Genomic DNA, 85879 nt, shown 5'->3' with positions numbered 1-85879 from the left:
CGCGCTCGCCTTCACCGCGCTCGCCTTCACCGCGCTCGCCTTCACCGCGCTCGCCTTCACCGCGCTCGCCTTCACCGCGCTCGCCTTCACCGCGTGTCTCGTCGGCTGGCATGCCTGGCCCTCGGCCCTTGGGCGGTCGACGCTCACGCCGGGAACGGCGTCGACACCACGTCCGCGGAACTGCTATCGGTCAGCACGCGTTTCACGTGAAACCGCTAACCGGCTGTAGGCATCGGCCAGCGCGCCAGCCGCCGCCCCGCTAGCCGGCCGTCCTCAATCTAAGGCGGCCGGGAACTACCGACCTCTCTTGAGACCCCGCTTTCCACTGCTCATCGTGGCCTGCTGCGGCCTGACCCAGACCTTCGGTTCGGCGGGCGTCGCAACGACGTCATTGTTTTGCTTTGAGTCGGCGAATTGTTCCCGGCCTCTCGGTCGAGCTGCCGAGGCGCCAATCATCGCGGGGCTTCTTTTTCGACACCGGTATCACGTGTTCCCAAATGCGGCCGCAATGCATTGGAGAGGTTGGCGCGCACAACGTGTGCATGCGTCGACTATGGGGGAGACGTAGAGACACAGCGTCGAGACAAGCGGTGACTGCGCCAAGGCTGCGGCCCAAGCCTCGACTTCGGCTGACCGTTCCAGAGCCACCCGGCATAAGTGGCAGACACGAACACTCGTGCGACTCGACCAGTCACAGCTTGAACTGCCATCGTGCAGGACAGGCCCGCCGGCTCTGCGACGGAAAAGACCGTCGCGACCTCATCCGCCGCGACTGCCGCCCCGAACACCAGCAAAGCCGACCCGCGAAGGCCCGAACACCAGGGCGACTTACAGTCAGATCTCCAACAGCCGGCGGCATCGCTCGTTCCGGTAGAAGCTCGGGTTTGGTATCGGCTGAGATGGCTTGCCGCCACTCGATCAGACGCGACATGAACCCAGGCGACAATCCTGGAACGCTCCAGTACCAATGCTCTGACCATTTGCTCCTCGCAAGGGCCTCGCTCCGCCTCGACAATCTGCTAGGCACCCCTCGACGCTCGCGCTGGGCACCCCCCTCGCCGAGGGGAAGCCTGGCACTCAACCTCCGGACCTGACTGCTTCTTCCGTTCTGGCTTAAAGAGGGACTACCGGCCCTATCGGTGCGACCGCAGTTCTGCTGTCTGCCCATTGGGCACGCCTCGTCAGAAGCTGCTCCGCCAGCCGCGGCAACACCGGCTGACTCGCTGTCCGTCGGCTGCTTCGCCGGGCAATGGGCTCTTCATCTCCGTCCGGGTGCCGCGCAACGCTGGTGGCACATCCAAGCCCGGCCCGAGACACAGCCCGCACTGTGGGGCCAGCGAGAAGCACGCCTCGTTTAGCCGAACAGCGACATGCATTTTGAGTGCCATCGGCACGTCAGCCAACGAACGCTCTATGCGCCTTGGGCCAGGCTCGATCCTTGCCGAGTTCAACCCCGGGCCATCCAACAACATGGCAGTCGCACCCAAGTCCCGAACCTATGGCGGGATTCGCGTGGCGCGGGTTAGAGATATGCGGCTCCAGAGTTGCGATACCACTCAGCCTCAACCACGGGCCACCCCCCGGGCGACTGTTGGGGGAGTCGATTCTGTTGAAGCTGCCCGGTGGCGCCAGCCTCGATGTGCTATCGCCATGAGACGGGTGTTGGGCCTTGGACTCCGGGCTCTTCATCGGCATCGGCACGAGACACCACTCGTCTCGCTCGGCAGGGTGGCCCCTGTCAACGCACGAATCGCCTATCACGCAAATGCTGAAGGGCGCTCGGCTAAGCCGCCGCATCGCGGCCAAAGGCGCACGCCTCCATAGCTGCTCATTACGACACGGCCTCTCGACAAGACAGGCGACCACTCGCATCAGTTCTACGCCGGTCTAGGCAACACTGGGGCTGACGAGCCGCTGCTCTATCGGACGAGGCGAACCAAGTATGTAGCGCTGGAAACGAGAAGGTGTGAACAGCGGGCATCCGGCTGGGATGTTGAGATTCCGCAGACGCATCGGAATCGTTCTCGACCTGTGGCAAGCAGACCCTCGCAATGTGAGGCAGCAGACCCTGCAGTCCTAAAGCGAAGCTGGCGCCCCGGCCAGACTCATCCTGTGCGGCCCACCTTCACTTCCATAAGACCGACTCACGGTATGGCTGTTGAGATCCTCCGCCGCGGGTGTCGGATGTCTCCACGTCCCGGGGCCGGCCGGCAAGGTCGTTGGAATTGCGACTTCGTGATAGCGAGGCCCGGTGGTAGGGCGGGCAACGCGATGCTCGGGACACGTTGGCACCCCCACCTATGGCGACTCCCAGCGCGGCGACGAGTATCGGCTCTGGCATTTGGTGTGGCCGGTTCGCCTGGAACCTCGCCCTGAACGAGACAGCCGCAGAGCCGTGGAGGGAGTGCATAGCTCCGCAGGTTTGTGGCGGGTCGTCCTTGTGGGCTGCCGGGCCTAACACCTTGGGCACATCCGTCATGGGCGCCGGTTGGGACGTCAGGCATGAGTGTGGCCAGAAGAGGGTGCGCCTCGAAGCACGCCACGACATTTGCTGCCGCCCAACCAGTGCCAGCTGCGGTTGCTGGTGCTCTTGTTTCACGTGAAACCACCTCAGCGCATTCCAACTGCAGGAAGGGCTTGGCCCACGGCCTCCGTGGTATCACTCAGGCGATACGATTCGCCGATCGTCCAGGCAAGGCGCGGATGATGCCGCGCGAGAAGCGAGTAACGCACCGCTGGAATGCTCGGCTGAATTGTGTTGTGGCCGGCGTTGCCTGGGCTCACGAGCTTCGCACTTCCAGCCTTGCGCTGTCCCGCCGCTCGGCGTGGTCCTATCGCCCGTTGCGATGTTTCACGTGAAACATCGCAGGGAAGGACGCCACGCCCGCTCCCGCGAGTTTGGATCCAGCCATCGCCGGAGCCGCCCATGCCGACTTATGCGAGCCGAGCCTCGAAGCCGTGATGTGACGTATGGGCCAGACAAACGCTGAGCCGGGAACCACGATACGACCGTGCGGACCTAGGTGAGCCTGAGGGGAGGCCGAGAGGGCCTCCCCTCAGATCGCCGAAACGGAAGACTGCTGCGCGGCGCCTGAGGAAACGACGTGCAGCTGCCCTGGTGCTCGCTCGATTGGGCGGCATGACGAGGACCGAAGTTGCCGGTATAAGCGCAAGCAGTGCCGGGCGCCGACTTCGACGCCGTGGCTCCTCTCAGCTCGCCCATTTGAAAGCTTGCGGCCGCCTATGGGCCGGACTGCTAAGAGGGCAAGGCGTCGAACTCTTTCGCCCCGCGGGCCTTGCCTCCTGCCGGCGAGCTTGGCTAGCAACGGTGTTGGATCCCCATGGCTCTCCCAGGTAGCGCGGCCATATGAACCCAACGATCGGTGATTAGCCATCGGCGTCGGCTCGCTATCGGCGCGTCTCACCTACGTCTGCTGCTCTGGCCACGTATGCGGCCAGAGTCCCGTCGGCAATACAGGTACTGGGGTAGCGGGGGGAGCCGTTACGCCGAGTCGTCCTTAGGCTGTCGTGCGGGATTACACGCAGGCGACTCAGCCTTGCCATGCAGCTCCCATGGCAGGGACACCGTCCATGGACTCCGATCTCATGCACGGAGGCGGGTCGAGCCAATGTTTCACGTGAAACCACAGAGAGACGGAGCATCAGCAGCCCGACTACCTGGCCCGCCCCCAGGGCCTCAAGTCTTGTCCCTGGAATAGGTACGCAACGGCGCAGGCTCGATGCCGTGCACGGGCAAGCCATGCATGCCCGTGCTCACGCCGTGCTGGGGCTGACCGTGCGCGCTCGATGCCGTGCATGGCACAGGCTAGGCGCAAGCCGTGCCGTAATCGAGCCTGGAGCTACACCTGGCACGGCCGAACACGGGCACACCAGCCGGCCGGCTCGGCGGCCAGGTCCAACAGACGGGCTTGATGTAGGGCGCCTGACAGATCGGCCAGCCTGGGTTGGGGCTCGTGGGTCCTCAAAGCCCAGAGTCCATCGCTCCACCACGGGAATGCAGGCCCCCTGCCCACGCCGGCCCGAGTTTGTTGCATCTAGCCCGCCTCCGGCACGAAATGCTGGGTTGGGCAAGCGCGGGGACAGCGGCATTGGGTGTCCAGCCGCGAGGTAGCTCTCACCCTCTGCCTGCGTTGGGATGGCCGATGTTTCACGTGAAACCATCCAGGTGTGGTGTCGGTCTTCGCCATCGACCGGGTCGGCGGTGGCCATCATCGCGGCGGTGTAGCACGGCAAGGGGCGGCTGGCTCAGCGGATCAGCGGCTCAGCGCCTCAGCGGAAACGCGAGAGCTCGGGCAGGGCATCGTCGGGCTTAGCCACATGTCCCTGAACGTGAGCGTGAAGCTCCAAACCACCGGGCAGGCGGCGACATCGCTGACATGGCCACCACGTGACGTTCGGAGGGCTCGACTTCGCTCGCACTTCGATGCTGTCGCCCGAGAGCTCCGACGGGCTTTAACTCCTCCGCTGTCGCTCCTCCTGCTTGGGGCAGCGTTCCCTTCTACTCCGACGAGTTGATGCGCAAATCAGGTGCTTGCGTCTGGGCTTGCCGCGCTAGGCACATGTTTCACGTGAAACATCGGGAAGTCGGGGAAGAGCTCCTTCCGGCCGCAACCGGAACCATGTTTCACGTGAAACATCGGGGCGCCATGGGGCATTGCCTTTAGTCTGAGCCGCGATGCTGCGGCATGCCGAGTCGGATGCTTCACGTGAAGCTATCGGGATGCCGTGGCGGCTCGCTTCTAATCTGAGCCGTGATGCTGCGGTGGTGTCGCGTCTGATGTTTCACGTGAAACATCGGCCAGTCCGCAGCCACCCGGGCTGTCGCCTTCGGATTAGCCATTCGCAGGGCCCAGGTTGGAGATTGCCCTCTACTCGACGCCTTTGGCACCCATCTCACAGGTACACACGCCAGCGCAATGGCCAGAGGAGAGCAGGCATACGAACGACCCGGCCAGAGAGCCGACTCGGCCGGCGCCGTCTACACCCCCGCGACTCCGGGCACGGCGAACTGCGGCCAGCGTCCAGACGCGGAACCGAGGTGCTCAGGGCTCACCTCCGAGAGAATGCCAGGGAGGCGCGGGCACAGGCGCGGGCACAAGCGCGGGCACAAGCGCGGGCACAAGCGCGGGCACAGGCACAGGCGGGCACAGGCGCGAGCGCGCGGGCAAGGGCACGGGCACACGCACAAGGCACGGGCACGGGCATGGGCGAGATGGCAACGCGACATGCACGCGGGAGCGGAGGGGAGGGGGAGTGTTCGCTACCAAGGCGCTGTGGACCAAGGGCCAGATGTTTCACGTGAAACATTCGAGGCCCAGTCAGGCGGTGAGACGGCGGCGCGACCGATGGCGCATTGACTCCCAGTCTGGCTGCTTGACGCCATGGGAAGCGGCGTCGCCTTACGGAGCGGTATTCGGCGGGTCCGCCAGGGACTGGGGGAGTTGGCCCGGTGGCTCAAGACGAGAAGCTCGTTGGACGGGGCGATGTTTCACGTGAAACCAAGATGTGGCGGGGGAGCAGTGCCTCCGCCTTGAATGCAGCTGACAACCATCTAAGGAGTAGCGCGACTGCCGCAGCCGTAACGGAGAACGAGGCCCATGTAGTGCTGCGCAAAGAGAGCCTGTGGCGCTGCACTACCGCTAGCCATTGCGACGACTGCTCTCCTAGTGCAGCAAACTGATTGCGTGCCCGCGGCGCGCTCGGCTCGGCAGGAACAGTGACCGCGGGTGCTTAGCGCCAGCTCCAAAGCGAGCGCTCGCAGGTCGCGCTGTGACTCGGAGGCAGCAGACCGAACATCCCGTGCGGCGAGTAGAAGTAGCGTGGCCTAGATGGGACTTCTTCCCCGCAAGGCGAGGCACGAGACTCGTGTCCTGGCGGGAACCTGGTGAATGGCATGCGCGCCCGCCGCGCCTAGCAGTTGGCGGGACGTCGGCACGACCGGGTTCTCGCCAGCACTCCACGCTGCATTGGAAGGTGGGCTGCGTCTGTCAAGGAGTGCAAGGGCGTTCCGCTGTCGCGACCGGGAACGGACCCGCTGGTATCTGGCCGAAGGGTGCGCCGGCCAGATACCTAGGCATCCGAAGAGGACCGGCGAAGCTGCGTGGCGCCGGCGGGGAGCGCGCAAGGGGATGGTGCTCCCGAGAACTTGGCAATTCATGGACCGCGGGCTTAACCCACGGACTTGCCACGCCTGACAGACCGCGATTGGCAATGCGGAGACGGCCAGCCAGCTCAGAGCCGAACGCGGCTCGGGGAACCACGGAAGGGACCTAGTGGCGTCTTCATGGGGTGAGTTCCGGCATGCGGGCTTGGACCAGCGGGGAGGGTCATCGGAGCAGAGTTATGCAGCCGAGCTACTTGGCCCGGCCGTGCTGCTGGGAAAGGTGGGGCTATTGGAGGAGCCACAAGCCGGCAACTCAGGGCTCGAAGCGCTTGGTGGATAGCACGAGCCAGAGCTGGCGTTCAGGAGATTGGTGCCCTAGACCCCATGGAGCGCCCGAGCGGATAGCCCCCTGGAACAACACTGCTGGGCAGTGAACGCCCGATGGGCGCATGCGCATAGCTAGCTGCAAAGCGAAGGGGCTTGGGTTTCGCACTTGAGGAGCGGCCTAGGTCCTTGGGGAGGGCGTCGTTGTAGGGGATCGCCCAAAGTCGGCCTCTTGCTGCCAAGCGAGTGGGGATGGCGAACTGGTGGTCCTAGTCGCGACTGGCCGAGCCGATTAGCAGGCTGACAGGGGCTCCCGGGGAGGTCAGGCCGTGGGCGAGTTCGATCGGCTTGACGCAAATCCAAAAGGTTGCGTCGCGGACAGGCGAGTCGTAGCGCAGCAGCTCCCGCGATCGCGAGTGCAGATGGTCCTGCGTGGACCGCCCGGGGCAATGGCTGCGGTCTGTGGGCTGTGGCTTCACGTGTAGAACGCAAACGCCGAAGCCGCTTGGTTCTGAAGAAGGTTTGGCGCGTCAAAGGACCCCCGCCCGCAAAGGACCACGAGCCCGTGCGGGCCGCGAAGTCGGCGCGGGCGGAGGTGCGGCTGGACCGAAAGTACCCCTAGCCGCCGGGGCCACCATGGCAGGGCCGAGCACGGCCGAACAGGCGCCGGCGGGACGGAGCGGCGCAGGAGCGCGATACACAAGCGAGCTTAGGGAGTCAGCGTGGAGACGGGAGCTCGCAACGGGCTCACGGTGACGTCGCTGTTGGTTTGCGAGGAGAGGCATCCGGTCGGGGGGCTACATGGGAGGCAAGCCGGAGAAGGGACAGAGCGAAGCCGTGGCAGGAGGCGGGGGGCAAAAACAATAGTCGCGATGTTTCACGTGAAACATCGCGACTATGAGAGGACGTGCAGCTATTGGCGCTCGACTCCGATGATGCCAACGATTCGCTCTAGGTCGTCGACCGTGGCGAACTCGATGGTGATTTTCCCTTTGCTCCGGCCGATGTCCACCTTCACCCGGGTGTCGAACCTGTCCGACAGCCGGTCGGCTAGATCTGACAGGGCGGGGGCGTGGGGCTTGGCACGGCGCTTCTGCGCGGCCTGCTTCGCGGCGCCATCGGAGAGTGCCAGCGTCACCAGTTCCTCGGTGGCGCGGACCGACAGTCCTTCCGCGACGATGCGGGTGGCGAGCTGCTCTTGCGACGAGGAGTCGTCGAGGCTGAGCAGAGCCCGGGCGTGCCCGGCGGAGAGAACCCCGGCAGCCACACGACGCTGAACTTGAGCCGGCAGGTTCAGCAGCCGGATGGTGTTGGAGATCTGAGGCCGGCTACGGCCAATCTTTCGGGCAAGCTCGTCATGCGTAGCGCCGAACTCTTCGAGCAACTGCTGATACGCGGCAGCTTCTTCGAGCGGGTTCAGTTGTGCCCGGTGGATGTTCTCCAGCAGCGCGTCCCGCAGCATGTCGTCATCGCGGGTATCGCGGATGATGGCCGGGATCTGTTCCCGGCCGAGCGCCTGGGCCGCCCGCCAACGGCGCTCACCCATGACTAGTTCGTACTTGTCCGGGCTCATCTCGCGAACCACGATGGGCTGGAGGAAGCCGACCTCCTGGATCGAGATTTTGAGCTCGTCCAGCATCTCGTCGTCGAAGACCTGCCGAGGCTGCTTCGGGTTGGGAACGATGCTGCCAACAGGAATCTCGAGGAACCGAGCACCGGGTACCGGCTGGAGTTCCTGACCACCGCGCTCGACCGGGGCCGGCTGGCTGGGAACCGCCGGGACAACGATCGGCTCGGCGACCACAGCAGCGGGCTGCTGGCTGGGGGCGGCCGGGCCGGTGGGGATGGCGGGGCCAGTGTGTGCCGGCGGGGGAGCGGAGGGAGGTGCAGTGGGGATGAGAGCTCCCAGACCACGGCCAAGACCGCCCTTAGACCGTGCAGGTGCACCGCTCATGCCGCAACCTCCCTACCGCGGCAGCCGCCGGTGAGGGCGAGCTTGTTCATGCCGCAACCCCAATCTTCGCCCCGCGTTCAGCGATCTCCTGCGCCGCCTCGAAGTAGCTGGTGGCACCCCGTGAACCTGGATCGTAGGTCATGACCGACTGGCCGTAGCTCGGTGCCTCCGAGACACGGACGTTCCGGGGAATGACAGAGGTCAATACCTTGTCGCCGAAGTGGTTTCGCACGTCCTGTTCCACGGCGTCGGCCAGCCGGGTACGGCGGTCGTACATCGTGAGCAGAATGGTGGAGACCTCAAGCTCGGGGTTGAGGTGTGCCTTAACTAGGTTGATGTTATTGAGGAGCTGGTTCAGCCCTTCAAGCGCGTAGTACTCGCACTGAATCGGGATGAGCACCTCTTGCGCCGCCACGAGCGCGTTAACGGTCAGCAACCCGAGCGAAGGCGGGCAGTCGATGAAGATGTAGTCGAACTCGCCGGGGTAGCCGTTGATGGCGCGGCCCAGCCGCGACTCACGGGCCACCACCGAGACAAGCTCGATCTCGGCGCCGGCGAGGTCGATGGTCGCCGGAACACAATGGAGGTTGGGGATGCCCTCGACAGCCTGAGCGACATCGGCCAGCGGCACGTTGTCGATAAGGCAGTCATACACGTCGGGTACGCCGGCGTGGTGGGGCACATTCAATCCCGTGGACGCATTGCCCTGCGGGTCGAGGTCGACGACGAGGACTCGGTTGCCGTGCAGCGCCAATGCCACGGCCAGGTTCACGGTGGAGGTTGTCTTCCCAACGCCGCCCTTTTGGTTCGCCACGCACATGACGCGTGGCCGGTTCGGGCGCGGCATGGTCACCTCACCGCTCGGATTCAAGATTTGCACGGCGCGCATCGCCTCCATAGCCAACGGTGGGTCCTCCGAGTCACTGTCTACGGTCCCGTCTCCATCGGACGGACCGTACGTAGTTGGTGTCCCAGCCGACAAGGGCGGCTGAGGACGTGGTGAGGGGGGTCGTGGCGTTGGCGCCATCGAGGGCGTAAAGCCCGACGCGCCAGGAAGCACCGGGGGTACGCCCTCGGCGCTGCCGCCACCGGCCGAGGCGACGGGGAGGCTTTCCGGGGAAATGGATGCGCCAGCTGAGAAGGGGACGCTCGCCGCAGACGAGCCAACGCCGTACCAAGCTGATGTTTCACGTGAAACCACGCCACCTACACGGGCATCGCCAAAAGAGCGCGACGCTCCGTTATAGAGGCTCCTTTGTGGAGTCATACCGTATTCGTGCACCGTCTCATCCCTGCCCGCATTGGATCGGATGGTTGCGCCGATCGGCCGCTTCGCCGCTCCAATCGCGGTAGAGCGGAGTGCCCCTACGATATCGACGCCCGGCCAGCCTACGGCCGCCGGGCCTAACACGCCAAGAGAGGTCCTCTTGGAAGCCATTCGGGATGGGACAAACAGCATCAGCCCGGGCACTAAAACGAGTCGCCCGCCGTACTTCACCCGATCGGAGTGGCTCGGCCATCCGAGCATCGTGTCACCGCCCCCGTTACCTGAGGCGCTGACGTCGCCCCTTTGCTGCCTGGCGCACGACATCTCGTTCCCGCGTGACGTCGACCACGGTCGTCGGCGGGTCGATCAGGCCGACGCCGCAGAGCCGGATGGATGCCGGTCCGCCTCCGAGCCGAGTCAACACCGCTCGATGCATATCAATTTCTTCCGAAGCCGACGCGCCTTTCATCGCCAGCATCCGGCCACCAACCTTGGCAAGCGGCAGACACCATTCGGCGAGCCGATCCAGGGGAGCCACGGCACGAGCGGTGACGACGTCAGCGCGATGCCGCCCCACCTGTTCTTCGGCGCGTCCTCGCACGACGGTGACCTGGTCGGTCAGTTCGAGTGCTGCCACCGCTTCGTCAAGGAAAGCGGTACGTCGTGCAAGTGGCTCGACCAGAATGACCGAGATATCCGGTCTAGCCACAGCCAGCACGATACCCGGAAGTCCTGCGCCCGAGCCCACGTCAATGACCGTGGCGTCGGGCGAAATCAACTCGCTGACCACCGCGCAGTTGAGCAGATGCCTTTCCCAGAGCCGCGGTGCCTCCCGCGGGCCGATCAGTCCACGTAGGACACCCTGCGTCTCGAGGAGACCGGCGTAGGAAACGGCGAGGCCGAGGCGATCGTTAAAGACCGCCTCGGCCGCTTTCAGAGAATCTTCTGGAACGCTCACTCCGAGGGCCGGACCACGATCCGACGGTTGGGCTCGACCCCTTCGGATTCGCTTGCCACGCCTTCGCTCGCGTTCACCACGTCGTGGACGCACTTGCGCTCGAAAGCGGACATCGGCTCGAGCCGCACCGCTTCGCCGTGCTGCTTCACCTTGTCGACCGCGTTGCGAGCCACCAGGGCGAGCTCTTTGCGGCGCTGGTCCCGGTAGCCACCGACGTCGAGCAGGAGCCGGCTGGGTTCACCGGTCTGCTTGAAGATGGCCAGGCGGGTCAGCTCCTGAAGCGCCTCAAGGGTCGCCCCCCGCGGCCCGATCAGCGACTGCAGCTTGCTGCCGACAACCTCGACCACTGGGCGCCCGTTTGAGACGAGCTCGTCGATGTCACCATCGGCGTCGAGAATGTCGAGCAACCCTTCGACATAGTCGGCGGCGACCTCACTTTGGCGGAACAGGTCGGCGTCGCTAAGCGCCTTACGTTTGGGCGCCTCTTCGTCGGACTCCTCTTCGCCGTCGGCTTCGTCGACCGGGAGGTCGGCAAGCTCTTCGAGGTCGAGGCGCTCGGTCTGATCGGTCACGTTCTTCTCCGATTGGTGGTGTTGCTTACTTACTTCAAGTCAGGAGACGTTCTTCTTCACCGTCTTGCGCTTCCCAGTGGTGGGCTTGGCGGTGGTGGGCTTCGCGCCGGCGTCGGGCTTAGCGGCAGTGCTGGGCTTCGGTGCGGTGGTCGGCTTCGCGCCCACCTTCGGGGCGAGCGCCTTGGCCAGCTCCGGGTCGAGCGGGGCCTTGGGCTCAGCCTTCGCGCCGCCCACCCTCGGCGGCGGGTACTTCTTCAGCACCCACATCTGCTGCCCGAGCGAGAACAGGTTGGAGGTCGTCCAGTAGATGATCAGACCGAGCGGGAAGGCGACAGCCGAGATGATCAGAGTGGCCGGGATGCCGTACAGCATCAGCTTCTGCATCATCTTCTGGGTCGGGTCCTCGGCCCAGCCGGTCTTGAGGATCATCTGGCGGCTGGTCATGTAAGTGGTCGCGATCATGACGACGCCGAGCACACCGCAGAGCACCGCGGCAAAGCCGCCCGCGCCGAAGGTCGCGCCGATCGAGACACCGAACAGCTTCGCCGCGGCGCCGCTGTCGAACTGAGCGACGGTCCAGCCGTAAAGCTCCTTGTTGCTGGTGCCGGTGCCGAGACGCTTGATGATGTGGAAGACGCCCAGGAAGATCGGCATCTGGATCAGCAGAGGAAGGCAGCCCATCAGCGGGTTGGCCTTCTCCCGCCGGTAGAGCTCCATCATTTCCTTCTGGAGCGTCTCCTTGTCACCCTTGTGCTTCTCCTGCAGCGCCTTCATCTGCGGCTGAAGCGCCTGCATGGCTCGCTGGGATCGGATCTGCTTCACGAAGAGCGGGAAGATGATCACCCGGACGGTGATCACAAGAAAGACGATGGCCAGCACCCAGTCCCAGTTGGTACCGAGCCAGGTGCCGTCGATGCCGATCTTGTCGAACAGCGAGTGCCAGGCGAGCATGATCCACGAGATAACCCAGTAGATCGGCCCCATCACTATTCCCATGAGGGTGTTGCTCCAGTCGCTTCAGTCCGGCCAGGCGGCACAGGGTCATATCCGCCCGGATGGAAGGGGTGGCAGCGCCCGATCCGCCGGACCGCGAGCCAGAAACCCTTCAGTGCGCCATGGCGCGTGATCGCCTCCAGCGCGTAGGCGCTGCAGGACGGGTAGAACCGGCAGCGGGCCGGAAGGCCCGGGCTTACCCAACGACGGTACGCGATGATGGGAAGCGCCAGCACACGACCGGCCAGTGTCGTGGGTCGCGCATTGGCGTTCATCGTGGGCTCCGCTGCCGTGCCGCCGCTTCAAGTGCAAGATCCAAATCGATAGCCATTTGTCGGTACCCAACAAAAGCCGTCCCAGGCAAAGCACGAACCACCAGCATGGAGCCGGGTGGAAGCTTGCCAACGCGTTCGGCCACCAGGTGACGAAGGCGACGCTTGACCCTGTTACGGACAACCGCCCCACCCACGGCTTTGGAAACGACGAAACCCGCCTTTGTCGGCTCGTCACCAACTTGGGCGGGTTGCGTGAGGTGCACCACTACGCTGCCTCGGCTCGCGCGCCTTCCGCCGCGCACCGTGGTGGCGAAGTCCCCACTCCGCCGAAGCCGGTGTGCTGCTGGCAGCATGTAGCTCCCTAGGTGTTTAGACCGCCAGGCGGGCGCGGCCCTTGCCCCGGCGCGAAGACAGGACAGCGCGGCCGGCGCGGGTGCGCATGCGCAGCCGGAAGCCGTGGGTCTTCGCGCGCCTGCGGTTGTTCGGCTGATACGTGCGCTTGCTCACGTCTGGTTCTCCTGGGGTCTGCCCGCCGGATACGCGGGAATAGTTATCTGCTGTGCGGGCACACCGTAGCAAATGCTCGATGAGACGGCACAACCGGTCCAGCCTACACGCCTGATAAGGGCAGGCCAACATCTGCTTTCTCGCCGATACCCAGCGTGACCCTGTGGACAGCTGTGGACGCCTGTGGATAACCCTGTTAGCGTGCCGTGGTACCGGATCTGTGGGGGACTCCAGGAATCGCGGCTGCGGCGGAAAAACCGGCATCATAAATCGCGCTGCGGCAAAACCGCAGAAGCGTATGGCTCGTTGGCACAACGAAGGCGGGCATGCGCCAAGTTGCGGTATTGGCGTCTCTCCGGGCCGCGGTCACGGCCTGTGGATAACCTGTGGAGAACTTTATGGAACCCGGGGATAACCCGGATTTAGGATCTCCACTCGCCACGGACAGTGAAGACATCGTGATAGCTCGGAGCCAACCGCAATGAAGGGCCGGACATGAACCACGAGCGCGACTCCATCATGTGGCTGGGGTTCGTTCTTGCGGGCTGGCGGCTCTGCGCGGGCGGCCGGGTGAAGTCCCTTTCTGCCGCGGTCGCGCGGGGGGCCCGGGCATGACCGAGATGATGACCGCCTCCGAGCTGGAGGCCGTGTGGCAGGCCGCGACCGCCGAGTTGCGCGACGAGATCGTCTCCCCCCAGCAGAAGGCCTACCTCCGGCTGACCCGCCTGCGCGCCATAGTTGAGGACACGGCTCTGCTCAGCGTTCCCAATCCACAGGTGCGCGAGATCATCGAGCAAAGGCTCCGGCCGGCGATCACCGAGGCGCTGTCGCGGGTGCTGGGCCGATCGCTTCAGGTGGTGGCCACGGTGCGTCCGCCGGAGGAGGCGCCCGCGCCCGCCCCGGTCCAGGCCGCGCAACCTGCCTTCGCCACCTCGATCATGACGCCGGCTTTCGCGCCGCCCGCCGACGATGAAGACGCCTTATTCTCTGTGCCGTCCCAGCGTCCGCGGGACACCTCGCCGCCACCGCCGCTGCCCCGGCATGACAGCCCGATCCACGGAAGGTCCCGGCCCGGCGATCCGACCCCCGACCACGACGACGATCATCGGTCGCTGGACAGGCCCATGCATGGCCGGCAGAGCGTGCCCGCCGCGGAGGCCGGGCCGAAGCTCAACCCGAAGTACCGCTTCGAGACCTTCGTCATCGGCTCCTCGAACCGTTTCGCGCACGCGGCGGCGGTCGCGGTGGCCGAGTCACCCGCGAAGGCTTACAACCCCCTGTTCATCTACGGCGGCTCGGGGCTGGGCAAGACCCACCTGCTGCACGCGATCGGGCATTACGCCAAGGAGCTCGGGCACGCCCGGATAGTGCGCTACGTGTCGACTGAAGAGTTCACAAACGACTACATCAATTCGGTTCGTGACAACCGCGGCCACGACTTCCAGCGCCGGCACCGCGAGGTCGACATCCTCCTGATCGACGACATCCAGTTCTTGGAGAAGAAGGAGAGAACCCAGGAGGAGTTCTTCCACACCTTCAATACGCTGCACAACGCGAACAAGCAGATCGTCATCTCGTCCGACCGCTCGCCCAAGGCTCTGGCCACTTTGGAGGATCGGCTGCGCACCCGCTTCGAGTGGGGCCTGCTCGCCGACATCCAGCCACCCGATCTTGAGACGCGTATTGCGATCCTGCAGAAGAAGGCGGCCCAGGAGCGACTGCACGCCCCGGGCGACGTGCTGGAGTTCATCGCCTCCCGCGTTTCCAACTCGATCCGCGAGCTCGAGGGCGCACTCATCCGGGTGACCGCCTATGCCAACCTTTCGCGCAGCGCAGTCACCCTGCCGATCGCGGAGGAGGTGCTGCGCGACTTCATCCCAGACGACGCCGCCCCCGAGATCACCGCCGACCAGATCATGAGTTCCACTTCGGACTACTTCGGGGTGAGCCTCGAGGACCTGCGCGGGCACTCCCGCTCCCGGGTGCTGGTCAACGCGCGCCAGGTCGCCATGTACCTGTGCCGCGAGCTGACCGACCTGTCGCTGCCCCGGATAGGCCAGGCCTTCGGCGGCCGCGACCACACCACGGTCATGCACGCCGACCGGAAGATACGGCAGCAGATGGCGGAACGGCGATCCTTGTACAACCAGATCGCCGAACTCACCAACCGCATCAAGCAGAGCTAGCTCAACCTCTCCCATCGCAGTTCGTTGACCTTCTTCCGATAGGTGCGGACCTCGGTGCCGCCCCCGGCCAGCTCTACGGTGACCTTCACTTGCGAACCCACCGCGTCGAACGTCTGCACATGGGCTATCCCGTCCTGGCCGGATGCCACCCCTATAAAGAGGTAATCCCCAGGGACCGGGCTCATCCGGAAGGTGTAGACCGCGATCGTCTCGGAAACAGTGCCGACCTGGTCAACCAGTCGGTAGAGCACGACTGCTTCCGTCTGCTCGCCGCTGCCGATGAATTCTGACCGCACCATGGTCACGGAGTAACTGTTCTCCCCAAAGCGAGCGATGCCCGAACCATTGACCAGCTTGACGAAACCCAGACCCCCCGGCGCTATCAACTTCACGGTGGCGTTGGCCATGTCGGTCTTCGCTGGATCCGATGGGGGATTGGCGAACTTGGTCGGACCGCCCACCTGACTGAAGCTTCCATTTTGGAAGCGGTAAGCGCGCACCTGCATATCAAGGATGTAATGCCCGCCGTCGGGCACGATCGGGCTCAGCACGGTCACCTCGACGACCCCGTCGCGGACGACGATCGGCTTGTCCGAGTCCACTTCGAAACTCTGATGGTCGGGCGAGCGAAGGACGAAGCCGAGCGGGGAAAGCTCGCCGGTCGGCGAAACCTCGAGCGCCAGGACCTGACCATGCGCTACATACCCACGGCACCAGATCACGGTGAGGATCTCCGCACCCGGCTTTCCGTCGACATCTGCCATCGTCGGCTTGCCGTCCAGCATCAGACTGGTCTCCTGCGGCGACGCATTCGGATCCACATCGACCCTGCCGTCGACGAACTTTCGCAGCCCGGCGGGGCAATCTGTCGTCTCCGGAAACGCGGGCACGACGAACGACGCGTTGCGGATGTCCACCGGTGGCACCGGTTCTGGCGACGGGGTGGGCGACGCCGATGGTGAAGGCGACGCCACAGTCGGTGTGGGCGACCCGATCGGGGGCTTCACGTCGCCGCCGGGACCGATCAGCACCAGCACACCGACCACGCCGGCCAGGGCCACCGAGGCCATCCCGGCGCCGATGACACGCTGCCGCAGGGCCAAGCGACGTGAACCTCTTAATACGCGGTCGCGCAGATCGACCGATCGCGCCTCTCCGGCCAACTCGGCCAGCCCTGCTCTCAGATCCTGAGTCATCGCAGCATTCCCTCCACCTCAAGCAATTGGGGCGCGAATTTTCGCAGCTGGACAAGGGCTTTCGAGGTCTGCGACTTGACCGTGCCGATCGATATCCCCAGCACCTCGGCGGTCGCTGACTCGGTGAGATCCTCGAAGTACCTCAGCACGATGACCGCTCTTCGCTTGGGGGGCAATTGGTTCAAGGCATGTCGCAGCACGAGCCGGTTGTCCGAGACGTCGTACCGGCCAGCCTCCGCCCTTTCCGGTACCTGCTCCGTGCTGCGTTCCGCTGATCGACCACGCCGCCACCAGCCGATGTTCAAGTGGTACATCACTTTTCGCGTGTAAGCGTCCGGGTTGGAGTCTGCGAGGCGCCGCCAGGCACGGTGTGTCCGGATCAGCGCATCCTGTACCAGATCCTCCGCAAGGTGCTGGTCACCCGTGAGCAAATAGGCCGACCGAAGCAACGCCGGGGTTCTGGCCCTGACGTAGGCGTCGAAGTCGGCCGCAGTCGAATCCATGTGTACAGCCTTTTGTCGTAGGGGTATGACACCGTACGACAACTGAAGTCAGGCGAGGTCTCAGATGGTTGCCCCGACTTTGTCCACAGGTTCGGTGGATAAGTCAGTGGATAACCCGGTGGATTTCCTGTGGACGGGTTGTGGATGGCTGTGGACAAAAAATGGTCTAAAAATCTTGGTGTGGAAAAGGTGTGGACCGACGTCCATGATCCGTGGATAAGCCTCCATGATCCGTGGATATCCCTGTGGAGTGTCACGAAGGACTTAGTCCACAGTCTGGGGATAACCCCTGGGGACATCCGGTGGATAACCTGTGGAGAGCGGTGGACAACCTGGGGACGATTCGCCCGCTGTGGACAACTGGGCTAGTTATCCACCGGCAGTCCACAGCCCGTCCACAGGGCCACACCGCTCCTGAGCAGTGGGAAGAGGGGTTATCCCCAGTTTCCACAGGACCTATGAACAAGATGGGTTTTATCTCTAATAGAGAAAACAAAACAAAATCACCTGGGCTCGATCTGTGGACGGATCCTGCGAATTAGGAGATCGTCGGCAGGGCCTATGGTTTTAGCGAAACTGGAGAGCTGGGAGGCAGTTATGAAGTTCCGGGTCGAGCGGGATGCGCTTGCCGACGCGGTGGCGTGGACGGCCAAAAGCTTGCCGAGCAGACCGTCGGTGCCGGTGCTTGCCGGTGCGATGCTCCGGGTGATCGATGGCCGGCTCCACGTCTCCGGCTTCGACTACGAGGTCTCCAACCAGGTCGACGTCGATGTGCAGGCCGACGCTGACGGCGCCGCCCTCGTCTCCGGGCGTCTCCTGGCCGAGATCACCAAGGCGCTCCCGGCCAAGAAGCCAGTGGAGATCGCCGCTGTGGGCTCCCATCTGGAGCTGGTCTGTGGAAGCGCTCGCTTCACGCTGCCCACCATGCCCGTCGAGGACTATCCGACCCTGCCCGAGCTGCCTGCCAGCGCCGGCACGGTCGAGGCTGCCGTGTTCGCGGCCGCCGTGGCCCAGGTCGCGATGGCCGCCGGCCGCGATGAGACGCTGCCGATGATGACCGGGGTCCGGGTCGAGCTGACCGGCGACACGCTCGCCCTGCTCGCCACCGACCGGTACCGGCTGGCCGTGCGCGAGATCTCGTGGAGCCCCAACGACCCCGACATCAACACCAACGCGCTGGTTCCGGCCCGCACCCTCGCCGACACGGCCAAGACCCTCGGCCCGCTCGGCGGGGAGGTCACCATCGCGCTCGGTGGAAGCGGCTCCGCCGGGGAAGGCATGATCGGTTTCGTGGGCGGCACCCGCCGTACCACCAGCCGCCTGCTCGACGGCCAGTCGTACCCGCCGGTGCGTTCGCTGTTCGCCCCCACCTACTCCTCCGAGGCTCGGGTCGGCGTCGCCGCCCTGACCGAGGTGGTCAAGCGCGTCTCGCTGGTGGCCGAGAAGGCGACCCCGGTCCGGCTGAGCTTCAGCGAAGACGGCTTGGTCGTCGAGGCGGGCGGCACAGAGGAGGCTCGCGCCAGCGAGGCGATGGAGGCCACCTTTACCGGAGAGACCATGACGGTCGCCTTCAACCCGCAGTACCTCATCGAAGGGCTCGGTGCGCTGAACGCCCCCACTGCGGTCTTTTCCTTCAATGATCCGTTTAAGCCTGCGGTGATCACGCCAGCGGGTGACGATGGTGCGGTGATCGCCGGTTTCCGGTACCTGATCATGCCAATTCGCGTCGGAAGGTAAGAGCACATGCAGCTGGGGCTCATTGGCCTGGGCAAGATGGGCGGGAACATGCGTGACCGCCTGCGCGCCGCAGGACACGAGGTCGTCGGTTACGACCGCAATCCGGATATCAGCGACGCCACCGGCCTGGCCGATATGGTCGACAAGCTGGCCAGCCCTCGCGTCATCTGGGCGATGGTGCCCGCGGGCGAGATCACCGAGCAGACGATCGACGAGCTGATTCCGTTGCTGAGCCCCGGCGACGTGGTGATCGACGGCGGCAACTCGCGCTTCAGCGACGACATGCCGCGCGCGGTGCGCCTGGCCGAGCACGGCATCGGCTATCTCGACGTCGGCGTCTCGGGTGGGGTTTGGGGCAAGGAATATGGTTACGCGCTCATGGTCGGCGGCGAGGTCGACCATGTCGCTCTCGCGATGCCGATCTTTGAGGCGCTCAAGCCGCCCGGTGAGTTCGGCTTCGTCCACGCGGGCGGCGTCGGGGCCGGCCACTACGCGAAGATGGTCCACAACGGCATCGAGTACGGCCTCATGCACGCCTACGCCGAAGGCTACGAGCTGTTGGAGAAGTCGGAGATCGTGTCTGACGTGCCCGGGGTTTTCGCCTCGTGGCGCGAGGGGACGGTGGTCCGGTCGTGGCTGCTCGACCTGATGAGCCGCGCGCTGGCGGAGGATCCGCATCTGGACAAGCTGAAGGGATACGCCGACGACACTGGCGAGGGCCGGTGGACGGTCGAGGAGGCGATCCGGCTCGCGGTGCCGATGCACGTGATCGCGGCCTCGCTGTTCGCCCGCTTCGCTTCCCGCCAGGACGACTCGCCCGCGATGAAGGCTATTGCCGCGCTGCGCAACCAGTTCGGTGGCCACGCGGTCAAAAGCCAAGCCGGAGAGTAACGCGTCGTGTACGTCCGGCGGCTTGAGCTGACCGACATTCGGTCTTACGCGGGAGTCGCCGTTGACTTCGAGGCGGGCCCGAGTGTCCTCATTGGACACAACGGGGTGGGCAAGACCAACCTTGTTGAGGCGCTGGGTTATGTGGCCACCTTGGCCAGTCACCGGGTCTCCTCCGACGCGCCGTTGGTGCGCAGCGGAGCGAGCTCGGGGGTGATCCGGTGTGCCATTGTCCACGATGGACGCGAGCTGCTGGCCGAGCTGGAAATCGTTCCGGGCAAGGCCAATCGAGCCCGCTTGGGAAGATCGCCGCTGCGCCGCTCGCGCGATGTGATCGGCGCGCTGCGGCTCGTGCTGTTCGCGCCCGAAGACCTGAGCCTGGTCCGCGGAGACCCTGAGCAGCGTCGGCGCTACCTCGACGATCTGCTCGTGGCGCGCCAGCCGCGCTTCGCCGGGGTACGCGCCGACTATGAGCGAGTCCTCAAGCAGCGCAACGCTTTGCTGCGCAGCGCCTACCTCGCTCGCAAGGTGGCCGGGCGCAAGGGCGACCTGTCCACCTTGGAAGTCTGGGACCAGCACCTTGCCGAGCACGGCGCAACGCTGCTGCAGGCACGGCTCGCCCTGGTCGACTCGGTGGCGCCGCATCTTGAGGACGCGTATCAGAAGGTCAGCGCGGGCCAGGGCAAGGCGGTGGTGGAATATAAGGCCACGGCGATGCCGGAGAACATCTTGCAAGCCCTGGCCGACGTGCGCGACGAGGAGATCGCCCGGGGCACCACCCTGGCCGGGCCGCATCGCGATGACCTCGTGCTGCGTCTGGGCGATCTGCCGGTGAAGGGATACGCAAGCCACGGCGAGTCGTGGTCCTTCGCGCTGGCGATGAGGTTGGCTTCCTACACCCTGTTGCGTTCAGAAGCCATTGAGCCTGTCTTGGTACTGGATGATGTCTTCGCAGAGCTGGACACCGGCCGCCGAGAACGCCTCGCCGACCTTGTCAAAGACGCGTCGCAAGTGCTCATTACCTGCGCCGTCGAGGCCGATGTGCCAATCTCTTTACGAGGAGCGCGATATTTGGTCTCGCCGGGGGAGGTGGCTCTTGTCCAATGAGGAGGAGAAGCCGGCCGGTCCCGAGCTGGCCCGCGCGGCCCTGGAGGCGGCGCTGCGCAAACGCGCCGCGAGGCAGCAGGCGGCGCCGCGCGATCCGGCCTCCGTCCGCAAGCGGGGATATTCCGGTCCCGGGCCCGACCCTCGCGACCCCTCGTTGTTCGGCGATGTGCTCGCCAAACTGATCAAGACCCGGGGCTGGCAGCGACCAGCGGCCGAGGCGACCCTCTTCGGCTCGTGGGCGCAGGTAGTCGGCCCGGACATAGCCGAGCACAGCCGCCCGGTCTCGCTGGCCGACGGCGAGTTGACCGTGGAAGCCGAGTCGACCGCGTGGGCGACCCAGCTGCGCCTGCTCAATAAGACGATCTTGACCCGGATCGGCAGCGTCGTCGGCCACAACCTCGTGACGAAGCTGCGCATCCACGGCCCGTCCGCGCCGGCGCGCGGCAAGGGCCAATGGCGGGTCAAGGGAACCGGCCGCGACTAGAAAGCCTCTAAGCGCGCATGCGCCGTATCTGGAGGCTCGCCGCTGTCCTGATGTTGACAGCCTTTTCGTTGTTACTTGCGCCCCAATCGGCCTGCGCGTGCTCGTGCGCGCTCTCGTCTGAGCCGGAGTTCACCAACAACGCCGACCTCATTTTCGTCGGAGTGGTCACCGCGATCGACAAGCCCTTCGGGATAGGTGGCGGTGGCGAGCTCAAGGTCGACTTCGTGGTGGAAGACGTCAGCAAAGGCGACAGCGCTGGTCACCTCACGCTGCTGACCGCGTCTGATGGCGCTGCCTGTGGATACGACTTCAAGGTCGGACATCGGTTCAAGGTCTATGCCAACGATGGTCACACTGGCCTGTGTTCGGGCAACCAGCTGCTCGGCTCGGCCCCGGAGGTGCCTGTGGACAAGCCGTTTCCGGTTGGCCTGGTGGCCGTCGGCGGCGGTGTGCTCGTGGCCGGGCTGATCGCCTTCGCCCTGCACCGCCGCCGGGCGCTCTAACGCCCGCCGGCGCTTCGGCTGGCCTCCCGCCAGTTCCTTAACTTTCCGCGTAAACGGCGAAGCCCCGGTCGGCGCAGCGCCGATAGAAGCGTGCCAGGACGCCGAATTCGGACAGTGGGAAGCTCCACTGAGGAGCCCCGCCCGAGTCGTCGCGCAGCGCGTCGAGACGCTGATCGAGCCAGCGCAGCTGCTGATCGGCCAGGCGAGCGTCCGCGAGGGCACCCTTGAGCAGCTCGGCGACTGTGTCGAAGGTGACGACCACGCCGTGCTTGCCGTGTCCGTCGACGAACTTCTCCAGCCCGCCGGCGATCCACGCGCAGCCGTCGGGGTCGATTACCGGATCCTCGTCCTCCTCAGCGGCCTCGGTGGCGTAAAGCACCCCAGACAGACCCAGCAGAAGGTCGACGACCTCGGTATACGCGGTAGCACGCACCGTTCCGGTGCGAGCGATGTGCCCGGCGAGCGCGGCGGTTGGCGCCTCGGTCTCCGGCTTTTCGGCGAGCTCGGCGAAATCCACAAACTCGGCCGGGGCGACCGGGTCATAGAAACGGCCGGTGGCCGGCCATTGAACGGCGACGTTGTCCAGCCCCATCAATGCCCTCTTTCCTGCAGTACTGGGCCGAGCGCAACTTACGGCATAAAGGCGGTGTTGCGCGACCCCCTGAACGTCCGACAGTGCCAAGGCCTCGCCCGTTGCATGTGGGGGGAGTTGCGGAGGGAGCCATTCGAGCGGCTACGGACTTCTCAGGTACCCGTACGGTGCCGCCAGCGCACGGTTGTCGGGGGCGCCCAGTAGGATTGCGGCGAGACTTCATATGAAGGGGATACGCGTGGCTGGCAGCAGCGAAGAGAACGGCCCAGAGCCGGGCGCGGTCTGCATCACCTCGTCCAGCAGGTTGTGGATAACGAGGTTGTGGATAACGCGGTCGACCAGGCCCGGCCCGGCCAGAGCGACTTTCGGCGAGTCCCAGCGCTCCTTCATCCAGCGCAGCGCGAAAGATGGCCGCCTCCTGACCATGTGAGCCCCGCGTTTATCCACAGCTTCCACAGGGTTATCCACAGACAGTTCCGAGAAGGATGCACTAAGTGACAGAGACGCCAGACACCCATGATCACGGGCGGGTAGAGCCAGTCGGTCTCGAGGTGGAGATGCAGCGCTCCTACCTCGACTATGCGATGAGCGTCATCGTCGGCCGGGCCCTGCCCGACGTCCGCGACGGTCTCAAGCCGGTTCACCGCAAAATTCTCTACGCCATGTACGACGGCGGCTTCCGCCCCGATCGCGGCTACTTCAAGTGCGCGCGCGTCGTCGGCGAGGTCATGGGTAACTACCACCCGCACGGCGACACCGCCATCTACGACTCGCTCGTTCGCATGGCCCAGCCCTGGTCACTGCGCTATCCGCTGATCGATGGCAACGGAAACTTCGGCTCACCAGGCAACGACCCGGCCGCCGCCATGCGGTACACCGAATGTCGTCTATTTCCGCTGGCGATGGAGTTGCTGCGGGACATTGACGAGGACTCGGTCGACTTCATCCCCAACTACGACGGCCGCAACCAGGAGCCGACGATCCTGCCGGCCCGCTTCCCGAACCTGCTCGTCAACGGGTCCGAGGGCATCGCGGTTGGCATGGCGACGAAGATCCCGCCGCACAACCTGCGCGAGATCGGCGCCGCGGTGCAGTGGTGCCTTGAGCATCCGGAGGCCGACGAGGCGGAGACGCTGGAAGCGGCGCTGAAGATCGTTAAGGGACCCGACTTCCCGACCAGAGGCCTCATTGTGGGCACCTCGGTGATCGAGGAGGCGTACAGGACCGGTCGCGGGTCGATCCGGATGCGCGCTGTGGTCGAGGTCGAGGAGGACAAGCGCGGGCGGGCCTGCTTGGTGGTTACCGAGCTGCCGTACCAAGTAAATCCGGACAACCTCGCGGAGCGCGTGGCTGAGCTGGTCAAGGAGGGCAAGCTCGCCGGCATCGCCGACATCCGTGACGAGTCGAGCGGCCGCACCGGCATGCGCCTGATTCTCGTGCTCAAGCGCGATGCCGTGGCGAAGGTGGTGCTGAACAACCTCTACAAGCACACGCAGCTGCAGGAGACGTTCGGCGCCAACATGCTGGCCCTCGTCGACGGGGTGCCGCGCACGCTCAACCTGGCGCAGTTCCTGCGCTACTACGTGGCGCACCAGATCGAGGTCATCCAGCGGCGCACGGCCTACCGGCTGCGCAAGGCCGAGGAACGCGCGCACATCTTGCGCGGTCTGGTCAAGGCGCTCGACATGCTTGACGAGGTCATCGCCCTGATCCGGCGCTCGCCGACGGTGGAGGCGTCCCGCCAAGGCCTCATGGAGCTACTCGAGGTCGACGAGATCCAGGCGACCGCGATCCTCGACATGCAGCTGCGCCGCCTGGCCGCCCTGGAGCGCCAGAAGATCGTCGACGAGCTCGCCAAGATCGAGATTGAGATCCGCGATCTGCAGGACATCCTCGCCAAGCCCGAGCGCCAGCGTAAGATCATCTCCGACGAGCTCGGGGAAATCGTGAGCAAGTGGGGCGACGAGCGCCGCACGAAGATCGTCCCGTTCGACGGCGAGGTCTCCATGGAGGACCTCATCGCGCGCGAGGAGGTCGTGGTCACCATCACCCGCACCGGCTACGCCAAGCGCACCAAGATGGACCTCTATCGTTCGCAGAAGCGTGGTGGCAAGGGCGTTTCCGGTGCGACCCTGCGCCAGGACGACATCGTCAGCCACTTCTTCGTCAGCTCGACCCACGACTGGCTGCTCTTCTTCACCAACAAGGGCCGGGTCTACCGGGCCAAGGCTTACGAGCTGCCCGAGGCCTCGCGGGTCGCGAAGGGTCAGCACGTCGCCAACCTGCTCGCGTTCCAGCCCGATGAGCAGATCGCCCAGGTAATTCAGATCCAGAACTACGATGTGGCCCCATATTTGGTTCTGGCGACCAAGAATGGACTCGTGAAGAAAACCGCGCTGGCGGAGTTCGACTCCAACCGCTCAGGTGGCATTATCGCCATCAACCTGCGTGACGAAGACGAACTCGTGGGTGCTGCGCTGATCGCCGCGGAGGATGACCTTCTCCTGGTGAGCAAGCAGGCTCAAGCCATCCGGTTCAACGCCACCGATGAGGCGCTGCGGCCGATGGGCCGTGCTACCTCGGGTGTTATCGGAATGCGGTTTGGTGATGGTGACGTGTTGCTTGCTATGGAGGTCGTCCGCGACGGAATGGACGTCTTGGTGGCAACCAATGGCGGATATGCCAAACGCACTCCGATCGACGAGTATCCAATCCAGGGGCGTGGGGGTAAGGGCGTCCTGACTGCAAAGATCACAGAACGCCGTGGCGGACTGGTTGGCGCAGTCGTTATCAGCCCGGAAGACGAGCTCTTCGCTATCACAAGTAATGGCGGAGTTATTCGTACTCCGGTGAAGCCAGTGCGCAGGACGCGCGATAGGAACACAATGGGTGTCAAGCTGATGGACCTCCCAGAAGGCGTGACCCTCGTCGCCATTGCTCGTAATGCCGACGAGCCGGACGAACAGGACTAATGCATGACCGAGACACAGGCGATGTCGGAGACCGCGGGGACTCCGGCCGACCCCGCCGAGCAGGAAGCCAAGAAGCCAGAGGCTGCGGCTGCTCCTGAGGCGGCGGGCAAAGCGGCCGTTGGCCGTGCGTCGGTCCCCGCTGATCCCGCTTCCGCTGTCGCAGCCGAACCGCAGGCCGCGGCCGCGTTCACCCGCCCAGCTGGCATGCCGGCCCCGGCGGAGGAGGAGAAGCCGCCGCTGAGAACCGGCACTCCGATTGGGCGCACCGCTATGGGTGCAGCGACCCTGCGTTCCGTGGTCAACAGCGCCACTGCCGGAGCTGTCCGCGTCACCGAGGCGGTGCGTGCCGCCCGCACGGGCGTGACCACGGGTGCTTCTCGCGGCCCGCGCCGGGCTCGCCTGAGCATCAAGCGGGTCGACCCTTGGTCGGTGATGAAGTTCTCGTTCGCCGTCTCGTTCGTGCTTCTCGTCGTCATCATCGTCGCGACCTCGGTGCTCTATCTGGCCCTCGACGCGATGGATGTCTTCGACTCCTTGAACAAGACGCTGGCCGAGCTGTTCACCTCGAACGGCGGCGGTGGAGACGCATTCAAGATCACGGCCGGTGGCGTCATCGGTGTCTCCGCGATCCTGGGTGCGATCAACGTGGTGCTCTTCACCGCGCTGATGACTCTTGGAGCCTTCGTCTACAACGTTTGTGCCGATCTCGTGGGTGGCGTCGAAGTGACGCTGGCCGAGCGGGAGTAGCCCAAACACTCCGCGTTTGTCGTGGTGGCGATGTTCTTTTGACATCGCCACCACGACGCGCGCTTACTGGTTTGGGAGATCCCGGGACAGTGAGGTAAGGTTCGTTGTCGCTGAGGGGCTATAGCTCAGTCGGTTAGAGCGCAGAGCTGATAACTCTGAGGTCGAAAGTTCGATTCTTTCTAGCCCCACTCGCGCGCTTATAGAGGTGGCCATCATGTGGAAGAAGCTCGTTGTCCTTGCCGGCATCGGAGTCGCAGTTGTTCTGGTGGCGAAGAAGATAAAGGCAAATAGCGACGAGCGCGCCTTGTGGCACGAGGCGACTACCGCACCAGACCTGCGCTAGGCGCAGCGGGGCCTTAGCTCAATTGGCAGAGCACCGCCTTTGCAAGGCGGGGGTTAGGAGTTCGATTCTCCTAGGCTCCACCGAAGATTGTCGACCAGTCATTGCGCAGCCCAAATTCCGCGAGTGTCTCGTCTTCTGACTCGCTGGCCGAGTTGCCGGCGGCGAAGACTGTCGTGGGGAAGGCGCGCTCAGGCGAGGTTTGGTTTGGCGGCCTGGCTGGGAAACGCGGGGCGAAGGCCCGGCCCGGCGTTGATGCGCTCGTTGAGCTCGGCGAGGCGGCGGGTGAGCCGGTTAGAGGCCAGCTGGTCGATCTGAGAGCCAGCTTGAGCGGCGACCTTGCGGCACTCCTCGAACTCGCCCAAGGCGAATAGCGCCTCCGCGAGGCTGACCATGTCGAGGGTGCGGTTGCGGGCGTTGGCCGGGCCGCGCAAAGAGATGGCTTTTTTCAAGCGTTCGATCGCGAGTGGAGCGTGCTTGGCGCTCTTGCGGGCCAGGTCCACATAGGCCGCCCCGGTGAGGCTGTAAAGCTCGGCCTCGGTGACGTGCTGACGGCCCCATTCACGGGAGACCGAGCCCTCGGCGCGGACGAATTCCTGCTCCGCCTCGCCGACCGCGCGTTTGACCGCCTCGGCGTCGCCGCGCTGGGCATTGGCCCACGCCTTGATACACAGCTGGTTGGCCCGCTCGCCATGGCCGAGAACGGATTTCGCCGCGTGCTGGGCAGCGTCGAGCAGACCGAGGGTGTCTTCGGGTTGCTTCAGCTCGATGTTGTGCCCGGCCATCCGGACGATGAGGTGGGCGCCGAGGTGGCGGTCGCCGGCGGCCTTGGCGGCTTGCAGTGCCAGCTGGTACATCTCGCGCGCGTCGGTGTGCTCCTCGAGATCGCGGGAGATGTAGGCCCCCAGGCCGGCCAGATCGGCGATGCTGTCGAGAAGCTCCCGTCGCACGGCATCGTCGGTGGCGGCGCTGTGCATCATGCTCGCCTGCTCGAGCAGGGTGCTGACGTGCTGGCGGATGCCTCCACCGCCGTGTCTGCTCACCCAGCCGCGGTAGAGATTGGTCGCTTCCCGAAGCTCGGCCACGTGCTCGGGGGTGATCCGGCGAGGGAGATCGACCCCGGCGCGGGCACCAACAGGCCACCCGGCGACGACCAAACTCGCGGCTGCCAGGCTTCTCATGACCTGACGACGTTCCGTCTCGACCTCCTCGCCATAGAGACCGTTGTCATCAACGGTAACGGCTGAAGGGGCTGGTTCCTGCTTTCTTCTTTGAGCCCGCGCACGTGCAGCGGCACGTTCCAATTTGTCCAGCGGCAGGTCGAGGGCGATAGCCAAGTGGCGCAAGGAATCAGCCGAGGGAACGCGCTCTTCCCGCTCATAGCGGGAAATCTCGTTCTTGGTCACGGTCATCCGGCCGGACGCGGCACAGATCTGCTCGGCGAGTCTTTCCTGACTCTTACCCAGCTCACGCCGGCGCAGGGCGATGAGCGGGCCTAGCGACAAGTCGGCCGGCATCACGCCACCTCCCAATGGCCTACCCGCTGGCCCACCGTTACCGGTTGGCCTACCAGTTGGCTGGTGTGCAAGATGCTACTCCCACAATACGGTCGTTCGGTCCCCGCAGCTCAAAACAGCGATGGGTCAGGACAAAACGACGCGCGCTATACAAGGCGGTATTCCGGTCGGCTGCGGGATAACGGGGGTGTGTGGACCGCGATCGCTAGGCTTCCTGCTCTCCGGGGGTGGGGGAATGCGCCACCCCGGAGCGACGACTCCGGGGTGGCGCCCACATCAACGAGAGGGTGTCACGGGGTGAGGACCTGGGTGCTAGCGAGGATGCCGTCGAAGACGTGGCGTTCGGCGTCGGGCCCGACCGCCAGCAGGAAGGAAACGAGGTCGCCAGTCAGAGCCACTACCAGCACGCGGATGTAGGCGGGGTCGCGTGCGTCGGGGTCGAACACCAGCCCGTACCCGGCTCGAGCGGCCGGGCGGCCGGCGACATTCGCGTTCTCGATGACCACGTTGGTCCGGTTGCCGTCGAACGGCAGGAAGAACTCGCCGTACTCGGAGGCAAGCCAGGCCGCGCCCGCGATCAGCTCATCGCCGGACGGCGCGTCGGTGGGAAGGTCGTCCCACCGTCCGGAAACGACGATGGCTCCGGTGCCGTTCGTGATCGAAGTGGAAAAGGGGGAGTCGAGCGGATCGGTGCCGAGCAGCCATCCCTGGGGACAGCGGTAGCTGAGGTGGGCAACCGTGTCATGGACACGGTCTGAGGCGAATGTGGTCATCCGACCTCCACATGCGACAGAGATGTCGGCAAGACTATAGATCAATCATCAACAGTGAACAATATCGTTTCACGTGAAACATCAACATTGTCAACAATGGTCGTCAATGGCGCACGCATCGCCCGCCACCGGCTCGACTTCCAAAGAGGACAGGATGTCGCGGAACGTGGACGGGTCCTGCGCGCCGCTGATCGCCGCCCGGCCATCGAAGACGAAGGTAGGCACGCCGGTGATACCCAGCTGGCGGCCGGCCCGCAGCTCCGCCCGAACCTCCTCGACACCCTCTTGTGAACTCAAGAACTTTCGAGTGAGTGTTGGCGACGGCGTGAGCGAGGAGATGACGTCGCGGTCACCGATGTCCAAACCGTCGGTGAAGTGGGCGCGATGCAGAGCTTCGACCATGGGACGCTGATCGCCGCCTTCCGCGCCGGACCACCAGATGAGCCGATGCGCGTCGAAGGTGTTGGCGCTCACAGCGTCGTCGAAGTGCATGGTGAGGCCCTCGGCCTCGGCGACGTTGGTCACATTGGCGAACATGCGCCGCGCGTTGGCCTCCCCGCCGTAGCGACGGCCAAGCCATTGCACGAGCGGGATTCCGGCGGATTCGGCCGACGGGTCCAGCTGGAAGGCGCGCCATTTGAGCGTCACGGCCTCGTCGGAGAACGAGGAGAGCGCCTTGAGCAGGCGCCGTTCACCGATCCAGCACCAGGGGCAGACAACGTCGGAATAAATCTCAATCTCCACGCAGGTGGCAACTGCCGCAGAGCGGAGGCGATTCCCGAAAACGGGTGTGTGCCAAACTACGCTGCGTGGCTTGGAGCAGGTATGTAGCGGTGGGGGACAGCTTTACCGAGGGGCTGGACGACCCATATCCGGATGGCACGTATAGGGGTTGGGCCGATCTGGTCGCCGATCGGCTGGGCGCGAAGTACGCCAACCTCGCCATCCGCGGCAAGCTCTTCGACGCGGTGGCGGTCGAGCAGGTACCCGCCGCGCTGGCCATGAAACCAGACCTGGTCAGCTTCGCGGCCGGTGGCAACGACGTCCTGCGCCGGCACTGCGACCCACCCAGCCTGATGCAGCGCTACGACGGTGTGATCAAACGGCTTCGCGACAGTGGGGCCGATGTGCTGGTATTCCGGTTCGCTGACGTGATGGCCCGGTTGCCGGGCAACAAGATGATCGCGCCGAGGATCCAATACCTCAACAAATCGGTGGGGGAGACCGCGCAGCGCCATGGCGCGAAGCTGGTCAACCTCTGGGGCGACGACGAGTACGCCAACCCGGCGCTGTGGAGCATCGATCGCCTGCACATGTCGGCCGCGGGCCACCGGCGCACCGCGGCGCACGTGCTCACCGTGCTGGGCCTCGAGGTGGAGCCGACCTGGTGGGACATTCCGCCATGGCCGGCCCGCAAATCGTGGCCGGCCGCCCGCACCGCCGACGTGATCTGGGCCGGCAAACACCTCGCGCCATGGATCAAACGCCGGCTCACCGGGCGCTCGTCCGGCGACGGAATCCTGCCCAAACGACCCACCCTCGACTGATCCAGATTCTGCTTCGCACGCGCCAGCATTACTGCAACCGCTGACCCGCCTCACACGTCTGGCAGTCATCTACCCAGGGAGGAAGGACAGTGTGACGGTCGTGATGGCCCATGCGGCGCCAAAACCTGTACCGGCTGCGGAGTCCCTGCCCGACTTCGACGAGTTCTACTCGGCCAATTATCTGCGGCTCACCGTGCAGATCTATGCCTACCTCGGCGACCAGCACGAGGCTCAGGACCTGGTCCAGGAAGCGTTCTGTCGCGCGTTCAGCAGGTGGAAGACCGTCAGCGAATACGCCGAGCCGCTCGCCTGGGTGCGCCGGGTGGCCTGGAACCTGGCCACGAGCAGGTTCCGCAAGCAGAAGACAGCCGTGAACTTCTTACGCAAACAGCGGGAGGAACACGTTGAAGGACCGTCACCCGATCGTGTCGCGCTGACCCGCGCGCTGTCCCAGATTCCAGAGCATCACCGTCGCGCCGTGGTTCTCTACTACCTAGGTCAGCTTTCGGTCACGGAGATCGCCTTGCAGGAGGGCGTGGCCGAGGGCACCGTTAAGAGCTGGCTCAGCCGCGGTCGGGCCGCGCTGGGCAACCAGCTGACGGGGCAGAGAGGAGGCGATGATGCCTGAGGATTACGACGAGTTGATCCACGGCGCGTTCGGTGACTTCACCGATGATGCCGAGTCCACGATCACCTCGCGCGGAAGCGGGGATGTCCGCAGCAAGGTCGCCCGTCGCCGCCGCTATCGCACCACCACGGTCATAGTGATCATTCTGTTGCTCGCCCTGGTGGGTTTCTTGGCATTCGGCTGAGCGGCGTGCTGTAAAGATCGCGTTGCAGCTGGATTCTGTGAAGGTCAGGGGGTCCACCTGCGGGGCATGTTGCGGGTACGGTACCCGCGTGGGCCACTCCTTCCAGGTCGATCTCCGTGGTGTCGTCGACCTGCTTAGCCACCACCTCTACGCGAGCCCGCGGGTCTACGTCCGCGAGCTGCTGCAGAATGCCGTCGATGCGATCACGGCCCGGCGCGCGCTGGAGGAGAGCGCCCCGGCCACGGTGCACATCGAGTGTGCGCAGTCCCGGCTCACCATCAGCGACAGCGGCATCGGGCTGACCGAGGAGCAGGTCCACGAGTTGCTGGCCACCATCGGCCGGTCGAGCAAGCGCGACGATTTCGGCTTCGGGCGTCACGAGTTCCTAGGCCAGTTCGGCATCGGCCTGCTCTCCTGCTTTCTGGTGGCCGACGAGATCCAGGTGGTCACGCGGCACGGCGATGCGCCGACGGTCTATTGGACGGGCTATTCCGACGGCCGGTACGAGATAGGCGCCGGACCGGACCGCGAAGAGCAGGGCACCACGGTCACGCTGCATGCGCGCCGCGGCGAGGAAGCCTGGCTCGCCCCGCAGCGGGTGACCGAGCTGGCCCGCCTGTTCGGGTCGCTGCTGCCGGTGACGGTGAGCGTGGACGAGACCGTGGTCACCGGCGGCCCGCTGCCGTGGCAGGAGGGTGGCGAACGGGTCCGCTACTGCCAGGAGGTTTTCGGCTTCACCCCCTACGACGTGATCGAGCTGGACGTCCCCGAGGCGGGCCTGAAGGGCCTGGCCTACGTGTTGCCAGTCGCGGCGAGCCCCTCCGCGCGGGCCGGGCATCGGGTCTACCTCAAGCGAATGCTGCTGGCCGAGGGCGCGGAAGGTTTGTTGCCCGATTGGGCGTTCTTCGCCCGCTGTGTGGTGGACGGCACCGAGCTGCGGCCAACCGCGAGCCGGGAAGCCCTATATGAGGACAGCCTTTTGGATCAGACCCGAGAGGCGCTCGGCAGCCAGCTGCGCGGATGGCTGGTGAACCTGTCGCGGCAGAGCCCAGCACGGGTTCTGGAGTTCCTGAGCATCCACCATCTCGGGGTCAAATCCCTTGCGCTGCACGATGACGAGATGCTGCGCCTGGTCGCCAACTGGTGGCCGATGGAGACGAACATGGGCCGGTTGACGCTGAGCGAGTTCCAGCAGCGCTACGAGGTGATCCGTTATTGCGCCACCCTCGACGAGTTCCGCCAGCTGGCCGCGGTCGCGGCCGCGCAGCGCCTGGCGGTGGTCAACGGCGGCTACACCTATGACTCCGAGCTGATCGAGCGGATGCCCTCGCTGGATCCCGCCTACCTGGTCGACCGGATGGATCCCAGCGACATCACTACCCGTTTTCACCTGCTGGAGAAGGCTGATTCGCAAGCGATGCAGCCGTTCGCGGCGGCGGCTCAGCGAGCGCTCGACCGGCTTGGCTGCGAGGTGGTGTTGCGGGGCTTCGATCCGGTGACGCTGCCCGCGCTCTACCTGGTCGATCGCGATGCCACGTTCCAGCGGCACCTGCGCGAGACGCGCGAGCTTGCCGACGAGGAGTGGGCCGGGGTGCTGGCGGCGTTCGAGTCGAGCACCACCCTCGAGCGCCCGCAACTGGTCTTCAATCACCGCAACCCGCTTGTGCGCCGGATAGCGTCGCTTTCCGATGAGAGGCTGATCGAGCTTGCGGTGGAAGGGCTTTACGGCCAGGCGCTGTTGCTGGGGCACCACCCGCTGCGCCCAGCCGACACGGCCCTGCTCAACAGATCCTTCCTGGGTCTGCTCGACCGCGCGGTAGCTGGAGATTCCTCATGAGCACGCCTCAAAAAGTTGAACTGCTGATCCGGCAGACCTGGGAGGCCCCGTTTGGGCCGGGTCAGATCGCGTTGGCTGAGGAGGCGATCACGCAGGCCGATCTGCTTGGCGATGACGAGCTGCGCTTCGATGCGAGGATGGCGGCGACCAACGCCTATCAACATGGCGGCGAGCCGGCCAAGGGTTTCGTGACCTTCTCGTGGTGCCTGGCGCAGCACGACCGCGATCCGGGGCGCTTCGGGCATCACGAGCATCTGCTGCTCTGGTACTTCAAGTACATGGTCAATTCGCTGACCGATTTCCCTGAAGTGCCGTTGGCGCGCACCTATGCCGTGCTCGACGATATGCAGCGCCGGTTCCAGGCTGGCGGGCACAGCTTGCAGGCCGTGCACAAGCATCGCTGGATGGTGGCGATGCACGTCGGCGATGCCGCGACGCGTGACGAATATTACGAGCGCTGGCAGAGTGCGCCGCGCGATCCGAACTCCGACTGCGAGGGCTGCGACCCGACCGATCAGGCCTGGCACCTCACCGAGCTGGGCTCATACGAGGAGGCGATCGCGCTCACCGCACCGGTCTTGGCGGGCAGGCTGACCTGTGCCGAGCAGCCGCAGGCGATTCTGACCCAGCTTCTGTTGCCGTACCTGAGGACGGGACGGCTCAGCGAGGCCCGTTCGGCGCATCACGCGGCATACCGGGCATTGCGCGGCAACCCGGCCAACCTGATGGCGATCGGCGACCATCTCAGGTTCCTGGCGATCAGCGGCAACGCCGACCATGGGCTGGAAGTGCTGCGCCGCCATCTGTCGTGGTTGGACAGAGCACCCTCGCCCTATGCCGAGATGTGGTTCTGCGCGTGTGCGGCGCTGGTTTTGCGGCTGGCCGATGGCGACGCGAAATTGGGTTCCGAGCTGACCGCGCGCGCGACCGCGCTGGCGGAACGGTTTGACACCCGAAACGGAACAACTTTTCAGAGTGCTAAAGTCGCGGACTGCTTGGCGGGTGAGGCGGAGGGCGAAAAGCTCGCGCTGAGTCTGAGTGCTCAGCTTGTGACGGCTTCGCCTGGTACCCACATAAAGAAAGCCAATATGTCTGTGACGCTTGACGATGTTCCGGCCGACGCCGATCTCGACCTTCTCCTCGATCTGTCCGAGGAAGCGTTGTGGCGCGACGATTCCCCACGGGTCGAGGCGCTGTGGGCACGGGTCGAGGTCTGGCAGGAGGCTGAAGGGCTGACCCCGCTGCAGCGCGCGCGGCTGGCCGACCTGACTGGCATGCGGCTGCATGACGGTGACTCGGCGGAGCTGATCCGGATCTGGGGCGAGGCCCGCGACCTTTACGGGGTCGCTGGCGATGAGGTGCGCGAGCAGAGAACGCGCGGGCGGATAGGCCTGCACCTGTGCCGCCATGGTGAAGCCGAACGAGGCCTGGTCGATGTGCGGGAGACGACGGAGTTTCTGCTGGTGCACGGTTCGGCCAAGGACAAGGCCGGGGCGTTGCGCCGCCTTGGCGTGGCGCTGCTGCACGCCGGTGATCCGGTGGAAGCGGTCAGCACCCTGGACAGGCTCAACGAGGTCCCCGAGGAGGATCCCGGTCCGCGGGTCAAGCTGCAGGCGCTGATGATTAAGGCGCAGGCGCTGGGTGCGGCGGGTCAGGTAAATGCCGCGCTGGAGACAGCGGAGCAACTCATCGCGGGGGCGCGGGAAGCAGATGAGCCCGAGCTGATCGGGCTCGGCGAGTTCATTCTCGGGCAGAACCACCTGTTGCTGGAGGATGCGCAGTCGGCGGTGCAGGCCTATGAGCGGGCCCTCGCGCATGACGACCTGCCGTCGGATCTGGTCCGGGAGGTCAAGGAGCGGCGCGGAATGCTGCTCGCGGGCACTGGGCGGGCGGCGGAGGCGATCGATGATCTCGCTTCGCTGGTGGCTCGGCTGGTGGCGGAACGTCAGCAGGACGAGGCCGACTATGCGCGTTTCCAGTTGGCGGTCGCGCTTTTCAACGCTGATCGGGCCAACGACGCGGCCGAGGTCGCCGAGGAGGCGCTCTATGGCGCCGATCGCGCGGTGAACCAGGCGCTCGCCGATCAGGTGCGGCACCTGCTCGCGGCGGTCTATCAGCGACTCGACGAGCCCCAGCAAGCGCTGGCCCATCTCGATCAGCTGGCGCAAAACCTCAACGGCTTCGACAATGCCGCACATCGGGCGGGCGTGCTGGAACAGGCGGGCGACCTGCTCTTCGACCTCGACAAGGATTCGGCTGCGGCGCAGCGCTTCGAGTCGGCCGCTGCCGCCTACGGCGTGGCCGGAGCCCCACTGGATCGGCTTCGCGCGCTTCGCCGGCAGGCGGTCGCCTCCATGTTCGGGCTGGGACCTCAAGCGGCGCAAGAGGTTCTGGCCACGGCAGACGATGCCGCCGCGCAGATCGAGGACACCGCTGATCCGCATGCCCGGTACGAGCTGGCCTGGCTGGCCCTGGACGGCGCGCGGGTGCTCGCCGGTTCGGGCGAGCCCGATGCCGCCCTCGGCCGGGTGAGAACGGTTCCGCACCAGTTCCGTTCGCTCGAAGCGTTTGGTGAAGCATTTCTCGCCGACCTGACGATGGGCGAGATCATGCTCACGCTTGGTCAGCCGGAGGATGCGGAGAAGGTGTTGCGGGGTGTGGTCGGTGGCCTGCCCCGGGACGCAGGTGCCCTGCCCAGGGCCGCCTACGCCCTCGCCCATGCGCTGCTTCAGCTGGAGCGGGTCGACGAGGCCCGCCAGCTGGCCGAGCAGTTCGGCTTCGAACTCGATTAAAACTCGCGAGTAAGGTTTCACGCGTGACGGTTACAGCAAAGCGCAGGTCGCGCCGCGAGGAGATCTTAGAGATCGCTGTCGGTCTCTTTGCCTCGCGTGGGTACCACGGCGTGTCCATGGATGACATCGGCACCGCCGCCGGTGTTACTGGACCGGCTCTCTACCACCACTTCGCCGGCAAAGAGGCGATGCTCGCGGCCGCGCTGAAGCCGGTCAGCGAGGGTCTGCTCAACGGTGGCAAGGCCCGAGTGGAGGCATGTGACGGGGACAGCCGCAAGGCGCTCGCCGAGCTGGTCGACTTCCATGTCGACTTCGCCCTGGCCAACCCGGCAGTGATCGCGTTGCACCTGCACGAGCTTGATCGTCTTCCGGAGGAGCCGCGCCGCGAGATCCGCCGGCTGCAGCGTAGATACGTGGAAGAGTGGGTTCAGGTGCTGACCGTCGTGCGCAGCGAGCTGAGCGCGGCCGAGGCGCGGGTGCTGGCTCACGCCGCGTTCGGCCTGATGAACTCGACGCCGTTCCTCGGTGGCGAGGTGGAGCGCACGCAGCGAGCCAAGCTGTTGCGCCACGCCACCCTTTCAGCCCTCCTCGGCTGAGCGCTCACTGCATAATTCCTACAAAGAAAACTGCAGGTATTTGACAAAGCGAGCCTAGTTGGGGTCGAGTACCTCCCATTAACCTTCGGCAGGTCGTTGGCAAAATTCGGGAGGAACCCATGATCGAGTCGGTGCTGGTGGCTAACCGTGGGGAAATAGCCCGCAGGATCATCCGCACCGCGAAGCGCCTGGGCATCCGGGCGGTCGCGGTCTACTCCGAGGCAGACGCCGAGCTTCCCTTTGTGCTTGAGGCCGACGAGGCGGTGTTGATCGGGCCCGCCAACCCGGCCGAGTCCTACCGCAACACCCAGGCGATCCTTGACGCCGCCAAGAAGACCGGCGCCCGGGCGATTCACCCCGGCTATGGCTTCCTTTCCGAGAATGCCGGCTTTGCCGAAGCGGTGACGGAAGCCGGTCTGGTCTGGGTCGGTCCCAGCGCCGAGGCGATCACGGCGATGGGCGACAAGATCAACGCTCGCAATCTCATGCAGGCTGCCGGGGTACCGGTCGCGCCCGGCACGACCGATCCCGCGCACTCGATCGAGAGCGCCTTGGAGGCGGCCGAGGAGATCGGGTACCCGGTGATGGTCAAGGCCGCGGCGGGTGGCGGCGGGATGGGCATGGCGGTCGCCGCCGACGAGGTCGCGCTGCGCGAGCAGCACGAGCGGGTGCGCAGCTTCGCTGAGCGCATGTTCGGCGACGGCTCGGTGCTCATCGAGCGCTACTTCCCGCGGGTGCGCCACATCGAGGTGCAGATCCTGGGCCTAGCCGACGGCCGGGTGGTCGCCCTCGGCGAGCGCGAGTGTTCTGTGCAGCGACGTAACCAGAAACTGGTGGAGGAGTCGCCTTCCCCGGCACTCACCGCGACTCAGCGCGCGGCTCTGCTCGAGGCGGCCGTCCGGGCGGGCGAAGCGGTGGGCTACCGCAACGCAGGCACGGTGGAATGCCTCTTCGATCCGACCACCGGCGAATTCTTCTTCCTCGAGATGAACACGCGCCTTCAGGTCGAGCACCCGGTCACCGAGGCCGTGTTCGGCATCGACCTCGTGGAAGCGCAGTTCCGGGTCGCCTCCGGGCTGCCGGTCGAGGTGCCCACCGAGAGCAGCGGCCATGCCATCGAGTTCCGAGTCAACGCCGAGGACCCCAAGCGCTTCCTGCCCGGCCCCGGCCCCATCAACACTTGGGTGGAGCCCACCGGCCTGGACGGAGTGCGAGTCGATTCGGGCTACACCGCCGGCAATGTGGTGACGCCCAACTATGACTCGCTGATGGCGAAGCTGATTGTCTTTGGCGTCAGCCGGGAAGAGGCGTTGCAGCGCGCGCAGGCCGCCGTCGCCGCCTTCCAGATCGCCGGGCCGAAGCACAATCTGCCCTTCTTCGCCGAGCTGCTGTCCAATGAAGAGTTTCTTTCCGGCGAATACGATACGGCGCTCGTTTCGCGCATGCGGTGACCTTAGGCCTTTCCTGATCGTTGAGGGTTCGGCGACTTCAACTTTCATCGAAAGGCACGGGGCAAGTAATAATGCGTAAAACCATTCCCACCCTTGGCATTGTCTCGGCCGGGCTGCTGCTGGCCGGTAGCCCGGCTCACGCTGTGGAAACCGATATGTCCAGCAACCTGAACATCGGCGTCGCCAACGGCATTCAGGCGAACCTGCCCATTCAGGCCCCGGTCAACCTCTGCGGCAATGCCATCGGGCTGCTCGGGAGTGCCAGCGCCTACTGCGTGGGTGGCGCGGACGCCAACTTTGCCAGTGGCCAGTTGCCTTATCCGATGTATTTCCCGCCGCAGCAGGGTTACCGCCACCCGTCGCAGCCGATGCACCCGTCGCAGCCGAGGCCGTTTCACTTCGGTGGTGGCGGTGGGGGTGGCGACACCGACATGCAAACAGCGCTCAACGTTGGCGCCCTGAACGGCATTCAGATTGACGCCCCGATCCAGGCCCCGATCAACGTCTGTGGCAACGCGATCGGCATCCTTGGCAGCGCCACCGCCTCATGTGTGAACAGTGGCGCGAATGCCAATCTGTTTTCGCCCCAGCGTGGCCAGCAGCAGCAGCTTTGGCCCAACGGTCAGCCGGGGGTGAACCCGTCGCGGGCCACCGCCCCGGTCGCGGCGACGCCGACCGCGGCCAAGACGACCACGGTGAAGACCACGGTCAAGACCACCACCGCCAAGCCGATGGCCAAGCCCGCCGCGGGCAAGCCGACGGCGGTCAAGGCCTCGCCGAGCAAGATTAAGAATGCCGTGGCCAAGCCGGGCAAGCAGGGCAGGAAGACCGAAGGTGGCCTGCTGGCCAACCTGCTTTCTCCGGTCACCGGCCTGCTCACCGGTGGTGAGCGCGGCGCGGGATGGCAGGGCGACCGCTGCGGTGACGTCGACATGTCCAGCTTCGGCAACGCGGGTATCGCCAACGGCATCCAGGCTCACGCGCCGATCCAGGTCCCGGTGAACCTCGCCGGCAACGCGATCGGGCTGCTCGGTTCCGCGAGCGCCTACAGCGTCGGTGGGGCCAACGCGAACTACTGCAGCTGAGATCACTCTTGAACGAGCGTTAGGCTGGCTACATGGAAATGTGGCCGGCGAACGCCTCGATCCGCGAAGTAGGGCCCCGGGATGGGCTGCAGAACGAGCAGCCCGTCCCGGCCGCCGACAAGGTCCGCCTGATCAATGCGCTGAGCCACACTGGCGTGCGCAGAATCGAAGCGGTGTCTTTCGTGCACCCGAAAGCCATCCCGCAGATGGCCGATGCCGACGAGGTCTGGGCCGCCGTCGACAAAGTCTCCGATGTTGTTTACTCCGCCTTGGTACCCAATCAGCGCGGCCTCAATCGGGCCATGGAAGCCGGATTCGACCAGATCGAAGTGGTGGTCTCGGCAAGCGACACCCACAACAGGCGCAACATCAACCGGAGCACAGCGGAGTCGCTCGACGAAATCGCTGCGCTGCAAGCGGTCAAACCGGCCGAGGTCATCATCGCCACCTCGTTCGGCTGTCCGTACGAAGGCGACGTCGATCCGCTGCGGGTGGCGCAGATCGTTGACCGGGTGGTGGCCGATGGCGCGCCGCGGGTGGCTTTCGGCGACACGACCGGGATGGCCACGCCCATCCGGGTGCGGGCCGTGATCGGCGCGGTGCGCGAGAGGCACCCGGATTTGCCGGTGCTGCTTCACTTTCACAACACCCGCGGCACCGGTCTGGCCAACATTCTCACCGCGATCGAGCTGGGCATCACCGAGTTCGACGCGAGCGTCGGCGGGCTGGGCGGCTGCCCTTACGCCCCGGGCGCGACCGGGAATGTGGCCACCGAAGAGGTGGTGCACATGCTCCACGACATGGGGATCGACACCGGAATAGACCTCGATCGCCTGATCGAGGTCGCCGCGATGGCACAGGAGATCGTGGGTCGCGAGCTTCCTTCCGGGGTGCTGCGCGCCGGGCCACGCAGTCGCACTGTTGCCTGAGAAAACCCGAACGGAAGCAAGTCGATGCAAATCAACTTCTAACCGACAGTCCAATGTGCTTGCGGGACAGGCATATCTGTTCGCTCATTTGGTGTTAGCGTGAGGGCCCGCGTCCATCGGACGCGGGCCCTCATTCCCTCTCACCCCTTGAGGACCTATGGTTCAAAAACTACGGGGGCTAGCGATTCTCGCCAGCGTGGCAATCGTTAGCAGCCTTGGCGTGGCGGTGCCTGCCAGCGCCGATCCGACGAAAGGCACCATCGCGGGTCACCTCACCGATGGCGGAATGCCAGTGCCCGGAATCTCGGTCTTCGTCACGAAGATCGATGGCGGGGCATTCAGTTACAGCAACACGGACAGCAGCGGTTTCTACCGCACCAGTGAGCTTCCGCCGGGCGATTACAAAGTCGAGTTCGACTTGCGTTGGGGAAGGCAATACGCCTACCAGTCGCTCAACTGGGTCACCGCCCCTGTCTTCACCATCACGGCCGGGAACGAGCTTGTCGTCGACGATTCGGTGTTGCCGACCGGTTCGCTGTCGGGCCGGCTCACCGAGCAGGATGGCCAACCGATCGCGGGTGCCAGTGTCTACGGCGTGGGCAGCATGCCGTCGACCACCGACAGCAATGGCCAATGGCAGATCCCGCGGGCGTTCGCCGGCACGGACTATGTCATCAACTTCTCGGATTGGCGGACCGGCCTAAACCAGTACGCGATCGGGAAGGTCGACTACTACGAGGCCAACCGCATCACGGTGGTCGCCGGCCAGAACACGGTGGTCGACGATGTAAGGCTGCCAACCGGCTCGCTGAAGATCACGGCGGTCGACAGCGTTACCGGCGCGGCGCTCGACGGATTCTTCGGCTATGTCGGCATGCGGGGCGGAAGCGCCGTGGGCGGCGAGATCATCCTTCACGATGTCCCGATCGGCAGCTATTCGGTCGGCATTTCGCTCGAGCATTACCTGGAGCCGCTGCCTTTGCCGCGGGTGACGGTCGCGGTCGGGCAGCAGAGCGAGATCCAGGTGAGGATGGATCCCGAGGCCATCATCCAGACGACGGTTGTCGACGCGGCTACGGGCGCGCCGCTGGCCGGGGTCTGCGTCACCGGAGTGATGGGCGAGATGAGGCCGACCGAGGGTTGCGGAAACGTCAGCGACTCCGAGGGCCATGTCAGCCTCAGCTATCTGCGTGGCGGCAGCTACCAGCTACTCGCCTTCCCGACCGAGGCGCCGGGTTACGGCACGCAGTGGGTGGGCGCCAACGGCGGCACCGGCAAGCAGCACCTTGCCGCGAAGATCGAAGTGGCCGCCGGTCAGACGGCCAACGCTCCGGTCATCAAGATGGACCGGGCCGGAGCCATCACGGGCCGGGTCACCACGTCGGCCGGGGTTGCACCCGACAACGGCTGGGTGGGCATCTTCGGGGTCATCCACGGTTCGGGTGAAGTCCCGCCGGGCCACTCCCTGTTCGACACCGATGGCCGTTACACGCTGGAGAACCTCGGCCCTTACGACTGGCAGCTGTTCTTCAATGTGCGTGGCGAGGCGCCGCAATACAGCGGTGGCGTGGCCAACCGGCTGCTGGCGCGGGCGGTCAAGGTGACCGCGGGCGGGACGGCAACCTACGACCAGCGCTTGCGTGCCGGGGTGACGGTTACCGTGAACATCGCGGGCACTACCTCGCTCTATCCGTCGCTGCGGATGTACAACGCCGTCACCGGCGACCTGATCGCGCAGCAAGAGGTCAACTCGGGCTTCACGACCGTCCTGCCGGTGGTGGGGCCGCAGTTCGTCAAGATCGCGGTCGACACCTCCAGCGGCCGGCACTGGATCGGTGGAACGGACCTGGCGAGCGCCAACCTGTTCTTCATCCCGGGCGCCGGTAGCAAGACCATCAACGTCAGCATCAGCTGATCGCTTTCCAGCGGACACGGGGCGGCGCGCTAGAGCGCCGCTCCGTGTTTCGTGTCGGCGGGAAGTGGTACCCTAACGATCGTTCAGCTGTCGTTGGGGAGGCTCGGTGCGAGAAGAGTTGGAAGGCCTCCGCGAGCGGGTAACCGCTGGTGGCGCGCCGAAGTACCACGAGGCCAATGCGGCCAAGGGCAAGCTCTTCGCCCGAGAGCGGGTGGAACGGCTCGTCGACAAGGGCTCCTTCGTCGAAGACGCGATGCTGGCCAACGCCATGGCGCAGGGCCTGCCCGCCGACGGGGTGATCACCGGAAGCGCCACCGTCGAGGGGCGTCCCGTCTGCTTGATGGCCAACGACTCCACGGTCAAGGCGGGCAGCTGGGGCGCGCGCACGGTCGAGAAGATCATCCGCATCATCGAGCGGGCGTACGACACCGGAGTCCCGATGATCTATCTGGTCGACTCCGCCGGCGCCCGGATCACCGATCAGGTCGACCTGTTCCCGGGTCGGCGCGGCGCGGGCCACATCTTTTATCAGCAGGTGAAGGCCTCCGGCAGCATCCCGCAGGTGTGCGCGCTGTTCGGGCCGAGCGCGGCCGGCGGGGCCTATATCCCCGCCTTCTGCGATGTCGTGGCCATGGTCGACGGCAACGCCTCGATGTACCTCGGCTCCGATCGCATGGTGGAGATGGTGACCGGGGAGAAGACCACCCTGGAAGCGATGGGCGGTGCGAAGGTCCATTGTGAACAGTCGGGCGTGGGCCATTTCCTTTGCAAGGACGAAGACGAGGCGCTCGGCGTGGTCAAGCGATACCTCTCCTTCCTCCCCTCGAACTGGACCTCGCTCCCACCGGCGGCCACCGCGGCGGAAGCCCCGGGGCATGCCGAGGAGCTCATCCCCGACAGCGAGCGCCGCGCCTTCGACATGCGCAAGCTCGTCAAGGGCCTGCTCGACGGCGGCGACTACTTCGAGATCCAGGCGCGCTGGGCCAAGGAGCTGACCATCGGCTTCGGCCGGCTCAACGGCCAGGTAATAGGTGTCGTCGCCAACAACTCCCTGCACAAGGGGGGCGTGCTGTTCGTGGACTCGGCCGACAAGGCGAGCCGGTTCGTGCAGCTGTGCGACGCCTTCAACGTCCCGCTGCTGTTCCTGGCCGACGTGCCCGGGTTCATGGTGGGAAGCGCGGTGGAACGCCAGGGCATCATCAGGCACGGCGCCAAAATGGTCTCCGCGATCAGCGAGGCGACCGTGCCCAAGATCTGCGTGGTGGTAAGAAAGGCTTATGGGGCAGGCCTTTACGCGATGGCCGGTCCCGGCTTCATGCCGGATGCCACCATCGCGCTGCCGACCGCGAAGATCGCCGTGATGGGCGCCGAAGCGGCGGTGAACGCGGTCTACGCCAACAAAATCGCCGCCCTTCCCGAGTCGGAGCGCGAGGGCTTCATCGCCGCCAAGCGTGCCGAGTACGAGACCGACATCGACCTTGTTCGCCTTGCCAGCGAGCTGGTCATCGATGCGATCGTCGCCCCGGAAGACCTCCGGGACGAGCTGATTCGCCGCTTCACCTACGCGGCCAACAAGGATCGCCACTTTTCCCGGCGCCGACACGGCGTGACACCGGTTTGAGAGGGACGTGCAATGACTGATTTCGGGCTCAGCAAGGAACACAGCGAGCTTCGTGAGACGGTCCGCCGGTTCGCGGTCGACCGGGTAGCGCCGGTCATCGCCGACTTCTACGACCGACACGAGTTCCCCTACCAGCTGGTCAAGCAGATGGGCGCGATGGGCCTGTTCGGCCTGCCGTTCCCGAGTGAGCTGGGCGGCATGGACGGTGACTACCTGGCGCTGTGTGTCGCGTTGGAGGAGCTGGCCCGCGTCGACTCGAGCGTCGCGATCACGCTTGAGGCCGCCATTTCCCTCGGGGCGATGCCCATCTTCCGGTTCGGCACCGACGAGCAGCGCAAGCGCTGGCTTCCCTCGCTGATCGCGGGAGAGAACCTGGCCGCCTTCGGCCTGACCGAGGCCACCTCGGGTTCGGATGCGGGGCGTATCCGCACCACGGCGAGGATGGACGAGTCGGCCGGCGAATGGGTCATCAACGGCGGCAAGGTCTTCATCACCAACTCGGGCACCTCGATCACCTCCCTGGTGACGGTCACCGCGCTCACCGGGCCCGACGAGATCTCCGCGATTATCGTGCCCTCGGGCACTCCGGGCTTCACCGTCGCGCCGGGCTACTCGAAGGTCGGCTGGTGCGCCTCGGACACCCATGAGCTGACCTTCGACAACTGCCGGGTTCCCGCCGAGAACCTGCTCGGCGAGCGCGGCCGTGGCTTCGCCCAATTCCTGTCCATCTTGGACGAAGGCCGCATCGCGATAGCGGCTCTGGCCACCGGGCTCGCCCAGGGCTGTGTCGATGAGTCGGTGCGCTATGCCCAGCAACGCGAGGCGTTCGGGGCGCCGATCGGGTCGTACCAGTCGATCCAGTTCATGATCGCGGATATGGAGTCACGCGCCCACACCGCGCGCCTGGCATGGCGCGACGCCGCCGCCCGGCTGGTCGCCGGTGAGGAGTTCAAGCGCCAGGCGGCGATCGCCAAGCTGCACGCGAGCACGGTCGCGGTCGACAATGCCCGCGACGCCACCCAGATTCATGGCGGATACGGCTTCATGAATGAGTACCCGGTCGCCCGGATGTGGCGCGACAGCAAGATTCTGGAGATCGGCGAGGGCACTTCGGAGATCCAGCGCCTGATCATCGCCCGTGACTTGGGTATGAAATAACCCCTGGAATGAATGGGTATGAGGTAGTCCCTGGAATGAAGTAGTCGACACCAATCTGGCGACGAATGGCCGCAAGCCCGTAGTGTTTGCGGCCATGACCCAGGAAGGTGAGCCAAGCGCGAGTTTCGCCGCGCTGTTGCGTGCGCGAAGGCACGCGGCCGGGCTCACCCAGGCTGAGCTGGCCGAACGGGCCGGGCTCGGTGAGCGTACGCTGCGGGATTTGGAACGTGGCCGGTCGGCCAGGCCCCAGCGCACCACGGTCGAGCTGCTGGCCAAAGCGCTCGACCTGCGCGGCTCGGATCACCTCGACTTCCTGGCTGCCGCCCGCGGGGTAAGGGGTTTGACCCCGGTCGCCCCGGTCCGCCCGATCGCAGGCGATTCCGCGTTCCGCCTTCCCGCGCCGCCTGAGTTGCTGGGCCGGGAAGGCGACCTGGCCGGCCTCTCCGCCCACCTGACCGCGCAGCCCGGTCTCACCACCCTGGTCGGCCTCGCGGGAGTGGGCAAAAGTGCTCTGGCGCTGAGCATCGCCAACCGCCTCGAGCCGCTATTTCCCGGTGGGGTGGCCGGCATCAGCCTGGCCATCGGGGACAGCGCCTTCGACATCACCCAAGCGATCTGCACAGTGCTCGGCATCGCCCGGCCCGCCCAGATCGCCGCGCGTCTCGCGGATCCGGTGCTGCTGCTCGTCGACGGGCTCCACCGTGCCGAAGCTGTGATCGCTCCGGTCCTCGCTGATCTGATGGGCAAAGCACCCAACCTGCGCGTGCTCGCCTCGGCCCGAGCGCCGCTCGGCCTGCCCGGTGAAATGGTGTGGCCGGTCCAGCCGCTTGCGTTGCCGCCCGCCGACCTGACCAGCCTTGACCAGGTTCGCAGCTATCCAGCCAGCGCTATGTTCATGGCTCGGTGGAGCCAGGTACGCGGCAGCCCACCCGCCGACGTCGAGGTTTCCGCGTTGGTGGCGCTGGTCCGACGGCTCGGCGGGCTGCCGCTCGCGATCGAGCTCGCGGCCGCGCGCGGGCGGGTGCTCGATCCGCCCGAGATGCTTATCCGGTACGGAGACCGCCTCCTAGAGCTGGGTGACTCCGACGCGACCACCACGCTGCGCGATGTCGTCACCGCCAGCTATCGCCTGCTCGACCCGGGTCACCGCTGGGCGTTGCGCCGGTTGTCGGGCTTCGGCTATCGGTGGTCGATCGAGCTGGCCGAGGAGCTGCTCGGTCCCGACCACGATCTGGTGCCGATCCTGGAACGGCTCGTGGAGCTGGGCTTGGTACAGGTGAGGGGTTCCGGCGCGTTCCGCTTCTTCCTGCTCGATGTGGTGAAGGCCTACGCGATCGAGCATGCCGAGGCCGCCGGCGAGCTGGGCGAGATCCGCCGCCAGCATGCCGTGGTCTTCGCGCGTTTCGCCGCCCGAATGGTGCGCGACCTCACCGGCACCTCGATGGCCGCGGCTGTGTCGCGGTTGGACGATGTGGCCAGCGATCTGTGGGCAGCGCTGGGCTACTCGGCCGAACACGACCCGCACACCGCGCTCTGCCTCGCCTCGAAACTGCCGCGATGGTGGCGTTTCCGTGGCCGCGATCAGCAAGGGCGGCAATGGTTGCGGCGACTGCTCGACGATCCGCGCACGGCCGACGCCGACCCGCACGTGCGCACCTGGGCGCAGCTGGGGGTGGCCCAGCTCGCGGCGGAACACAACGCCGGAATCGAAGAGCTGCACCGGGCCGAGTACGCCTTGGAGCAGTTCATGCTCGACGGCGATGTCACCGGCGAGCTCGCCACCCGTACCCTCCTGCTGGTCATCCATCAGGGCACCGGCGACTACGCGGAGGCTCGGCATCACGGCGAGCTGGCGCTGGCGCTGGCCACCAAGACCGGCCGGGTGCGCGATATGGCTGTGGCGCAAAACAATCTGATCTGGCATGACACGCGCATCTCGGATCTGGTCTCGGCGCAGCGGCGGCTGGCCGCGGTGGACAGGCTTTCCGTGCGCTGCGGCGATCATCAGCTGCGGGCGCTGGCGCGGGCCAACCTGGCTGAGGTGTTGCGTTTGGACGGACGCTTCGAGGAGTCGATCCGGGTCGCTGTGCAAGCCGCCGAGATGCTCGCCGACGTGGGCCATCCGGGTCAGCGTCGCCGACTGCAGGGTCTGCTCGGCCTTTCCTACGCCCACAGCGGGCGGCTGGACGAGGCGGAAAAGGTGTTGGCGGACTTGCGTTCGCAGCTGCCGCCCGACCTGACCGGCGGGGAGGCCGAGGATTGGGACTGCGCGATGGTCGAGGCGACGATCGCCGCGGCGCGAGGGCAGCGCCTGCTGGCCGCGACCTGGTTCGGCGCCGCGGTGCAGGGTGGGGAAAGGACCGCTGACATCCGTGATGTGGCCGAAGCGCTCGTGGGGTTGGCCATGACCGCCGATGATCCCGCGCCGGCCTTGGCCCGCCTTGATGAGCTGTGCCGTCGTTCCGGGATAGTCCTCACGCCACGGGAACAGGCCATGTTGCCGAAGTGAGGAGTGGCGCGGACGGACCCCCCGACGATATGCCCCTGTTCCCGTCGTCTCCGTCCGCGCCGTTCATGCCCCCGCATGAGTTCCTTTCGGAACACCCCGGCCTACCCGCCGCTGCCTCTCCATCAGAACCATTGGCTGGTTCTGAGCTGCGGGTCGTCCTCCCCAAGGGATCTCGAAAGTAGCAACCATGCGCCACAGCTTTTGCCCTTTTTAAGGTCATCCGCGGGGAGTCTGCACCAATTCTGCCGGGGATTCTGCCGGTACTTCCCAAGTGGGGAGGCTGCGACGCCGCTCGGACATGAATCGGCACGGACCACCCGATTAGATTGTCGTCCCTGGAAAGTACTCTGAGAGTTCACTCGGTCACCCTGCGTCGGGGAGGACAGCATGGGCAAAGAGATCTCGCAAGGGACCTTCACGCGCGAAGAGCGTGCGACATACCGCTACAAGGTGCGGCGATGCCTCGATGTCTTCGCGTTGATGTTGGATGACTTCGCGTTCGACGCGGACCATCCCATGACAGGCCTGGAGATCGAGCTCAACCTTGTCGACCGGGTTCACCAGCCGGCCATGCGCAACGCCGACGTGCTTGAGGCCATGAATGATCCCGGCTTCCAGACCGAGCTGGGTCAGTTCAACCTCGAGCTGAACGTGCCGCCCCGGCTGATCGAGAAGACCGGGCTGGCCGACTACAACGACTACATCAGCGAGGCGCTGGCTCGGGCCAACCATCATGCGGCCGCATTCGACGCCTCGATCATCATGATCGGCGTCCTGCCCACGCTGACCCCCGACCACACCGTGCCCGGCAACCTCTCGGTCAACGGCCGCTACCGCGTCCTCAACGAGGAAATCCTTACCGTGCGCGGAGAACACATCGGGCTGGACATTCGGGGCGTCGACCATCTGCGCACCCGCACCGAGTCGATCGCACCCGAGGCGGCGTGCACGAGCTTGCAGTTCCATCTGCAGGTGGCGCCCGGCGACTTCGCCAACTACTGGAACGCCTCCCAGGTCCTGGCCGGCGTCCAGGTGGCGGTCGGCGCCAACTCGCCTTACCTGTTCGGCCACCAGCTGTGGGCCGAGACCCGGATAGCTCTCTTCGAGCAGGCCACCGATACCCGGCCGGACGAGCTGAAGGCACAGGGGGTTCGACCGCGGGTGTGGTTCGGCGAGCGCTGGATCACCTCGATCTTCGATCTGTTCGAGGAGAACGTCCGATACTTCCCGCCTCTGCTGTCCATATCGGATCAGGAGGACCCGCTCGAGGTCTTCCGCAACGGCGGCGTGCCCAAGCTCGCCGAGCTTCGCCTGCACAACGGCACGGTCTATCGGTGGAACCGTCCCGTCTACGACATCATGGCGGGACGGCCGCACCTGCGCGTGGAAAACCGGGTGCTGCCGGCCGGGCCTACCGTCGTGGACATGATGGCCAACGCGGCCCTCTACTTCGGGCTGGTGAAGGCGCTCGCCGACGACGATCGTCCACTATGGACACAAATGCCGTTCAGTGTCGCCGAGGACAACTTCCACGCCGCGGCGAGAAGGGGAATCAACGCGCCCGTATGGTGGCCGACCATCGGCGAGATCCGCGTACCCGAGCTCCTGCTCGATGTTCTGCTACCCCGTGCCGCCGAGGGCCTTGACCACTTCGGCGTCGATCCGGGTCTGCGCGACAGGATGCTCGGCATCATCGAACAGCGTTGCCGGACAGGGCAGAACGGCTCCGCATGGCAGGTCGCCATGGTTCAGCGCCTGGAGGAACACGGCTACACGCGCCCGCTGGCCATGCGCATGATGCTCGCCCGTTACGAGGAGCTCCAGCGCCTGAACGAGCCGGTGCACACCTGGCCGGTCGAGGTGGAGATTCCGCCGCCGGGCCAGCGCGTCGGGTCAGAGGATCGTATGAGGAGCTATTGAAATTTTTGCAGTAATCTAACTCGATGAACCACCGGTCCCGGCGCAGAAGACGGCGCACCGGCCCAGTGTTACTGGCGCTGGTGGCGACGGCGCTCGGGTGTGGTCTGGTGGGTTACGGGTTCACCCTTCATCTGCGCGACGCCCAAGCCAAACCCTCATTGCAGCCCACCTCGGGCCCGAGCCCGACGGCGAGCGCGCTGGCCGGCCCACGCCAGGTGACCCTGCTCGCGGCGGGCGACGTCATCGTCCACCCACCGATTTGGGAGCAGGCCAAAGCCGACGCCAACGGGAAGGGCTACAACTTCCTGCCGATGTTCGAGTCGGTGACGGCGACCATCACCGCTGCCGATCTGGCGCTGTGCCACCTGGAGGTGCCGATCGCGGCCGCGGGCTCGACCCCGGCTGGATTCCCGCTTTTCAATGCGCCTCCGGAAATCCTTGACGGGCTTAAGAAAGCGGGCTTCGACGGCTGCTCGACCGCGGGAAACCATGCGCTCGACAAGGGAGCGGAGGGGATCACCCGCACCCTCGACGCGATGGACAAGGCCGGGCTGGGCCACGCCGGCACCGCCCGCACGGTGGAGGAAGCCGACACCATCAAGGTCTACGACGTGCGCGGCGTGAAGATCGCCCATCTGTCCTACTCATATGGGTACGGAGTGAAACGCCCCAGCGGCAAGGAATGGATGGCCAACCAGATCGATCCCGCGCAGATCAAGGCGGCGGCGAAGCGGGCCAAGGACGCCAAGGCAGATCTCGTGGTGGTCAGCATGCACTGGGGAACCGAGTACCAGCACGAGCCCAATGAGGACCAGGAGCGCTGGGCGAAGGAGCTGCTGGCAACGCCGGAGATCGACCTGATCCTTGGCCACCACACCCATTCCGTACAGGCGATGGAGCGCATCGGTGACAAATGGGCCATCTACGGCCTGGGCAACGAGATTGCCCGTCACTCGGAAAACTTCGACAAAAGCCGGGAAGGAATGATGGCCCGCCTGACCCTGACCGAGAACCAGCCGGGCAAGTGGCAGGTGTCCAAGACCGAGGCGATCGCCACCTGGACACAGCTCACACCCAAGGTGCGCATCATCGAGCTGCCGAAGGCGGCCGTCGACCAGACGCTGACGGCCACCGCCCGCAAGACCTATCAGACGACGCTAGACCGCATCGCTGGCTACCTTCGGCTGCGCGGCGCTGACAGCGCCGGGCTGCTTGTAGTTGGCGCTTCGCCCGGCAAGTCTCCGTCGCCCAGCCCCCGCTAGCGCGGCGACCAGGACAGAGCCGATCAGCCCGGCGATCACCGCGTAGGGCGCGACCAGGTGCGCGGAGAGCTGCTCCGGCTTGACCCCCTTGAGCACCGGCGCGGCGAGCAGATAGGCCCCGGCGATCACGGCCGGCCCGGCGGCCCCCGAAAGCGCGACCCCGATCAGGTTGGTGCCGCGGTTGGCGGCCGGCCACGCGGCCAGGGCGCCGATGACGATCGCCGATCCGGCGGCCAGCAGGCTGCCCGGGACATAGATGCTGTGAAACCACGGCCCGCTGGTGGTGACCTGCCACACACCCAGCTGGACGACTTCCGGGTCGCGGTTGGCGGCGGCGCCGTCGAGGGTGGCCACCACCGCGACCAGCCAGAGCCAGGCCGAGGTGATGGTGACATTGCTGGCTATGGCTGGAATGTTCACCGCGATCAAGGCCACCACCAGGCCGAAGATGACACCGGCGACCGCGTAGGTGCCCACTATCATCTGCGGCGCGAAGGTGTCCGGCCGCTGCGTGGCACGTGCCGGCACCGCCGTCAGCGCTACGACGATGAGCCCGCCGAGCGAAGCGGCGATGGCGAGGGTGCCCCGCCACATGGTGCGGCCCAATGGCGTCAATCCGACACTGGCAAGTCCCAGACGGTCAGCGGCCACTGTGCCGATCACCACGGAGGTTGCGGAGATCCACACTGTCCAGGCCAGGCTCGCCAGCCAGGCGGCTTCATCAACACCGTTGACGGTAGGCACCCAGGAGAAAACGCCCAGGCCATAGCCGATGCCAAGCTGCGCGGCACCGGCCGCGGCGGCGGCTCCGAAGGCGATGGTGATCGCTCGAACTATGCGGGACGGGGGCATGCCGACCATTATCCAGCACGCCGCGTCAACACGAGATCGGCTCGTGTGGAAGGTCTACTCTTCCAGGCGTAGATACACACTCCATCGGGTTAACTGCGCGCTACAGCGAGGTCAGTCGTGAAACGAGGATTCAGCCCGGCGGCAACCGCCGCGTTCGTGACGACTCTGGTCGTGCTAGGCCTCGTGGGCTGGTCGATCGGGTGGCTTGCCGCCGGCACGGAGCTGGCCAGCAGCGAACCGACCGCGACGCCGAGTGTCTCCTCCTCCCCGTCGCGGGCCCCGTCGCCGGCGGTCAGCCGCTCGGTCACCCCCTCGCCGACCGCCTCGGTCACTCCACACCGGACCGATTCCTTCGAGATGCCCGACCTGGTGGGCAGGAAGTTCCAGGAGGCGCGCCAGCAGGCGTTCGACAAGAGGCTCGGGGTCACGGTGAAGTTCGACGAGCCCGCCAACGGCAAGCCGGCCGGCACGGTGATGCGCACCATCCCGGAGGCCAAGGAGTTCGTGTGGCCCGGGCTGACCGTCGTCCTGCACGTGGCCGGGCCGCCGCTCAAGCTGTCTGTTCCGCCGCTGGCCGGCAAGACGTGCACCGAGGGCAAGGACATCCTGGTCAATGCGGGCTTCCGGGTCACCTACCCCAACCAGAACAAGGGCACCGTGAGCAAGACCGAGCCGCCGGCCTTCACCGAGCTGAAGTGGAACGACGAGGTCCAGCTCTACTGCGCGGCATCCTGAGCGTTCGCGGCAAAGATGATAGGAACGGACATATGGCCGAGGATTCCATCATGCCTTCACCCAGTGATGGCCGACGGCAGGAGGCGATGGGCATGACCGAGCTTGTCGAGGTCATCGTGAGATTGGGATTCGGTCATGCGTTCGCCGCAGGCGGTTGCCGACGGCAGGAGGCAATGGGCATGACCGAGCTTGTCGAGGTCATCGTGAGATTGGGATTCGGTCATGCGTTCGCCGCAGGCGATTGCCGACGGCAGGAGGCAATGGCATGACTGAGCCGCGTCCGGAGGACGACGAGACACGTCCGATCGACAGGCAGGATCCAGTCGGCGACAAGGCCGCTGAGCACACTGCCCCGATGGATCCGTTCACCGACGATGACGGGATGGGGCCGCGGCACGGCGACGAGACCGTCATCCAGGACGCGACCCAGGTGATCCCCCCTTCGGAGGAGCCTGCGACACGCCCGGCGTGGGCCGGCCGGGCCGGCGTGCCGGTGCCGCCTCCGCCGCGCGACGCTGCCCCTTACCCCACCGGCGAGCCGGCCCAGCCGCGCACGTGGTGGACGCCGATCCTGCTGGGCTTGCTCGCACTGGGCCTGCTCGGGGTGATCATTCTGGTGGCGTGGCTGATGAACCGTGACGACACTCCTAAGCCGGCCGTCACCTCGACCCCGACGCTTGGGGTTATTACGGCCACTCCTTCCTTGGTACCCACCACAGCCGCTCCATCTCCCACAGCCTCCCCAACCGCACAGCTGGTTCAGGTGCCCTCACTGGTTGGGATGACTCAGGACAAGGCCGCGGCCGAGCTGACCAAGCTGGGTCTGGCTTATGCGTTCGAGTTCAAGGACTCGACCGCGCCGCAGGACCAAGTCATCGCGACGCGACCCGGCCCGGCGGAGCTTGTCCCCGCGGGCAGCACGGTAACGCTGGTGATTTCCAAAGGCGGGGTGGCAAGCCCGTCGCCATCGGTGAGCGCTTCGCCGTCGCCCCAGGCGAATTAGCGCTCGGCGACGCCTCGGCCGGCTGCCACTGGTTTAGTCCGTCACCATTGACGGCGGCGATGGGTGACGACGACCAGTCCGCCCATCGCCAAGCCGACACCGATCATGCCGGTGGAGATGAGTAGGCCCGCCAAGGGTGGCGTAGGCGTCGGTGGGTGCACTGTGGACACCGCAACCGTGACAGGAGCTGGTCGTGGAGTCGTCTCGGCGGTTGCCGGGACGGGCGTAAAAAACGCTGCGGCCACCGCTGCGCCGCATACCACGGCGAGTCGCCGCTGTTTGCCATAGTGGTTCGTTGGTGGTGCGTTTTCGTCCATGGCGCCGTCCCCAGGTGCGGCCGGGCCAAGGCGAGGGCAAATCCATTTCCGTAAAGGGTCTTCTGATCGTAAGCCGCTTTCGCTTCTGAGATAACGACTTTCGCGAAGTTACCTCGCGCCGACGCCGATGAGGCGGTTGGTGAGGCGGTCGCCCATTCTTCTCAAGCCAGCCTCCTGCACGAAGATGGAGCGCCGCTCCACTGCGTCCCCCGCCGAGTTCAGCTGGTAGCCGTCCAGCCACATCCAGCCGTCATAAGTCGGCCAGTCGTGGACCCGGATGACCCGGAATAGCATCGGGTGCAGAAACTGCACGCTTGCTTCCTTGGTGACATGCAAGATGTCGCCAGCCTGTGGACTCATATCTCCATCCCCTGTCGCACTGGTAGTGCGCTATCAAAAAGCTCGGCGTCTCGTTGAGCAACTCAGAGGTGATAACGGACACTCTGCACCAAGACCATGATCGATGCAAGTTGCAACTTGAAAATGCGCGACCGTGTCGTTCGTCCGGTATGCGACATCCTGGGCCTAGTAGTATGTCCCCGCGCCAGACTCTCCGATTTGTGCGTTCGGATGCTTGAACTCTGGCCGCTCGGCGGCGCAGACTCGCACGGCGGAGGAAAATCCCCAGTTCGGTGACGCGATGCCAGCGTCACCGAGTCTTGCGTCGCGGAGGTGCGGACCGTGGCTAACCAGCAAATGCCAGTCATGCGGAGAAGGCGAATAGGCCTCACTCTGCGGAAACTGCGCGAGCAGGAGGGCTACACGCTGGACCAAGTCGCCCAAAAGATGGAGTGTTCCCCCTCTAAGATCTCCCGGATCGAAACCGGGCACAGCTCAGTGAACATGCGCGACGTGCGGGACCTGCTGGAGATTTACGGTGTGACCGGGCAAACCGCCAAAGACGTCATGGACATGGCGAGGGATGCTCGTCGCTATGAAAAGGAACGAAGCTGGTGGCATCCCTATAGCAATGTTTTGGTAAGCGCATACGTGGGTAATGAGAACGCAGCTAGTCGCATAAGGACATATGAACATCAGATTATCCCGGGTCTTCTCCAGACACCCGACTATGCGCTGGCTTTATTTAAGGCGGCCAATCCAAGCGCCGATCCTGAAGAAAACTCGGAACGACTGCGTGTCCGGATGGGCCGTCAATCGTTAATCACTCGAACGGATGATCCGATCCGCTTTGAGGTGGTTCTCGACGAAGCAGCAATCAGCCGTCCGGTTGGCGGAGACAAAGTGATGCGTGAGCAGCTGAAGTGGCTCTGCGCGACTGCTTCGATGCCCAATGTGGTGATACAGATGCTGCCTTTCGAGGCAGGCGCTCACGCTGCGATGGAAGGTACCTTCGCGATTCTTGACTTTCCGGAATCCGACGGTACCTCTCTGGTCTACGCTGAGAATGCGACCGGTGGACTCTTCCTGGATAAGGAACGAGAGCTACAGCTGTATTTGGAAATATTCGATAGGATCCAGACAGCTGCGCTGAGTGAGAAAGAGTCCCTCGAGCGAATCGCACTTTTGGCGGAGGAGCCAACATGGAAGAGAAAATGGGTTCCCACAAGGGATACGACCTCGACCTGACAGATGCCCAATGGCGTAAGAGCAGCCGAAGTGGCGGTAACACGGATATGTGTGTCGAAGTCGCGTTTGTAGACGGGGCAATTGCTGTGCGTGATTCCAAGAATACAGCCGGTCCTGTCCTTGTTTTTACCCGCGGTGAGTGGGACGCCTTTGTCGAAGGTGCCAAGGACGGCGAATTTGATCTGTAACAACCCAATCGATGAGTGAAAGTGAAAGGACGCGAAGGGGACTCGCGTCCTTTCACCATTTTGGGTGTTCCAAGGCGAGCTTGCGTCGCTGGGCAAGAGTCTCTCTCGCGGCCGCCAGCCATTGCGGCTGTGCGCCGGGTGGTGGCGGATAGCCCAGGCCGAATCGGAACCATGCCGGCGGGTCGCTGAGCTTCGCGTATCCATCAATCAGATCATCGAAGATGCGTTCGAGTTCGGCTCGCGCATTGCGGCCGGCGCTCAGGACAATGCGATGCTCGGTCAGATAGCCCGCGTGTGCGTTGGCGATGGCGCGAAGGCGGCTCAGCGCTTCCTCGATCCGCCCGCGCTGGACGGCGGTGGCGACCGCGGCCGAGCGATCCTCCCGAAGGTGGCGCACCAACGCCGCCCGATGCGCGGGGCGCAGCCACGAGCCCGGCCGGGCCAAGGCCCCCTCGGTGACCCGGATCCGGTTGAGGACCCGCTCTTCGGCAAGCCGCACCAGCGCGTATCGCTCTTCGGCATCGGTCACCTGCTGCGGATCGGGTTGCGGCGGAGCGCCAGCAGCGACCCGATCAGCCTCCGCCACCAGACGCCACAGCCAACGCTCGTCCTCGCCGATTTCGTCGAGCTCCCTAGGCGAGCTCAGCTGATCCAGCGGCTCCCGCGCAGTCGGCACAGCGCGATGGATGCGCGCTTTGGCGTCCACTTCGTGGCAATGCGTGCAATGGCGGCCTTCAGCCTCGATTGCCATGGTTCCCCCGCATGAATTAGACAACTAGCAGATCAGCGTGTGGTCACGCACAAATCACACCGGGTGACAATCGCAGCCACCGCACGTTGCTTTTAGCGCGCGCCAATATTGCAGCGCCGCGCCGCTGCCGTGCGTTGCTTCGCACGCGCCAGAGTCACGACACTCGGCGGCGGTCGTTGTATCAGAGGCCAATCACGAAGGTCGCGCAACTCGCCGACAACGTCGACCAGGGATATGAGGAATCGCCCCATGACAACCTCTGAGCACGGCCCGAAACAGGTGAACTCGTTGCTGGAACCTGTCCCCTCCCTAGTTCTTGATGGCTTTGACGAGCCTTCGTTCAACGGGTCAGGCTGGCTCGACGGGCACAGCTCGTCGCTGGTGGACCATCCGCTGCTGCGCGGGCTTCTGCTTGAGCTGCCGCCCAAGGGTTCCCAGCCTTCACCGGAATGGATGAATCGCTGGTTCGAGGCGGCTCGGGCCGTGCTTGACCTTATTTACAACCCGCGTCGCTAGCCGAGTTTCTTGTCGCGCAACGGCGGCGGTGACGCCGGCCGCCGTTGCCGGGTTCAGACCGATAGCGCACCGGGCGGTTCGGCGGCGGGTGGTGGTGGCGCCGCCTGCCACACTCGAGCCTTCTGGGCTCCGAGCAGGGCCAGGAATGCGGGGTTGGTCACCGCGTAGCGACGCCATAGGCGCTTTGGCTCATAACCCAACCGCCACACCCATTCCAGGGCATGACGTTGCATCCACTGCGGCGGGGTCGGAATATCGCCCGCGTGATAGGCGAAGGCAGCGCCGACCGCCAGCAGGGGCATGTGCAGGAGTGGCCGCATCGCGTAGGCGAAGCGCTCCTGGCGGGGGCAGCCGAGCCCCACGAGCACCAGCCGAGCCCCCGAAGCGGTGATCCGCTCGGCGATCTCCTCCGCCTCCCCGGGCTGGGCGCCTCGGAATTTCGAGGGTTCGCTGCCGGCGATCTCGAGGGTCGGATAGCGCCGGCGCAGGGAAGCGATCAGGCGGTTGAGGGTGCCCCGGGTGGAGCCGTAAAGGTAGACCGGCAAACCTCGTTGCGCCGCGTCGGCGAGCACCCACAGCGCCAGATCCGGCCCATAAACCCGGTCTTTGAGATGGGCTCGATAGAGCAGGTTCAGCGCCCAGCGCACAGGCTGGCCATCGGGCGTCACCAGATCGAAGCTGTTGAGCTGACGCCGGAATCCGTCGTCGCCCACGCCTTCCATGATTCCGTGGACCGCGATCGCGGTTACCGCGAAATGGCGGCGCTCCGTCGCGGCCGCGATGATCTGGTCGGTGGCGGCGGCGTAGTCACACGCGTCTACCAGCACCCCGAGGACGTTGCGCTTGGAACGTCGCATCATTCCCGCCATTTGCCGGCATTCGCTTCATAGATCTCCGTCATGATCGACGGGATATCGCGGGTCTGTTGCCATCCGGGATAGTGCTCCCGAAATTTGTTCATATTACTGATGTACCACTGATGGTCGCCGAGACGGTTATTTTGGAGATATTTAACCTTTGTCGGTTTTCCGGTAATACGTTCTGCAATCGAAAATGCCTCCAGGTGGGAGACATTGGCGAGCCTGCCACCGCCCAGGTTGTAGACCTCGCCTGAGCGCGGAGCGCGAAAGAAGGCCTCGAAGGCGGTCAGCACGTCGTGCGAGTGGATCGCGTCGCGGACCATCTTGCCCTTGTAGCCATAGAGGTTGTAGACGCGGCCTTCCATCGCACACCGCATCAGATAGGCGAGAAAGCCGTGCAGCTCTGCCGCGGAGTGTCCGGGGCCGGTCAGGGTCCCGCCGCGGAAACAGGCCGTTCGCATACCGAAATAGCGGCCGTACTCCTGGACCATGACGTCGGCGGCCAGCTTGGCGACACCGAACAGCGAGTGCATGCTCGCGTCCACGCTCATCATCTCGTCGATGCCTGCCGAGTACGGGTGTCCCGGCTCGATTTCGAAGCGCGTCTCCAGCTCGACCAGTGGCAGCCGGTTGGGCCGGTCACCGTAGACCTTGTTGGTCGAACAGTGGATGAATACGGCCTCCGGCGCGAACAGGCGCGTGTTCTCCAGCAGGTTCATGGTGCCCACCGCGTTGACGTCGAAGTCGGTGAAGGGCTCCCGCGCCGCCCAGTCGTGGCTGGGCTGGGCGGCCGCGTGCACCACCAGGGCGATGTCGGTGCCGTAGCGCGTGAAGATCCGGCGCAGCTCGTCGCGGTCACGGATGTCGACGTTGAGGTGGCTGTACTGGGTACCCAGCGAATGAGTGAGTAAATGACGGCTCCAGTCGGTGGAGGCGTCAGGGCCGAAAAAATAGGCCCGCATATCGTTGTCGATGCCGACGACGTGCATGCCGAGTCCGGCGAAGTGCCGCACGGCTTGCGATCCGATCAGCCCGGCCGAGCCGGTCACCAGGGCAACGCTCACACCTTCACAACGGCTGGGTCGGGCAGAAAGCGCGGCTTGAAACGCCCCGGGCGACGCCCGCGCTATGCAGAAGCCACAGGGCGCGGCCGGAAGTAGCGATCCGCGGCGGGCAGCAGCAACAGCACAATGGTTGTGACGCCCGCGCCGAAGGCGAGTGTCTGGTGGGCTGACCAGATCGCGATGGCGATGGCGCCGAGCACCTCCTCATTGGGAGCGTCGAGAAGAGACAGGGTCGGCGTGCCGAAGCAAGACCCGAGGCAAGCGGAAAGCACCACGAGCACAGCGAGGAATATCAGGCCGATCCGCGCGCCCTGGCCTCCTTTCCAGACTCCTCGCGCCGCGAAGAGGGAGAGCACAGCGCCGGTGAGCACAAGTCCAAGCCAGATCGCGGGCAGCAGCGGGCCGTTGAAGGGGTCGGCCTCGCCGCTTTCGCCTGTCGCCGCGATGGCGGCCCTAATCCTGTCCTGGTACGCCACCGCTATATAGAGGTTCGCGGCGGCGAGAAGAACCCCGCCGATCGCGCCCGCCACCGCCAGCCACACCGTCAAGGTCACCAATGTCGGCCGCGGCGGGCGCGGGAAGTCATGCCGGGGATAGTCAGCCGTCACCGCCGCAATGAGACGATCATGTTCTTCCTGGGTACCGATCCCCGCGCGATGCTCGGGATGCTCGGCGTACCAACGGATGGTGTCGGCCAGCAGCCACGGGTGAGCGTCGTAGGCCAGGGCCAGGCTCGGGTTACGGCGGAACATGGCACCCATCAGCCCTCGGCACTGGACCAGATCGGGCTGGGCAAAGGAAAGCCTCAACGCGCCCGTGCTCCAAACATCCGTTCCCGGCCGGAGTGGCCCGCCGGTGTGCAGCGCCTCCCACGGAATTAGGAGCCTCTGGAACGGGCGCCGGGAACGGATCCCCGCCGGGGTCAGCTCCAAGGCCGGCCCACCGAACCAGGCGAGGATGACCGAAAAGGCTATGATGATCGTCCAAACGGCTATCAATGTGCCGGTCAAAACAGTGCCGACGCGGTCGATTTGGGCGCTAACGGGATCTGAATTGTCGAGGTCACCCAGCTGGGGAAGCCACTGCCCGAGAAAGAAACCGAAGACGATCAGCTGCGCCACGATGCCAAGGCCCGGGCTCAGCACGGGCTTGAGCCAGAATCCGCCGGGCGAAACCTCGAAGCGGGCGGGCCGTTTCATCCGATCGGAGAACAGGACGCTGCTACCCGGCACCAGTACCGCGAGACCCAGCCCGATCACCACCAGCACCCAGCCGCCTAGCACCGCAGGCAACCACCCGGACCGTACCGGCTGGTTGCCTGCCCAAACGACGCTCAAATAGGCCGCGGCCGCCAGCACAGTTCCCGCGAGCACAAGAATTCGGCTGAAAGCTGGTTCACGTCTCATGGCGCACGTTGTAGCACGATCAAGCCACGTCTGAAGGCCGACAGATTGGCGAAAGAAAAAGGTCCCGAAGCCGACGCTCCGGAACCTAATTGTTGACTGGTGGGGAAGGAGGGAGTTGAACCCTCACGCCCTTTCGGGCACACGGACCTGAACCGTGCGCGTCTGCCATTCCGCCACTTCCCCTGGCGACACACTTTCTTAGACCATTGGTCTCACCGCCGATGAGCTGCGCAATTACGCGACTGTTCATCAACAGCTGGCACAGCTTACGCTATGCCGGATACCGAATGCCAATCCGAAACCGGCTTGGCCGCGAAAGATTAGCACGACAGTCATAGGTGCTGAACGTGTCCTCCACTGCAGCGGGGGGCTTGGCGCAGACGCAGGGTGTTGAGGGCAGATAGCATCATGTCCTCGGAACCCGAGGAGGAGCCGGTGAGCGTGTTGCAACGCTTTGAGAAACGCCTGGAAGGCCTTGTAGAGGGCGCCTTTGCCAAGGTGTTCAAGGGTGTCGTGCACCCTGTGGAGATCCTGAACGCCATGCAGCGGGAAGCTGAGGCGCACAAAGCCATCCTGGTGGGTGGCCGAACGCTGGTGCCTAACCGCTATGTGATCGATCTCTCACCCTATGATCACAGTCGGTTAGCGCCTTACGCTGCGGCGTTGGCGCAGGAGTTGGCGCAATCGCAAGCCGAGTTCATCGGTGAGCAAGCGTGGACTGTCTACGGCGACGTCATAGTGGAGATCGAGCGTGGAGACGGTTTGGACACGGGGATGTTCCGCGTGTCCGCTGAGGTCTACACGGCCGATCAGCCTCAGCAGCCGTTCGACCAGCAACCCAACTATCCCCCGCAGTACCCCCAGCAGGGCCCGCCTCAGATGGCGCCGCCCGGATCGGGCGCTGGGCGCAACGTCCGCTTGGTCTCCGGCGACGGCCGCACGTATCCGCTGGCCATTGGCCAGACCGTGATCGGCCGTGGTGATCAAGCCAACATGCGCCTGCCCGATGTGGGCATCTCCCGCAGGCACGCCCGACTCGACTTCGACGGGGCTCAGGTGATCTTGACAGATCTTGGTTCGACTAACGGAACAATGGTGAACGGCCAGCGCGTCTCCGCAGTCGCCTTGAACCCCGGCGACATGATCCAACTCGGGACGACGACGCTGACGTTCCGGGTGGACGGCTGACGGCCCTTGCCTGAGATCGTTCTCGCCGCTGCCCGGTTCGGATTTCTCGTCCTACTGTGGATCTTCGTATTCACGGTGGTCGGCGTGATCCGCCGGGACCTCTTCGCCGGCTCGCGTGCGGGCCGGCTGGTCGCCACTCCCCGAGGGGTGAATGTGGCGGCGGGAAATGCTCGGCCCGCAAAGGTGAAAAAGGGCCGAGCAGCTCACCAGCTCGTGGTCACGGCCGGGGCGCTCGCGGGGACCAAGATCACACTGGGTGAAGCGCCAATAACCATCGGCAGAGCCGAGGACTCGACCCTCGTGATCACCGATGATTATGCGTCTGCGCGGCACGCTCGGCTCGTGCCGCGTGACGGGCAGTGGGTACTGGAAGACCTAGGCTCCACCAACGGCACCTATCTGGACCGCTCCAAGGTCAGCGGTCCCACCCCCGTCCCCCTTGGCGTGCCGATCAGGATCGGCCGCACTTCCCTCGAGTTACGGCCATGACACTGATACTTCGTTATGCGGCCCGCAGCGACCGCGGTCTTATCCGGGAAGGCAACCAGGACTCGGTCTACGCCGGGCCTCGCCTGCTCGCCGTCGCCGACGGCATGGGCGGCATGGCCGCCGGTGACGTCGCCAGCAATATCGTCATCTCGGCCATCGCCCCACTGGACGAGGACGTCGCCCCCGACAACCTCATTGATGCTTGGCGCGGCGCGGTTGGCTCGGCCAACCAGCAGCTACGCGACACCGTCGACGCCAACCCCCGGCTCGACGGCATGGGCAGCACCTTGACCGGCATGCTCTTCTCCGGCAGCAAGATGTGCATGGTCCACATTGGAGACTCCCGCGCCTACATGCTCCGCGATGGCGACTTCACTCAGATCACCAAGGACGACACGTACGTGCAGATCCTGGTGGACGAGGGGCGCATCACCGCGGAGGAGGCGACCGTCCACCCGCAGCGGTCACTGATCACCAAAGCGATGGACGGCCGCGACGCCGAGCCGGAGTTCTCGGTACGCCAGGTGCTTCCCGGCGACCGCTACCTGATCTGCTCCGACGGTCTGTCCAGTGTGGTCAGCGCGGACACCATCGCGCAGACCATGCGCGAGTACGTGGACCCACAGCAATGCGTCGAGCGCCTCCTGGCGCTGGCGCTGCGCGGCGGTGGACCCGACAACATCACGATCATCGTGGCCGACGCCTCCGACGACAACATCGTCGAGCAGGCACCGGTCGTCGGCGGCGCCGCCAGCCGGGAACGGGCTCACAACAACGTCGACGTCGAGTCGACCCCGGCGGCACGTGCCTCGGCCCTGTCGCCGCCGCGCGCGGCAAGCCCGGAGTCGGCTCCCTCCGACGAGCCTCGGCGACCCAAGCGCCATCCGGTCCGCGCTACCGTGATTCTGGTGATCCTCGTCGGCCTGCTCGGCGGCGGGCTCTATGGCCTGTGGATGTGGAGCCAGTCGCAGTTCTACATCGGCGCCACCGATGGCGGTCAGGTCGCGATCTTCAGCGGCGTCCCCGGGCAGCTCGCCGGCTTCAGCCTCTCCGAAGTCCAAGAGGTCAGCTCGGTCACGCTCGGAGAGCTGACCACGGTTGCCCAGGACCAGGTGCGCAAGGGGATCGCTGCGGACAGCCTGGCCGACGCCCAAGCCCGGCTCAACGAGCTGGTACGCGACGACCCGGCCAACGTGAACCTGCTTCCACGCTGCCCGGCCTCGCCGACGCCCAACCCAGGCCAGACGTCCAGCCCAGCTCCTGACCCATCACCGACCGCCGCATCGACGGAGCCGGCGGTGCTGCCAACGCCGGTGCCCTGCCGGTCCAACTAGGCCGAGCAGAGGTGAACTGACAGTGACCACGCCCCCCACACCGATTGCCGCCACGCCCATCATCAAGCCGTCGACGAGGGCGCTGCCCGAAGCCGCCCGCGCGGCCCGGCGGACGGAGCTGTGGCTGCTGTTGCTTGGCATGCTGCTGGTTGCCGCCTATCTCGCGGCGGTCGAGGCGAACATGCTGGAGACCGTCTCGTCCGACTTCTGGGCGCCGGCGGGGGTGCTGGCTGCGGTGTTCCTGGCACTGCATGTCGTGATCCGGTTGCGGGCACCGTTCGCCGACCCGGTGTTGATGCCGGCCGTCGCGTTGCTCAACGGTCTGGGCGTGGCGTTCCTGCGCCGTCTCGACCTGGGCCGGGCGGAGGTGCCCGATCGCGCCGACCTCACGGTCTTCGCCGGGGACGGCGGGCGCCAGTTGCTGTGGACGCTGATCGCGGTCTTCGGGGCGGCGGTGGTGCTCTGGTTCGTCCGGGACCATCGCGAGATCTCGAAATACGCGTGGACACTCGGCCTGGCTGGGATCGTGCTGGTGCTGTTGCCGGCGCTGTTGCCGGGGAGCATCTCGGAAGTCAACGGCGCCAAGCTTTGGATCAAGTTCGGCAGCTTGTTCGCGATCCAGCCTGGTGAGTTCGCCAAGCTGTCTCTGCTGGTTTTCTTTGCCTATTACCTGGTACGCAAGCGCGAGGTCCTCGCGCTGGCGAGCCGCCGGTTCCTGGGCATCGACTTTCCGCGCGGCCGCGACCTCGGCCCGGTTCTCGTGGTGTGGGCGCTGAGTCTGCTCGTGCTCGTGTTCGAGAAGGACCTCGGCACTTCGCTGCTGTACTTCGGCATGTTCGTGGTGACGCTTTATGTCGCGACCGAGCGGGTGAGCTGGCTGATCATCGGTCTGCTGCTGTTCTTCGGTGGCGCGGCCCTGGCCTATGTTCTCGCCGAGACGGCCGGCGGCCCCTTCGCCAGCTTCGGCAACCGGGTCGATGTGTGGCTGAATCCGTTCGACGAGCCGTACAAGAGCGGATATCAGCTCACCCAGTCCCTGTTGGGTCTGGGCACCGGTGGCATGTTTGGGACAGGTCCGGGTGCGGGCAATCCGCTTCAGGTGCCCGAGGTGCGTAACGACTTCATCTTCGCCGGCATGGGCGAGGAGGTCGGCCTGTTCGGGCTGACCGCGCTTCTGGTGCTCTATCTGCTCGTGGTGGAGCGCGGCTTCCGTGCCGCGCTGACCGTTCGGGACTCGTTCGGCAAGCTGCTCGCCGGCGGTCTCGCGTTCACCCTGGGGTTGCAGGTCTTCGTCATCATCGGGGGAGTGAGCAAGCTGATCCCGCTTACGGGGCAGACCACGCCATTCCTATCCGCCGGTGGCTCCTCGCTGGTGGCGAACTGGCTCCTGGTGGCTGTGCTGTTGCGCATCTCCGATGCGGCGCGCACCCCGGCATCGATGGGAGGTGTGCGGAAGTAATGAATGCCCCACTGCGCAAGGTGGGTGTGGTGATCATGGTCCTGTTCGGGCTGCTTTTCGCCAACCTCAACTGGGTTCAGGCCTACAAGGCCGATGAATATCGCAGCAGCCCCTACAACGGCCGGGTCAAGCTGGCCGAGTACAAGCGGCAGCGTGGCGTGATCATGATGGCCGGCGGCACCCAGCTGGCGATCAGCACGGCGACCGACGACGACCTCAAATACCTGCGCAGCTATCCGCTCAAGGAGCAGTACGCGCACATCATCGGCTACAAGCCGGTCAACATCGGTTCCACCGGGGTCGAGTACACCGAGAACGACTTCCTGGCCGGCGAGTCGGACAAGCTGTTCGGCGACCGGTTCCGGGATCTGTTCACCGGCGAGCAGACGGCGGGCGGCAACGTGCTGCTGACCATCTCGCCGACCGCGCAGGAGCGCGCCTTCAACGAGCTCACGAAGAACAAGGTGGGTGCCAAGCGCGGAGCGGTGGTGGCGCTAGACCCGGCCACCGGCGCGGTGAAGGCGCTCGTCTCCATGCCGAGCTTCGACCCGAACGTGCTGGTGAACCACGACACCGAGGCGGCTCAGGCCGCCTACAAGGCGCTCCTGGAAGATCCGGAGAAGCCGCTGCTGAACAGGGCCATCTCGGAGATCAACGAGCCCGGCTCGGTGATGAAGGTGCTCATGTCGGCCGCCGCGCTCGAGGAGGGCCGCCAGCCGGCCACCGAGGTCACGGGTGGCGCGACCTACCAGGCCCCGGGGACGACCCACAAGATCCCCAACTCGACGGGCGTCGTCTGCCCGGAGTCCATCACGCTGATTCGGGCGCTGACCGTCTCGTGCAACACCGCTTTCGCCCGGTTGGGTGTGGAGCTGGGTTCGAAGAAGATCGTCGACGTGGCCACCAGGTTCGGTTTCTACGACCAGAACCTCAGCGTGGGCCGGCTCGGCGATCGCGGCGTGCCGGTGGCGCAGAGCGTGCTTGGCCAGCTGGTGACGGGTTCCGGCGGCGATGACCAGCCGACCATCGCGCTGTCCTCCATCGGCCAGGCGAGCGTCAGCATGACACCACTCGAAGGAGCGATGATCGCGGCCGCGGTGGCCAACGGCGGTCAGCAGATGCAGCCGCATCTGGTCCAGCAGCTGGTCGGGCCGGACCTGACGACGAACTTTTACGTAGCTGATCCCAAACCGTTACGCCGCTCCTGCAGTCCTTCTGTGGCAACGCAATTGCAGCAGATGATGACCAGCGTGGTCGAGGACGGCACGGGCACCCGGGCCAAGATCGAGGGCTATCAGGTAGGCGGTAAGACCGGAACTGCCGAGGGTGGCGAGGGTGAAGAGACGCACGGCTGGTTTGTCGGCTTCGCGCTCAAGGATGGTCAGCCGGTGGCGGCTGTCGCAGTGTTCCTGGAGAATGCCGGGAAGGGCGGCAGCAGCGAGGCCGCCCGAATTGCGGGACAGGTTATGCGTGGTGTGATCGCTGACAAGACGGGAAAGTGATGGTCACTTCCGGTGTGCTGCTGAGCGGGCGCTACCGTCTCGACGAGCGCATCGCCAGCGGCGGCATGGGCGATGTGTGGCGTGGAACTGACGAGGTGCTCGGCCGCACTGTGGCCATAAAGATCATGTTGCTGGCGCTTCTGGAGGAGCGCGGTTTCGTCGAGCGCTTTCGCACCGAGGCGCGCACGATGGCGACCATCAACCACCCAGGGGTGGTGCGCATCTATGACTTCGGTCACGATCAGGTGGCTTATCTGATCATGGAGTACATCGAGGGCGAGACGCTCTCCAGCACCCTTAACCGGGTGGGCCGGCTCACCCCCGCACGCACCATGTCTCTGGTGGCGCAGACCGCGGAGGCCCTGCACGCGGCGCATGAGAAGGGCGTGGTGCACCGCGACGTGAAGCCGGGCAACCTTCTGGTCCGGCCCAACGGCACGCTGGTGCTCACCGACTTCGGCATCGCCAGGTCGGCGGCGGCCGCCCAGCTGACGGCGACCGGCGCGGTGCTCGGCACAGCCTCCTACCTCGCCCCCGAGCAGGCCTCGGGGATCCCGGCCACCGCTGCCTCCGATGTGTACTCACTCGGAGTCGTTGCCTACCAATGCCTTTCCGGCCATCGGCCGTTCGAGGGCGAAACCCCGCTCGAGATCGCGATGAAGCACGTCAACGGGGTGGCCCGGCCGCTGCCCGATGATGTGCCGATGCCGATCCGGCAGGTCGTCGAGCGCGCGATGGCCAAGGACCCGGCCGCACGATGGGGCTCGGCCGAGCAGTTCGCGACCGCTGCCCGCCGGGCGGGCACGCAGATGGCCACCGTCGGGGCGACCGTCACCGCGCCCGCTCCGCCCACCGTCGTCGTGCAGCAGCAGCCGAAGGCGGCGGTCAAGGGAACCGTTCCGTTCCAGCGTGGAGCCGCTGCGGTCCCCAAACCGCCGACAGTGGTCTACCCTGCTCCTCCTGTGGTGCAGCAGCAACGCCAGCCCACGGGAAGAAGCGCACTAATGATTATCTGGTTGCTGCTCGCCATGGTGACCGTGCTGATCTGCACGGCTTACCTTGGGTACCAAGCGAATAAGAACCGAGGAAGAAACGGCCTGGAGCCGCCGAATAGGGTCATATCAGCGGCACATGAGACAGCGACCTCTTTGAACTACATAACCGAAGGACGACTTACGCGATGAACGCGCAGGCCCGCCTGCTAGGGGGCAGGTACCAAGTCGGCGAGCTGCTCGGCTACGGCGGCATGGCAGAAGTACACCGAGGCCGTGACCTGCGCCTAGGTCGCGATGTTGCGATCAAGATGCTGCGCACGGACCTTGCTCGCGACAACACCTTCCAGATGCGCTTCCGCCGGGAGGCGCAGAACGCAGCCGCGCTCAACCACCCGGCGATCGTCGCCGTCTACGACACGGGCGAGGAAAGGGCCGCGACCGGCGAGGTGCTGCCCTACATCGTGATGGAGTTCGTGGCGGGCCGCACGCTCAAAGAGGTCCTTGCCGCCGAGGGCAGGATCATGCCCCGCCGGGCGCTGGAGATGACCGCCGATATCTGTGCCGCGCTGGAGTTCAGCCACCGGCATGGCATCATCCACCGCGACATCAAGCCCGGCAACGTCATGCTGACCCCCAATGGCCAGGTCAAGGTCATGGACTTCGGCATTGCGCGGGCGCTCGCGTCGGGTGCGACGACGATGACCCAAACCTCGGCCGTCATCGGCACGGCGCAATACCTTTCGCCTGAGCAGGCGCGCGGCGAGGCGGTCGACGCCCGTTCTGACGTCTACGCCGCCGGATGTGTGCTTTTCGAGCTGCTCTGCGGGCACCCGCCGTTCGTCGGCGACTCGCCCGTGGCCGTGGCCTACCAGCACGTGCGGGAGGACCCGCGCCCACCGAGCGATTCCAACCGCGAGGTCACTCCCGATATCGACTCGGTGGTGCTCAAGGCGCTCGCCAAGAACCCGATCAACCGCTATCAGTCGTCCGCCGAGATGCGTGCCGACGTGTTGCGGGCCGCGGCCGGAAGGCCCGTGCTCGCCACGCCGCTGATGCGCGAGGAGGAGACCGCCCAGCTCAACTCTCCGGCCCGAGCAGGCACCGGCCGCACCACGCCGGCGCGGGTGGGCGATGCCCGCAGGCGCAAGGCCTCCGGGTGGGCTATCGCGGCCCTCTCCACGCTCGGGGTGCTCGCCGCGGTCGCGCTCACGGTGGGCCTGATCCTGGCCAACAAGCCCCCGGACGACATCTCGGTGCCCAGCCTGCTCGGCATGACGCAGCCCGAGGCCGAGGCGAAGCTGCGAAGTGTCAACCTCACCCCGTTGGCGGGGGTCCCGAGGTTCGGCGACTGCACCAAGGACAAGGTCGTCGACCAGACCCCCAAGTCGGGCGCGCAGCTCGGTGAGGGCAAGGAGGTGACCTTCGTCGTCTGCGGCGGCGTCGCCACCACGCAGGTTCCTAACCTGGTCGGCTTCAACAAGCCCGCGGCTCAGGCCAAGATGACCGAGGTGAAACTGGTCGCCGAGTTCGTCGAGGTCGACGGCGAGCCCGCGACGCTGGGCCAGGTGCTGTCGACCAACCCGCCCGCGGGCACCGGGGTCGCCGAGAACACCAAGATCATCATTAACATTTCCAAGGGCAACATGAAGCCCGTGCCCAACGTGCTCGGCAAGCCCGAGCTGACGGCTAAGGCGGAGCTTGAGGCGGCCGGGTTCAAGGTCGACATCAAGGCAGGCGAGACCTTCGCGGCCGGCAGCTCCAACATCGGCAAGGTGGTCCGGCAGGACCCGACCACGGGCGAAGGTGCTAAGCCGGCGGACAAGACCACGGTGACCATCTTCATCGGCCAAGGCCCACCACCGGTCACGCCCACAGCAACTGCAGGCCCGTAAGCATTGGCACTCGGGGAGATCGCGAGATCTCCCCGAGTTTCTTTATGCGAAGGCGGCCAGGCGGCGGGATTCGACTTCGGCGACAAGCTCCGGGGCTCTGTCCAGGGCCGCTGGCATGCCGCACTGCGCCAGCCAGTTGGCGAGCATGAGGTGACCGCCCTGGGTCAGCACCGACTCGGGGTGGAACTGGACGCCCTCGATCGGCAGGGTGCGGTGGCGCATGGCCATGACCACGCCCGACTCTGTCCGGCCGGTGATTTCGATCTCGTCGGGGAGGGTTTCCGCGACGACGGCCAGGGAGTGGTAGCGGGTGGCCGTGAAAGGGCTGGGCAGCCCGGCCAGGACCCCGGCGCCATCGTGGCTGACCTGAGAGGTCTTGCCGTGCAACAACTCGGGGGCCCGGTTGACGGTGGCGCCGAAGGCGACGCCGAAGGCCTGGTGACCCAGGCAGACCCCGAAGATCGGCACCCGGCCCTGGAGCTTGGAGATCACGTCTATGCAGATCCCAGCCGACTCGGGGGTGCCCGGCCCGGGGGAGAGCAGAATGCCGTCGCCGCCGAGCTTGGCGGCCTCCTTCACGGTGATCTCGTCGTTGCGCTTGACCGTGCACTCCGCGCCGAGCTGGCCGAGGTACTGGACCAGGTTGTAGACGAACGAGTCGTAATTGTCGATCACCAGGATGTTCATCGGGCTCACCGTTTTCGGCTGGTTGAGGGCGATGGGTCAGCGGTGGGGTAGAGGATTTCGTGGTCTTCCGGGTTCTCGGTGGGCGACGCTGACGGCGTCGGCTGGTACACGTCGCTGTATCCGCCTGCCGGGTCTCCGACCTGGACGTCATCGAAGGGGAGGATGGGCTCGGCCCACGGGAAGACGTAGAACCAGAGCAGCGCGATGATCACGCCGGCCATCAGCAGTGAGCCGCTCAGCTTGCCCCACAACCCAAACGGGAGCTTGCGCCAGATCCAGGCGTACATCTCAGCCCCCCAACTCGGCCGGCCGGCCGGCGCTTCGCGGCATCGAGTCGTCGAGCGTGCCGTGGATGATCAAGCGTTGGTAGTTGTTGAACTTCGGATTGCACGTGGTGAGCGTGATCAGCTTGCCTGCGCTCTGCCCCGGCGGCACCGGCTGGACCACCTCAACCTGGTTCGGCAGAACAACCTTCGAGGTGCTCACCTTGTAGATGAACCAGGTCGTCTTCGACTCCACGATGATCTTGTCACCGGCCTGGAGGAGATCGAGGTCCCAGAAGGTCGCCCGGTTGCGGTGGCCCGCCACGGCGAAGTTTCCGTCCTCGCCGGGCATCGCGCTGCGCGGATAGTGGCCCGGCGCGTAGCGGATGTCGGCCTGGGTGACGCCCTGAACCACCACCCACTGCTTGTTCAGGCGCGGGATGTAGAGCTTGGCGATCACGTTGGCCATGTTCGGCCCTTTGGTCGCTGTCGCGGTGGGAGCAGCGGTCGGTGTGGGACCGATGGTGGGCGCCACCGTGGGATCGGCGCCCCATTCGCGATCGAGCTCCTGCGCGAGCTGGGTCTGTTCGGCTTCCACGATCGCGGTCTTGCCCCAAACCTCGTACGCGGCGAAGAGCAGGATCACCAGACCGAAGGTGATCAGCAGCTCGCCCGTCCCCCGAAGCGTGCCGCGCACCACTGAGCCCAATGTGGTGCGGGTGAACTCGGAGTGGATGCTGCGGTAGCCGTCGCCCGCCTTGATCGCCTTCACTGGAGGGGGCAACGGCTCACCGGACCACTTGTCACGCGGCGGCTCGATAATCGGCTCAGATTTCTCCGGAGCGGGCAGGATCCGCCCGAAGATCGCGGTCTCGTCGGTGGCGACGGCCCGCCCGGAAACCCGCTGCGGGATGGGCTTAGCGGTGCCCGGATGCCCGCCTGGGCGCGGGTGGGGCGAGGGTGGCACCCGAGGCAGGATGGTGGTGCTGTCCGCGTTGAGCGCGGGAAGAATGGTGGTCGCGCTGGGGTCAGCAGGCGGCTCCGGCGCCGAGGACCGAATCGCCGGAAAGATCGAGGTTTCGTCGTCCGGCGACGAAGCGCTGTGTCTGCCCATTTCCTGCCTGCTAATCCGGGACCGTCGCGTACCGCAGGTCAATTGAGCCACGGTAGGCGGGAGCGAGGATGTCGGTCTCATTGGCAACCGAGTAGGTGAGGCCGTAGATCCTGGCGGCCTCATCGAACGCTCTTACTCCAGGCGACGAGTCTAGAGCCGTGCGAAGACGCTGGGGGTCACCGATGGCGCGGATCACGAACACCGGGGAGTAGCGACGGCCGTGAAGAAGAAGGGTGTTTCCGACACATCTGACCGCTGAAGTGCTGATCACCCGGACGTCCATGATGGTGATGGCTTCCGCTCCGCCCGCCCAGAGCGCATTGACGACGGCCTGCACATCCTGCTGGTGGATGACAAGTTGGTCCTGGGCGACACCATCTGTGGCCGAACCGTCGGAGGCCTTGGGCGAATCGTCCAGCTTGACGGTCAGGCCCGGCCCGCGCAGGGGAGTCAACCCGGCGGCCTGCGCGTAGGAGGCGGCACGCGCCTGCTGCTCGGCGATCGGGCCGTCGGTCTTGGCCAGCTCGGCGGTGGCTTTGTCGACATCGCTGCGCAGACCTTGCGCCTCCAGCGTGAGCACGTCCACGTCACGCTGCTTGTTATCGATGAGCTGGCCCAGCTCCAATCGACGGTCTTCGCGCAGCACCGTGCCCGCGGCGGTGTTCGCGCTGAGCGTGAACAGGAACCCGGCGCAGATGGCGATGATCGGCACCCCCCAGGCCCACCCCGACCGGTTGCGCAAGGGCCGGGGACGCAGCACCGAGAGCGCTCGGCGCACCACGTCACGCCAACTTGACCCACCCGATGCGTTCTCCACCGCGTACCCTTCGTGCCAAAAGCCGATGTCTTGACTAGGCTAGCTGTCGAACATTATTCAGGCCCACGTCCGAACCTACTTTCGCGTGGGCGGGGGCCCCTCACAGGAGCGCAACGTGCCGAAGTCTGAGATCCGTAAGAAGAAGGTTTACACGCCGCCCAAGGACGTGTTGCCGTCGTCGGCCGCTGCTGACAAGCGCCCGAGCCCCATCTGGCTGCCGATCACCGCGGTCAGCCTGATTATTTTTGGCATCGGCTGGCTGGTGGTCTACTACCTGTCCGAGACGCAATATCCGGTTCAGGCATGGAGCTACTGGAACCTGGCCGTCGGCTTCGGTGCGATGGTGGCCTCCCTGGCTCTGCTGTCCAAGTGGAGATGAGCTAGCGTCCGACCCAGGCATTCCCTTACTAGCGGGTAACAGGGGTCTACGTGGGCGGAGTTCAAATCGTCAGCACGATCATTGCTGCGATAGTTACTTTGGTTGCTGTCTACTTTGTGGTGCGCGCGGTAAAGCAGATGTTCGCCGTGGTGCGCCAGGGGCAACCTGACCCGACACGTTCCGACGGCAAGGGCAAGCGCACGGCGACGATGCTCCGCGAGACGCTGGGCCATACCCGCATGTTCAAGTGGACGATGGTCGGTGCCGCGCACTGGGTGGTGATGGTCAGCTTCATCCTGCTGTCGTCGCTAGTGCTTGGCGCCTACATCGAGGTGGTCGACCCGCTGGCCGGGCTGCCTCTGCTCGACGGCTGGGTGGTCTTCGGCCTGGTCACCGAGATCTTCAGCGTGCTGGGGATCCCCGCGATCCTGACGCTGATCGTGATTCGCCTGCTCAACCTGCCGACGAGGCGGCGCTGGTCGCGGTTTTCCGGCTCGACCTCGTGGCAGGGCTACTTCGTCGAGTACGTGATCCTTGCCGTGCTGGTGCTGGGTTTCCTGATCCGCGGGCTGCGGGTGGCGGTGGGCCACTTCGACTTCCCGGTCTGGGCCACACCGGTCTCCCACGCGCTCGGCGCGATCCTGCCGGCGAATGAGAACGCCATCACCGTCGTTGCCCTACTCAAGATCTTGGTGAGCATGGCGTGGGCGATCGTCATCGGGCTCAACGTGACCATGGGTGTGGCCTGGCATCGCTTCCTGGCCTTCCCGAACATCTTCTTCAAGCGTCACGCCAGCGGGAAGGCCGCGCTTGGTGCGCTCAAGCCGATGATGTCCGGCGGGAAGCCGATCGATCTCGAGGAGGCTGACCCGGAAAAGGACACCTTCGGGGTGGCCAAGATCGAAGACTTCTCGTGGAAGGGCCTGCTCGACTTCTCGACCTGTACCGAATGCGGCCGCTGCCAATCCCAGTGCCCGGCCTGGAACACGGGCAAGCCGTTGTCGCCCAAGCTGCTGGTGTTGTCGCTGCGCGACCACGCCTACGCGAAGCTGCAGGGCGGCAAGGAAACCGAGCGGCCCCTGATCGGCGGGGCCGACGAGCTCGGGGTCATCGATCCGGATGTGCTTTGGTCCTGCACGACCTGTGGCGCCTGCGTGGAACAGTGCCCGGTCGACATCGAGCACGTTGACCACATCATCGACATGCGCCGGTACCAGGTGATGATTGAAAGCTCCTTCCCCAGCGAAGCCGGGGCGATGCTGCGCAACCTGGAGTCGAAGGGCAACCCGTGGGGAGCGCCGCCCAACACCCGCGAGGAATGGACCAAGGGGCTCGACTTCCCGGTTCCCAGAGTGGGTGAGGTAGATCACTTCGAATATCTTTTCTGGGTGGGCTGCGCGGGAGCGTTCGAGGACAAGGCGAAGAAGACCACCCGCGCGGTGGCGACGCTGCTCAACGAGGCAGGGGTGAGCTTCGCGATCCTCGGCAACAACGAGACCTGCACAGGCGATCCGGCGCGCCGCATCGGCAACGAGTTCGTGTATCAGATGCTGGCGATGCAAAATGTCGAGACGCTGAAGGAAAGCGGCGCGCTGAAAATCGTGGCGACCTGTCCGCACTGCTTCAACACCATCGGCAACGAATACAAAGAGCTTGGCCTCGACGTCGAGGTCGTGCACCACACCGAGCTGCTCAGTCACCTTGTCAAGATCGGCAAGCTGACCCCGGTCCAGCCGATCGAGGGCGGCCTGACCTATCACGACCCGTGCTACCTCGGCCGGCACAACCGGGTCTTCAGCCCGCCGCGCGAGGTGCTGAACGCGGCCAGCGGGGGCATCACCGAGATGGGGCGGCGCGAGGAGCGCTCGTTCTGCTGCGGTGCGGGCGGGGCCCGGATGTACATGGAAGAGACGATCGGCAAGCGCATCAACGTGGAGCGCACCGAGGAGGCGCTCGCGACCGGAGCGAAAACGATTGCTGTGGGCTGCCCCTTCTGTTCCACAATGATCACTGACGCCACTCGTTCGAAGGGCGCCGAGGAGGTTGAGGTCATCGACGTGGCCAGCGTTCTGTTGCGGGCTGTGAAGCCGCTTTGAGTACAGCGCTGCCGCTGCTGCTGTTTGTGCTGCTCACCGTGGGCACAGCATTCTTCGTGGCGGCCGAGTTCGCATTGGTGACCGTCGACCGCGCGGAGATAAACGCGAAGGCCGAAGGCGGCGACCGCTCCGCGCGCAAGGTGCGCATCGCCTTGCGGGAGTTGTCTTTCCAGCTCTCCGGTGCGCAGCTGGGCATCACCATCACCACGCTTCTCACTGGGTACCTGGCCAAACCGGCCCTGGCCGATCTGCTGGCGCCATTGCAGCTGACCGACGCCATGGTTCAGCTGATCGCGCTTCTGATAGCGACCCTGTTCTCCATGCTGTTCGGGGAACTGGTCCCCAAAAATGCCGCCCTTGCCCGGCCGATGCCGCTGGCGTTGCGGACAGCCGGCCCGATGCGGGCCTTCTCCCGGGTCTTCAAGTGGTTCATCCAGATCCTCAACGGTTCGGCCAACTGGCTGGTGCGCCGGCTGGGGGTGGAGCCGCAGGAAGAGCTGGCCAGCGCCCGATCGCCGGAGGAGCTGGGCCTGTTGGCGGCGATCTCGGCGCGCGCCGGGGCCCTGCCGAGCGACACCGCGTTGCTGCTGCAGCGGACTGTCCGGTTTGGAGAGAAGCGTGCCGCCGAGGCGATGACACCACGCATCGATGTCGTCGGCCTGCCGTCCACCACGACGGTGTCGAGGTTCTTCGAGGTGGTCAGGGAGACCGGGCACAGCCGCTTTCCCGTGTACGAGGAGACCCTCGACCAGGTGACCGGTGTCGTCGGGTTGACCGATGCGCTCGGTGTGCCGCCGGCTCGCCGCTCGATGACCCAGGTGGCCGCGGTCGCCCGGGAAGCGGTGCTTGTTCCCGGCTCACTCGACCTCGATGGGGTGTGGGCCGCGCTGCGCACCGCGGGCGCGAGCATGGCGATCGTCGTTGACGAGTACGGCGGCACCGACGGCGTAGTGACCACAGAAGACCTGGTCGAGGAGCTGGTGGGGGAGATCGCCGATGAGCACGACGAGGCGGCGGAGGTGGAATCGGGCTCGATCGAGGTGACCGTCCCGGGCGGGGAAAGGACCTGGCTGGTCGACGGCATGTTGCGGGCCGACGAGCTGGAGGAGCAAACCGGCTTCCGGCTTCCCGAGGGTCCCTACGAGACGCTCGCCGGCTTCATCATGGCTCGGTTCGGTCACATTCCCGAGGTGGGCGAGACGCTGACCTTCGGTGACCGGGAGCTGACCGTGGTCGAGATGGACAGGCACCGCATCGAACAGGTCAGGCTCGTGCAACACGCCGAGGACGAGACATGACGCCCATTCTGATCACGCTGTTCCTGCTGGTCGCCAACGCGTTCTTCGTGGGCGCCGAATTCGCTCTGATCGCCTCCAGGCGCACGGTCATCGAGCCGATGGCCCGCGATTCACGGATGGCGGCCTGGGCGTTGAAGGCGATGAGCGAGATCCCGCTGATGATCGCCGGTGCCCAGCTCGGCATCACCATCTGCGGGCTGGGTCTGGGCGCTATCGCCGAACCGGCGATCGCGCACAACCTGGTCGGGCCGTTCGAGTTCATCGGCCTGCCGACCTCGGCCGTGCATCCGACCGCGTTCGTCATCGCCCTGGGCATCGTGGTCTTCCTGCACACGGTGATCGGCGAGATGGTGCCGAAGAACATCACGCTGGCCGGGCCGGAGCAGAGCGTCATCGTGCTCGGACCGCCGATGCTGGCCTTCTGCATCGCCACCAAGCCCCTGCTGCTGGCGATGAAGTGGGCCTCGCGCAAGGTGTTGCGGCTTTGGCGCATCGAGGCCGTAGACGCGGTCAAGACGGTCTTCACCGCCGAGGAGCTGGCGGGCCTGGTCAGCCAGGCGCGCACGGAGGGTTTGCTGGACCCGGAGGAGCACGCGCGCATCTCGGGCGCCCTGGCGTTGCACCAGCGCAAGGCCGCGGACGCGCTTCGCCCCTGGTCCACCGTCAGCGCGGTCACCGAGGACACCTCCCCCGCCTCGCTGGAGGTGCTGGCCACGCGCACCGGGCGCTCCCGCTTCCCGGTGGTCCAGCGGGCCACCCGGCAGGTGCTCGGGTTTGTGCACGTCAAGGATGTGCTCGGCCAGTCCGGCCCGGCCCGGCGGGAACCCATTCCCAACCACCTGATCCGCCCGCTGGCGATCGTTCCCCCCGACCGTTCCCTGGCCGAGCTGCTCCTTGCCATGCGCCGCGAGCGCCGGCACATGGTGCTCGTCTCCGAAGGCAGCAGCCCGCTGGGCGTGCTCACCCTCGACGACGTCCTCACCGCCATCATGACCGGCTAACATCCACCGCGTCTGCGCGACGGTGGCGGAGGGTTGATCGTTGAAGTGGTCATGCGCCGGATCTTGGTTGCCACCGCGCTGGCCGGCTTGCTCGGCGGCGTCGCTGCGATCACCCATCACAGGCTGACCACCGCTGCCACTCCACTCGTGACGGTGGCGATCAAGGCGACGCAAGCGCCGCCTTGGAGCACGCGGATCCACTTCGACTTTTCGCAGGGCCTCGGCGGGCCCGTGGCGGAGAGCGGGCAGCAACTCGCGCTCGTCGAAGCGGTCGAGGCGGGCGGGTCGCTGATCCAGATGCCGCGGGGAGATGGCTGGGCGGTGCATTTCCCCGGCCGGTGTCATCTCGATCCGCAGGAGTGCCCGCGGGCGATTCTGGAAAGCGGCCCGGCGGGCATTCTCAACCCCGGCATCCGCGCCGTGCGATGGGGTGCTTCGGTGCAAATGATGGTGAATGAGACAAGCGATGGCGGAAACGTTCTGCAGAAAGGGCTGGCTGATTCCGGTACCCAATTCAAACTTCAAGTAGATGGATTAGAGGGCCGCCCGAGTTGCGCAGTAGCCGGACCCGAAGGCAAATTTTTGGCACTTTCGCCCACCGGGATAGCCGATGGCAAATGGCATCAGTTGCTCTGTGAGCGGAACGATGACCAGCTCACGCTCTATGTAGATGGTCAATGGGCGGCGGCGATCCCGGTGCCCGTGGGATTGTCCATTGTGAACAATGCGCCACTACGCTTAGGCGGAAAGGGTCACGGTGCGTATAACGACCAGTTCCATGGAACCCTGGATGACGTGTTCGTAGAAATAGCTTGAGTTGCGCTCACGTTAATTGAATGCCTAATGTAATTCTTTGTGTGTAGCCATCTTAAGCGGCATAGGCCGCTCACAGCACGCACCTTCCTCCTTACCCTCCTCGCGACGATCGCTCTGGTGGTAGGAACGGCCGGTCATGCCCACGCCGACCCGTCTCCTCAAGAGTACGAAGACATGATCGACAAGAAGTGGAACGAAATCGAGCCGATCATCGAGGAGCACAACGGGGTCAAAATCAAGCTCGACCTTGAAAGGAAAAAGGCTGAAGCGCTCGCGGTTCAGCTGGCACCGCTGGAGCAGGAGGTGCTCAAGTCCCGGGCTAAGGCGGGAATCTACGCCGACTACATGTACAAGGGTGGTCAGGCAGCAGGCATCAACGCCATGCTGCAGTCCGGTGACCCGTCGGTGATGGCCGACCGGCTCATGTCCATGGACAACGTGTCGCGGCACTTCAACACGCGCATCGAAGAGGTGATGGTCGCCAAGAACAAGCTCGATGAGGCAAAGAGGCCTCTCGATTTGCTCGTGGCGCAACTCGCCGCTGCCGAGGCCGACCAGGCCGCCCGCATCAAGCTGATCGACGACGAGATCAAGAAGCTCGACGAGCTGAGGTTCAAGGCTTACGGCAGTGGCACAGGCATAGGCGAGCTTCGCCCGGTGCCTTGCCCGGTCAGCTATCCGGGCGGTGACGCGGCCAAGGTCATGGAGTTTGCCTGCAGCCAGATCGGCAAGATGTACAAATTCGCCACCGATGGCCCGAACACGTACGACTGTTCTGGGTTGGTCAAGGCGGCGTGGGCACAGGTGGGCATCAACCTGCCGCACCAGTCGCGGGCCCAGCGATCATCGACGAAGGCGATTTCCCGGTCCGAGCTTCGGCCCGGCGACATCATCTTCTTCTACTCGCCGATCCACCACGTGGGGCTGTATGCCGGCAAGGTCGATGGTGTCGACTGGATGGTCCATGCCAACCGCGCCGGGGTGCCCTTGCACATGCGTTCCATCGACAAAGCCGGCCCGATCACGGGCTACGGCAGAGTTGGCGGCTGAGGCTCGATGGCCGACATCTCTCGTCGCTTCTTCCTGCGGCACCTGCGCAGCACGCCCACCCATTGGGTGCGGCATCATGTGAAGGGGCAGGCCAAGCGCGAAGGTGTCGGCCTCGCCTTTTGGTACAGGCCACTGACGGCCGTGCTTAGCGAGGTCCCGGTCGATGACCGCGAGCTGCCTCTGCTGTTCCACGCGCGAAGCAGCGACTACTCGGACGTCACGGTGCAGGCCACCGTGACGTACCGGGTGGCCGATCCGGCTGTCGCCGCGTCCAGATTGGACTTTTCGATAGACCCGTATTCGGGTGCGGCCCGCGCCCGGCCGCTGGACCAGATCGCGACCCTGCTCGCCGAGCTTGCGCAGCAGCCCGCGCTGGATCTGCTGGCGCGCCAGCCACTCGCCGAAGCGCTGACCGCGGTCGCCCCGGTCCGCGAGGCGGTGGCGTCGGCGCTCAGTGCCGAGCCGCGGCTGGCCGACGTTGGCGTGACGGTGGTCAGCGCCCGGGTGGTCGCCATCAGGCCCGAGCCCGAGCTGGAAAGGGCGCTGCAGACCCCGACCCGCGAGGCGCTGCAGGCCGAGGCGGACCGAGCGACGTTTGCGCGGCGTGCCCAGGCGGTGGAGCAGGAGCGGGCCATCGCCGAAAACGAGCTGCAGAACAAGATTGAGCTGGCCCGCCGCGAGCAGCAGCTGGTGGAGCAGAGCGGAGCCAACGCGCAGCGCAAAGCCGAGCTGGAAAGCCAGGCGCAGCTGGTGCGCGCGCAAGGCCAGGCCGAGCAGGAGCGCGCTCTGGCACAGGCCAAGGCCGACTCGGTGCGGGTGATTGGGCTGGCCGAAGGCGAGGCCGAGTCGGCTCGCCTGGCCGCCTATCGCGATCTGCCGCAGCATGTGCTGCAGTCGCTGGCGCTAAAGGAATTCGCCGGCAAGCTCCCCGAGATCGGGCAGCTGACGGTGACGCCCGATGTGGTGACCGGCCTGCTGGCAAAGTTCAATGGCAATGGGAACGCTGGCTCCTAGGGTCGTCGTGGTGTCGCGGCGCAGCGAGCTCGACGAGCTGCTGATCCGCCACGGCACCCGGGCGGCCGCCGGCTATTTCCTGGGCCAGCGCGGCCGTTCCCTCGACGAGGTCACGGAAAGGCATGTGGCTCTGCAGAAGGCGCTGGCCGCGGTCAACGCCGTGCTTCCGGGGGATTGGCGGCGCGGCAACGTCGACCGCGACGATCTGTCCCGCTTCCTGTTCGCTCCGGAGGACATAGTCATCACCGTGGGGCAGGACGGGCTCGTCGCCAACGTGGCGAAGTACCTCGACGGCCAGCCGGTGGTCGGTGTCAACGCCGAGCCCAACCGCAACCCGGGAGTGCTGGCCCGCTTCCGCAAGCTCCCCAAGGGTTTGCTGGCGAAGGTCGCCGCGGGCCGGGCATCGACCGAGTCGCGCACGATGGTGCTCGCGACGCTCGATGACGGTCAGCAACTGACCGGGCTCAACGAGGTCTACATAGGACACTCATCGCACCAGTCGTCGCGCTACCTGATTTCCGTTCCGCAGGGCGGCGAAAGGCACTCGTCTTCGGGAGTCGTGGTCGGCACCGGAACAGGCGCGACCGGTTGGTGCATCTCCATCGCGGGCGAGCGCGGCCGCGAAGAAGACCTGCCCGCTCCCGAAGACCCGCGGCTGTGCTGGTTTGTGCGCGAGGCCTGGCCCAGCCCGGCCACCGGCGTCACCATGACCGCCGGTCTGCTCGGCGCGGGCGAGGAGCTGGCCCTGACCTGTGAGAGCGAAAGGCTGGTCGCCTTCGCGGACGGCGTGGAGTCAGATCATCTTGTACTGTCCTGGGGACAGCGCATCCGCGTATCACTAGCCCGCCAGCACCTCAACCTTGTCTTGGAGGCGTGAGATGGTGCCACCCAATCCCCATCCCGCGGAAAGCGCCGCCTGGAAATACGCGATGATCGGCACGTTTCTGGCCTTCGTCTTCTTCACCTTCGTGGGCGAAGGCAAAGTGCTATTCGTGCTGCGCTTTGCTGCCCTCGGGCTTTTCATAGCCGCCGTCACCGGGGCCGTGGTAGCCGAAGTGCTCCTGAAGCACGCCTACTGGGTGGAGGAGCGTGAGCACCGGGTTGACCAGCTACGTCAAAGCAGGGGCTAACGCAGCAGCGTGGAGCCGATGGCGTTGGCCTGCTCGCTCCAGGGTGATGGCTGGCCGGTTTGGGGATCGATTTTCACCATGACGCGGCGGCCTTCGGCGTAGGCCGTGTCGTGGTCGACCGATAGGAAGCGGAATCCGTAAACCGCACTTGAGGTGCCGAGCTTGTCGAGCCAGAAGTGCACATCGATCGGGCCTGTGCTGCGGATCGGGGCCAGAAAGGTGATGGCGAACTCTCGTACCACGGCAACCATATCCGGATCCGAGGGACGGCTGTCCACAAACGACATCCCGTGCTCATGCCAGAAAAGCGAAATCGCGCGTTCCAGAAGAATGGCGTAGCGGGCATTGTGCACCACTCCGACCGGGTCGAGGTCGTCGAAGTGAATGTCCAGCCGTTTTACGGCGCCAAAGGTGTCGAGCAGTGGTGTGGTCATGGTGATTCTCATTCCTCTGGCAATAGGGTGGGATCCGTGGCCAGGTCGCGAAGCCTGCGCAGCACCACGCGACGAGCCTCCTGCGGCCCGCGGGCCACCAGGCGGAAGTTGAGCAAAGCCGCAACACCCGCGGCGTCAATTTCAAAAACCAAATCTTCTATGTGGGTACCGGGCACGAGCTCGCCCGCCTCGACGGCCTCTCGTGCCAGCCGTTCCAGCAGCTCGAACCATTCGAGGTGAACGGTTGCCAGCCGGTCGGGCACCACTCCGCTGCGGCCGATGAACTCGAACTTGGCATTGGCGAAGAAGCATCCGCCCGGCAGGGCTTTGCGGGTGTAGAAGTCGAGACGCGACTCGTGCAAGGCAAAAAGCCGCCTGACCCCGCGTGGCTGGGCCAGCGCGGGCGAGACCACGTCGGTGGCCCACTGACCGCGGGCATGTTCGATGGTCGCCAGCTGAAGCTCTTCCTTCGACTTCCAATGCGCGAAAAGCCCGGACTTGGAGACCTCGAGCCGCTCGGCGAGCTGGCCGAGGCTGAGCCCGCCCAGGCCCGCCTCGCTGGCAAGAGCCACCGCGGCGTCGAGCACCGCGGTGCGGGTGCGCTCGCCGCGGACGAGCCTGCCATCTGTGGTCACCCGCTCAGCCTATGAATAAGACCGATCGGTCGTAAAGATAGTTGTGAGGGTGGTCACGATCGTTTTTCATTAGGAACGGACCTTGCCTAAAGCACCCCTACCGTTATTGCTATGACCATTCTCGTCGCCGGAGCCACCGGAAATGTTGGCCGTTACGTCGTCAAGCACCTCGTCGAAAGTGGACATCAGGTTCGCGCCCTGTCCCGCCATCCGGAGAAGGCCGACCTGCCAAGCGGCGTCGAGGTAGTGGCGGGAAATCTCAGCGATCCAGACTCGCTGATTCCCGCCCTCGAAGGGGTGACGGCGCTTCATTTGATCAATTTCGACGGTACCGAGGGCTATACCCCCTTGACGACCGGAGCGGAGATCATCTCGCTTGCCGCGAAAGCGGGCGTGAAACGGGTGACAGTCCTTCGTGGCGGAGACAAGGGCACTGTCGAAAACGCCCTTGAGGCCAGCGATCTGGAGTGGACATTCATTCAGCCTGTCGAGTTCATGTCCGGCGTATTCGACTGGATCGAGTCCATTCGCGACGAAGGAATCGTGCGGGCGCCGTTCGCCTCGGTGCGCAGCGCGATGGTCCACGACAGTGACATCGGCGCGGTGATCGCCGCGGTGCTCACCCAGGACGGTCACGCCGGCAAGACCTATACCCTCACCGGCCCGCAGGCGATGACGATCCCGCAGAAGGTAGCCGCCATCTCCGACGCGCTTGGCCGCGACATCAAGTACTTCGAGCTCTCCGAGCAGGAGGCCCGCGACGACTGGCGTCAACAGGGCCTGCCCGACGAGGTCATCGAGTTCTTCGTGATGGCACACGGGAATCCGCCCGCGCAGGCCTACACCGTGCTGCCCACCATCGAACAGATCACGGGCCGCCCGCCGCTGACCCTTCAGGACTTCGTCCGCGATCACGCCGCGCGCTACTCGTCCTCAAGTCATGTCCGAGCCGGTTCCTGACGCTGGGGTGTCTACCCCATCGCCAGGCTCCCGGGGCCGTCATGGCTCGCACCCGGGATTACAGGGACGGGTCCGCCGCGATGCGCGGACCCGTTCCGCTTGCTTGCAACATTGACGCCCATCGCCGTTAGCGATGGCGATAGCCCCAGCGCGTAGGACGATCGAGCTAGCAAGCAAGTCGGCCTGGGGAGTCAAGGGGGTCAAGGTATGCCAAACACCGGCGTCAGCCGTCACTGGGGAATTCGAAGTCTAGTAACAGGATGCGTTTACACGTGGGGCACCACGAGACAACACGCGGAACTGATGTGGGCGGTCACCGGGATACCCGAGCGGTTCGAGGTGGTTCAGCGTTCGGGACTGTCGTGGGTCGCGGCCGCGGCCGCGGTCAGCTCATCGCCGCCCGCGCCAAAGATTCGCAGCACCCACCAGCTTCGGCGGCGGGCTGCCCGCCGCAGACTGCAGCGGGCCCAATACGGCCTGCCGCAGCTGCGTCGGCGTTTTGTTCCGCGTCAACCCCTAGCTGAGAGGTGACGGCTCGGTAGGGGACTTGGTAGCGTCGTAGCGTTCCGTGCCGGGACGCTGCGGCGTGGTAATTCGACCTGGGAGCAAACCATGGCTTCGACCATCCACAGGGCGGTAATTCCTGCAGCCGGGCTTGGCTCCCGTCTGCTTCCGCTGACGAAGGCGATACCCAAGGAGATGCTCCCCGTCGGCGACAAGCCGGTGATCGAGCACACCGTGCGGGAGCTGGTCGCCTCCGGAATCACCGACATCACCATCGTCATCTCCGGCGGCAAGTCGTTGATACAGGACCACTTCCGCCCGAACCCGGCGCTGGTGGAGCAGCTTCGCGCCGACGGCAAGACCGAGTACGCCGATGCCATCGAGGAGATCGCGGAGCTGGCCCAGCAGGGGCACATCACCTATCTCGATCAGCATGGGCCGTACGGGAACGGCACGCCCGTGCTCAACGCGGCCCGCATCTTCAGCGACGAGCCCATGCTCGTGCTGTGGCCCGACGACGTCTTTGTCGCCGAGGTGCCCCGTGCCCAGCAGCTCATCCGCGCCTACGAGGCCACGAAATGCCCGGTGCTGGCGCTGATGCCGATGAACCCGCAGGAGTCGCAACGCTACGGCGTGCCGGTGGTCAAGGAAGAGCTCGATGCGGGTCTGCTTCGGATAAGCGGTCTGATGGAGAAGCCCAAACCGGCTGATGCGCCTTCGGCGTTCGCTGCGATCGGCGGTTACGTGATCACCCCCGGCATCGTCGACGAGCTGCGCGACCAGACCAGGCGCTGGTACACCCACCGCACAGGCGAGGTCTATCTGACCGACGCCATCAACGCCTACGCCGCCACCCGTTCCGTTTACGGGCAGGTCATCTCGGGCCGGTGGTACGACACCGGCAACCCGGCCGATTATCTGGTGGCGCAGATGGCCTCGGCTCTGGCACACCCGCAATACGGCCCGCTGGTGCGCCAGCTCTTCGAGGCGGCTAATCGCTGACAGCGGAGAGGAGCCGCTCGCCCAGCCGGCGGGCCGCGTCCTGGATCTCGCGGCACTTGACTATCCGGTAGGGGGCCGGGATCGTGGCGAGCTGCTCCGCGTACCACACCGGATTGCTTGTGCTGCCGACCAAACGAGTGCTCGCCGCGTCGAGCGGCTCGAGCCTGCCCACCACGCGGGGAAGGATGCGCATCAGCTTCTCGATCGGCGCCTCGATGACCACCTCGGTGTCGAACTCCCAGCCGACCGCAAGGTGTTCCTCGAGCACAGCGACCGGGTCGAGCTCGGTGGGCGGGACGAAGGTGCCGTCGAGCATCTCCACCGTGTGAACCCGGTCGATGCGATAGGCCCGCTTGGCGTCCGCGCGGTGGGACCGGCACAACAGATACCAGCGGCCGTGGCGCACCACGACGGCCCACGGGTCGACGTCGATGAGCAGCTCTGTCCCGGCTTCCGACCTGTACCCGATCCGCACCTGGCGCTGGTTCGAACAGGCTTGAACGAGCGCGGTCGTGGTACCGGGATCGGGCCGGGCGGCGCCGCGGTCGGGCGCCGGCGCGGTGGCCCGGCGAACAGCTTCCGCGTGGGCGGCCACCGGCTCGGGCAGCGCCCGCATGATCTTGCCGAGCGCGCTGCCGACCGGATCGGTGGGATCACCCGCGTCGTGGTGGCCGTCGAGGACCGCCATCACCAGGCCGAGGGCCTCGGTGGCGCTGAACATCAGCGGTGGCAGGCGCAGCCCGCGGGCGAGACGGTAGCCGCCGTAGGGCCCGCGCACCGATTGGATCGGGATGCCGGCCTCGCGAAGGATCACGACGTATCGCCGGGCGGCCCGCTCTGAGACGTCGAGTTTGTCCGCGATCCGGTCAGCGGTGATGCCGGGGCTGCTCTGGATCAGCTCAAGCGCCATCAGCGCTCGCGCAGTCGGGCTTGCATCCGGCTTCACAGCGTCTCCCATTAATCCGGAAGTAGAATATCCGGAACGGAAAATAGCATGCGCGCCATGGCCGATGACATCCTTCCGTTCACCACGATCGCCGATGCGCCGATGACCCCGGATGAGGTCGAGATGCTGCTCTTCGCCCTCGAACGCTCGCGGGCTTTGTTCGCCTGGAAGACCGGCGGTCTCGACGCGGCGGCGCTCAACAAGCGGCACCCACCGTCGACCCTGACCCTGGGCGGGCTCATCAAGCACCTCGCCCTCGTCGAGGACAGCTACATGGCCATGCATGTCACCGCGAAGATCGGCCCGCCCTGGGACTCCGTCGACTTCGACGCCAACCCGGGGTGGGACTGGCGCACCGCCGCCGACGACTCGCCCGAGTACCTGTATGAGCTTTGGCAGGGTTCGGTGCAGCGATCGCGGGAGGCGGTGGCGAAAGCACTCGCCGACGGCGGCCTCGACCAGCCGACAAGGTGGACCTACGACTCCGGCGAGAAACCCAACCTGCGGCGCGTTCTTGTCGTGCTGCACGATGAATATGCTCGCCACCTCGGCCACGCCGACCTGCTGCGTGAAGCCATCGATGGCCTGGTTGGCGAGGATCCGCCGCAGCCCATGGCGGTGGTGGGGCTAAGTCACGACGACAAGGGGAGAAAATGACGATTCTGGAGAACAGGCCCAACACCGCGCTTCTAGTGGTGGATGTGCAGATTGGTGTGGTGTCAGGCGCTCACGAGCGCGACGCCGTGGTGGCCAACATCGGCAGCCTTGTCGAGAAAGCACGGGGAGAACAGATTCCCGTTGTTTGGGTGCAGCACTCCGACGACAATCTGGCGCGCGGCAGCGACAACTGGCGCATCGTGCCCGAGCTGGCGCCGGGCGACGAGGAACCGTTGGTGGCCAAGAGCTATGCCGATTCCTTCGAGGAGACCACCTTGGAGAAGGTGTTGTCAGAGCTGGGGATCGGCCGCCTCATCGTCACGGGTGCCCAGACCGACGAGTGCATCCGCTCGACCCTGCACGGTGCCATCGTCCGCGGCTACGACGCGACCCTTGTCAGCGACGCCCACACCACCGAAGACCAATCCGAATGGGGTGCCCCGACACCGGACAAGGTGATCGCCCACACCAATCTGTATTGGACTTACCACAAGGCGCCGGGCCGCACCGCCGGTACGGTGCAGACCAAGGATGTCAGCTTCGGCTGATACTCCCATCCACAGCTGGCGATCAATCGCTACGCTGTGGCCCATGCCATGGTGGAAGCTGCCGATCTCGGCGGAGCCGTATCGTTACACCCTTTTCCTGCTGCTATCGCTGCCACTCGGGATCTGGTCGCTGATGGACCGGGGGTCGGCGCAGCGCCGCGTCGCATTCGCTTTGCTCGCGCGAACACCCGCGTTGTCTCGGTGGCGTGGGCTTGCCGCGGTGCCGCTCGACCTGGTCTCGCTGGCCGTGGCGGGGTACTGCTGGCTCGGCGTTGTGCTGAATCTGGCGTACCCCGCCCGGCCCTTGTTGGGAATGAACGGCGACTACGCCGACGCCTGGGGCGGCCCGACCCTGGCTGGCGCGTGGGCGGTGCACGCGCTGGGCGGAGTCGCGTTCTGGCTCGCGGTTTCCTGGATGCTGCGCGGGTACGTCGCGC

General features: G+C 65.5%; 79 protein-coding genes, 3 tRNA genes and 1 pseudogene (1 of these 83 running past the window's edge). 54 read left to right on the top strand and 29 right to left on the bottom strand.

Annotated elements, in window-relative coordinates; translation table 11 throughout:
- Nucleotides 1-210: pentapeptide repeat-containing protein (locus Rhe02_RS19870; protein ID WP_373320655.1), on the top strand; the 210-nt coding region annotated here is incomplete at its 5' end.
- Between the two features lie 7151 nt (nt 211-7361).
- On the opposite strand, the gene Rhe02_RS19865 is transcribed toward Rhe02_RS19870, so the two are convergent.
- From Rhe02_RS19865 to rpmH, 8 genes are all read right to left on the bottom strand, one after another.
- Entirely contained in the window at nt 7362-8402 is a 1041-nt protein-coding gene (locus Rhe02_RS19865; protein WP_203909756.1) for a ParB/RepB/Spo0J family partition protein, read from the bottom strand.
- Between the two features lie 46 nt (nt 8403-8448).
- Nucleotides 8449-9462 (bottom strand): ParA family protein, encoded by a 1014-nt coding sequence (locus Rhe02_RS19860; RefSeq protein WP_373320657.1) that lies wholly within the window; start codon nt 9460-9462, stop codon nt 8449-8451.
- Nucleotides 9463-9946: 484 nt separating this feature from the next.
- On the bottom strand, nt 9947-10627 hold the full coding sequence (gene rsmG / locus Rhe02_RS19855) for a 16S rRNA (guanine(527)-N(7))-methyltransferase RsmG (RefSeq protein ID WP_203909755.1): 681 nt from the start codon (nt 10625-10627) through the stop codon (nt 9947-9949).
- Nucleotides 10624-11199, bottom strand: a complete 576-nt coding sequence (locus Rhe02_RS19850) for a Jag family protein (RefSeq protein WP_203909754.1) — start codon at nt 11197-11199, stop codon at nt 10624-10626. Before Rhe02_RS19850 ends, rsmG begins: the two co-directional genes overlap by 4 nt.
- Before the next feature lie 39 nt (nt 11200-11238).
- Nucleotides 11239-12195, bottom strand: a complete 957-nt coding sequence (gene yidC / locus Rhe02_RS19845) for a membrane protein insertase YidC (protein ID WP_373320654.1) — start codon at nt 12193-12195, stop codon at nt 11239-11241.
- Complete coding sequence (gene yidD / locus Rhe02_RS19840) at nt 12186-12428, bottom strand: membrane protein insertion efficiency factor YidD (RefSeq protein WP_373320656.1); 243 nt, start codon at nt 12426-12428, stop codon at nt 12186-12188. Before yidD ends, yidC begins: the two co-directional genes overlap by 10 nt.
- A gap of 35 nt (nt 12429-12463) precedes the next feature.
- On the bottom strand, nt 12464-12820 hold the full coding sequence (gene rnpA, locus Rhe02_RS19835; RefSeq protein WP_203909752.1) for a ribonuclease P protein component: 357 nt from the start codon (nt 12818-12820) through the stop codon (nt 12464-12466).
- A 16-nt stretch (nt 12821-12836) separates the two neighbouring features.
- Nucleotides 12837-12974, bottom strand: a complete 138-nt coding sequence (rpmH, locus tag Rhe02_RS19830; protein WP_120317612.1) for a 50S ribosomal protein L34 — start codon at nt 12972-12974, stop codon at nt 12837-12839.
- A 620-nt stretch (nt 12975-13594) separates the two neighbouring features.
- Here rpmH and dnaA point away from each other — a divergent pair.
- Entirely contained in the window at nt 13595-15160 is a 1566-nt protein-coding gene (dnaA, locus tag Rhe02_RS19825; protein WP_203909769.1) for a chromosomal replication initiator protein DnaA, read from the top strand.
- Here dnaA and Rhe02_RS19820 read toward each other — a convergent pair.
- Together Rhe02_RS19820 and Rhe02_RS19815 are read right to left on the bottom strand one after the other, a co-directional pair.
- Nucleotides 15157-16356, bottom strand: a complete 1200-nt coding sequence (locus Rhe02_RS19820) for a hypothetical protein (protein ID WP_203909751.1) — start codon at nt 16354-16356, stop codon at nt 15157-15159. The two genes, dnaA and Rhe02_RS19820, sit on opposite strands and share 4 nt — an antisense overlap.
- The gene (locus Rhe02_RS19815; protein WP_203909750.1) at nt 16353-16859 is read right to left on the bottom strand and encodes a SigE family RNA polymerase sigma factor; all 507 of its coding nucleotides are present in this window, start codon (nt 16857-16859) and stop codon (nt 16353-16355) included. The genes Rhe02_RS19820 and Rhe02_RS19815 overlap by 4 nt, the downstream gene beginning before the upstream one ends.
- A gap of 597 nt (nt 16860-17456) precedes the next feature.
- Here Rhe02_RS19815 and dnaN point away from each other — a divergent pair.
- From dnaN to Rhe02_RS19790, 5 genes are read left to right on the top strand one after another with little or no spacing between them, the layout of a single operon-like run.
- Nucleotides 17457-18596, top strand: coding sequence for a DNA polymerase III subunit beta (gene dnaN, locus Rhe02_RS19810; RefSeq protein WP_203909749.1), 1140 nt, complete (start codon nt 17457-17459; stop codon nt 18594-18596).
- A 6-nt stretch (nt 18597-18602) separates the two neighbouring features.
- Nucleotides 18603-19487 carry a phosphogluconate dehydrogenase (NAD(+)-dependent, decarboxylating) gene (gnd, locus tag Rhe02_RS19805; RefSeq protein ID WP_203909748.1) on the top strand — a complete coding sequence of 295 codons (885 nt, stop codon included), beginning with the start codon at nt 18603-18605 and terminating at the stop codon, nt 19485-19487.
- A gap of 6 nt (nt 19488-19493) precedes the next feature.
- The gene (recF, locus tag Rhe02_RS19800; protein ID WP_203909747.1) at nt 19494-20591 is read left to right on the top strand and encodes a DNA replication/repair protein RecF; all 1098 of its coding nucleotides are present in this window, start codon (nt 19494-19496) and stop codon (nt 20589-20591) included.
- The gene (locus Rhe02_RS19795) at nt 20581-21075 is read left to right on the top strand and encodes a DciA family protein (protein WP_239123924.1); all 495 of its coding nucleotides are present in this window, start codon (nt 20581-20583) and stop codon (nt 21073-21075) included. Before recF ends, Rhe02_RS19795 begins: the two co-directional genes overlap by 11 nt.
- 50 nt (nt 21076-21125) lie before the next feature.
- Nucleotides 21126-21578, top strand: coding sequence for a hypothetical protein (locus tag Rhe02_RS19790; RefSeq protein ID WP_203909745.1), 453 nt, complete (start codon nt 21126-21128; stop codon nt 21576-21578).
- Between the two features lie 37 nt (nt 21579-21615).
- Here Rhe02_RS19790 and Rhe02_RS19785 read toward each other — a convergent pair whose 3' ends face one another.
- Nucleotides 21616-22170, bottom strand: a complete 555-nt coding sequence (locus Rhe02_RS19785) for a hypothetical protein (RefSeq protein WP_203909744.1) — start codon at nt 22168-22170, stop codon at nt 21616-21618.
- A gap of 219 nt (nt 22171-22389) precedes the next feature.
- The gene (locus Rhe02_RS19780; protein WP_203909743.1) at nt 22390-22626 is read right to left on the bottom strand and encodes a hypothetical protein; all 237 of its coding nucleotides are present in this window, start codon (nt 22624-22626) and stop codon (nt 22390-22392) included.
- 38 nt (nt 22627-22664) lie between these two features.
- Between Rhe02_RS19780 and gyrA the strand changes: the two genes are divergently transcribed.
- The 5 genes from gyrA to Rhe02_RS19760 all read left to right on the top strand — a co-directional run bounded on the left by gyrA (nt 22665) and on the right by Rhe02_RS19760 (nt 26312).
- On the top strand, nt 22665-25142 hold the full coding sequence (gene gyrA, locus Rhe02_RS19775) for a DNA gyrase subunit A (protein ID WP_203909742.1): 2478 nt from the start codon (nt 22665-22667) through the stop codon (nt 25140-25142).
- Between the two features lie 3 nt (nt 25143-25145).
- Entirely contained in the window at nt 25146-25889 is a 744-nt protein-coding gene (locus Rhe02_RS19770; protein ID WP_203909741.1) for a DUF3566 domain-containing protein, read from the top strand.
- Nucleotides 25890-26003: 114 nt separating this feature from the next.
- Nucleotides 26004-26077: transfer RNA gene (locus tag Rhe02_RS19765), tRNA-Ile, on the top strand.
- Between the two features lie 26 nt (nt 26078-26103).
- Nucleotides 26104-26232, top strand: coding sequence for a DLW-39 family protein (locus Rhe02_RS49890; protein WP_239123923.1), 129 nt, complete (start codon nt 26104-26106; stop codon nt 26230-26232).
- Nucleotides 26233-26239: 7 nt separating this feature from the next.
- A tRNA-Ala gene (locus tag Rhe02_RS19760) sits at nt 26240-26312 on the top strand.
- Nucleotides 26313-26420: 108 nt separating this feature from the next.
- On the opposite strand, the gene Rhe02_RS19755 is transcribed toward Rhe02_RS19760, so the two are convergent.
- The 3 genes from Rhe02_RS19755 to Rhe02_RS19745 all read right to left on the bottom strand — a co-directional run bounded on the left by Rhe02_RS19755 (nt 26421) and on the right by Rhe02_RS19745 (nt 29263).
- The gene (locus Rhe02_RS19755) at nt 26421-27746 is read right to left on the bottom strand and encodes a helix-turn-helix domain-containing protein (RefSeq protein ID WP_203909740.1); all 1326 of its coding nucleotides are present in this window, start codon (nt 27744-27746) and stop codon (nt 26421-26423) included.
- Nucleotides 27747-28036: 290 nt separating this feature from the next.
- Entirely contained in the window at nt 28037-28519 is a 483-nt protein-coding gene (locus Rhe02_RS19750; protein WP_203909739.1) for an APA family fibronectin-binding glycoprotein, read from the bottom strand.
- A gap of 90 nt (nt 28520-28609) precedes the next feature.
- Nucleotides 28610-29263, bottom strand: coding sequence for a DsbA family oxidoreductase (locus tag Rhe02_RS19745; RefSeq protein ID WP_203909738.1), 654 nt, complete (start codon nt 29261-29263; stop codon nt 28610-28612).
- Nucleotides 29264-29328: 65 nt separating this feature from the next.
- Here Rhe02_RS19745 and Rhe02_RS19740 point away from each other — a divergent pair, with 65 nt between their 5' ends.
- The 15 genes from Rhe02_RS19740 (at nt 29329) to Rhe02_RS19670 (ending at nt 49953) form a co-directional block, all read left to right on the top strand.
- Nucleotides 29329-30066 (top strand): SGNH/GDSL hydrolase family protein, encoded by a 738-nt coding sequence (locus Rhe02_RS19740; protein WP_203909737.1) that lies wholly within the window; start codon nt 29329-29331, stop codon nt 30064-30066.
- A 103-nt stretch (nt 30067-30169) separates the two neighbouring features.
- The gene (locus Rhe02_RS19735; protein ID WP_203909768.1) at nt 30170-30694 is read left to right on the top strand and encodes an RNA polymerase sigma factor; all 525 of its coding nucleotides are present in this window, start codon (nt 30170-30172) and stop codon (nt 30692-30694) included.
- Entirely contained in the window at nt 30687-30878 is a 192-nt protein-coding gene (locus Rhe02_RS19730; RefSeq protein ID WP_203909736.1) for a hypothetical protein, read from the top strand. Before Rhe02_RS19735 ends, Rhe02_RS19730 begins: the two co-directional genes overlap by 8 nt.
- 88 nt (nt 30879-30966) lie before the next feature.
- Nucleotides 30967-32715, top strand: a complete 1749-nt coding sequence (locus Rhe02_RS19725) for an HSP90 family protein (RefSeq protein ID WP_203909735.1) — start codon at nt 30967-30969, stop codon at nt 32713-32715.
- Nucleotides 32712-35507 (top strand): tetratricopeptide repeat protein, encoded by a 2796-nt coding sequence (locus tag Rhe02_RS19720; protein WP_203909734.1) that lies wholly within the window; start codon nt 32712-32714, stop codon nt 35505-35507. Before Rhe02_RS19725 ends, Rhe02_RS19720 begins: the two co-directional genes overlap by 4 nt.
- A 23-nt stretch (nt 35508-35530) precedes the next feature.
- Nucleotides 35531-36103 (top strand): TetR/AcrR family transcriptional regulator, encoded by a 573-nt coding sequence (locus tag Rhe02_RS19715; RefSeq protein ID WP_203909733.1) that lies wholly within the window; start codon nt 35531-35533, stop codon nt 36101-36103.
- A gap of 119 nt (nt 36104-36222) precedes the next feature.
- Entirely contained in the window at nt 36223-37554 is a 1332-nt protein-coding gene (locus Rhe02_RS19710) for an acetyl-CoA carboxylase biotin carboxylase subunit (RefSeq protein WP_203909732.1), read from the top strand.
- A 71-nt stretch (nt 37555-37625) separates the two neighbouring features.
- Nucleotides 37626-38639: a chaplin family protein gene (locus Rhe02_RS19705; protein WP_203909731.1), complete on the top strand. Its 1014-nt coding sequence runs from the start codon at nt 37626-37628 to the stop codon at nt 38637-38639.
- Nucleotides 38640-38677: 38 nt separating this feature from the next.
- Nucleotides 38678-39568, top strand: coding sequence for a hydroxymethylglutaryl-CoA lyase (locus Rhe02_RS19700; protein WP_203909767.1), 891 nt, complete (start codon nt 38678-38680; stop codon nt 39566-39568).
- Between the two features lie 196 nt (nt 39569-39764).
- Entirely contained in the window at nt 39765-41483 is a 1719-nt protein-coding gene (locus tag Rhe02_RS19695) for a carboxypeptidase regulatory-like domain-containing protein (RefSeq protein ID WP_203909730.1), read from the top strand.
- A gap of 106 nt (nt 41484-41589) precedes the next feature.
- A complete protein-coding gene (locus Rhe02_RS19690) occupies nt 41590-43104 on the top strand; it encodes an acyl-CoA carboxylase subunit beta (RefSeq protein WP_203909729.1) in 1515 nt (504 codons plus the stop codon).
- A gap of 12 nt (nt 43105-43116) precedes the next feature.
- The gene (locus tag Rhe02_RS19685; RefSeq protein WP_203909728.1) at nt 43117-44262 is read left to right on the top strand and encodes an acyl-CoA dehydrogenase family protein; all 1146 of its coding nucleotides are present in this window, start codon (nt 43117-43119) and stop codon (nt 44260-44262) included.
- Nucleotides 44263-44356: 94 nt separating this feature from the next.
- The gene (locus Rhe02_RS19680) at nt 44357-46771 is read left to right on the top strand and encodes an ATP-binding protein (RefSeq protein ID WP_203909727.1); all 2415 of its coding nucleotides are present in this window, start codon (nt 44357-44359) and stop codon (nt 46769-46771) included.
- Nucleotides 46772-47158: 387 nt separating this feature from the next.
- Complete coding sequence (locus tag Rhe02_RS19675) at nt 47159-48691, top strand: glutamate-cysteine ligase family protein (protein ID WP_203909726.1); 1533 nt, start codon at nt 47159-47161, stop codon at nt 48689-48691.
- 23 nt (nt 48692-48714) lie between these two features.
- Complete coding sequence (locus Rhe02_RS19670; protein WP_203909725.1) at nt 48715-49953, top strand: CapA family protein; 1239 nt, start codon at nt 48715-48717, stop codon at nt 49951-49953.
- Here Rhe02_RS19670 and Rhe02_RS19665 read toward each other — a convergent pair.
- Nucleotides 49849-50805: a hypothetical protein gene (locus Rhe02_RS19665; protein ID WP_203909724.1), complete on the bottom strand. Its 957-nt coding sequence runs from the start codon at nt 50803-50805 to the stop codon at nt 49849-49851. The genes Rhe02_RS19670 and Rhe02_RS19665 overlap by 105 nt on opposite strands.
- A 117-nt stretch (nt 50806-50922) precedes the next feature.
- Between Rhe02_RS19665 and Rhe02_RS19660 the strand changes: the two genes are divergently transcribed.
- From Rhe02_RS19660 to Rhe02_RS19650, 3 genes are read left to right on the top strand one after another with little or no spacing between them, the layout of a single operon-like run.
- Complete coding sequence (locus tag Rhe02_RS19660) at nt 50923-51540, top strand: PASTA domain-containing protein (RefSeq protein ID WP_203909723.1); 618 nt, start codon at nt 50923-50925, stop codon at nt 51538-51540.
- 32 nt (nt 51541-51572) lie between these two features.
- On the top strand, nt 51573-51809 hold the full coding sequence (locus Rhe02_RS19655) for a hypothetical protein (protein ID WP_203909722.1): 237 nt from the start codon (nt 51573-51575) through the stop codon (nt 51807-51809).
- Nucleotides 51806-52543 carry a PASTA domain-containing protein gene (locus Rhe02_RS19650; protein ID WP_203909721.1) on the top strand — a complete coding sequence of 246 codons (738 nt, stop codon included), beginning with the start codon at nt 51806-51808 and terminating at the stop codon, nt 52541-52543. The genes Rhe02_RS19655 and Rhe02_RS19650 overlap by 4 nt, the downstream gene beginning before the upstream one ends.
- Before the next feature lie 425 nt (nt 52544-52968).
- On the opposite strand, the gene Rhe02_RS19645 is transcribed toward Rhe02_RS19650, so the two are convergent.
- Nucleotides 52969-53220, bottom strand: a complete 252-nt coding sequence (locus Rhe02_RS19645) for a hypothetical protein (protein WP_203909720.1) — start codon at nt 53218-53220, stop codon at nt 52969-52971.
- A 321-nt stretch (nt 53221-53541) separates the two neighbouring features.
- On the opposite strand from Rhe02_RS19645, the gene Rhe02_RS19640 reads away from it, so the two are divergent.
- Together Rhe02_RS19640 and Rhe02_RS19635 are read left to right on the top strand one after the other, a co-directional pair.
- A complete protein-coding gene (locus Rhe02_RS19640) occupies nt 53542-54447 on the top strand; it encodes a helix-turn-helix domain-containing protein (protein ID WP_203909719.1) in 906 nt (301 codons plus the stop codon).
- A complete protein-coding gene (locus Rhe02_RS19635) occupies nt 54402-54635 on the top strand; it encodes a DUF397 domain-containing protein (RefSeq protein WP_203909718.1) in 234 nt (77 codons plus the stop codon). The genes Rhe02_RS19640 and Rhe02_RS19635 overlap by 46 nt, the downstream gene beginning before the upstream one ends.
- Nucleotides 54636-54687: 52 nt before the next feature.
- On the opposite strand, the gene Rhe02_RS19630 is transcribed toward Rhe02_RS19635, so the two are convergent.
- Complete coding sequence (locus tag Rhe02_RS19630) at nt 54688-55386, bottom strand: hypothetical protein (protein ID WP_203909717.1); 699 nt, start codon at nt 55384-55386, stop codon at nt 54688-54690.
- Between the two features lie 249 nt (nt 55387-55635).
- Here Rhe02_RS19630 and Rhe02_RS19625 point away from each other — a divergent pair, with 249 nt between their 5' ends.
- Nucleotides 55636-55902, top strand: a complete 267-nt coding sequence (locus Rhe02_RS19625; RefSeq protein ID WP_203909772.1) for a hypothetical protein — start codon at nt 55636-55638, stop codon at nt 55900-55902.
- A 53-nt stretch (nt 55903-55955) separates the two neighbouring features.
- Here Rhe02_RS19625 and Rhe02_RS19620 read toward each other — a convergent pair whose 3' ends face one another.
- The 4 genes from Rhe02_RS19620 to Rhe02_RS19605 all read right to left on the bottom strand — a co-directional run bounded on the left by Rhe02_RS19620 (nt 55956) and on the right by Rhe02_RS19605 (nt 59415).
- Entirely contained in the window at nt 55956-56762 is an 807-nt protein-coding gene (locus Rhe02_RS19620; protein ID WP_203909716.1) for a WecB/TagA/CpsF family glycosyltransferase, read from the bottom strand.
- Complete coding sequence (locus Rhe02_RS19615) at nt 56759-57826, bottom strand: NAD-dependent epimerase/dehydratase family protein (protein ID WP_203909715.1); 1068 nt, start codon at nt 57824-57826, stop codon at nt 56759-56761. The genes Rhe02_RS19620 and Rhe02_RS19615 overlap by 4 nt, the downstream gene beginning before the upstream one ends.
- A gap of 62 nt (nt 57827-57888) precedes the next feature.
- Nucleotides 57889-59232 (bottom strand): hypothetical protein, encoded by a 1344-nt coding sequence (locus tag Rhe02_RS19610; protein WP_203909714.1) that lies wholly within the window; start codon nt 59230-59232, stop codon nt 57889-57891.
- 97 nt (nt 59233-59329) lie between these two features.
- Nucleotides 59330-59415, bottom strand: a tRNA-Leu gene (locus Rhe02_RS19605).
- A gap of 225 nt (nt 59416-59640) precedes the next feature.
- On the opposite strand from Rhe02_RS19605, the gene Rhe02_RS19600 reads away from it, so the two are divergent.
- From Rhe02_RS19600 to pknB, 7 genes and pseudogenes are all read left to right on the top strand, one after another.
- Nucleotides 59641-60420, top strand: coding sequence for an FHA domain-containing protein (locus Rhe02_RS19600; RefSeq protein WP_203909713.1), 780 nt, complete (start codon nt 59641-59643; stop codon nt 60418-60420).
- A gap of 6 nt (nt 60421-60426) precedes the next feature.
- Nucleotides 60427-60909 (top strand): FHA domain-containing protein FhaB/FipA, encoded by a 483-nt coding sequence (locus Rhe02_RS19595; RefSeq protein WP_203909712.1) that lies wholly within the window; start codon nt 60427-60429, stop codon nt 60907-60909.
- A pseudogene (locus tag Rhe02_RS19590) lies at nt 60906-62334 on the top strand (PP2C family protein-serine/threonine phosphatase); the annotation flags it as partial. The gene Rhe02_RS19595 and the pseudogene Rhe02_RS19590, both read left to right, overlap by 4 nt.
- Nucleotides 62335-62382: 48 nt before the next feature.
- The gene (locus Rhe02_RS19585) at nt 62383-63702 is read left to right on the top strand and encodes an FtsW/RodA/SpoVE family cell cycle protein (protein WP_203909766.1); all 1320 of its coding nucleotides are present in this window, start codon (nt 62383-62385) and stop codon (nt 63700-63702) included.
- Nucleotides 63702-65204 (top strand): peptidoglycan D,D-transpeptidase FtsI family protein, encoded by a 1503-nt coding sequence (locus Rhe02_RS19580; RefSeq protein ID WP_203909710.1) that lies wholly within the window; start codon nt 63702-63704, stop codon nt 65202-65204. Before Rhe02_RS19585 ends, Rhe02_RS19580 begins: the two co-directional genes overlap by 1 nt.
- Entirely contained in the window at nt 65204-66388 is a 1185-nt protein-coding gene (locus Rhe02_RS19575; RefSeq protein WP_203909765.1) for a serine/threonine-protein kinase, read from the top strand. Before Rhe02_RS19580 ends, Rhe02_RS19575 begins: the two co-directional genes overlap by 1 nt.
- Complete coding sequence (gene pknB, locus Rhe02_RS19570) at nt 66385-68091, top strand: Stk1 family PASTA domain-containing Ser/Thr kinase (RefSeq protein WP_203909709.1); 1707 nt, start codon at nt 66385-66387, stop codon at nt 68089-68091. The genes Rhe02_RS19575 and pknB overlap by 4 nt, the downstream gene beginning before the upstream one ends.
- A 42-nt stretch (nt 68092-68133) precedes the next feature.
- Here the strand turns inward: pknB and Rhe02_RS19565 are convergent, their stop codons facing one another.
- Genes Rhe02_RS19565 through Rhe02_RS19550 form a run of 4 tightly spaced genes read right to left on the bottom strand, consistent with a single transcriptional unit; the run spans nt 68134 to nt 70972 of the window.
- Nucleotides 68134-68778: an aminodeoxychorismate/anthranilate synthase component II gene (locus Rhe02_RS19565; RefSeq protein ID WP_203909708.1), complete on the bottom strand. Its 645-nt coding sequence runs from the start codon at nt 68776-68778 to the stop codon at nt 68134-68136.
- A gap of 5 nt (nt 68779-68783) precedes the next feature.
- The gene (locus Rhe02_RS19560; protein WP_203909707.1) at nt 68784-69065 is read right to left on the bottom strand and encodes a hypothetical protein; all 282 of its coding nucleotides are present in this window, start codon (nt 69063-69065) and stop codon (nt 68784-68786) included.
- Nucleotide 69066: 1 nt separating this feature from the next.
- A complete protein-coding gene (locus tag Rhe02_RS19555) occupies nt 69067-70155 on the bottom strand; it encodes a class E sortase (RefSeq protein ID WP_203909706.1) in 1089 nt (362 codons plus the stop codon).
- A 10-nt stretch (nt 70156-70165) separates the two neighbouring features.
- Nucleotides 70166-70972 carry a DUF881 domain-containing protein gene (locus tag Rhe02_RS19550; protein ID WP_203909705.1) on the bottom strand — a complete coding sequence of 269 codons (807 nt, stop codon included), beginning with the start codon at nt 70970-70972 and terminating at the stop codon, nt 70166-70168.
- 115 nt (nt 70973-71087) lie between these two features.
- Between Rhe02_RS19550 and Rhe02_RS19545 the strand changes: the two genes are divergently transcribed.
- From Rhe02_RS19545 to Rhe02_RS19505, 9 genes are all read left to right on the top strand, one after another.
- A complete protein-coding gene (locus tag Rhe02_RS19545) occupies nt 71088-71351 on the top strand; it encodes a cell division protein CrgA (protein WP_203909704.1) in 264 nt (87 codons plus the stop codon).
- A gap of 50 nt (nt 71352-71401) precedes the next feature.
- On the top strand, nt 71402-73447 hold the full coding sequence (locus Rhe02_RS19540) for a (Fe-S)-binding protein (protein ID WP_203909703.1): 2046 nt from the start codon (nt 71402-71404) through the stop codon (nt 73445-73447).
- Nucleotides 73444-74745: a hemolysin family protein gene (locus tag Rhe02_RS19535; protein WP_239123922.1), complete on the top strand. Its 1302-nt coding sequence runs from the start codon at nt 73444-73446 to the stop codon at nt 74743-74745. The genes Rhe02_RS19540 and Rhe02_RS19535 overlap by 4 nt, the downstream gene beginning before the upstream one ends.
- Nucleotides 74742-75746 (top strand): hemolysin family protein, encoded by a 1005-nt coding sequence (locus Rhe02_RS19530; protein WP_203909702.1) that lies wholly within the window; start codon nt 74742-74744, stop codon nt 75744-75746. Before Rhe02_RS19535 ends, Rhe02_RS19530 begins: the two co-directional genes overlap by 4 nt.
- A gap of 33 nt (nt 75747-75779) precedes the next feature.
- A complete protein-coding gene (locus Rhe02_RS19525; RefSeq protein ID WP_203909701.1) occupies nt 75780-76562 on the top strand; it encodes a LamG-like jellyroll fold domain-containing protein in 783 nt (260 codons plus the stop codon).
- Nucleotides 76563-76736: 174 nt separating this feature from the next.
- Nucleotides 76737-77612 (top strand): C40 family peptidase, encoded by an 876-nt coding sequence (locus Rhe02_RS19520; RefSeq protein WP_239123921.1) that lies wholly within the window; start codon nt 76737-76739, stop codon nt 77610-77612.
- A 6-nt stretch (nt 77613-77618) separates the two neighbouring features.
- The gene (locus tag Rhe02_RS19515) at nt 77619-78626 is read left to right on the top strand and encodes an SPFH domain-containing protein (RefSeq protein WP_203909699.1); all 1008 of its coding nucleotides are present in this window, start codon (nt 77619-77621) and stop codon (nt 78624-78626) included.
- A gap of 10 nt (nt 78627-78636) precedes the next feature.
- Nucleotides 78637-79503, top strand: a complete 867-nt coding sequence (locus Rhe02_RS19510; protein WP_239123920.1) for a diacylglycerol kinase catalytic domain-containing protein — start codon at nt 78637-78639, stop codon at nt 79501-79503.
- Between the two features lies 1 nt (nt 79504).
- Nucleotides 79505-79756: a hypothetical protein gene (locus Rhe02_RS19505; RefSeq protein WP_203909697.1), complete on the top strand. Its 252-nt coding sequence runs from the start codon at nt 79505-79507 to the stop codon at nt 79754-79756.
- Here the strand turns inward: Rhe02_RS19505 and Rhe02_RS19500 are convergent.
- The gene (locus tag Rhe02_RS19500) at nt 79753-80190 is read right to left on the bottom strand and encodes an acyl-CoA thioesterase (protein ID WP_203909696.1); all 438 of its coding nucleotides are present in this window, start codon (nt 80188-80190) and stop codon (nt 79753-79755) included. The genes Rhe02_RS19505 and Rhe02_RS19500 overlap by 4 nt on opposite strands.
- An 8-nt stretch (nt 80191-80198) precedes the next feature.
- Nucleotides 80199-80825: a TetR/AcrR family transcriptional regulator gene (locus tag Rhe02_RS19495; protein ID WP_203909695.1), complete on the bottom strand. Its 627-nt coding sequence runs from the start codon at nt 80823-80825 to the stop codon at nt 80199-80201.
- A gap of 111 nt (nt 80826-80936) precedes the next feature.
- On the opposite strand from Rhe02_RS19495, the gene Rhe02_RS19490 reads away from it, so the two are divergent.
- On the top strand, nt 80937-81785 hold the full coding sequence (locus Rhe02_RS19490) for an NAD(P)H-binding protein (RefSeq protein WP_203909694.1): 849 nt from the start codon (nt 80937-80939) through the stop codon (nt 81783-81785).
- Nucleotides 81786-82397: 612 nt separating this feature from the next.
- On the top strand, nt 82398-83291 hold the full coding sequence (locus Rhe02_RS19485; protein WP_203909693.1) for a UTP--glucose-1-phosphate uridylyltransferase: 894 nt from the start codon (nt 82398-82400) through the stop codon (nt 83289-83291).
- Here the strand turns inward: Rhe02_RS19485 and Rhe02_RS19480 are convergent.
- A complete protein-coding gene (locus Rhe02_RS19480; protein ID WP_239123919.1) occupies nt 83281-84237 on the bottom strand; it encodes a helix-turn-helix transcriptional regulator in 957 nt (318 codons plus the stop codon). The two genes, Rhe02_RS19485 and Rhe02_RS19480, sit on opposite strands and share 11 nt — an antisense overlap.
- Nucleotides 84238-84294: 57 nt before the next feature.
- Between Rhe02_RS19480 and Rhe02_RS19475 the strand changes: the two genes are divergently transcribed.
- The 3 genes in view from Rhe02_RS19475 to Rhe02_RS19465 are tightly spaced (at most 43 nt apart) and all read left to right on the top strand, a layout consistent with a single transcriptional unit that may run on beyond the window.
- The gene (locus tag Rhe02_RS19475; RefSeq protein ID WP_203909692.1) at nt 84295-84894 is read left to right on the top strand and encodes a mycothiol transferase; all 600 of its coding nucleotides are present in this window, start codon (nt 84295-84297) and stop codon (nt 84892-84894) included.
- Nucleotides 84891-85442: an isochorismatase family protein gene (locus tag Rhe02_RS19470; RefSeq protein WP_203909691.1), complete on the top strand. Its 552-nt coding sequence runs from the start codon at nt 84891-84893 to the stop codon at nt 85440-85442. Before Rhe02_RS19475 ends, Rhe02_RS19470 begins: the two co-directional genes overlap by 4 nt.
- A gap of 43 nt (nt 85443-85485) precedes the next feature.
- Nucleotides 85486-85879, top strand: the 5' portion of a protein-coding gene (locus tag Rhe02_RS19465) for a hypothetical protein (RefSeq protein ID WP_203909690.1). 26 nt of this gene lie beyond the right edge of the window; only the first 394 of its 420 coding nucleotides appear in the window; the start codon lies at nt 85486-85488; the stop codon falls past the right edge of the window.

Source organism: Rhizocola hellebori, from assembly GCF_016862955.1.
Lineage (GTDB): Bacteria > Actinomycetota > Actinomycetes > Mycobacteriales > Micromonosporaceae > Rhizocola > Rhizocola hellebori.
Note: the sequence above shows the minus strand (reverse complement) of the source record. Positions and strands in the feature narration are given on the sequence as shown.

Coding starts and splice junctions, on each gene's coding strand:
- Rhe02_RS19865 (WP_203909756.1), bottom strand. CDS start 8,402: ATGAGCGGTGCACCTGCACGGTCTAAGGGCGGTCTTGGCCGTGGTCTG.
- yidC (WP_373320654.1), bottom strand. CDS start 12,195: ATGGGAATAGTGATGGGGCCGATCTACTGGGTTATCTCGTGGATCATG.
- rnpA (WP_203909752.1), bottom strand. CDS start 12,820: ATGCTGCCAGCAGCACACCGGCTTCGGCGGAGTGGGGACTTCGCCACC.
- dnaA (WP_203909769.1), top strand. CDS start 13,595: ATGATGACCGCCTCCGAGCTGGAGGCCGTGTGGCAGGCCGCGACCGCC.
- Rhe02_RS19820 (WP_203909751.1), bottom strand. CDS start 16,356: ATGACTCAGGATCTGAGAGCAGGGCTGGCCGAGTTGGCCGGAGAGGCG.
- Rhe02_RS19815 (WP_203909750.1), bottom strand. CDS start 16,859: ATGGATTCGACTGCGGCCGACTTCGACGCCTACGTCAGGGCCAGAACC.
- dnaN (WP_203909749.1), top strand. CDS start 17,457: ATGAAGTTCCGGGTCGAGCGGGATGCGCTTGCCGACGCGGTGGCGTGG.
- gnd (WP_203909748.1), top strand. CDS start 18,603: ATGCAGCTGGGGCTCATTGGCCTGGGCAAGATGGGCGGGAACATGCGT.
- Rhe02_RS19790 (WP_203909745.1), top strand. CDS start 21,126: ATGTTGACAGCCTTTTCGTTGTTACTTGCGCCCCAATCGGCCTGCGCG.
- Rhe02_RS19785 (WP_203909744.1), bottom strand. CDS start 22,170: ATGGGGCTGGACAACGTCGCCGTTCAATGGCCGGCCACCGGCCGTTTC.
- Rhe02_RS19770 (WP_203909741.1), top strand. CDS start 25,146: ATGACCGAGACACAGGCGATGTCGGAGACCGCGGGGACTCCGGCCGAC.
- Rhe02_RS49890 (WP_239123923.1), top strand. CDS start 26,104: ATGTGGAAGAAGCTCGTTGTCCTTGCCGGCATCGGAGTCGCAGTTGTT.
- Rhe02_RS19755 (WP_203909740.1), bottom strand. CDS start 27,746: ATGCCGGCCGACTTGTCGCTAGGCCCGCTCATCGCCCTGCGCCGGCGT.
- Rhe02_RS19750 (WP_203909739.1), bottom strand. CDS start 28,519: ATGACCACATTCGCCTCAGACCGTGTCCATGACACGGTTGCCCACCTC.
- Rhe02_RS19735 (WP_203909768.1), top strand. CDS start 30,170: ATGGCCCATGCGGCGCCAAAACCTGTACCGGCTGCGGAGTCCCTGCCC.
- Rhe02_RS19730 (WP_203909736.1), top strand. CDS start 30,687: ATGCCTGAGGATTACGACGAGTTGATCCACGGCGCGTTCGGTGACTTC.
- Rhe02_RS19720 (WP_203909734.1), top strand. CDS start 32,712: ATGAGCACGCCTCAAAAAGTTGAACTGCTGATCCGGCAGACCTGGGAG.
- Rhe02_RS19710 (WP_203909732.1), top strand. CDS start 36,223: ATGATCGAGTCGGTGCTGGTGGCTAACCGTGGGGAAATAGCCCGCAGG.
- Rhe02_RS19705 (WP_203909731.1), top strand. CDS start 37,626: ATGCGTAAAACCATTCCCACCCTTGGCATTGTCTCGGCCGGGCTGCTG.
- Rhe02_RS19700 (WP_203909767.1), top strand. CDS start 38,678: ATGTGGCCGGCGAACGCCTCGATCCGCGAAGTAGGGCCCCGGGATGGG.
- Rhe02_RS19685 (WP_203909728.1), top strand. CDS start 43,117: ATGACTGATTTCGGGCTCAGCAAGGAACACAGCGAGCTTCGTGAGACG.
- Rhe02_RS19680 (WP_203909727.1), top strand. CDS start 44,357: ATGACCCAGGAAGGTGAGCCAAGCGCGAGTTTCGCCGCGCTGTTGCGT.
- Rhe02_RS19675 (WP_203909726.1), top strand. CDS start 47,159: ATGGGCAAAGAGATCTCGCAAGGGACCTTCACGCGCGAAGAGCGTGCG.
- Rhe02_RS19670 (WP_203909725.1), top strand. CDS start 48,715: ATGAACCACCGGTCCCGGCGCAGAAGACGGCGCACCGGCCCAGTGTTA.
- Rhe02_RS19665 (WP_203909724.1), bottom strand. CDS start 50,805: ATGCCCCCGTCCCGCATAGTTCGAGCGATCACCATCGCCTTCGGAGCC.
- Rhe02_RS19655 (WP_203909722.1), top strand. CDS start 51,573: ATGGCCGAGGATTCCATCATGCCTTCACCCAGTGATGGCCGACGGCAG.
- Rhe02_RS19650 (WP_203909721.1), top strand. CDS start 51,806: ATGACTGAGCCGCGTCCGGAGGACGACGAGACACGTCCGATCGACAGG.
- Rhe02_RS19645 (WP_203909720.1), bottom strand. CDS start 53,220: ATGAGTCCACAGGCTGGCGACATCTTGCATGTCACCAAGGAAGCAAGC.
- Rhe02_RS19635 (WP_203909718.1), top strand. CDS start 54,402: ATGGAAGAGAAAATGGGTTCCCACAAGGGATACGACCTCGACCTGACA.
- Rhe02_RS19630 (WP_203909717.1), bottom strand. CDS start 55,386: ATGGCAATCGAGGCTGAAGGCCGCCATTGCACGCATTGCCACGAAGTG.
- Rhe02_RS19625 (WP_203909772.1), top strand. CDS start 55,636: ATGACAACCTCTGAGCACGGCCCGAAACAGGTGAACTCGTTGCTGGAA.
- Rhe02_RS19620 (WP_203909716.1), bottom strand. CDS start 56,762: ATGATGCGACGTTCCAAGCGCAACGTCCTCGGGGTGCTGGTAGACGCG.
- Rhe02_RS19610 (WP_203909714.1), bottom strand. CDS start 59,232: ATGAGACGTGAACCAGCTTTCAGCCGAATTCTTGTGCTCGCGGGAACT.
- Rhe02_RS19600 (WP_203909713.1), top strand. CDS start 59,641: ATGTCCTCGGAACCCGAGGAGGAGCCGGTGAGCGTGTTGCAACGCTTT.
- Rhe02_RS19585 (WP_203909766.1), top strand. CDS start 62,383: ATGCTGCTGGTTGCCGCCTATCTCGCGGCGGTCGAGGCGAACATGCTG.
- Rhe02_RS19580 (WP_203909710.1), top strand. CDS start 63,702: ATGAATGCCCCACTGCGCAAGGTGGGTGTGGTGATCATGGTCCTGTTC.
- Rhe02_RS19575 (WP_203909765.1), top strand. CDS start 65,204: ATGGTCACTTCCGGTGTGCTGCTGAGCGGGCGCTACCGTCTCGACGAG.
- pknB (WP_203909709.1), top strand. CDS start 66,385: ATGAACGCGCAGGCCCGCCTGCTAGGGGGCAGGTACCAAGTCGGCGAG.
- Rhe02_RS19565 (WP_203909708.1), bottom strand. CDS start 68,778: ATGAACATCCTGGTGATCGACAATTACGACTCGTTCGTCTACAACCTG.
- Rhe02_RS19560 (WP_203909707.1), bottom strand. CDS start 69,065: ATGTACGCCTGGATCTGGCGCAAGCTCCCGTTTGGGTTGTGGGGCAAG.
- Rhe02_RS19555 (WP_203909706.1), bottom strand. CDS start 70,155: ATGGGCAGACACAGCGCTTCGTCGCCGGACGACGAAACCTCGATCTTT.
- Rhe02_RS19530 (WP_203909702.1), top strand. CDS start 74,742: ATGACGCCCATTCTGATCACGCTGTTCCTGCTGGTCGCCAACGCGTTC.
- Rhe02_RS19520 (WP_239123921.1), top strand. CDS start 76,737: ATGATCGACAAGAAGTGGAACGAAATCGAGCCGATCATCGAGGAGCAC.
- Rhe02_RS19515 (WP_203909699.1), top strand. CDS start 77,619: ATGGCCGACATCTCTCGTCGCTTCTTCCTGCGGCACCTGCGCAGCACG.
- Rhe02_RS19505 (WP_203909697.1), top strand. CDS start 79,505: ATGGTGCCACCCAATCCCCATCCCGCGGAAAGCGCCGCCTGGAAATAC.
- Rhe02_RS19500 (WP_203909696.1), bottom strand. CDS start 80,190: ATGACCACACCACTGCTCGACACCTTTGGCGCCGTAAAACGGCTGGAC.
- Rhe02_RS19490 (WP_203909694.1), top strand. CDS start 80,937: ATGACCATTCTCGTCGCCGGAGCCACCGGAAATGTTGGCCGTTACGTC.
- Rhe02_RS19485 (WP_203909693.1), top strand. CDS start 82,398: ATGGCTTCGACCATCCACAGGGCGGTAATTCCTGCAGCCGGGCTTGGC.
- Rhe02_RS19475 (WP_203909692.1), top strand. CDS start 84,295: ATGGCCGATGACATCCTTCCGTTCACCACGATCGCCGATGCGCCGATG.
- Rhe02_RS19470 (WP_203909691.1), top strand. CDS start 84,891: ATGACGATTCTGGAGAACAGGCCCAACACCGCGCTTCTAGTGGTGGAT.